Source organism: Bifidobacterium sp. MSK.17.10, assembly GCF_019129655.1.
Classification (GTDB): Bacteria; Actinomycetota; Actinomycetes; order Actinomycetales; family Bifidobacteriaceae; genus Bifidobacterium; species Bifidobacterium adolescentis.
Genome location: NZ_JAHOJD010000002.1, coordinates 115,344 through 230,686, shown reverse-complemented (window position 1 = coordinate 230,686; position 115,343 = coordinate 115,344). Strand labels below are relative to the sequence as shown.

At 59.2% G+C, this 115,343-nt stretch carries 98 protein-coding genes, 1 other RNA gene, 2 pseudogenes and 1 riboswitch (2 of these 102 cut by a window edge); of the genes and pseudogenes, 35 read left to right on the top strand and 66 right to left on the bottom strand.

Annotated features, from left to right (window positions below; translation table 11 throughout):
- The 4 genes from rplT to asnB all read right to left on the bottom strand — a co-directional run.
- Positions 1-79 carry the beginning of a 50S ribosomal protein L20 gene (gene rplT / locus KSX58_RS02450; RefSeq protein WP_003810697.1) on the bottom strand. Its footprint begins 305 nt before the window's first position, so the window shows 79 of its 384 coding nt (coding positions 1-79); it begins with the start codon at positions 77-79; its stop codon lies beyond the left edge, outside the window.
- A gap of 52 nt (positions 80-131) precedes the next feature.
- On the bottom strand, positions 132-326 hold the full coding sequence (gene rpmI / locus KSX58_RS02445) for a 50S ribosomal protein L35 (protein WP_003810699.1): 195 nt from the start codon (positions 324-326) through the stop codon (positions 132-134).
- Positions 327-344: 18 nt separating this feature from the next.
- The gene (infC, locus tag KSX58_RS02440; protein ID WP_038444659.1) at positions 345-1,043 is read right to left on the bottom strand and encodes a translation initiation factor IF-3; all 699 of its coding nucleotides are present in this window, start codon (positions 1,041-1,043) and stop codon (positions 345-347) included.
- 288 nt (positions 1,044-1,331) lie between these two features.
- The gene (gene asnB / locus KSX58_RS02435) at positions 1,332-3,218 is read right to left on the bottom strand and encodes an asparagine synthase (glutamine-hydrolyzing) (RefSeq protein ID WP_011743427.1); all 1,887 of its coding nucleotides are present in this window, start codon (positions 3,216-3,218) and stop codon (positions 1,332-1,334) included.
- Positions 3,219-3,406: 188 nt separating this feature from the next.
- On the opposite strand from asnB, the gene KSX58_RS02430 reads away from it, so the two are divergent.
- The 3 genes from KSX58_RS02430 (at position 3,407) to ybaK (ending at position 6,013) form a co-directional block, all read left to right on the top strand.
- A complete protein-coding gene (locus KSX58_RS02430) occupies positions 3,407-4,153 on the top strand; it encodes a thiamine diphosphokinase (protein ID WP_055308840.1) in 747 nt (248 codons plus the stop codon).
- Positions 4,154-4,324: 171 nt separating this feature from the next.
- A complete protein-coding gene (gene gap / locus KSX58_RS02425; protein WP_195229682.1) occupies positions 4,325-5,380 on the top strand; it encodes a type I glyceraldehyde-3-phosphate dehydrogenase in 1,056 nt (351 codons plus the stop codon).
- A gap of 126 nt (positions 5,381-5,506) precedes the next feature.
- Positions 5,507-6,013, top strand: coding sequence for a Cys-tRNA(Pro) deacylase (ybaK, locus tag KSX58_RS02420; protein WP_033499760.1), 507 nt, complete (start codon positions 5,507-5,509; stop codon positions 6,011-6,013).
- Positions 6,014-6,105: 92 nt separating this feature from the next.
- Here ybaK and KSX58_RS02415 read toward each other — a convergent pair whose 3' ends face one another.
- Positions 6,106-7,110 carry a 4-hydroxy-3-methylbut-2-enyl diphosphate reductase gene (locus KSX58_RS02415; RefSeq protein WP_033499716.1) on the bottom strand — a complete coding sequence of 335 codons (1,005 nt, stop codon included), beginning with the start codon at positions 7,108-7,110 and terminating at the stop codon, positions 6,106-6,108.
- A 186-nt stretch (positions 7,111-7,296) separates the two neighbouring features.
- Here KSX58_RS02415 and KSX58_RS02410 point away from each other — a divergent pair, with 186 nt between their 5' ends.
- A complete protein-coding gene (locus KSX58_RS02410) occupies positions 7,297-8,247 on the top strand; it encodes an aldose 1-epimerase family protein (protein WP_003810714.1) in 951 nt (316 codons plus the stop codon).
- Between the two features lie 346 nt (positions 8,248-8,593).
- Here the strand turns inward: KSX58_RS02410 and KSX58_RS02405 are convergent, their stop codons facing one another.
- Positions 8,594-8,845, bottom strand: coding sequence for a hypothetical protein (locus KSX58_RS02405; protein WP_003810716.1), 252 nt, complete (start codon positions 8,843-8,845; stop codon positions 8,594-8,596).
- The gene (locus tag KSX58_RS02400; protein WP_003810718.1) at positions 8,842-9,423 is read right to left on the bottom strand and encodes a sigma-70 family RNA polymerase sigma factor; all 582 of its coding nucleotides are present in this window, start codon (positions 9,421-9,423) and stop codon (positions 8,842-8,844) included. The genes KSX58_RS02405 and KSX58_RS02400 overlap by 4 nt, the downstream gene beginning before the upstream one ends.
- Positions 9,424-9,553: 130 nt before the next feature.
- On the opposite strand from KSX58_RS02400, the gene KSX58_RS02395 reads away from it, so the two are divergent.
- From KSX58_RS02395 to KSX58_RS02385, 3 genes are read left to right on the top strand one after another with little or no spacing between them, the layout of a single operon-like run.
- Positions 9,554-11,107 carry a UDP-N-acetylmuramoyl-L-alanyl-D-glutamate--2,6-diaminopimelate ligase gene (locus tag KSX58_RS02395; protein ID WP_215640848.1) on the top strand — a complete coding sequence of 518 codons (1,554 nt, stop codon included), beginning with the start codon at positions 9,554-9,556 and terminating at the stop codon, positions 11,105-11,107.
- A gap of 19 nt (positions 11,108-11,126) precedes the next feature.
- Positions 11,127-12,371, top strand: a complete 1,245-nt coding sequence (locus KSX58_RS02390; protein ID WP_055308839.1) for a carboxylate--amine ligase — start codon at positions 11,127-11,129, stop codon at positions 12,369-12,371.
- Complete coding sequence (locus KSX58_RS02385; protein WP_011743433.1) at positions 12,368-13,093, top strand: aspartate/glutamate racemase family protein; 726 nt, start codon at positions 12,368-12,370, stop codon at positions 13,091-13,093. The genes KSX58_RS02390 and KSX58_RS02385 overlap by 4 nt, the downstream gene beginning before the upstream one ends.
- A 159-nt stretch (positions 13,094-13,252) precedes the next feature.
- Here the strand turns inward: KSX58_RS02385 and KSX58_RS02380 are convergent, their stop codons facing one another.
- The gene (locus KSX58_RS02380) at positions 13,253-14,887 is read right to left on the bottom strand and encodes a folylpolyglutamate synthase/dihydrofolate synthase family protein (RefSeq protein ID WP_130081862.1); all 1,635 of its coding nucleotides are present in this window, start codon (positions 14,885-14,887) and stop codon (positions 13,253-13,255) included.
- Positions 14,888-15,033: 146 nt separating this feature from the next.
- Here KSX58_RS02380 and KSX58_RS02375 point away from each other — a divergent pair, with 146 nt between their 5' ends.
- Together KSX58_RS02375 and KSX58_RS02370 are read left to right on the top strand one after the other, a co-directional pair.
- Complete coding sequence (locus KSX58_RS02375) at positions 15,034-16,635, top strand: aminopeptidase P family protein (protein ID WP_217735878.1); 1,602 nt, start codon at positions 15,034-15,036, stop codon at positions 16,633-16,635.
- Positions 16,636-16,644: 9 nt separating this feature from the next.
- Complete coding sequence (locus KSX58_RS02370) at positions 16,645-17,166, top strand: NUDIX domain-containing protein (RefSeq protein WP_070122479.1); 522 nt, start codon at positions 16,645-16,647, stop codon at positions 17,164-17,166.
- Positions 17,167-17,253: 87 nt separating this feature from the next.
- On the opposite strand, the gene KSX58_RS02365 is transcribed toward KSX58_RS02370, so the two are convergent.
- From KSX58_RS02365 to KSX58_RS02350, 4 genes are all read right to left on the bottom strand, one after another.
- Positions 17,254-18,966, bottom strand: coding sequence for an ABC transporter ATP-binding protein (locus tag KSX58_RS02365; RefSeq protein ID WP_003810730.1), 1,713 nt, complete (start codon positions 18,964-18,966; stop codon positions 17,254-17,256).
- 4 nt (positions 18,967-18,970) lie between these two features.
- Positions 18,971-20,146 carry an ABC transporter permease gene (locus KSX58_RS02360; RefSeq protein ID WP_003810731.1) on the bottom strand — a complete coding sequence of 392 codons (1,176 nt, stop codon included), beginning with the start codon at positions 20,144-20,146 and terminating at the stop codon, positions 18,971-18,973.
- A 1-nt stretch (position 20,147) separates the two neighbouring features.
- Positions 20,148-21,221, bottom strand: coding sequence for an ABC transporter permease (locus tag KSX58_RS02355; RefSeq protein WP_003810734.1), 1,074 nt, complete (start codon positions 21,219-21,221; stop codon positions 20,148-20,150).
- Positions 21,222-21,312: 91 nt separating this feature from the next.
- On the bottom strand, positions 21,313-22,938 hold the full coding sequence (locus tag KSX58_RS02350; RefSeq protein WP_070122480.1) for an ABC transporter substrate-binding protein: 1,626 nt from the start codon (positions 22,936-22,938) through the stop codon (positions 21,313-21,315).
- 391 nt (positions 22,939-23,329) lie between these two features.
- On the opposite strand from KSX58_RS02350, the gene KSX58_RS02345 reads away from it, so the two are divergent.
- The 4 genes from KSX58_RS02345 (at position 23,330) to KSX58_RS02330 (ending at position 26,741) form a co-directional block, all read left to right on the top strand.
- Positions 23,330-24,532, top strand: a complete 1,203-nt coding sequence (locus tag KSX58_RS02345) for an ROK family transcriptional regulator (protein WP_042990886.1) — start codon at positions 23,330-23,332, stop codon at positions 24,530-24,532.
- A 30-nt stretch (positions 24,533-24,562) separates the two neighbouring features.
- Complete coding sequence (locus KSX58_RS02340) at positions 24,563-25,462, top strand: carbohydrate kinase (RefSeq protein ID WP_003810740.1); 900 nt, start codon at positions 24,563-24,565, stop codon at positions 25,460-25,462.
- 190 nt (positions 25,463-25,652) lie between these two features.
- Positions 25,653-26,049: a transfer-messenger RNA gene (gene ssrA / locus KSX58_RS02335) on the top strand.
- A gap of 287 nt (positions 26,050-26,336) precedes the next feature.
- A complete protein-coding gene (locus KSX58_RS02330) occupies positions 26,337-26,741 on the top strand; it encodes a pyridoxamine 5'-phosphate oxidase family protein (protein WP_003810744.1) in 405 nt (134 codons plus the stop codon).
- A 165-nt stretch (positions 26,742-26,906) separates the two neighbouring features.
- On the opposite strand, the gene KSX58_RS02325 is transcribed toward KSX58_RS02330, so the two are convergent.
- The 12 genes from KSX58_RS02325 to mraZ form a co-directional block, all read right to left on the bottom strand.
- Entirely contained in the window at positions 26,907-27,896 is a 990-nt protein-coding gene (locus tag KSX58_RS02325; RefSeq protein ID WP_003810745.1) for a cell division protein FtsQ/DivIB, read from the bottom strand.
- Positions 27,896-29,461 carry a UDP-N-acetylmuramate--L-alanine ligase gene (murC, locus tag KSX58_RS02320; protein ID WP_011743442.1) on the bottom strand — a complete coding sequence of 522 codons (1,566 nt, stop codon included), beginning with the start codon at positions 29,459-29,461 and terminating at the stop codon, positions 27,896-27,898. Before murC ends, KSX58_RS02325 begins: the two co-directional genes overlap by 1 nt.
- An 89-nt stretch (positions 29,462-29,550) precedes the next feature.
- Complete coding sequence (locus tag KSX58_RS02315) at positions 29,551-30,732, bottom strand: glycosyltransferase (protein ID WP_003810749.1); 1,182 nt, start codon at positions 30,730-30,732, stop codon at positions 29,551-29,553.
- A gap of 121 nt (positions 30,733-30,853) precedes the next feature.
- Positions 30,854-32,101, bottom strand: coding sequence for a putative peptidoglycan glycosyltransferase FtsW (locus KSX58_RS02310; protein WP_080505096.1), 1,248 nt, complete (start codon positions 32,099-32,101; stop codon positions 30,854-30,856).
- Complete coding sequence (murD, locus tag KSX58_RS02305; RefSeq protein WP_081026603.1) at positions 32,088-33,527, bottom strand: UDP-N-acetylmuramoyl-L-alanine--D-glutamate ligase; 1,440 nt, start codon at positions 33,525-33,527, stop codon at positions 32,088-32,090. The genes KSX58_RS02310 and murD overlap by 14 nt, the downstream gene beginning before the upstream one ends.
- Before the next feature lie 76 nt (positions 33,528-33,603).
- Positions 33,604-34,701 (bottom strand): phospho-N-acetylmuramoyl-pentapeptide-transferase, encoded by a 1,098-nt coding sequence (gene mraY / locus KSX58_RS02300; RefSeq protein WP_021913872.1) that lies wholly within the window; start codon positions 34,699-34,701, stop codon positions 33,604-33,606.
- 49 nt (positions 34,702-34,750) lie between these two features.
- Positions 34,751-36,220 (bottom strand): UDP-N-acetylmuramoyl-tripeptide--D-alanyl-D-alanine ligase, encoded by a 1,470-nt coding sequence (gene murF / locus KSX58_RS02295; protein WP_085379733.1) that lies wholly within the window; start codon positions 36,218-36,220, stop codon positions 34,751-34,753.
- Between the two features lie 75 nt (positions 36,221-36,295).
- Positions 36,296-37,174, bottom strand: a complete 879-nt coding sequence (locus KSX58_RS02290; RefSeq protein ID WP_085380426.1) for a UDP-N-acetylmuramyl peptide synthase — start codon at positions 37,172-37,174, stop codon at positions 36,296-36,298.
- A gap of 34 nt (positions 37,175-37,208) precedes the next feature.
- The gene (locus KSX58_RS02285; protein WP_172677563.1) at positions 37,209-38,954 is read right to left on the bottom strand and encodes a penicillin-binding protein 2; all 1,746 of its coding nucleotides are present in this window, start codon (positions 38,952-38,954) and stop codon (positions 37,209-37,211) included.
- Positions 38,955-39,007: 53 nt separating this feature from the next.
- Positions 39,008-39,469 carry a hypothetical protein gene (locus tag KSX58_RS02280; RefSeq protein WP_003810762.1) on the bottom strand — a complete coding sequence of 154 codons (462 nt, stop codon included), beginning with the start codon at positions 39,467-39,469 and terminating at the stop codon, positions 39,008-39,010.
- 1 nt (position 39,470) lies between these two features.
- Complete coding sequence (gene rsmH, locus KSX58_RS02275) at positions 39,471-40,502, bottom strand: 16S rRNA (cytosine(1402)-N(4))-methyltransferase RsmH (RefSeq protein ID WP_217735879.1); 1,032 nt, start codon at positions 40,500-40,502, stop codon at positions 39,471-39,473.
- Entirely contained in the window at positions 40,502-41,017 is a 516-nt protein-coding gene (mraZ, locus tag KSX58_RS02270) for a division/cell wall cluster transcriptional repressor MraZ (RefSeq protein ID WP_217735880.1), read from the bottom strand. Before mraZ ends, rsmH begins: the two co-directional genes overlap by 1 nt.
- Positions 41,018-41,277: 260 nt before the next feature.
- On the opposite strand from mraZ, the gene KSX58_RS02265 reads away from it, so the two are divergent.
- A complete protein-coding gene (locus tag KSX58_RS02265; protein WP_217735881.1) occupies positions 41,278-43,557 on the top strand; it encodes an AAA family ATPase in 2,280 nt (759 codons plus the stop codon).
- Between the two features lie 10 nt (positions 43,558-43,567).
- Positions 43,568-44,767: a phosphoglycerate dehydrogenase gene (gene serA / locus KSX58_RS02260; protein WP_085408505.1), complete on the top strand. Its 1,200-nt coding sequence runs from the start codon at positions 43,568-43,570 to the stop codon at positions 44,765-44,767.
- 116 nt (positions 44,768-44,883) lie between these two features.
- On the opposite strand, the gene nrdR is transcribed toward serA, so the two are convergent.
- Together nrdR and KSX58_RS02250 are read right to left on the bottom strand one after the other, a co-directional pair.
- A complete protein-coding gene (gene nrdR, locus KSX58_RS02255; protein ID WP_021913880.1) occupies positions 44,884-45,336 on the bottom strand; it encodes a transcriptional regulator NrdR in 453 nt (150 codons plus the stop codon).
- A 49-nt stretch (positions 45,337-45,385) separates the two neighbouring features.
- Entirely contained in the window at positions 45,386-45,691 is a 306-nt protein-coding gene (locus KSX58_RS02250) for a LysM peptidoglycan-binding domain-containing protein (RefSeq protein ID WP_034984653.1), read from the bottom strand.
- An 87-nt stretch (positions 45,692-45,778) separates the two neighbouring features.
- On the opposite strand from KSX58_RS02250, the gene lexA reads away from it, so the two are divergent.
- Positions 45,779-46,552, top strand: a complete 774-nt coding sequence (gene lexA, locus KSX58_RS02245) for a transcriptional repressor LexA (protein ID WP_003810781.1) — start codon at positions 45,779-45,781, stop codon at positions 46,550-46,552.
- Between the two features lie 179 nt (positions 46,553-46,731).
- Here lexA and KSX58_RS02240 read toward each other — a convergent pair whose 3' ends face one another.
- From KSX58_RS02240 to hflX, 3 genes are all read right to left on the bottom strand, one after another.
- Positions 46,732-47,673: a cation diffusion facilitator family transporter gene (locus tag KSX58_RS02240; RefSeq protein WP_003810783.1), complete on the bottom strand. Its 942-nt coding sequence runs from the start codon at positions 47,671-47,673 to the stop codon at positions 46,732-46,734.
- A 174-nt stretch (positions 47,674-47,847) separates the two neighbouring features.
- Positions 47,848-48,810: an L-lactate dehydrogenase gene (locus tag KSX58_RS02235; protein WP_217752033.1), complete on the bottom strand. Its 963-nt coding sequence runs from the start codon at positions 48,808-48,810 to the stop codon at positions 47,848-47,850.
- A gap of 261 nt (positions 48,811-49,071) precedes the next feature.
- On the bottom strand, positions 49,072-50,532 hold the full coding sequence (gene hflX, locus KSX58_RS02230; RefSeq protein WP_117320118.1) for a GTPase HflX: 1,461 nt from the start codon (positions 50,530-50,532) through the stop codon (positions 49,072-49,074).
- 129 nt (positions 50,533-50,661) lie between these two features.
- Between hflX and KSX58_RS02225 the strand changes: the two genes are divergently transcribed.
- Complete coding sequence (locus tag KSX58_RS02225; RefSeq protein ID WP_003810789.1) at positions 50,662-51,306, top strand: class I SAM-dependent methyltransferase; 645 nt, start codon at positions 50,662-50,664, stop codon at positions 51,304-51,306.
- Complete coding sequence (locus tag KSX58_RS02220; protein ID WP_217735882.1) at positions 51,303-55,412, top strand: DUF3418 domain-containing protein; 4,110 nt, start codon at positions 51,303-51,305, stop codon at positions 55,410-55,412. The genes KSX58_RS02225 and KSX58_RS02220 overlap by 4 nt, the downstream gene beginning before the upstream one ends.
- 45 nt (positions 55,413-55,457) lie before the next feature.
- Here KSX58_RS02220 and KSX58_RS02215 read toward each other — a convergent pair whose 3' ends face one another.
- The 7 genes from KSX58_RS02215 to KSX58_RS02185 all read right to left on the bottom strand — a co-directional run bounded on the left by KSX58_RS02215 (position 55,458) and on the right by KSX58_RS02185 (position 60,434).
- On the bottom strand, positions 55,458-56,534 hold the full coding sequence (locus KSX58_RS02215; protein ID WP_003810794.1) for a hypothetical protein: 1,077 nt from the start codon (positions 56,532-56,534) through the stop codon (positions 55,458-55,460).
- A gap of 81 nt (positions 56,535-56,615) precedes the next feature.
- Positions 56,616-57,707 carry a hypothetical protein gene (locus tag KSX58_RS02210; protein ID WP_003810796.1) on the bottom strand — a complete coding sequence of 364 codons (1,092 nt, stop codon included), beginning with the start codon at positions 57,705-57,707 and terminating at the stop codon, positions 56,616-56,618.
- Positions 57,708-57,729: 22 nt separating this feature from the next.
- Positions 57,730-58,371: an ATP-binding cassette domain-containing protein gene (locus KSX58_RS02205; RefSeq protein ID WP_034984655.1), complete on the bottom strand. Its 642-nt coding sequence runs from the start codon at positions 58,369-58,371 to the stop codon at positions 57,730-57,732.
- Between the two features lie 22 nt (positions 58,372-58,393).
- Positions 58,394-59,086: a hypothetical protein gene (locus tag KSX58_RS02200; protein WP_050750192.1), complete on the bottom strand. Its 693-nt coding sequence runs from the start codon at positions 59,084-59,086 to the stop codon at positions 58,394-58,396.
- Positions 59,087-59,289: 203 nt separating this feature from the next.
- The gene (locus tag KSX58_RS02195; protein WP_155115299.1) at positions 59,290-59,457 is read right to left on the bottom strand and encodes a hypothetical protein; all 168 of its coding nucleotides are present in this window, start codon (positions 59,455-59,457) and stop codon (positions 59,290-59,292) included.
- 94 nt (positions 59,458-59,551) lie between these two features.
- Positions 59,552-59,776 carry a hypothetical protein gene (locus tag KSX58_RS02190; protein ID WP_003810808.1) on the bottom strand — a complete coding sequence of 75 codons (225 nt, stop codon included), beginning with the start codon at positions 59,774-59,776 and terminating at the stop codon, positions 59,552-59,554.
- Between the two features lies 1 nt (position 59,777).
- A complete protein-coding gene (locus tag KSX58_RS02185; RefSeq protein WP_033499736.1) occupies positions 59,778-60,434 on the bottom strand; it encodes a response regulator transcription factor in 657 nt (218 codons plus the stop codon).
- A gap of 555 nt (positions 60,435-60,989) precedes the next feature.
- On the opposite strand from KSX58_RS02185, the gene KSX58_RS02180 reads away from it, so the two are divergent.
- Positions 60,990-61,709 (top strand): hypothetical protein, encoded by a 720-nt coding sequence (locus KSX58_RS02180; protein ID WP_124917283.1) that lies wholly within the window; start codon positions 60,990-60,992, stop codon positions 61,707-61,709.
- A 15-nt stretch (positions 61,710-61,724) separates the two neighbouring features.
- On the opposite strand, the gene KSX58_RS02175 is transcribed toward KSX58_RS02180, so the two are convergent.
- Positions 61,725-62,930, bottom strand: coding sequence for an MFS transporter (locus tag KSX58_RS02175; RefSeq protein ID WP_217735883.1), 1,206 nt, complete (start codon positions 62,928-62,930; stop codon positions 61,725-61,727).
- A gap of 91 nt (positions 62,931-63,021) precedes the next feature.
- Here KSX58_RS02175 and KSX58_RS02170 point away from each other — a divergent pair, with 91 nt between their 5' ends.
- Positions 63,022-63,948 (top strand): hypothetical protein, encoded by a 927-nt coding sequence (locus KSX58_RS02170; RefSeq protein WP_003810821.1) that lies wholly within the window; start codon positions 63,022-63,024, stop codon positions 63,946-63,948.
- A 171-nt stretch (positions 63,949-64,119) separates the two neighbouring features.
- Here KSX58_RS02170 and glnA read toward each other — a convergent pair whose 3' ends face one another.
- The 25 genes from glnA to KSX58_RS02045 all read right to left on the bottom strand — a co-directional run bounded on the left by glnA (position 64,120) and on the right by KSX58_RS02045 (position 93,322).
- Positions 64,120-65,457, bottom strand: coding sequence for a type I glutamate--ammonia ligase (gene glnA / locus KSX58_RS02165; RefSeq protein WP_080863127.1), 1,338 nt, complete (start codon positions 65,455-65,457; stop codon positions 64,120-64,122).
- A 62-nt stretch (positions 65,458-65,519) separates the two neighbouring features.
- Positions 65,520-66,245, bottom strand: a complete 726-nt coding sequence (gene priA / locus KSX58_RS02160; RefSeq protein ID WP_003810825.1) for a bifunctional 1-(5-phosphoribosyl)-5-((5-phosphoribosylamino)methylideneamino)imidazole-4-carboxamide isomerase/phosphoribosylanthranilate isomerase PriA — start codon at positions 66,243-66,245, stop codon at positions 65,520-65,522.
- Positions 66,246-66,356: 111 nt separating this feature from the next.
- Positions 66,357-67,004, bottom strand: a complete 648-nt coding sequence (gene hisH / locus KSX58_RS02155; RefSeq protein ID WP_035010613.1) for an imidazole glycerol phosphate synthase subunit HisH — start codon at positions 67,002-67,004, stop codon at positions 66,357-66,359.
- 51 nt (positions 67,005-67,055) lie between these two features.
- Complete coding sequence (locus KSX58_RS02150; protein ID WP_003810830.1) at positions 67,056-67,826, bottom strand: hypothetical protein; 771 nt, start codon at positions 67,824-67,826, stop codon at positions 67,056-67,058.
- Positions 67,826-68,425, bottom strand: a complete 600-nt coding sequence (hisB, locus tag KSX58_RS02145) for an imidazoleglycerol-phosphate dehydratase HisB (protein WP_003810831.1) — start codon at positions 68,423-68,425, stop codon at positions 67,826-67,828. The genes KSX58_RS02150 and hisB overlap by 1 nt, the downstream gene beginning before the upstream one ends.
- A 170-nt stretch (positions 68,426-68,595) precedes the next feature.
- Positions 68,596-69,771 (bottom strand): histidinol-phosphate transaminase, encoded by a 1,176-nt coding sequence (locus KSX58_RS02140; RefSeq protein WP_011743464.1) that lies wholly within the window; start codon positions 69,769-69,771, stop codon positions 68,596-68,598.
- Positions 69,768-71,150, bottom strand: a complete 1,383-nt coding sequence (gene hisD, locus KSX58_RS02135) for a histidinol dehydrogenase (RefSeq protein ID WP_217735889.1) — start codon at positions 71,148-71,150, stop codon at positions 69,768-69,770. Before hisD ends, KSX58_RS02140 begins: the two co-directional genes overlap by 4 nt.
- 210 nt (positions 71,151-71,360) lie before the next feature.
- Positions 71,361-74,951 (bottom strand): DNA polymerase III subunit alpha, encoded by a 3,591-nt coding sequence (gene dnaE, locus KSX58_RS02130; protein WP_003810836.1) that lies wholly within the window; start codon positions 74,949-74,951, stop codon positions 71,361-71,363.
- A 63-nt stretch (positions 74,952-75,014) separates the two neighbouring features.
- Positions 75,015-75,944: an RluA family pseudouridine synthase gene (locus KSX58_RS02125; protein WP_003810838.1), complete on the bottom strand. Its 930-nt coding sequence runs from the start codon at positions 75,942-75,944 to the stop codon at positions 75,015-75,017.
- Positions 75,941-76,504, bottom strand: coding sequence for a signal peptidase II (gene lspA / locus KSX58_RS02120; protein ID WP_003810842.1), 564 nt, complete (start codon positions 76,502-76,504; stop codon positions 75,941-75,943). The genes KSX58_RS02125 and lspA overlap by 4 nt, the downstream gene beginning before the upstream one ends.
- A gap of 21 nt (positions 76,505-76,525) precedes the next feature.
- Positions 76,526-78,124, bottom strand: coding sequence for a DivIVA domain-containing protein (locus KSX58_RS02115; protein WP_011743468.1), 1,599 nt, complete (start codon positions 78,122-78,124; stop codon positions 76,526-76,528).
- Between the two features lie 109 nt (positions 78,125-78,233).
- Positions 78,234-78,515, bottom strand: coding sequence for a YggT family protein (locus KSX58_RS02110; RefSeq protein ID WP_011743469.1), 282 nt, complete (start codon positions 78,513-78,515; stop codon positions 78,234-78,236).
- Between the two features lie 91 nt (positions 78,516-78,606).
- Positions 78,607-79,089 (bottom strand): cell division protein SepF, encoded by a 483-nt coding sequence (locus tag KSX58_RS02105; protein ID WP_011743470.1) that lies wholly within the window; start codon positions 79,087-79,089, stop codon positions 78,607-78,609.
- A 30-nt stretch (positions 79,090-79,119) separates the two neighbouring features.
- Positions 79,120-80,352, bottom strand: a complete 1,233-nt coding sequence (gene ftsZ, locus KSX58_RS02100; RefSeq protein ID WP_035010599.1) for a cell division protein FtsZ — start codon at positions 80,350-80,352, stop codon at positions 79,120-79,122.
- A gap of 176 nt (positions 80,353-80,528) precedes the next feature.
- Complete coding sequence (gene dusB, locus KSX58_RS02095; protein WP_003810853.1) at positions 80,529-81,758, bottom strand: tRNA dihydrouridine synthase DusB; 1,230 nt, start codon at positions 81,756-81,758, stop codon at positions 80,529-80,531.
- 41 nt (positions 81,759-81,799) lie between these two features.
- On the bottom strand, positions 81,800-83,275 hold the full coding sequence (locus KSX58_RS02090; protein ID WP_011743472.1) for a glycine--tRNA ligase: 1,476 nt from the start codon (positions 83,273-83,275) through the stop codon (positions 81,800-81,802).
- Positions 83,276-83,525: 250 nt separating this feature from the next.
- A complete protein-coding gene (pilO, locus tag KSX58_RS02085) occupies positions 83,526-84,137 on the bottom strand; it encodes a type 4a pilus biogenesis protein PilO (protein WP_003810858.1) in 612 nt (203 codons plus the stop codon).
- Positions 84,138-84,152: 15 nt separating this feature from the next.
- Positions 84,153-85,115, bottom strand: a complete 963-nt coding sequence (locus KSX58_RS02080; RefSeq protein ID WP_229026150.1) for a hypothetical protein — start codon at positions 85,113-85,115, stop codon at positions 84,153-84,155.
- A gap of 20 nt (positions 85,116-85,135) precedes the next feature.
- The gene (gene pilM / locus KSX58_RS02075; protein WP_039775485.1) at positions 85,136-86,185 is read right to left on the bottom strand and encodes a type IV pilus assembly protein PilM; all 1,050 of its coding nucleotides are present in this window, start codon (positions 86,183-86,185) and stop codon (positions 85,136-85,138) included.
- Between the two features lie 39 nt (positions 86,186-86,224).
- Positions 86,225-87,049, bottom strand: coding sequence for an A24 family peptidase (locus KSX58_RS02070; protein WP_070122524.1), 825 nt, complete (start codon positions 87,047-87,049; stop codon positions 86,225-86,227).
- 5 nt (positions 87,050-87,054) lie between these two features.
- Positions 87,055-89,472, bottom strand: coding sequence for a hypothetical protein (locus tag KSX58_RS02065; protein WP_081337132.1), 2,418 nt, complete (start codon positions 89,470-89,472; stop codon positions 87,055-87,057).
- A 51-nt stretch (positions 89,473-89,523) separates the two neighbouring features.
- The gene (locus tag KSX58_RS02060) at positions 89,524-90,798 is read right to left on the bottom strand and encodes a type II secretion system F family protein (protein ID WP_081337134.1); all 1,275 of its coding nucleotides are present in this window, start codon (positions 90,796-90,798) and stop codon (positions 89,524-89,526) included.
- Positions 90,799-90,910: 112 nt separating this feature from the next.
- Positions 90,911-91,342: a type IV pilin protein gene (locus KSX58_RS02055; protein WP_070122490.1), complete on the bottom strand. Its 432-nt coding sequence runs from the start codon at positions 91,340-91,342 to the stop codon at positions 90,911-90,913.
- Between the two features lie 497 nt (positions 91,343-91,839).
- Positions 91,840-92,511, bottom strand: coding sequence for a type II secretion system protein (locus tag KSX58_RS02050; RefSeq protein ID WP_070122491.1), 672 nt, complete (start codon positions 92,509-92,511; stop codon positions 91,840-91,842).
- 16 nt (positions 92,512-92,527) lie between these two features.
- A complete protein-coding gene (locus KSX58_RS02045) occupies positions 92,528-93,322 on the bottom strand; it encodes a prepilin-type N-terminal cleavage/methylation domain-containing protein (RefSeq protein WP_070122492.1) in 795 nt (264 codons plus the stop codon).
- A gap of 297 nt (positions 93,323-93,619) precedes the next feature.
- On the opposite strand from KSX58_RS02045, the gene KSX58_RS02040 reads away from it, so the two are divergent.
- The 4 genes from KSX58_RS02040 (at position 93,620) to KSX58_RS02025 (ending at position 100,457) form a co-directional block, all read left to right on the top strand.
- Positions 93,620-95,377, top strand: coding sequence for a GspE/PulE family protein (locus KSX58_RS02040; RefSeq protein ID WP_229027036.1), 1,758 nt, complete (start codon positions 93,620-93,622; stop codon positions 95,375-95,377).
- Positions 95,378-95,513: 136 nt separating this feature from the next.
- The gene (locus tag KSX58_RS10350; RefSeq protein WP_237976431.1) at positions 95,514-97,319 is read left to right on the top strand and encodes a type IV pilus twitching motility protein PilT; all 1,806 of its coding nucleotides are present in this window, start codon (positions 95,514-95,516) and stop codon (positions 97,317-97,319) included.
- Positions 97,320-97,480: 161 nt separating this feature from the next.
- Entirely contained in the window at positions 97,481-99,262 is a 1,782-nt protein-coding gene (locus KSX58_RS02030; protein ID WP_229026147.1) for a hypothetical protein, read from the top strand.
- Positions 99,263-99,305: 43 nt separating this feature from the next.
- Complete coding sequence (locus KSX58_RS02025; protein ID WP_003810885.1) at positions 99,306-100,457, top strand: hypothetical protein; 1,152 nt, start codon at positions 99,306-99,308, stop codon at positions 100,455-100,457.
- A 24-nt stretch (positions 100,458-100,481) separates the two neighbouring features.
- Here the strand turns inward: KSX58_RS02025 and KSX58_RS02020 are convergent, their stop codons facing one another.
- From KSX58_RS02020 to KSX58_RS02005, 4 genes are all read right to left on the bottom strand, one after another.
- Complete coding sequence (locus tag KSX58_RS02020) at positions 100,482-101,075, bottom strand: DUF4230 domain-containing protein (RefSeq protein WP_227561622.1); 594 nt, start codon at positions 101,073-101,075, stop codon at positions 100,482-100,484.
- Complete coding sequence (locus KSX58_RS02015) at positions 101,062-101,739, bottom strand: DUF4230 domain-containing protein (protein WP_229037303.1); 678 nt, start codon at positions 101,737-101,739, stop codon at positions 101,062-101,064. Before KSX58_RS02015 ends, KSX58_RS02020 begins: the two co-directional genes overlap by 14 nt.
- A 353-nt stretch (positions 101,740-102,092) precedes the next feature.
- Positions 102,093-102,365 (bottom strand): flavodoxin, encoded by a 273-nt coding sequence (locus KSX58_RS02010; RefSeq protein ID WP_227561618.1) that lies wholly within the window; start codon positions 102,363-102,365, stop codon positions 102,093-102,095.
- Positions 102,362-103,237, bottom strand: coding sequence for an aldo/keto reductase (locus KSX58_RS02005; RefSeq protein ID WP_138296754.1), 876 nt, complete (start codon positions 103,235-103,237; stop codon positions 102,362-102,364). Before KSX58_RS02005 ends, KSX58_RS02010 begins: the two co-directional genes overlap by 4 nt.
- A 261-nt stretch (positions 103,238-103,498) precedes the next feature.
- Here KSX58_RS02005 and KSX58_RS02000 point away from each other — a divergent pair.
- The 11 genes and pseudogenes from KSX58_RS02000 to KSX58_RS01950 all read left to right on the top strand — a co-directional run.
- Positions 103,499-103,908 (top strand): annotated as a pseudogene (locus KSX58_RS02000) (MerR family transcriptional regulator).
- Between the two features lie 177 nt (positions 103,909-104,085).
- A riboswitch (TPP riboswitch) is annotated at positions 104,086-104,199 on the top strand.
- Complete coding sequence (locus KSX58_RS01995; RefSeq protein WP_003810896.1) at positions 104,190-105,074, top strand: hydroxyethylthiazole kinase; 885 nt, start codon at positions 104,190-104,192, stop codon at positions 105,072-105,074. Its footprint overlaps the riboswitch before it by 10 nt.
- Before the next feature lie 132 nt (positions 105,075-105,206).
- A pseudogene (locus KSX58_RS01990) lies at positions 105,207-105,956 on the top strand (thiamine phosphate synthase); the annotation flags it as partial.
- A gap of 134 nt (positions 105,957-106,090) precedes the next feature.
- The gene (gene thiD, locus KSX58_RS01985) at positions 106,091-106,933 is read left to right on the top strand and encodes a bifunctional hydroxymethylpyrimidine kinase/phosphomethylpyrimidine kinase (RefSeq protein WP_003810900.1); all 843 of its coding nucleotides are present in this window, start codon (positions 106,091-106,093) and stop codon (positions 106,931-106,933) included.
- A 97-nt stretch (positions 106,934-107,030) separates the two neighbouring features.
- Positions 107,031-107,396, top strand: coding sequence for a thiamine-binding protein (locus KSX58_RS01980; protein ID WP_003810902.1), 366 nt, complete (start codon positions 107,031-107,033; stop codon positions 107,394-107,396).
- A 102-nt stretch (positions 107,397-107,498) separates the two neighbouring features.
- Positions 107,499-108,542, top strand: coding sequence for a LacI family DNA-binding transcriptional regulator (locus KSX58_RS01975; protein ID WP_003810903.1), 1,044 nt, complete (start codon positions 107,499-107,501; stop codon positions 108,540-108,542).
- Between the two features lie 346 nt (positions 108,543-108,888).
- Positions 108,889-110,220 (top strand): MFS transporter, encoded by a 1,332-nt coding sequence (locus KSX58_RS01970; protein WP_034984665.1) that lies wholly within the window; start codon positions 108,889-108,891, stop codon positions 110,218-110,220.
- A 202-nt stretch (positions 110,221-110,422) separates the two neighbouring features.
- A complete protein-coding gene (locus KSX58_RS01965) occupies positions 110,423-111,979 on the top strand; it encodes a glycoside hydrolase family 32 protein (protein WP_042991016.1) in 1,557 nt (518 codons plus the stop codon).
- Between the two features lie 326 nt (positions 111,980-112,305).
- Positions 112,306-113,109 carry an ABC transporter permease gene (locus KSX58_RS01960; protein WP_217735884.1) on the top strand — a complete coding sequence of 268 codons (804 nt, stop codon included), beginning with the start codon at positions 112,306-112,308 and terminating at the stop codon, positions 113,107-113,109.
- Between the two features lie 270 nt (positions 113,110-113,379).
- Complete coding sequence (locus tag KSX58_RS01955) at positions 113,380-114,447, top strand: ABC transporter substrate-binding protein (protein WP_217735885.1); 1,068 nt, start codon at positions 113,380-113,382, stop codon at positions 114,445-114,447.
- A gap of 183 nt (positions 114,448-114,630) precedes the next feature.
- Positions 114,631-115,343, top strand: partial view of a nucleoside hydrolase gene (locus KSX58_RS01950; protein WP_117565414.1) — the 5' portion only. Its footprint extends 604 nt past the window's final position; 713 of the gene's 1,317 nt are visible here — the first part of the coding sequence; it begins with the start codon at positions 114,631-114,633; its stop codon lies beyond the right edge, outside the window.

The following is a 115,343-nucleotide window of genomic DNA, read 5'->3' as shown; positions in this document are numbered from 1 at the left end:
GGCCGCGGTAGCCGGAAGCCCTCTCGAGAACGACGCGACGCTTCTTGTGGGCGTTTACTGCGCGCTTGACACGTGCCATATTTGATTCCTCAGCTTTCTATTAAGTCTTTGTTTCTAAGCTCTCGCTATGCTCAGCGACCGAGCAGCTTCTTCATGTTCTTGCTCTGGGAAGTGGCCAGAACACCGTCGGCCTTCAGCTCACGGCGCTTACGAGCGGACTTGTGCTCGAGGTTGTGGCGCATTGCGGAGCCGGCGTGCATCAGCTTGCCGGAACCGGTCACGCGGACGCGCTTGGAAGCGGCGGAATTAGTTTTCATCTTCGGCATTGCTGCCCTCCTTGTTTGTTACTTCGTTTCGGAAGTCTTCGGTTTGTCGGATGCCACGGCGGCTTTGGCTGCTGCCGCCGCCTGAGCCTGGGCCTCCTGCTTGGCCGCCAAACGGGCGGCCTGGCGGGCCTGACGCTCGGCACGGGACTGATCGCCACGACGACGCTGCTCGGACTGGGTGTGAACCTTCTTGCCCTTCGGCGCGAGCGTCATGATGATGTTGCGGCCTTCCTGCTTCGGAGCGAATTCGACGGTGCCGTATTCCTCCACTTCGCTGGCAAGTCGCTGCAGCAACTCGACGCCGCCAATCGGTCGCGACTGCTCGCGGCCACGCAGCATGATGGTGACCTTGACCTTGTCTCCGCCGTTCAGGAAGCGCACAACATGGCCCTTCTTGACCTCGAAGTCATGGTCGTCGATCTTCAGACGGAAGCGAATTTCCTTGATTTCCGCGGTGCTCTGGTTGCGGCGCGCCTCACGAGCTTTGATCTTCTCGTTGTACTTGTACTTGCCGTAATCGATGAGCTTGGCGACCGGAGGCTTCGCGTTGGGCGCCACCTCGACGAGATCGAGGTTCGCTTCCTTTGCCAGGTTCAGTGCGACGGAAGTCGCGATGACTCCCACCTGCTCGCCGTTCGGGCCGATCAGACGCACCTGGGAGACGCGAATCTCGTCGTTAATGCGTGGTTCGTCGCTGATGATGACTCCAATCCTCATATTCCATGCAACGGAACATCCTTTGATTGGCAGTTTTCCAAAGTCTCGATTGTTCAAGGCATGCCAAAACGCATCACAACGCGCCGTAAACCCGTAAGAGCGGCTTACATATCTCACCGAGACGACCGGTGGAAGGCATCTGCCTGAACCCGAGGCCCTGAAAGGCTTCCAGGTGGGGATATCCCGCTTTCTTGATTTCTCAAGCCTTGTAAATAATACCACACCCCGGGACCAGCGCGTGTCGCACCGGTCCCGGGGTGTTCGTCACCATTCGGACGGCATCCGCTGTCAGGCGATGGCGATGACGTCCGGCTTCTCGCCGTCGTGCACGAAGTAGACGTCGTACCACGTCAGGAATGAGTACACGGTCCAGATCTTGCGGCGATCGTCGGTTTTGCCGGCATAGTTGTCGTCGATCATCTTCAGCAGCGCGTCCTGGTCGAAGAACTGGCTGACGTAATCGCGTTCGAACACGGAACGGACGTACTTGTAGAACTTCTCCTCACGCAGCCACTTCTTGATCGGCACCGGGAAGCCAAGCTTCTCACGGTCGTACCATTCCTTGGGCAGATGACGTCCCGCCGCCTGGCGGAACGCGTATTTCGTGTTCTCGTCGGTGATGAGGTACTTGGTCGGCACCTGCTCGGCCACGCCCATGAGCTCCTTGTCGAGCAGCGGCACACGCAATTCCAGCGAATGCGCCATGGTCATCTTGTCGGCCTTGAGCAGAATGTCACCCGGCATCCACTGATGCATGTCAAGGTACTGCTTCTTCTTCAGTTCGCTCAGACCCTTGCCTTCCACACGCGCATACGTCTTGTCGACGATGCTTTGCACGCTCGGCGCCTTGCGGTATTCAGGCTTGAGCAGCTGTTCGGACTGCGATTCCTCAAACACACGTGCCTGTCCGATGAAGCTTTCCTCGGCCGGCGCAAGATTGGCGTACAGATGCCATGCGCCCGGGAAGGTCTTGCCCTTGCAGAACCGGGCGATCGCCTTGCGCGCGCCGGCTGGCAGATGCGTGAGCCAGCGAGTCACCACCTTGATGGGCTTGAATTTGGTGTGCACGCCGTAGTCGATGTATCCGGCGAACAACTCGTCGGCGCCTTCGCCGCTCAGCACCACCTTCACGTCTTTGGCGGCCAATGCGGACAGGAAGTACAGCGGCACGCAGCTCGGATTGGAGTCCGGCTCGTCGAGATGCCATTGGATGCGCGGGAACGCGGCGAACGCCTCCTCGTCGGTCAACGACTCGGCGGTGTTGTTCAGTTTGAGCAGTTCCGCCAGTTCGCCGGCCTGCTGCGATTCGTTGTACGTGCCTTTGCCGAAACCGATCGAATACGTGTGCTGCGGACGCGCCACGGCGGCGACGTAGCTGGAGTCGACACCGCTCGACAGGAAGGAGCCGACCTCCACATCGGCGATCTGGTGCGCCTTGACGGAATCGCACACCGTCTGGTCGATCGAGTTCACCAGCTCGCCCAGCTTCTGCTTGCCTTCGCGGAAATCCTCGTCGTAATACCGGTGGATGTCCATCTTGCCATCCCGGTACGTGAAATAGTGCCCTTCCGGCAGCTTGTAGACGCCTTTGAAGAAGGTCTCACCGATCGCCGGATACTGGAAGGTCATATACGGCTTCAACGCCTCGGCGTTGAGCTCCTTGACGAAATCGGGGTGGCGCAACAGGCTCTTGATCTCCGACGCGTACATGAACGTGCCGTTCATCTTCGCATAGTAGAAGGGCTTGATGCCGAAATGGTCGCGCGCGCCGAACAGCTCCTGCTTGTTCTTGTCCCAGATCACGAAAGTGAACATGCCACGTACGCGCTGCAGCAAATCCACACCCCACTGCTCATAGCCGTGCAGCAGCACCTCGGTATCGCTTTTGGTGGTGAAGGTGTGTCCGGCCGCGATCAATTCCTCACGCAGCGTCTGATAGTTGTAGATCTCGCCGTTGAAGGTGATGACCTTCGAACCATCCTCGTTGTAGATGGGCTGCTGGCCGCCGCCGAGGTCGATGATGCTGAGCCTTCGATGGCCGAGCGCCGCATGCTCGTCGATGTAATGGCCTTCGCTGTCCGGCCCGCGATGCGCGATCATGTCGGTCATACGTTGGAGGACCGGGCATTTCACGTCAATGGGCATATCGTTGACGAAACCAGCAATTCCGCACATTATCTGCAATCCCTTCAAAACAAACTCGGTGTCAGTGTACCAGCATCCGCATGTCGAAAAACCGCCGCCGCGCCTCCGAACCGATTCATGCGTGACAATCTCCACAGGTTTCAGACATTTTAGGTATGCCGCATAGCCATGAAAATGACGATTCTTTCCTTTCGTCCGTCACGGCTACACTACCGGGTATGGATTTCCACGATGCCCGCACCTGCGTGATCTTCGGCGCAGGCGATTATTACGATGAGACCCCTGCGATTCCGGATGACGCCTTCGTCGTCGCCGCGGACGGCGGCCTCGACCACGCCCGTGCCTTCGGCATCGACGCCGATTTCGTGGTCGGCGACTTCGATTCGATTACCGGCGACCGCCCCACGCAAAACGACCGCACCATCGCATTGCCTTCGGAAAAGGACGATCCCGACCTGCTGTCGGCTTTGAAGATCAGCTGGCTGCGCGGCGCGCGCACGTTCCACATATACGGCGCGCTCGGCGGACGAATCGACCATACGATTTCCAATATCCAGCTTATGGCGCTACTGGCCGACCGTGGCGCGACCGGCTACCTGCACGGCGACGGATCGATCGTCACCGCGATCTGCGACGGCGCGCTCGATTTCCCGGCGGACGACGCCGTTGCGGGACGCATGGTCTCCGTGTTCTCCCACAGCGATATCTCGACCGGCGTAAGCGAAACGGGATTGAAATACGAGCTGCACCACGCCGACATGAGCAGCACGCGCGTCAACGGACTGAGCAACGAGTTCCTTGCCGGCAGGCCGTCCCGCATCACGGTGGAGCATGGCACGCTCATCGTCACGTTCCCCATCGAGGCTCCCCTGCCGCACGTGGCGCGATGGCATGGCTTCTCCGGAGATCTCGGTGCATTGGACACGGACGTATCCTCCGCGCTGGTCGAGCCAAGCGGCCGTTGAACGCATGCGGGACATGCATGTGAGCGTTCACTGAAAATCGCACTGCATTTTGGAACACGCGCCTCGGAACGTTGCCCTAAGTACAGGTGACGCACTACAGTGGACGGTGTTGGTAAACAATGGCTTCAGTGTGCCTGGCACACGCGTGGCCTACCCTAAAGGGAGAATTACATGACAGTTAAGATTGGTATTAACGGCTTTGGTCGTATCGGTCGTCTGGCTTTCCGCCGTATCTTCGAGCTGCAGGCTCGTGGCGGCCAGGCCGGTGACATTGAGGTCGCTGCAATCAACGATCTGACCACCCCGTCCATGCTGGCCTACCTGCTGAAGTACGACAGCACCCACGGCACCTTCCGTCATGACGATGGCACCCCGGTCGAGGTCACCTCCACCGACGACTCCATCGTGGTCGACGGCAAGGAATACAAGGTCTACGCCGAGAAGGATGCCAACAACATCCCGTGGGTCAAGAACGACGGCGTTGAGTTCGTGCTCGAGTGCACCGGCTTCTACACCTCCGCTGAGAAGTCCCAGGCCCACATCAACGCTGGCGCCAAGAAGGTCCTGATCTCCGCTCCGGCCAAGGACGAGATCACCCCGACCATCGTGTTCGGCGTGAACCACGAGACCCTCAAGGCTTCCGACGTGATCGTGTCCGCCGGCTCCTGCACCACCAACTCCATGGCCGCCATGGTCAAGCTGCTGGACGAGAACTGGGGCATCAAGGCTGGCTTCATGACCACCATCCACGCCTACACCGGCACCCAGATGATCCTCGACGGCCCGCGCTTCCCGAAGGCTCGCAACAACCGCGCCGCCGCCATCAACACCATTCCTCATTCCACTGGCGCCGCCAAGGCCATCGGCAAGGTCGTTCCGTCCGTGAACGGCAAGCTGCAGGGCCACGCCCAGCGCATCCAGGTTCCGGATGGCTCCGTCACCGAGCTGACCACCGTCCTGAACAAGGAAGTCACCGCCGATGAGATCAACGCCGCCTTCAAGGCCGCCTTCTCCGACACCGACTTCTACGGCTACAACGAGGATGGCATCGTGTCCTCCGACATCATCGGCGACACCCACGGTGGCGTGTTCGATCCGACCCAGACCGATGTCAACACCGTTGACGGCCTGACCATGGCTCGCACCGTCTCCTGGTACGACAACGAGTACGGCTTCACCTGCAACATGGTGCGTACCCTGCTGTACTTCGCCGAGATCTCCGAGTGAATCGGCGCGGAGTAATCCGCACGGTTCGTCTCTGAGCCTCAGACAAAGGGGCTTTCGCTTCGGCGGAAGCCCCTTTTCGTATCCGAAACGCCGCAACGGACACGTGGAAGGCTTATTATGGGCGGCATGGCAAAGAAAAAGCATGAGAAGGGCGCCGGTTCCACACCGGCCACCGTGCAGTTGGAAAAAGCCGGAGTTCCGTTCAAAACCTACGAATACGCGCATTCGAACGATCACATGGATGACGGTTATGGGGTTGAGGCCGCCACCAAGCTCGGTTTCGACGAGCATCAGGTGTTCAAGACGCTGATGGCGGACACCGGCTCCGAACGCGTGGTCGGCGTGGTGCCGGTCAGCGGACATATGGATCTGAAGGCGCTGGCCGCGGCAGTCGGCGCGAAGAAGGCGGCGATGGCCGATCCGAAGGTCGCCATGCGCGAATCCGGCTACGTGGTCGGCGGCATCTCCCCGCTTGGCCAGCGCACACACCACAAGACGGTGCTTGACGAAAGCGCGCTGCAATACGACGAAATCCTGCTGTCGGGCGGCAAACGCGGTTTCTCAGTCGGCGTCAATCCCAACGATCTGCTCAAGGTGCTCGACGCGGTAGCGGCGCCGATCGGCACTTGGTAAAAAACACGCCGATACATCACACCAATACATAAGTGGGTGGTCGGAACAACACGATGTTCCGACCGCCCACTTGCGTAAGCGAAAGGTTCGCGCTATTTGCGCAGTTCCGCAGGAAGCACGAAATGCATGTTCTCCTTGATGGTTTCGATGGTGCTCACATCCTGGTAGCCAAGTTCTTGCAACGCTGCGACCACGCCGGAAACCAGCTCGTCCGGCACGGAGGCACCCGAGGAAATACCCACGGATTCGACACCTTCAAACCATGCGGGGTCAAGTTCCGAAGCATCATCAACACGATGGGCGCGACCAGCGGCGCCAACAGCCGTTTTTGAGGCGTACCGCGCGTTAAGTCCCTCCTGAGCGACTTCCATCAACCGCACGGAATTCGAGGAATTCGCGGAGCCGACAATCACCACGCAATCGGCTTGCTCGGCAACGAGCTTGACCGCCGCCTGACGATTCGACGTGGCATAGCAGATATCGGAGTTCGGCGGCATTTCAAGCCATGGGAAACGCGCTTTGAGCGCGGTGATCGTGCCAGCGGTCTCATCGACGCTCAACGTGGTCTGCGTAAGCAGCACCAGTTTCGTGTCAGGTTGGAAATCCAACGAGTCGACGTCGGACGCATGCTCGATCAAATGCACATGTTCCGGCGATTCCTCCACCACACCAACGGCCTCATCGTGGCCTTTGTGCCCGATGTAGATGATCTCGTAACCTTCCTTGACAAAACGCAGCACCTCGCGATGCACTTTGCTTACCAGCGGGCAGGTGGCATCGACCACATGCATACCGCGCGCCGCGGCCTCGGCTTTGACCGCCGGAGACACGCCGTGGGCGGAAAATACGATTGGGATGCCGGCTTCGGCGGCGGCATCGGGGATCTCAGCCAATTCCTGCACGAACACCGCGCCCTGCGCGGCCAAATCCTCGACGACATGCTTGTTGTGCACGATCTGGCGGCGCACATACACCGGCGGCAATCCGTCGGCACGTGGCGTATCGGCGGATTTGAGAATCGTCCGCACCGTCAGAATCGCCCTATCCACGCCGGCGCAGAATCCGCGCGGATCCGCCAGCACGATGCGTTTGCCCATGTCAAGCCGCCTTCCAATCGTATCCATCCATCACAACAGCAATCACCAATATTAAGGCACGGGCGCCGTCAATCGACATCGGCCGTCTTCATCCGCAGAATTTCCACACGACAAGCGCATCCACCACCACATCGTGAGCGGTAACATAGTAGCGGAAACACAGTCGACAACACTATGGAGTGATTTATGACCTGCACCAATCTGCCGCCACGCACCGGACAGCAATTTTCCATTTCGCATGGCGATTACCATGCCGTCGTCACCGAGTTGGGCGCGACGCTGCGCAAACTGACCTACCAAGGCGAGGACATCATCGTCTCCCCCGGTCCGGATGACATGGTGACCTGCTGCCACGGCCAGCTGCTCATCCCGTTCCCGAACCGCATCGAGAATGGCGAATACACCTTCGAAGGCAAGACCTACACGCTGCCGATCGACGAGCATGAGCGCCACAACGCCATCCACGGCTACGGCAAGCGCGCGTTCTGGAAGCTTGTCTCCCTTAAAGAGGATGCCGTGACCCTCAGCTGGCGTGCCCCCAACATGGAGGGATATCCGTTCGACATCGTGGTGACCGCGACGTACAGCCTCGCCGACGATGGCCTGCATCTGAACATCAGCGCCTACAACAACGGCGATGCGGACGCACCGTGGGCCTTGGCCATCCACCCGTGGCTCGCCAACGGCTTCAACGGATACGGCGATGAGATCGACGCCCACAACGCCAAGTGCAGCCTGACCGTGCCGGGGCGCACGCATGTCACCGTCAACGAGAACCTCATTCCGACCGGCACCGAGCCGGTGGACGGCACCAAGTATGACCTGCGTAAGGACACGCTGCTCACCGAGCAGCCGTTCGACGACGCTTGGACGGATCTGGAGCATGCCGAAGACGGCACCGTCACCGCGGTGTTCACCCGTCCGGACGGCAAGAAGGTGCGTGTGGGCGGCGACGAGACCGTCACCTCGTTCCAGGTGTGCACCGGCACCGGTTTCCCGGCCATCAAGCATCCGGCCGGAGTGGCGGTGGAACCGCAGACGGCATACGCGAACGCGTTCAACACCGGCAAGGACCTCATCGTCATCAAGCCGGGCGAGACGTCAAGCACGGCGCTGTTCATCGGGATGCTCGACTGATATAATCACCATCGGAATAAGTCCCGGCCACACAGCGGACGCCGAATTTGGCAAACGTCTCGCTCGTGTGCGATAATCCCGAAGGCTTATTAATCGCAAGTAAAGGAGTCCAATCATGGGCATGCGCGGACGTAAGCGCAAGGATCGTCGTAAGAAGGCCGCCAATCACGGCAAGCGCCCGAACGCCTGATCCCTGCCGGCGCGAATAGCGTCACAGAGCATGGAAAACCCCGCGGAATCATTACGGTTCGCGGGGTTTTCCCATATTCAGACGCTGATGCGGCGGGCGCGCCTCGCGTCACATCAGCATGGCACTTGGCGCATGAAACGCCGCACGTCCTTCCAATTACTCGTCACAACAGTGGTCGAGTGTCGCCTCAAGCCTGTCGATCAGGCTTTGCGGCGCGTGTTTCGGCCGCAGGTACGCGCGCATCGCTGCGATCAGCGCACGTTCGCGTTCATCGCAACAGGTCTCCGGGTCGAAGCAGTCCCCGGAGGCCACGACATGCACGCTGGCATGCGTCACCTGCGTCACCACACCGTTCGTGTTGGTGGTGGTCGAAGTAATGGAGATGTGCCGTTCCATTGGTTCGCTCATGGTCGATCCTTCCCGGCAGTGGCATAGCCACGTTCCTTGGCGTAATTGGCAAGCTCACGTTTCAGCTGTGTGCGGGCGCGGTTGAGCCGGCTCATCACGGTGCCGATTTTCACGCCTTGTTCCTCAGCTACCTGGCTGTATGATTTGCCGTCGATCGCGGCGTCGATGAAAACCTGCCTGCGTTCCGGGGAAAGCCGGTTCAAAGCGGCCATGATCTCCTCCGGCGCGTAGGCGTCCAAGTATTCCTGTTCGGCGGATTTGAGCTGTTCGGAGGAATGCTCGGACGCGGAATACAGGTCCCAGTCGTCGTATTCGCCAGTGGAATCGTTGGCGCGTTGCGGCCGTCGCTTGGCTTTGGCGTACTGGTTGAAATAGGCGTTGCGTTCGATGGTGGTCATCCAAGCCGCGAAATTCGTTCCTTCCTTGAAGGAGTCGAACGCCTTGAATCCACGTTCGAAGGTGTCCTGCACCAGATCCTGCGCGTCGTCGGGATTGTTGGTCAGTTTCATCGCCTGCCGGTACAGCGAGTCCACAACGGGCATGGCAAGCTTCTCAAACCGCGCGCGCCGGCCCGCCATGGATTCCGTTTCTTGTTCAGTCACACCCTCATTGTAACTTCCCCGACGTCACACGTCGTGCACATGGTTGCCGCTAAAATGGCTCTTCGGTATCCGCTCGGCGTCTCATACACAGGGAGAACACGAAAACATGGCTTTGACTCTGGAATCGGCGGCCCGACTGCTCGATAGGCACGGACTGCTGCGCGAAATCATCCGCGGCGATGTCTGGACGCTTGATCCGCACGACATCAAGGGATTTGACGAGCCGTTCTCCGCAATCACCTACGACACCCGCAAGGTGGAGCCGAGCACGTTCCTGTGCTGCAAGGGCCGTTTCAAGGCCGAATATCTGCAGGGCATCGACGAACGCGGCCTTGCCGCCTATGTGTCGGAGAACGACTTCTCCGACGCCACGCAAGCTCCGGGCCTTATTGTGGATGACGTGCGCAAGGCCATGGCTTTGCTATCGGCTGAATTCTATGGTCGTCCGCAGGACCAGTTGAAGGTGGTCGGCATCACCGGCACCAAAGGCAAGACCACCACCGCCTATCTCACGCAGGCGATGCTCAACGGCTGTTCCGGCGGCAAGTGCGCGCTGTTTTCCTCCGTGGACAATTGTCTTGACGGCCACACCTACGTGGAATCCGATCTGACCACGCCGGAATCCATGGATGCGTTCCGCATGATGCGCGAGGCCGTTGATAACGGCATGGAATATCTCGTCATGGAGGTCTCCTCGCAGGCCTACAAGGTGGACCGCGTGTTCGGTCTCACATTCGACGTGGCCGCGTTCCTCAACATCAGCCCGGACCATATCAGCCCGATCGAGCATCCGACATTCGAGGATTATCTCCACTGCAAGCGTCAGATCGTCAAGAACTGCCGTGCCCTCGTATTGGGTGCCGATTGCGCGCGCGCCGACCTCATCCGGCAGGACGCACGTCATGCCAGCGTTCCCGTCACCACGTTCGCGCTTGGCGGCGATTCCACGGCAGATGTCATGGCCGCGCCGGCGAATGACGATCACAGCCGCTTCTCCATCGTCATCGACGGCACCTCGATCGGCGAGTTGAGCCTGACATTGGACGGCGATTTCAACTATGCGAACGCGGCGGCGGCCGTCGCGATCGCCCATGCGGCCGGTTTCGATTTCGGTTCCGCACAGGCCAAGGACGCGTTGCGTGAGATGGAGCCGGTACGCATCGCCGGACGTATGGAGCATTTCAAGGACACGCGGTCGAACACCATCGCCATTGTTGATTACGCGCATAACTACGCGTCCGTCACCGCGTTGCTTGACTACGTCGATCAGCGTTACGGCAGCGAAAAGCCGGAAATCACGCTCATCACCGGCTCCGCTGGAAACAAGGCATACGATCGCCGCGCCGAAATCGTCCACGCCGCGCAGGACCGCATCGACCATCTCGTGCTCACTTTCGAAGACACCGACGACGAGCCTGTGGAACAGGTCTGCGCGGACATGAACGACAGCGTCACCAACCCGCAGCTTGACGTGAAGACCATTCTCGACCGTGCCGAAGCCGTGGAGACCACGGTAAGCCACGATCGCAAGGATCCCGAGCATCTGCACATCATCCTCATCATCGGCAAAGGCAACGAACGTTGGTTCAAAGACCACGGCAAGCACATCCCTTACGAGGGCGACGACCGCATCGTGGAACGCGTGTTCCGTCTCAAATAACAACTAAGGTGAAGGCATTATGACACGATTCCAACCGATTCTGCTGGGCAGCGACATCAACGTCTACGGCATGGCCAGGGCGTTCCATGAGGAGTACGGCATCGTTTCCGAGGCGTATGCGTATTTCCAGCTGAGCCCCACGAAATTCAGCCGTATCGTCAACGTGCACATCGTCGACGATTTCAACAACTTCGTCACGTTCCGTAATTTCATGCTCAAGCTCGGCAAGCGTATGAAGGCCGAGGATCCGGAACGCGTGCTGCTGCTCATCCCCTGCGGCGACGTGTACGCCAATCTGCTGAGCCAGTGCGGCGACGATCTTCGCGAATATTTCGTATACAACACGCTTGACGTGAACCTTTCGCGCCGGCTCGCCTACAAGTCCACGTTCTACCAGATCTGCGAGCAGTATGATCTGCCCCATCCGAAGACGCGCACCGTCACCGCCGATGAGGTGAAGGCAGGAGCCTACCGTGATTTGCCGTTCAGCTATCCGGTGGCCATGAAGCCCGCGAATTCGGTGGAATGGCTCAACATCGATTTCGAGGGCCGTCGCAAGGCCTACATCTTCAACGATCCGGCCGAATTGGAGACCATCATCAAGCGTGCGTACGATGCCGGATACACGTCCGAAATGGTGATTCAGGACTTCATCCCCGGCGACGATTCCCGCATGCGTGTGCTGAACGCCTATGTGGACCAGCATCATCGCGTGCGTATGATGTTCCTCGGCCACCCGCTGCTGGAGGATCCCTCCCCTGTCGCCGCGGGCAACTATGCGGCCATTCTGCCCGACTACAACGAGGGTGTGTTCCGTCGTATCAAGGCTTTCCTCGAGGACATCAAGTACGAGGGCGTGGCCAATTTCGACATGAAGTACGACGAACGCGACGGCGAGTACAAGCTGTTCGAAATCAACCTTCGCCAGGGACGTTCCAGCTATTTCGTCACGCTGAACGGCTTCAATCTGGCGAAGTATTTCGTCGACGACCTCGTCGAGGACACGCCGTTCGACGGCAACACCCTGTTCGGCCGCGGTTCGAAGCTGTGGCTTGAGATTCCGAAGTCGATTTTCCTTGATTACGTCGCAGAAGGCGCTGACAAGGAAACCGGCAAGCGCATGCTCAAGTCGGGCGATTGGGGTACCACCTTGGAGTATTCCAAGGATATGAATCCGCTGCGTTGGCTGATGATTCGGCACATGTTCTCGATTTACAAGAAGAGCTATGCCAAGTACTTCACCAAGAAGGGCGAGCTTAAGTGAAACGACCGTTTTTCGCCGTACTGGGCGGCATGGGCACGCTGGCCACCGAAAGCTACATCCGCTTGGTCAACCGCGCCACGCATGCCCATTGCGATCAGGATTATCTGGACTACATCGTCTTCAACGATTCCTCCGTGCCGGACCGCACCGCGTACATTCTCGGCGAATCCGACGAGAATCCCTTCCCCGTACTCGCCGACGATATCGAGAAGGCAACGGCGATGGGCGCGAGTTTCATTGTGCTCACCTGCAATACCGCGCACTATTTCTATGACGATTTCCAGGCGTTGACGACGGTGCCGATTCTGCATATGCCACGCGGCGCGGTGGCACGCATGGCTCAGCGTTATCCGAAGGATCGTTTTCCGCGGGTCGGTTTCCTCGGCACCGTGGGTTCGCGCAAATCCGGCGTGTACAAGCGTGCCGTCGAAGAGGCCGGGTACACGTTCGTCGAACCGACCGACGAGTTGCAGGCCCGTATCACTTCGTTGATTTATGACGATGTGAAAGGTAGTGGCGAGCTCAATCTGGAACGCTACGAATCGGTGTTGCGCGATATGCTCGATCCGGCAGGCCCCTGCGCGTGCGACACGCTGATATTGGGCTGCACCGAGCTGAGCGTGCTCAACGAGGCGTTTCCGCTGCCCCAGCTGCCGGTCATCGACGCGCAGGCCGTGCTGGTGGAAGATACCGTGGCGCGGGCCGAAGCGTTGCGCGCGTAGCTATTATTTGTCACGCCTATCTTCGACTGCTTAGGCGTCGGACGATAAAACAAGATTGTGGGTGGCTCCCCAGGCAATGGGAAGTCACCCACAATCTTGTTTTATATGGACGGTGTACGCCGCACGTATGGCGTCATCGTCCGATGTTGTTTCGCTTCGTCACTTCGTTTCGTTTTCCGAAGCCGTTTCCGCATCCGCCGGTTCGTTGGCATCCGCCGCCTCATCCATTTCATCCGCATCGGCGTCTGCTAAAACGGAATCGTCCGGACCGACGCTGCCGAAATCGTTGATGTTGAAATCAGGGTTGGCGTCGGATTCGAAATCCACGTCAGCCTCGTCCTGCTTTTTGCGCGGTTCCGGATCGACGGATTCCTGGAACACACGTTCGGCCTTTGGCTTCTTCAGGTCGGAGTTGATCTTCTCCTCCAGCATGAGTCGCGCATCACCGGCGGTTGTGAAGCTGCCACAGACGAGCACGCCATGACCGTAGCCGACGCCCAGTTCGTCATCGGCATCAACCATGTTGACGGCTTCCTGGATGGCGTCCGGCAATTCGGGAATGCAGGTGACGCGTTCCGGCCCGAAAACACGGTCCGCGATCTTCTTCAGATCCTCAGCCGGCATCACTCGGTCACGCCACGAGTTCTCGGTGACGATCACATGGCTCAGCAACGGTTCGAGCACGCCCAGATACTCCTCGACCTGCTTGTCCCCCATCATGGCGACCACGCCGACGAGCTGCTGGAAATCATAGTTCTCTTCAATGGCGGCACGCAGCGATTCGGCCGCGTTCACGTTGTGCCCGCCATCAAGGATGATGGTAGGCGAGGTACGAATTTGTTCGATACGTCCCGGAATGCGTACGCTGCTCAACGCTTCGGCCACCAAATCGCCGTCCAACGCGCCGTTGACGGGAATCACCACTTCCGCCGCGCACAGTGCGGCGAGCGCGTTGTGTGCCTGATGCTCGCCGAATTTGGCGATCGGTACTTCCGTGTAAGTGCCGTTCGGAGTGCGCAGGGTGGCCACCTGGCCGCCGACGGCCGGCACTCGGGTGACGACTTCCGATTCGACGCCGTCGCGCACCAAGCTGGCGTGGTTCTCCTTGGCCGCGGCCTCGATAATCGGCATGACCTCGTCCTCGTGTGGCTGGCGGCCGATGATGGCGGTGCAGTTCGGCTTGATGATGCCGACCTTTTCCGTGGCGATTTCCTCCACGGTGTCGCCGAGCCATGCCATGTGGTCCATGTCGACCGGGCCGATGATGGCCGCGTCCGCGTCGAGCACGTTGGTGGCGTCCCATCGGCCGCCCATGCCGACTTCCACGATGGCGACGTCGACCGGCGCGTCGGCGAATTTCCAGATGGCCATGGCGGTGAGCACTTCGAAGAAGCTCATCTTCGGCTTGCCCAGCTCGTCCATTTTCATGTCCACGATGGCGACAAGGTCCTTGACCTGGTCCCAGGTGTCGACGAAATCGTCGTCGGACAGCTGCTGGCCGTCGATGGCGATGCGCTCGTTGACGTGTTCCAGATGGGGCGAGGTGTATAGGCCCGTACGCATGCCGTAGGCGCGGCAGATGGCTTCGGCCATGCGTGCCGTGGAGCCTTTGCCGTTGGTGCCGGTGATGTGGATGACGCGGAACGACTGCTCCGGATGGCCCATGATGTCGAGGATCATCTTCATGCGTTGCAGGTCGAGATTGGTGGTGTTGCGTTCCGATGGACGGCTCATGATGTCGCGTTCGACGTCGATCATGCTTTCGTTGTTGCGATTGGGATGTTCGAATGACATATTTCCCGTTTTCCTCCCGTACCTTGCGGACAGCACACTAAACTTTTCCCATTCTAGATGTCCGCATGAACGTTGCGCGCCGGGAAAAGTTATAGGATGGGTTGCGGTAATTTCCGTACGTTACGAATGCATGTTCAGGAGATGTGATGGGCGAAGTCATTACTGACAAGGACAAGGAATACGAGAAGATGGAGCGGGAGTCCGCTCCGGGACCGGATCAGGCCATGAGCGATCGTGTGAACAATCGTTCGCTGCGTCCGCGTTCCGAGGCGTTCAAGGAGTTCATGACCACCGGTTGGGATGACAACGAGCCGCAGATCGAGCCGTTGGAGTCCTCCAAGTACACGCCGGCGCGTCTGGAGGCGTTGGGCAAGGCGTTCCTGGGCGAGCGTATCGTGATTCCGGCCGGACAGCCGAAGGTGCGCAACAACGATTGCGATTACGCGTTCCGTCCGGATACGACGTTCTCCTACTACACCGGTTTGGGTGAGGATTTCGAGGCCGGCGCGGTGCTGGTGCTGAATCCCGTCGATCCGGATTCTCCGGAGGCGAAGGCCGGCAAGACGCATGTTCCGGAACTGTTCGTGGCTCCGCGTGCCAACCATTACACGCAGGACTTTTTCATGAACGCCCATTATGGCGAGTATTGGGTGGGTCCGCGTGCCGGTGTGAAGGAAATGACCGCGATGACCGGCATCGAAACCAACGACATCACGCAGCTGCCCGACGCGTTGAGCAAGGATGTCGGCACTGAGGCCGGCGCGGTGCGCGTGCGCGTGATCCGCGAAGCCGATCCGGCGATTACCAGCATGGTCGAGGAGATCCGTGAAGCCAACGGTTTCGCCGATCCGGACAACAACACCGCTGCCGATGACAAGCTGCACGAATTCGCCGCCGAGGCACGCATGTGCAAGGATGAGTATGAGGTTCGTGAGATGCGCAAGGCCGTGGCCGCAACCAAGCATGGTTTCGACAACATTCTGCGCAAGATTCCGTCTTCCCTTGGCAAGCCGCGTTCGGAGCGCATGCTGGAGGGCGCGTTCAACGCCATCTCCCGCGAGGAGGGCAACGAGGTCGGCTACGACACCATCATCGCTTCCGGCGCCCACGCTCCGATTCTGCATTGGATGCGCAATACCGGTACCGTGGAGTCGGGCGAGCTGCTGCTCATCGACGCCGGTGTGGAGGTCAACAGCCTGTATACCGCCGACATCACCCGCACGTTCCCGACCAACGGCAAGTTCACCGATTTCCAGAAGAAGCTGTACCAGGCCGTGTTGGATTCCCAGCAGGCCGGTTTCGAGGTGGCCAAGCCGGGCGCCACGTATTCGGACATCCACCATGCGTGCATGCGCGTGATCGCCGAACGTCTGCATGACTGGGGTATTCTGCCGGTCGATGTCGAGGAGTCGCTCTCCCCTGAAGGCCAGCAGCATCGCCGTTGGCTCGCCTGCGGCGTGGCCCACCATCTGGGTCTCGACGTGCATGATTGCGCGCAGGCGCGTTATGAGTCGTATCAGAACGCCAAGATTCGTCCGGGCATGATCTTCACCATCGAACCGGGCCTGTACTTCCGTGAGGATGACCTGCTGATTCCGCCGGAATACCGTGGCATCGGCATTCGTATCGAGGATGACGTGCTCATGACCGAGGATGGTCCGGAATGGATTTCCGCGGGCATTCCGAAGCAGATCGACGATGTCGAGGCATGGATGGCCGATATGGCCGCCGAAGGCGCGAAGGCCTGAGGACGCATCATGCCCACGCCTGAATTCGTACTCTCGCTACGTGAAAAAATAGGCCACGATCTGTTATGGCTCATGGGCGTCTCCGGCTATGTCGAGGACGAGCAGGGCCGTGTGCTGTTGGGGCGTCGTTCCGACACCGGCGAATGGGCCATGGTGTATGGCATCAACGAGCCCGGAGAGGAACCGGCCGATACCGTTGCCCGCGAGGTCAAGGAGGAGACCGGCGTGGATGTGGTCGTCACCGATCTGGTGTCGGTCAAATCGTCCAGAAAGGTCCTCACCTATGCGAATGGGGACAACACCATGTACATGGATCACCTGTTCATCTGCAGGCCCGATCCGAATGGCAACACGGAGCCGTTCGTCGGCGATGAGGAAAGCCTCAGCGTAGGCTGGTTCTCCCCTGATGCTCTGCCCGAACCGTTGGCAGCCACCACGGTGGAACGCATGGCTTACGTACGCGAATATCTGAAGGCCAAGGCGAATGGCGATTCGCATGCCCAGTTTGCCTTCAACGGCACCATCCGCTGAAATCGCCTTCCATACATCATAAAATGGAATCCCCGCAACGTTTCAAGCGTTGCGGGGATTCCTTTTTATTAGATTCCGTGGATCAGCTCACTGCTGGGCGGCAAGCAGCTCATGCAGATGCTCGCGATGCTTGCGCTGTTCGCGCGGATCGGGCACCGGCAGGGAGGCCAGCAGCTTCTGCGTGTACGGGTTCTGCGGATTCTGCATGATCTGGTCCGCATCGCCATGTTCCACGATCTGGCCCTTGTGCATCACCATGATGCGGTCGGCGAGCATGTCGACCACGGCGAGGTCGTGCGTGATGAACAGGCATGCGAAGCCGATTTCGGCCTGCAGCTTCTTGAACAGTTCCAGCACCTTCGCCTGCACCGACACATCCAACGCGGAGGTCGGTTCGTCGGCGATGAGCAGGCTCGGCTTCAACGCCAACGCGCGTGCCAAGGAGGCGCGCTGGCGCTGGCCGCCGGACAGCTCGTGCGGGAAACGGTTCATGTAGGCGCGCGGAAGCTGCACCATCTCAAGCAGATCGCCCACATACTTGCGGGCGTCTGATACCGACGAGAACTTCTTGTGCACGATCAACGGTTCGGCCACGTTTTCCGCGATGGTCATCAGCGGATTGAACGAGCTGCCCGGATCCTGGAACACGAAGCCGATGTCGGCGCGTTTGGGTTTGAAGTCGCGTTCCTTCACACCGTTCATTTCTATGCCTAGAACGTTCAGGGAACCGCCGGAAACCTTCTGCAGGCCTGCGATGGCACGGCCAGTGGTGGATTTGCCGGAACCGGACTCGCCTACCAGACCGAGCACTTCGGAACGGTGGATGGTGAAGTCGATGCCGTCCACGGCCTTGAAATCAGGCTGCATGAGATGACCCGGATACGTGATGGTCAGTCCCTTGGCCTCGACCGCGATGGGCTGATCGCGCCAATCCTTCTCACGTTCGATGACCTTGCCATCGGCATCCTTGACGACCAGTTTCTGGCCAATACGCGGCACGGCGGCAAGCAGACGCTTGGTGTAGTCGTCCTTCGGCGAGTAGAAGATCTGCTCGACGCTGCCCTGTTCGACGACGTGGCCGCGGTACATGACCACGACCTCATCGGCGATGTCGGCGATCACGCCCATGTTGTGGGTGATGATGAGCACGGATGCGTCGAACTCGTCGCGCGCCAGACGCAGCAGGTCGAGGATTTCGGCCTGCACGGTCACGTCGAGGGCGGTGGTCGGCTCGTCGGCCAGAATCAGGCCGGGGTTGAGCACCAGGGCCATGGCGATGACGATGCGCTGCTTCTGGCCGCCGGAGAACTGGTGTGGGTAGTAGTCGATGCGGGTTTCCGCGTCCGGAATGCCGACCTTCTTGAGAATGTCGATGGACTTGGCACGGAGTTCCTTCTTGTCCTTCATGCCATGGGCGCGAAGGCCTTCCTCGATCTGCCATCCGATGGTGTACACCGGGTTGAGCACCGAATTGGGCTCCTGGAACACCATGGCCGCTTCGGCGCCGCGCATTTCGCGCAGCTGTTCGCCGGACAGCGACAGCACTTCCAGCTCTTCGGTGCCCGCGCGGTTCGACAGGTACACCGCGCCGGAGGTCGTAGCGGTCTCCGGCAGCAGCTTGATGAGGGAGCGTGCGGTCACGGACTTGCCGGAACCGGACTCGCCCACCACGCCGATGACCTTCTTACGGGGAATTTCGAAGCTGATCTTGTCGATGGCTTTGATGGAACCGGCGTCGGTCATGAACGAGACGCTGAGGTCCTTGATCTCGGCGAGATTGCCTTCCTTGATTTCACTCATCGGTTCACTCCCCTTCCTCGGAAGCCCATTCGGAAGCCACGAATGACGGATCACGGTCGGTGACGGTCACCGGTTTGTCGCTGGCTCCCATCGGATTCTTCGCCGCCTCAAGTTCGGCGACGACCTCGTTGCGCTTGCCTGGCTCCTGGCTGGGGTCCACGGACGTGTCTTCGATGGAGCCGACCACTTCGCCTGCGGACTTGCGGGCGCGCAGACGCGGATCGGCCAGATCGTTCAGCGATTCGCCCACCAGGGTGATGCCCAGCACGATGAGCACGATGGCCAGACCCGGGAACACGGCGGTCCACCAGATGCCGGCGGTCACATCGGAGACGGCGCGGTTGAGGTCGTATCCCCATTCGGCGGCCGCGGTCGGTTCGATGCCGAAGCCCAGGAAGCCCAGGCCCGCAAGGGTCAGGATGGCTTCGGAGGAGTTCAGCGTCAGGATGACCGGCAGGGTTCGTGTGGAGTTCTTGAACAGGTGCTTGGTCATGATGCGCCACGTGGAGGCGCCGACCACGCGGGCGGATTCCACGTACGCGGATTCCTTGATGCGGATCACTTCGGCGCGGATGGTACGGAAGTATTGCGGAATATAGACCACGGTGATGGAGATGCCGGAGGCGAAGATGCCGCTCCACAGGCCGGACTGGCCGTGGGAGATCATGATCGCCATCAGAATCGCCAGCAGCAGCGACGGGAAGGAGTACACGGCGTCGGCGATCATGACGAGCACACGATCGACCCATCCGCCGAAATAGCCGGAGACCAGGCCGAGCAGCACGCCTGCGAAAATCGACAGCAATACCGCGACGACGATGGCGATGACGGCGGTGCGGGCACCCCAGACCACACGGCTGAACACATCGTAGCCACCTGCAGTGGTGCCCCAGATGTGTTCGGAGGACGGTGCCGCCTGGGCCGGGAAGGAAACGCCGTCGGCGCCCTTGAGCTGCGCGTAGCTGTATGGCGCGATGAGCGGCGCGAAAATGGCGACCAGCAGGAAGAACGCCGTGAGCACGAGGCCCGTGATCAGCATGCCTTTCTGCCAGCCGACTGCGACGCGTAGTTCCTTGATGATCGGAATCTTATGCCAGAATGGCGTCTTGTTGCCGAGCTTGAGCTCGTCCAGACGATTGTCGCCTGGAACGGTGACCTTGTTGGCAGATGCTGCGGTCATGTCAGTACCTCACTCTCGGGTCGACCAACGCGGCGATGACGTCGACGATGAAGTTGACGACGGCCACGATGATGGCGATTAGGATAACGATGCCCTGCACGGCCACGAAGTCGCGTGCCTTCAGGTACTGCGACAGCATGAAGCCGAGTCCCTTCCATTCGAAGGTGGTTTCGGTGAGCACCGCGCCTGCGAGCATCAGGGCGATCTGCATGCCCATGACGGTGATGATTGGAATCAACGCCGGCTTCCATGCGTGCTTGTTGAGCAGGCGTTTCTCGGAGACGCCGCGGGAACGTGCCGCTTCGACGTAGCCGGAATTGTAGGTGGCGATCACGTTGGTGCGCACCAGACGAATGAATACGCCGGCGGTCAACAGGCCCAACGCAAGGGCCGGCAGCACGGCATGGCGCAGCACGTCCAGCAGTACGGACATGTCGCCCAGCTGAATCGCGTCGATGATGTAGAAGCCGGTCGGCGACACCAGTCGGGAGAACTGCATCTCGCTGCCAAGCGATGAGCGCCCGGATGCCGGCAGCACGTTCAGCCAGATGGCGAAGATGAGCTTCAGAATCAGGCCGAGGAAGAACACCGGGGTGGCATAGCACAGGATGGCGAAGGTGCGGATGCCCGCATCGGCCGCGTGGTCACGCTTGCGTGCGGCGATGCGTCCCAAGCCGATGCCGACGATGAGCGCGACGATGAGCGCGAGGAACGCCAGCTCGAATGTAGCGGCACCATAGTGAGTAAGGATGGTACTCACTTTTTGGTTATCGGTCAATGTGGTGCCGAGATCGCCATGCAGCAGGCCGCCAAGATAATCGATGTACTGCACGATGAGCGGACGGTCATAACCGGCCGCGTGGATACGCTTCTGCAGTTCCTCGGGAGTGAGACGGCCACCAAGAGCGGCGGAAATCGGATCGCCGGTAGCGCGCATCACGAAGAAGACGATGGTTACAAGAATAAATACTGTAGGAATGATCAGCAGAAAGCGTGTGAGCACGAAACGGAAGAATCCGCTTGAAAGCTTGTTTTTCTTGGCTTTCGGCTGAGCCTCGGTTGCGCTTTGCGTCACGTCGGGCTCCTTTTCCTTATTGGTGTTTTAGATACAAATTGAGCCCCTGCCTGACTTAGGCGGGTCAGGCAGGGGCGGTCAAAGCCTTCCGTCAGGCCTTGGTCACGGACGAGTAGCGGAAGCGGAAGGAAGCGTCAAGGACGACACCCTTCACATTAGAACCGGTGACCGCAACCTGGGCACCCTGCAGCAGCGGGATGGTGGACAGGTCATCGGTTTCGAGCTTCTGGATTTCCTTCAACAGGTCCTCACGGGCCTTGGCGTCAGTCTCTCCGGCCTGCTTGACGATCAGATCGTTGACTTCCTTGTTGGAGTATCCGTTGTTCACGAAGTTGCCGTCACGGAAGAATGGGGACAGGTAGTTGTCCGGATCGGAGTAGTCAGGGAACCAACCGAGCTGGTAGACCGGGTAGGAACCATCGGAATCCTCGGTGACCACACGGTCCTTGTTGAACTGGGTCCATTCGGTGGACTGCAGGTCGACCTTGAACAGGCCGCCTTCCTCGAGCTGGGCCTTGATGGCCGCATACTCGTCGGCGGAGGACTGGCCGTAGTGGTCCGGGTTGTACTGGAGCTTCAGGTCTACCGGGGTCTTCACACCGGCGGCTTCGAGGGTCTTCTTGGCCTTGGCCGCATCCGGCTTGCCGGAACCGTCGCCATAGGCTGCCTTCAGGGTGTCGTCGTGGCCGGACAGGCCATCCGGAATGAAGGAGTACAGCGGGGTGTAGGTGCTCTTGTAGACCTTGGTGGCCAGCTCGTTGCGGTCGATCAGGCTTGCGACGGCCTGACGCACGGCCTTGGCCTTGTCGGCGTTCGGCTCGCTGGACTTCTCGCCGTACGGCATGATCTTGAAGTTGAAGGCGAGGAAGCGCTCTTCGCCGCCCGGTCCCTTGACGACCTTGACCTTGTTGTCCTTGGACAGGTCCTCGACGTCGGTCGGGGTCATGGAGCGGTAGGCCACGTCGACCTGGCCCTGCTGCACGGCCATCTTCAGGTTGGAGGAGTCGGCGAAGTACTTGACCTGCACAACGTCGTTCTTAGCTGGGGTCAGACCCTTGTAGGAATCGTTCTTGGCATATGCCAGGGCCTCGTTCACCTTGTAGGAGGTGAGCTTGTACGGGCCTGCGAAGGCGTTGTCCTTGACGATGGTGTTGGCATCGGTCAGCTTGTCGGCGGAGAAGGACTCTTCGTCGACGATCGGGCCGGCCGGGCTGGAGAGCACCTGCTTCAGGGTCACGTCGTCCTTGACCGCGGAGTGGAACACGACGGTGGTGTCATCCTTGGTCTCGACGGACTCGATGTTGGCCAGCAGGGAGGACGGACCGTTCTCGTCGTTGATCTTCTTGATACGGTCGAAGGAGAACTTGACGTCGGAGGCGGTCAGATCGTGGCCGTTCGCGAACTTCAGGCCCTTCTTGAGCTTGACGGTGAACTCGGTGCCGTCGGCGCTCCAGGTGCCGTCATCGGCGGCGATGTCCGGAGACAGCTCGGAAGTGTTGTAGTTCTGCGCGTACAGGAACGGGAACACCTGAATCTGCACGGCGTAGGAACCGTTGTCGTAGGAGCCAGCCGGATCAAGGCTGGTGATCTTATCGGTCGTGCCGACGGTGATGGTGTTGCCGGTTGCGGCGCCACCGTCCTTCACGCCGCCGCAGGCGGCCAGGGAAGCCAGAGCCGCGACAGAAGCCAGAGCGGCGATAACTTTCTTGCGATTCACTATGGAATCCTCTCTTTTCTATCCGAATCGCCCCTGTGCAAGGCGATATAGTGACAAGAATCGGCGCGCAATGTTAACCGTACGTTTCATTGGAGGCCGTTTTACCCACCTACCTTATATTCGTCGTTTTCTGCTATGCATTAAAACGGCGAAATTCCAACGTTTTAACGACTACTGAAAGAAAATAAGAAAAACCAGCCATTTTATGAGACGGACCCAGCCAAAGTCGCATTCAAGGTCTACGTCCTTCTTTTTTACTCATTGCTTTCGCACAGAGAGACCCAGATAAGCGCGCGACACGCGGCACAACACGAATTGCATTAATCAATTAACGGCGTTAATATATTAAGAAGTTCAATGAGGGTCCATGCACTGTCGCAAGGAGGTGAGCATGAGTAGGTACAGCGCCCAACAGTTATCGATCTCGGAAAACAACCGTTCCCGTATCCTGCAATACCTGTACCACAATGGCATCTGCTCACGCGCGCAGATCGCCAAAGCCATCAAGCTCACTCCGGCGGCAATCACCAAAATCACCGCGAAACTGCTGGCGCAGGGCATCATCGAAGAAACCGGCGACATGGACGGAGACAAGAACCGCCGTTCCATCGGTCTGAATCTCAATTGCGCCAAATACCACATCATCGGCGTGAAGTTCGCCCGCAGTCTGGTGCAAATCGCGGTCTTCGACCTCAAGTGCAACCGTATCTTCCTGTCCGACTTGCCTACCGTCAGCGAAGAGCACATCCCCGAAACGGTGGAGCGCATTCGAGATACCGTACGCCAGCTCATCAAGGACGACCCCAGCATCGTGGCCGTCGGCATGGCGGTTCCGGGGCCCTATTTAAAGGACGAAGGACGCACCGCTTTGGTCTCCTCCATGCAGGGCTGGAGGCAAATCAACTTCATCGACGAATTCAGCAACGCATTCAGCGTCCCCGTGTTCGTCGAACAGGACGCCCGCGCCGGCGCGCTGGCGCAGTTCCTGCTCAATCCGGAACTGTCGGAAGGTTCCCTCGCCTACTATCTGCTTGGCGAAGGCATCGGCCTCGGAGTCATCGACAACGGCACCATCTACTACGGCGAGCACGGCACCGCCACGGAAATCGGACACGTCTCCATCGACGTGAACGGCAAGCCATGCGACTGCGGCAATGTCGGATGCCTGGAACGCTACTGCTCCGCCAACGCCATCCACGAACGGCTCAACGCCAATCCGAGCATCATTCCCGGATGCGAGACGATGACACATGCGCAGGCTTGCGCAGCACTGTTCGCCAAGGCGAACGCGGGAAACGAGACCGCGACGCTTCTGATGCTCGATGTTGCCCGATACGTTGGGTACGGCGCGGTCACCATCATCAACGCTTTCAATCCGACACACATCGTTCTTGGAGACATCATCGCGCAAGCCGGCCAGCCGTTGCTCGACGAAGTCACACAAGTCGTGCGCGAACGCACGATCCCCGAAATCGGGCGCAACACCCGAATCACCCTGTCCGCCCTGCCCACCGACGCCACCGTTACCGGTGCCGCCGCCGTGGCGATAACCAATTTTCTGGAACATCCTTCGATGTTCTTCGACGTCGCATAGCACGCCGCCCACCAAAGAAAGGAACCACCCATGTCCAAGCCAATCGTCATCGCCCTCGGTGAAATCCTGTGGGATATGCTCCCCACCGGCAAGCGCGCCGGCGGCGCTCCCGTCAACTTCGCCTACCACGCGTCCCAGAACGGCGCGGAAAGCTACGCCATCAGCGCCGTCGGTAACGACGAGCTGGGCGCCGAGCTGCTCAACGATGCGCACAAGGCCGGCATCAACACGCTGGTGCAGACCAACGAATACCCGACCGGCACCGTCGCCGTGGCACTGACCAACGGCATTCCGGAATACACCATCGTGCAGAACGTGGCTTGGGACCACATCGGCTACACCGACGAACTCGCCGAGGCCGTGTCCAAGGCCGACGCCATCTGCTTCGGCACGCTGGGTCTGCGTTCCCAGGAATCGCATGACACCATCATCAAACTGCTCCAGCATGCCAAGGAAGGCGCGCTGAAGTTCTTCGACATCAACCTGCGCGCCAACTTCTACTCCAAGGAGCTGATCGAGGAGCTGCTGGGATACGCCAACATCTTCAAGATCAACGACGACGAGCTCATCATGATGCGTGAGATGTTCTCCATTCCGGAGGGCAACGACGAAGAGGCCTGCAAGTGGTTCATGGATCGCTTCGATCTGGAGTACACCATCCTGACCGGCGGCGCGACCTTCAGCACCATCATCGCCAAGGACGGCGAGACCTCCACTCTGCTGACCCCGCATGTCGAGGTGGCCGACACCGTCGGAGCCGGCGATTCCTTCTCCGGCTCCTTCACCGGCAAGATCCTGTCCGGTGCCTCCCTCAAGGAAGCGCATCGCGCGGCCGTGAACACCGCCGCCTACGTGTGCACCAAGGAAGGCGGCTGGCCGGCCTACCCGACCGAAGGCGTTCCGGATTACCTCGCCGCAGCAGCCAAGTAAGCGTATCTTCTCCTTTCATCATCACCGATTCCGCATGCCGTCAAATAACGGCATGCGGAATTTTTTTACCGGTTTTGCGAAGTTTCGTCGGTATGATGAATCGCCGATAGCATAATTTGGTTTGTCGGATAAACCGTGGTATCTTGAAATGTCTGGCTATAAAGCCGGAAGGTTTGATAATTCAATATTTGGGGATGATCGGTTTCGACGGTGACCTGTTCGTCGCAGGGAAGCGTGCCGAGAACGTAGGGTCCGCTCGTGGATGCCCCCTACAAAAGAATAAGTGCTAAATCTAACCGCACTGAGTTCGCTCTCGCTGCCTGAGCTTCGCGCCAGGATTAACCAGTGGGCAGCCGCTCCGTTCACTCCCCCTCGTCTTTGGGGGGATGTTGAGCGTCGTTTAGAAGACTTGCCTTACCGGCTGAGCCACAGGGCCGGCAAGGGACTTTTACTGTAGATATGCTCGCCATCAGTTGTCTGCGACATCGATGGGGGCAGAAAAACCGCCGCACGGCCAGCAGACTACGCACGTAGAAGACTGAGGGTTCGGTCATCGGACCGGGGTTCGATTCCCCGCATCTCCACGGATTGAAAGCCGCCAGAAATGGCGGCTTTTCCTTTATTTCCAACGGTTTCCACCACTTTTGCAATTCGCTGCAATTCACCCTTTCTCGCGATATTTCTCAAAAACATGGGCAAAATGTGGGCACGAATCATGCGTCAGCAATGACGGCTTTTCGTATTGGTAATCACATTTCTCGTTCGGTGAAACAGCGCATGTCGGCAGCAACGCCTCCGTATCATCGAAATAACCGTCCGGCGCCTTCCAATATTACAAGCCGCCGGCCAGCCAACCATCGAAAGGGACGATATCATGGCGAAGCTTACAGAGGAAATGAAGGATTTCATCAGCAGCAATCTCGCTTGGGTGGCCACCATCGGCAAGGATGGACACGTCGATTTGGGGCCGAAAATGAGCACGTTCGTCATCGATGACACTCATATCGGCTATCACGAGCGCACCGCCGGTCAAATGTACCGTAATCTGCTCGACGGCAGCGAACTGGTCATCGCAGTGGCCAATCTTGAGCAGAAGCGAGGTTATCGTTTCCGTGGCAACGTCACTCTGCATTCCGATGATGCGATCTACGATGAGCAGGTCGCCGTGGCCGAACATAACGGCACGAAGAAGCCCATGACCATTCCCGTTCTGGAGATCACGGAGATTCAGGACTTGACGCCAGGGGCGACCGCAGGCAAGACCATCGTCAAGGACTGACGCCCGTTCAACGCATACGGCTAATACCATCCATCCAAACGCGGAAACGCGCTCTGGCCCTCCCTTGGAAAGAAGGTCCAGAGCACGTTTCGTTTTTCTGTCAAGACAAAAAGAGCTAGATCAAAGTATTTCCGCTCCGTCATGCAGTGACGTTGCGCAATAACGCTATTTGATGATCGGTCTCAACGGCGCGGACACGTCCACGTTATGCTTGTCTCCAATCACGTTCGGATCATTGACGATCTTGTCCACCACCGCTTTCTTGAGCTTCAGGTCCGAGGAATCACCCCATACGATCACGCGGTCTCCCCCATTGAGTTCCGTGGTGATGGAATCCTGGGTCGCCGCGGTGACCTTGGTGATGGAATTGCGCATCGATTCCGGCAGTGAGCTGAGAATCTTCAACGCTTCCTTGATAGGACGCCTAGACAGGCTCGCATCGACGTTCTGCACTTCGATGACGGGAATGCCTTCCACGGAAACGCCGCTGACGGAATTGAGCACGCGGCCCTTGCTGTCGACCGCCGTCATATGGTCCTCGCTGGTTTTGAGCATGGCCGCGGGTTTCTGCGCCTTGATCGTCACTTCAAGCGAGTTCGGCAGCTGTTTCTTCGACTTGGCTGACGTGACTCCCGGAATCGCCTTGATCTGCTTCTCCACGGCTCCATCCGAAACCAGGAACAACGATTTTCCGGACTGCTGCCTCGCGATGTCAAGCACCTGCGATTCACTCACCCATTCGTTGGCGCCGACCACGCTGATGTTGCCTGGCTCCAAACGGAACACCGACGAGAAGAGGAACAGCCAGACGACAGCTCCCAAAACCACGGCTACGACAAGACCGATGAGCACGCGCAGGACTATGGCTCGCGCGCCGGCCTGACGGCGTTCCTTGAGCCGTTCGCCGAAATCAACCACTTTCGGACGTGTCATGATGCCGATCGTGCCGGTGGTCTCCTGCAGGGTTTTGGAAACCAGGTCCTCGCTTTGCAAACGTCGCGCGTCTACGAAGCCTTCGGCTTTTGAACGGTCCGCGTACCCTTCAATCGACCGTCCTTCGGCATGCTCCGATGAGATGGACCGTCCGGAACGTCGTCCGCCCGACTGGTCCGTCTCCTGCACATCCTTGCCGGAACTGATGACCCGTCGAGCCATCAGCCCTCGCAATCCCAACGATGCGCTTCAAGAGCATGCAGGATGACCTCGTCCATCTGCGTGATGTCGCCGGCGCCTACGGTGAAGATGACGTCGCCATGATGCGCGCGCATCACCATCATCTGGGCCGCGGTGTGCATGTCTTCGACGCCACGGATCCAGTCCTTTGCCGGTTCATGCTCAAGCTTGAGCGCCTCGTCCACGATGGTGGCCGGAGTCACGTCGGGGAAATCCTCCTGCTTCTCGCGCGCGGGGAAGATGCCGGTAACGATGACGTCATCGGCCTTGGCAAGCGCCTGCGCGAATTCAGAGCTGAAGAAACGCGTGCGGGAGAACAGGTGCGGCTGGAAGATCACACGGATCTTGGACTGCGGGTAGCGGCGACGGGCCGCATCCAGCAGCGCAGCGATTTCGGTCGGATGATGCGCGTAATCATCGACGACCGTCACTTGGCTGACGGTGCCACGGACCTGGAAGCGGCGTGCGGCACCGAGGAACGAGGTGACCGCCGCGGAGGCACGTTCGACGTCCATGCCCAACAGCGCGGCCGCGATAATCGCCGCGGAGGCGTTGCGTGCGTTGTGGATGCCGGGAACGGTAAGCGTCACTGCGATGCGGCGTTCCTCTTCGCCGATCAGTCCGCCTGGAATATGCAGCGTGAAATGTTCGGCTCCGCTTTCGGCGGTTTCGCTTTCCGATTCGATGCGTACCAGCGTGGCACCGTTCAGGTCGCCCAATTCGGCGGCGTTCCGTGTTGAATAGACGATCGTGCGTCCGGCCACGGTGGCGTCAAGCGCACGTAGCACGGCAAGGTTGCCTTCGTCGTCGCCGCACATGATTACGGCTTTGGTGGCGTGTCCGGCATGGTCCACGAATGCGGCCCGATAGTTGTCCTGCGTGCCGTAGTGGTCAAGGTGGTCGGCTTCGGAATTGGTGATGATGGCGATTTGCGGATGGTATTTGGCGAAGCTGCCGTCCGATTCGTCGGCCTCGGCCACCAGCACGTTGCCCTTGCCGGCATGGCCGCCGTCCAAAATGGCACCGTCTTTGCCTTGGATGGAACCGCCGATGGCGTAGCTCGGATCGGCGAGCTCGCCTTCTCCGGCGTTCACGAGAATGTGCGCCAGCATGGAGCTGGTCGTGGTCTTGCCGTGGGCGCCGGCCACGGTCACCGCACGTTTCGCGTTCATCAGCAGGGCGAGGATGTCGCTGCGGTGCACGATGCGCTCCCCTGCCTCATGCGCGGCGACGATTTCCGGATTGTCCGGCTTGATGGCGCTGGAGAACACGACGGTGTTCTTGCCTTCGACGTTCTTCGCCTGCTGGCCGAATTCGACGGTGATGCCGAGGCTTTGCAGACGGTCGGTTTTGGCGCTTGGCTCACGGTCCGAACCATCGACCTCGACACCCTGCTCATGCAGCATTTCAGCGAGCACGCTCATGCCCGCGCCACCGATGCCGATGAAATGCGTGGCACCTAGGTCATGCACCGTCTCTTCAGGTGCGAACGACGCATGGGTTGGGTCAAGAATTATGGTACCGGCTTCACGCTGGTTGTCAGACACGATTGCTCCTCGTAAATTGTTTTCAAGCTCATTTCATTATGGCCGCACCCATGGTCTCCCACGGGGTGCGGCCATGATTGTTCGGCCGGTTAATCAGCTGGCTGATCGATTAGCGCGAGCACGCGCTTCGCCATGACTTCGGCGGCGTCGCGGATGCCGTATTTCCACGCGTTGGCACCGTATCGGGACAGCTTGTCCGGATCGGCGAGCAGTTCCGGCACATGGCCACGGACCCAATCCGGGGTGAAATCGCCATCCGCCACCATCAAGCCCCCTTCCGCGTCGACCACGGGCTGCGCGTTGAAGCGCTGCTCGCCATTGCCGATCGGCAGAGGCACGTAAATCGCCGGCAGTCCCAAAGCCGTCAGCTCGCTGACCGTGCCGGCTCCGGAACGGCAGATGATCAGATCGGCGCAGGCGAACGCCAGATCGATGCGTTCCAGATAGGGAGCCACACGGTAGTCGCCATCCGAAACGTGGTCGGGGCCAAGCTCGCCGAGCACATCCTCTCCGGCGCTTACCGACACCAAGGAACGCACTTCGTCGTCTTTGCCCTTACCGGTCAGATGAATCACCTGGGCGTGCGCAAGCAGGTCCTTGGCGGAAGCGGCCACAGCCCTGTTCACGTTCACCGCACCCAAGGATCCGCCGGTGACGACCACGAGCGGACGGTCCGGATCGACGCCAAGCTGCGCCGCGGCGGCTTTACGAGTGGCGGTACGGTCATGTTCCAGATCGGACGCCAATCGTGCGATTGCCGGACGAAGCGGCAGGCCCACGCGTTCGACTTCGACGCCCCTGCGTGGTTTCAGTCCTGGCTGGGCGTATGCGGCACCGATCATGGACGCCCAACGCGCGCCCAGCTTGTTGGCCATGCCCGCACGTGCGTTCTGTTCGTGAATCGCAATCGGAATGCCCATGCTGTGCGCGGCCGCGTATACGGGTGCGGACGTGTATCCGCCGAAACCGACGACCACTTGGGCCTGATGCCGGGTGAGGATGTCACGTACTTTGGCCTTCTCGGCCTTCCATTTGGCTGGAAACTGCAGCGCAGCCTTGTTGGGCCTGCGCGGGAACGGCACTTTTTCGATGGTTTCCAGTTCGAAACCGGCCTGCGGAACCAAATCACGCTCCAGACCGACGGCGGTGCCCACCACCGCGATATCCGCTTCCGGTTCAAGCTCGCGAATCACATGTGCCACGGCGAGCAGAGGATTGACGTGGCCTGCCGTGCCGCCACCGGCAAGAACGATATGCTTCTGATTGCTCATAATCCACGAGCTTAGCCCACCATGCGGCGGCAGGCCACGCGGCATACCGCCGCCGATGCAGATACTTACATTTCGTCTACTTTTCTTTTGCTTGCTTCGCAACTCGCATGACGGGAACCGATTACAGTATGCGGTTCTCGGCTTTGACCTGCGGCTGCTCCTTCATCAGGCTGATGGCCACGCCGGCGGCCCCCAGACACATGATAAGAGACGATCCGCCTGCTGATACGAACGGCATCGGCACGCCCATGACCGGCAGCAGGCTGACGACGACGCCGATGTTGACAAACGCCTGGCCGACGATCCATACCGCGATGCACACCAACGCCATGGTGATGTACCGGTCGCGGACCTGCACGGCCACCATCAGCATGCACCACGTCATGACGATGAACAGCAGAATCACCATGGCTGCTCCGACGAATCCGGTTTCCTCGCCGATGATGGCGAAGATGAAATCGTTGTGCGCTTCGGGAAGATAGCCCCATTTCTCGCCGGAATTGCCGATGCCGACGCCCAACAAGCCGCCGGATGCGATCGCGTATTTGCCGTGGACCGCCTGATAGCACACGCCCTGCAGGTCGGACGGAGAGCAGGTCCGGTAGGCCGCCATGATGCGGCCGAGTCGGTTGGGGCTGGTCAGAATGAATCCGACGATACCGCATATGCCAAGCAGCGCGGCTCCGGCAAGCCATTTGCCGGGGAATCCGCCAAGCAGCAATGCAATGCCGCCAATTGCGAGAATAATCAAGCCCGTACCAAGATCCTTGCCGGACATGACCAGGCAGAACGCGCATAGATAGCCGAGAATAAGCTTGGAGTACGCGCGGGGCGCGCCGACCTTCTTCACCTGCTTGCGCGCGTTGATCAGCTCGTTCGGCATCCAGATGCATAACGCCAGCTTGACGATTTCCGCGGGCTGCATGGTGAACACGCCCGGAATGCCGATCCATCCTTTGTTGCCGTTGACTTCGACGCCCAATGGCGTCAGTGTGGCGGCCTGCATGACCATGGCGCCAAGCAGGAACCAGAAGCTGATCTTTCGGTAGAAGCTGGCCGGCAGCATCATCGTGATGAATGCTATGACCAGGCCGAACACGCAGTACATGCCCTGTTTCAGCGCCTGCGCCCATGGCGACTGCCCGTTGGCGATCATGTTCACCGAAGAGCTGGAGAACACCATGATCACGCCGAAGATCGTGAGGATGATCACGCATAGGCGGAATCCGTGGAAGCACCATAACGGGTTGGCGAGATTACGCGTTCCGCCGTTCTTCAACGGTTCTCGTGTCTGCGCCGCGGCGCCGTCCGTCATGTTCGGACGGCTTGCGGAAGACGTGATGCTACGGCTGGCCTCAGGCTTCCCCATGCTCATTCACCCAACGCTGAGCCTGCTGCGCGAACTGGTTTCCGCGATCGGCGTACGACTTGAACTGGTCCATGGACGCGCAGGCCGGAGCCATGAGCACCACATCGCCGGATTGCGCGTAGGTGCCGGCAGCGTCGATGGCGCGGGCCATGACGGTGTCGTTGTCCGTGGGATCGATGATGGACATGGGAATGTCGGGAGCGCTTGCCTTGAACGCGTCCAGCATTGGCTGCTGGTCCTTGCCGATGATGATGGCCGCCTTGATGGTGTGCGCCTGGTCGGCGACGAGCTGTTCGAAACGGCCTCCTTTGGCAAGTCCGCCGGCGATCCACACCACGGACTTGTCCGCGAAGCTGTTAAGCGACGCCTTGGCCGCATGCGCGTTGGTGGCTTTGGAGTCATCCACGAAACGGATGGTGCCACCGTCGGACGTTTTGGCGACGGCGACGGTCTGGATGCGGTGGCCGCCCGGCGTGAACTGCTTGAGCGCGGCCAACGCCTTGTCTTTGTCTGCTCCGAGACCCAACACCAGCGCCAACGCGGTCAGGGCGTCGGCGAGCAGATGCGGGTAGACCGTGCCATCCGGCTCGGTCAGATGCGTGAAATCGGTGACCTTCGCCACTTGGAACGGCTTTCCCGCTTCTCCGCCGGCAATGCCGGACATGTCGACGATCCAGCCATCTTTCACACCGATCTGCCCGTCCTTCGGCTCGGCCAACGTGAAGCCGATCCTGCGGCATTCCGGCGCGGTCTGGGCCGCGAACGCCAATTTGGTGACGCGTTCGTCATCGGCGTTGTAGACCAGCGCCTTCTTGACGTTGTGGAACACCTTCGCCTTGTCGGCGGCATAGTTCTCGATGCCGCCATGCCAATCGAGATGGTCGTCGGCGATGTTGGTGATCGCCGCGCAGTCAAGTTCCAGAGAATAGGTGAAATGCAGCTGGAACGAGCTCAGTTCGACGCAGAGCACGTCGTTCGCGGGGTCGACGGCGGCGTGCGACACGGCTTTGCCGATGTTGCCGACGGCGGGAGCGGCCAGGCCGCATGCGGTCAGCATTTCGGAGGTCATTTCCGTGGTCGAGGTCTTGCCGTTGGTGCCGGTGATGCCGATCCACTGCGCCGGCTTGCCGGTGGTGTTGCTGTTCACGCGCAGCTGCCAGGCCAGTTCGACTTCGCTCATGACCGGTATGTTGCGTTTCTGCGCCTCAAGGATGAATGGCGTGCGCGGGTTGAAGACCGGCGAGGTCATCACCATGTCGGTATTGTCCCAATCGATTTGGTCGAAGGAATGCAGGTCGGCGTCCGGCTTCTTCTCATCCACGCCCAGCACTCTGCCGGCACGGGAGCCCAGCACTTCCATCATGCTTTGCCCGGAGACACCGAGACCAGCCACGATTACGGTCTTGCCATCCATATTCATATCCATCACCCTTCAATCGGAAACGTCATTTGCCGTGATAGCACACTCATATTGCGGGCGTAAAGCCGCGCCCGCAATCGTGTCACAGGCCGGAACGGGCCACCCAATCGCCGTAGAACAGCACCAAGGCGATCAGCACGAACAGCATCTCGATCATCCAGAACCGGACCACGACCTTCACTTCCGGCCAGCCCTTCAATTCGAAATGATGATGGATCGGGGCCATCTTGAAAACGCGCTTGTGGGTCATCTTGAAGTAGCCGACCTGGATGATGTCGCTCATGGTCTCGATGACGAACAGACCGCCAAGGATGATCGCCAGGAATTCGGTGTGCGTGGCGATGGACATGGCTGCGAACAGACCGCCAAGCGCCAAGGAGCCGGTGTCTCCCATGAAGATGGAGGCCGGATTGGAGTTGTACCACAGGAAGCCGAAGCAGGCTACGGCCGCGCACGCCGCGATGATGGTCAGGTCAAGAGGATCGGACACCGCATAGGTGAAGCCTGGATGGTCCGAACCCTTGAGGTGGTAGAACTCCCAGAACGCGATGATCGCATAGCCGATGAAGGCGATCATCGAGGAGCCGGCGGCCAAGCCGTCAAGACCGTCGGTCAGATTGATGGCGTTGGTCCATGCGGTCATCAGGAAATTCACCCAGATCACGAACAGCACGATGGCCACGACACGACCGGCGAATTCAAAGCTGAAGAACGGCTTTTCGATGAAGCTCATGCCGGCCTGGGCGCTGGGGAAGCCGGATTTGGTCGGCAGAATCAGCGCCAGCACCGCGTATATGGTGGCGAGGATGAACTGTCCGATGAACTTGCCCTTGACGGTCAGTCCCTCACTCTGCTTCTTGCGGACCTTCGCGAAATCGTCGATGAATCCCAAGAATCCCATCGACAGCATGGCGAACAGCACCAACACCGCGGACCACGACGGCACCTCTCCCCTGGTGAAGAACCGATACAGTGCCGAGGAGCACCAGCCGAGCACCACCGCGAGGTTGATGACCACGCCGCCAAGCGTCGGCGTGCCGCGCTTGACGAGATGCGACTTCGGGCCATCCTGACGGATGTACTGTCCGTAGTTGAGCTTGTGCACCAACTTAATCAGCAGCGGAGTGCCCACAATCGTCACGACGAGCGACACCATAATGCCGATGATGAGTGAAATCACCTGATCTTCTCCGTTTCAGTCAGCTATGATCGGCACGACGCCGATTCCGTCAGTTTTGCGTCCAACGCTCCGCCAGAGCGCTCAATCCGGACGCGTGGGATCCTTTCAGCAACACCACTGTACCCTCATGGTCGGTCGCAAGCCGGGTGACCATTCGGTCGGCCTGTTCGGCATCATGCGCCCATTGCACCATCGTCGGGTCGGCGGCAACCGCCTTGCCGCCCTGCGCCATGGCCTCGGCAAGCGCGTCCAACGCCTCGTCGGAAGTGCTGCCGACCGTCACAAGCGCGTCCGCACCGCCCTCGACGGCGTATCTGCCGACGTCCTCATGCAGGCGATGCTCATCCGGTCCGAGCTCCAACATGGCTCCGAGAACCGCTATTCTGAACGGCTGCTGCTCGGCGCCGGCATGCCAGCGCGACAGGCCATCGAGTCCGGCCTTCATGGAATCGGGGTTGGCGTTGAACGAATCGTCGATCAGTGTGAACGACGTTTCGGGCTTGGTGACGGTGGACACCGCCATGCGATGCGGGCTGATGCTCGTCACGTCGGATAGGCCGGAGGCCACGTCGTCAATCGGCATGCCCAACGTCATCGCCACCGTGGCTGCGGCAAGCGCGTTCATGACGTTGTGCTGTCCGCAGATGCCGAGCGTGACGTTGGCGTGCCGGCCTGTCTTGTCTTCCAGTACGAATGACGGATGGTCGAGATCGTCGCAGCGCACGTCGAGCGCGGTCGTGTCCAGTTGCGCGTCTTCTTTCTGCGGCAGGCCGAACCACAGCACATCGGCCGGAGCGATGGCGCTCATCGCGGCCACATGTTCGTCGTTGGCGTTGAGGATGGTCAGGCCGCCCGGCACCAGTCCGCGTACGATTTCCGATTTGGCTTGGGCGATGCGTTCCGCAGAGCCGAATTCTCCCAGATGCGCCACGCCCACCTTGAGCACCACGGCGATGTCCGGCGGAACCAGGGAGGTGAGGTTGGCGATTTCGCCCACGTGATTGGCGCCCATTTCCGCCACCAGGAAACGCGTGCCGGCGTTCACCTTGAGCGACGTCAGCGGCAGGCCGATCTCATTGTTGAACGATCCGACCGGAGCGACGGTGTCGCCCATTTTGGACAGCAGCGATTTGAGCAGATCCTTGGTGGTGGTTTTGCCGACGGAACCGGTGATGCCGATGACGGTGAACGGCGATTCCAGCGCGCGCCGACGCTCGATATTATGCTTGGCGAGCGCTCCCAACGCCTTGACGGTGTTTTCTACGACGATCTGCGGCACCTGCGCGCCCGCGATTTCGTGGTCGACCAGTGCGGCCACAGCCCCCTGCGCGCCGACCTTCGGCACGAAATCATGACTGTCGACGCGTTCGCCGGCAATCGCCACGAAAACGGATCCCGGCACGATCTGGCGCGAATCCGTGAAGGCGCTGATGGCCACCGGTTCGTCGGTCGGCACGGTCGTCGGCATCAACCGTCCATCAACCGCCTGCGCGATCTCCGTCAGGCTCATCGGCATCATGGTCGGGCTGCTCACTGTCGTTACTCCTCTAATGGTTGGGTTTGTGTTTGATGTGGAGAATGTTTCGTTCCACGTTTAGTTCAGGTCACGCGAGACGCGTAACGCGCTTTTGATGTTGGCTTTCCTCACGCCGGCGGCCAGCACCATGGCGATGGACAGGGACAGCGAACGGCTGTCCGTCTGGCCGTATGCCGTCGCGGCCTGCGCCGCAAGCAGGTCGGATTCCTGGGTTCGTCCCGCGATGCGGGTCTGTTTGCCGACCGCGCATCCGAATTTTGCGACGAGTTTCGCAACCTCGGCATCGCTCAAACCATTGTCATCGCAGGCAAGCACATCGACGCTGACCGATTGCAACGCGTCCTCACGCAGGGTCTCTTCATCCAACGCGAGGATCACAGCGGCTGCGCCGTCTTCGGCGCACACCGCCATGGTACGTTGCACATCGATGGCCGACAGAGGATATTCCAGATTGAGGAAGCGTTCCAATGACTGTGAATCGGACGAGCTGATCACGCCGACGGGGTTGCCCAACATGTGCAGGAAATCCGCGAGGTTCCTCACTTCGGATTCCACGATCTCCCTGTTCTTCCCCGTGATGGCGAACACGGCCAATGCGTCGGACGGATTGCCGGCCATGTCGCTCACCAGTTTGCCGAGCTGTCCCATGGTGGGTTCGGCGTAGATGAGCGGAATCTGGATGTCGTCGGTTTGACCGCGCAGCGCATGGGGCACGATCGCGCCATATGCTCCCTGTTCCTGAGCCTGCGACAACTGGTGCACGTCCACATCGGCGGACGGGACGAACAGTGCGCCGGGACGCACCGATTCGACATTATCCGCGATGGAAGTGATCGTCACTTCAGCCGCCGACGTCGGATCAAGATCGAAACCGTATCGGCTGGCAAGCAGCCCTAAAGTCATTCGTCTGTTCATGGATTCGCTGACCGCGCTCACCTTTCCGCCCCTCCGTGTCTGAATACGTATTCGCTCACCAATTCACCGGAATAGCATCCGTGCGAGGTGAAGACGCCGGCACTTCATACTTCTGCATAAGGAATTCACCAATCTCCGCGGTGACAGGACCCGCCGTCAAACCGCCGAAGCTGCCTTGGGGGTCTTTGAGCACCACGGTGATTACGAAGCGTGGATTATCCGCGGGAATGATCGTCGAGTAATCGCTGATGATCGAGGTCAGTTGGCCGTTCGCTCCGGCGACTTCTGCTGTGCCTGATTTCGCCGCCATACGATAGCCGTCGACCTTCACGAAAGTGTTGTAGTGTTCAGCGGACGATTCCATGGCGTTGAGCATCTGGCTCGCCACGGATTCGTCGATGACGCGTGTCGCCTCGCCCTTGGACTGCTGCTCTTCGACATGCCCCGCGGTGTCGGTGATGGACTTGATGATGCGTTGCGGCTTTTTGACGCCCTTGTTGGCTATCACCGAAACCGCGTTGGTCAGCTGCATGACGTTCACCGTGTACCCTTGACCGAACAGCACGGTGTTGCGGGTTCGCCTGTCCCAGCTATCCGAGGGGTGCAGCACGCCTTCGGATTCGCCTGGCAGGTTCAGTCCTGTGGCCTGTCCGATACCGAATTTGCTGATGAAGTTGTACCGCTGCTCGTTGGTCATCTTGTCTCCGGCAATGACCATGCCAACGTTCGACGACTGTTCGAGGATGCCGGCGAGCGTCCAATGTTCGTTGCCATGGTCCACCGCGTCCTTATAGGTCTGTCCTTCCACGGTCACCGTGTTCGGTACCGTGAATTTGTCATCGATCTTGTGCAATCCCAGTTGCAGCATGCCCGACATGGCCAGCACCTTGCCGATGGAGCCAGGTTCGAAGGTCTCGCTCACCGCCCGGGAGGCGCCCATCTTCGCCTGGTCGCTTCCGGCCTCGGTCGTATCGCTGTCCGCCAAAGCGAGGATGTCGCCCGACTGCACGTCCTGGACCATGGCGATGCCCCAAGCGGAATGGTATTTGTTTTCGCTGTCGCTCAGCACTTTCTCGGTGTACCACTGCACATCCCGGTCGATGGTGAGGGTGACGTCGGATCCGTTGACCGCGTCTTTGGATTCGGTCATGGTTCCGGGGATTTCGACGCCGCTGTTGCCCTGTTGGTACACCTGGTAGCCGTCACGGCCCGTCAATGTCTTGTTTTCCATCTGCTCGATGCCGGCCACGCCCTTGCCGTCGGCGTCGACACCACCCAATAGCGAGCCCATCAAAGTGCCGTTGGAGTACAGACGTTCGTTGCTTAGTTCCGCGTAGACGATGCCGCCGAGGTTCAGCTTGGAGATTTTACGCTTGACCGCAGGCGTCACGTCCTTCTTCAATACCACGTATTGCCCGCTGATCGACAGTTTGGCGCCCAGTTCCGTGGCGTCCATGCCCAATACGGGGGCCAGCAGACGAGCCACGGCCGCGGCTCCCGTCACGCCGACCGGCTTGCCGTTGATCTGGTGGCAGTTGCTGCCGGTCTGTTTGGTGCAGGTGGTCGGTATGAACGCCTGCGCCTGTTCGGGGTTGCCGATGATGGTGTAGCGTTCGACGCTTTGCGCGAGAATCGCGCCATTGGTATCCATGATCTTGCCGCGTCGAGCCTTCAACGTCACGGTGGTGGTACGGCTTTGCGCCGCGGCCTGCGCCATGCCTTTGCCGTTGACCAGTTGAATATTGGCAAGTTGGATAAGGCAGGTGGTGCCCATCAGCGCCAGAACGACGCCGATGGCCATGGTTTTCGTCAACAGGTTCTTGTGGAAGAACGTGTAGATCCTGCGGATAGGGTTCACCGGGTCTTGTCTCCACTTGCGTTTGCCTGATAGCCGTTCAGATCGATGGTCAATGCGCCTTTCTGCGGGACCATGCCCATCTCTTCGGCCTTGCTCGGCAATGAGGCGTCAAGTTCGTCGAGCTTGGCCTGATCGTCCTCGACGTCCTGGGTCAGCTGGGTGATATGCGTTTCGATTTGGCTCGCCTCGAAGGAATTCTGCACCATTTGGGTACGCAGCATCAGTGAGCCCAGCAGGCATACGCCAAGGAACACCGCGGCGATGACCAGGTGCAGCAGCGGCGTGCTGCGGGTCCGCGTCCATGTGATGAGTTGTTCGAAGCCGTGACGGATGCCGTTGCCTTCGACTCTGGTCCCTTTGATGACGTGCAGTTCGGGACGCGTGGTGCCGATGGTCTCGGTCTGGCTTTTGCGGCCGGCCGGAGCCGCATTCGAAGCGATCGTTCTTGGTGCCGCCACTTCAGTCCCTTCTTCCTTGTCTGGTCATGCTTGCGTAATCCGCGCCTTGGTCGAACCGTTTGCGCCATCGTGCGGGAATCGGTCTGGTCAATTCCACCGCGCGCAATCTGACGGACGCCGATCGTGGATTGTTGGCGATTTCCTCCGCGTCCGCCTTGATGGCGCCGCGGGTCAGTTCCTTGAAGAACGGCATCATGTCGGGCGGCACCACGGGCATATCCGCCGGAGCGTCGACCTTAAGCCCTTGGTTCATGAAGGCTTTGACGGTTTTGTCTTCCAACGAGTGGTACGACTCCACCACCAGACGTCCTCCCACTGCAAGGTGGTTGGCGATTTGCGGCAGCGTGCCGGCAAGCTTGTCCAGTTCGCCGTTGACTTCGATGCGCAGCGCCTGGAAGACGCGTTTCGCGGGGTTGCCGGCGGGACGGTGGGCCTGCGGCACGACCTCGTCCACCAAACGATTGAGCTGGCCCGACGTGGTCAGCGGCTCGGTTTCACGCCAGCGTACGATTTCCCGTGCGATCTGCTTGGAGAACCGCTCCTCGCCGTATGTGCGGAAGATACGCACCAAATCGGCGAACGAATATTCGGCGAGCACCTGCTCTGCGGTCAGGGGCTGCGTCACGTCCATACGCATGTCGAGCGGCGCGTCATGGGAATAGGAGAAGCCACGTTCCGTCTCATCGATCTGCAGGCTGGACAATCCGAGGTCCATGAACACCGCGTTGACCTTGTCGACGCCTTGGTCGGAAAGCACTTGGGAGAAGTCGTCGAATGCCGCGTGCACGGGCGTGAAACGGTCGGCAAGGCCATCCATTTCCATGCGTTTCGTGGCGAGCGCGAGCGCCTCGGTGTCCCGGTCGATGCCGATCAGGCGGGCGTTGGGGCTTGCTTTGAGGAACGCTGTGGAATGCCCGGCGAGGCCGAGGGTGCAATCCACCGCGATCGAGCCGGGCTTCGCCAATGCCGGTGCCACCAAGTCCACGCAATCGCGGAGCAGCACCGGCTGATGAATCGTCGTCACGTCTGTCATTAGAACTCCATCGCCGGCAATACGTCATCGGCAATGTCGGAATATCCTTGTTCCTTGTCGGCCAAGTAATCCTCCCATGCCTGTCTGTTCCAAATCTCGGCCCGGGTTCCCACGCCGATCACCACAATGTCGCTGTCCAGATTCGCGTAATCGCGGAGCATCTGCGGCACAAGCACGCGTCCTTGCTTGTCTGGCTCCTGGTCGACCGCGCCGGAAAGGAACACACGCAGGTAGTCGCGTGCCGCCTTGTTTCCCATGGACGTGTGTTGGATCTGCACCGCGATCCGTCTGAATTCCGATTGCGGCAGCAGGTAGACGCATCGTTCCTGGCCTCTTGCCATCACCATGCCGGAGCCCAGTTGGCTGCGGAACTTCGCAGGCAATGCCATACGTCCTTTGGCGTCGATTTTCGGAGTGTAGGTGCCCAGCAGCAATGGCGGCAAGTCCGCCATCATGCCGCCGGATTGAGCCGGGTCATCGTCGGAGACGGATTCTGTTCCAATGTCATGGACCATTACCGCACCTCCTTTTTGCCCACACTCGGCCCACCAATCCGAGACACTTTCCCCACTCTACCCCACTGCTCACCATTTTTCCCCACGAAAAAGCAAAAATGCCTCAAAATATTGTCGATTTCTCCCCATATTTGAGATTGCGCGTCCGCACCGTACAGTTCCGTCGCTGTCAGACCGTCGCGATTCGCCGCGGTCACTCGCCGCTCGTAGAAGCCTTGGGGTACATTAGAGTGCCTTAAGTTTTTGATGAAGGGACAGCAATGTCGAGTTATTCCGCCCAGTTGCGTGAGGAGCAACAGGCCGTCAGCCGCGCATATGATCGTCTGGACGCGTTGAGGGCGCAGGCTCGGTCGCGTCTCGACACGGTCCGGGCCGCAGGATCGCACGGTTCGCCCACGCAACGCACCGAACGCGATTCCTTCGCCACCATGTACGAGGACCGTCTCACCCAGCTTCGTGCGGTGGAGGATCGTCTGGTTTTCGGCAGGCTCGACGACGTGCATGGCGCGCATCGCTACATTGGGCGTATCGGCCTGTCCGATGAGGATCATGAGCCGATTCTCACCGACTGGCGTGCCGACGCGGCACGCCCGTTCTATGAGGCGACGCCTTCGAATCATGGCGACATCGTCATGCGCCGGCATATCACGTTGAGTTTCCGGGAAGTGGTCGGCGTCGAGGATGAGGTGCTCGACGTGCATTCCGATCAGGTCGGCGAGGCGTCCTCCAATGGCACATTGACCGGCGAGGGTGCTCTGCTTGCGTCGCTTAACGCCAAACGCACCGGCAAGATGACCGATATCGTGGCCACCATCCAGGGCGAGCAGGACCGTATCATCCGTGCGGACCTCAACCAGGCGGTGGTGGTGCAGGGCGGTCCGGGAACCGGCAAGACCGCGGTCGCGTTGCATCGCGCGGCCTACCTGTTGTATACGCATCGTCGCGCGTTGCAGCGTTCCGGAGTGCTGGTGGTCGGCCCCAGCTCGACGTTCCTGCATTACATCGACCAGGTGCTCCCCTCGCTGGGTGAGACGGGTGTGGTCAGCCGTACCATCGCGGATCTGATTCCCGGCATCATCGCCACCGCGCATGACGACCCGTATGCGGCCAAGCTCAAGGGTGAACGCCGTATGGCCAAGGCGATCGCCAATGCCGTGGCGGCTCGTGAACGCGTGCCTTCGCATCTGCCGGTCATCCGCATCAACGGTTTCAACGTGCCGATGGTACGTGCGGATATCGAGCAGGCCATCGCCGATGCCAAGCGCACGCGGCAGCCGCATAACAAGGCGCGCGAGACCTTCGTGCGCGACATGCTGTCGGCCATGCGCAACCGGTACGTCGAACGGCTTGACTACGAGCCGGAGCAGGCCGAGCTTAACGATGTGATGCAGCAGTTGCGTATGAACGACGATTTGCGCAAGACGCTGAACCTCGCATGGCTGCCGATGACCAGCGAATGGCTGGTCGACCAGCTGTTCGCGAAACCGCAGCAATTGCGCCGTTTCGCCCCCTGGCTCGAAGAGCGTGACATCGAGACGCTGACGCGTCCGAAGGGCTCGCCCTTCACCGTCAGCGACGTACCTCTGCTGGATGAGGCCATGGAATTGCTTGGACCGGATCCGAAGGCCGTAGCCAGGCAGAAGGCGTTGGATGCCAAGCGCGCCGAGGAAGAGCAGTTCGCCAAGGACACGCTGGCGCAGGCCGGTATCGGTTCCGGCATCGTCACTTCGCAGATGCTGGTGGACAATATCAATGGTATGGACGCCGAATTGACCGCGCAGCGCGCCGCGGCCGACCGCGAGTGGACGTATGGCCATATCGTGGTGGATGAGGCGCAGGAGCTGACCGCGATGGATTGGCGCATGCTGATCCGCCGTTGTCCGTCGCGCTCGTTCACGATTGTGGGCGACGTGGCGCAGACCTCCGCGTTGGGCGGCACCCGGTCCTGGCGTCGCATGATGGACCCGCTGTTCGGCGAACGCAACTGGCAGCTCAACGAGTTGACGATCAACTACCGCAATCCGAAGGAGGTGTCGCAGCTCGCCAGCGATTTCGCCTCGTCCGAAGGCCTGTACATCTCCACGGTGAACGCCGTGCGTGGCGTCCCGGATTCAGTCAAGCGTCTCACCTTGCGTGACGATAGCCCGATCGGCGACGCCGTCGCGCAGCAGACCGTCGAGTTGGTGCGCGCCTACGTTTCCTCCGACGGTACCGGTCGTGTGGCGATCATCGCGCCGGACGATATGCTCAAGCCGTTGCGCGCACGCGTATACGCACAACTTCAGGATGAGCTCGACCCGAAGGAATTCGACAGGCTCGATGCCCAGAGTTCCTGGGACGAGCAGGTCACCGTATGTTCCACACAGACCGTGAAGGGTCTGGAGTATGATGCCGTGATGGTGGTCCAGCCCGGACGAATCGAGGAGAACGCGCCGTCGCGCATCGTAGCGGCCTCCGATTTGTATGTCGCCATGACGAGGCCCACGCAGCGTCTGCTTATACTGCGGACAAAAGACGACGAAAAGCTGCTCAAGCTATAAGGTAGGAACCATGCCTAAAGCATTGTTACTTGAAAACATCCATCCCGACGCGGCGCAGTCGCTGCGCGACCATGGCTTCGAGGTCGAATGCCTCAAGGGAGCCTTGAGCGAGGACGAGTTGATTGATGCGTTGGAAGGCGTCGACCTGCTCGGCATCCGTTCCAAGACCAGTGTGACCCGCAAGGTCATCGACGCGCGTCCGACGCTCACCGCGGTCGGCTGCTTCTGCATTGGCACCAACCAGGTGGATCTCGAATACGCGGGCAAGAACGGCATCGCCGTCTTCAACGCGCCGTATTCGAATACCCGTTCCGTGGTGGAGCTGGTGATCGGCGACATCATCTGCCTGATGCGCCGCATTCCCGCGCACACCCATCATATGAAGCACGGCATGTGGGATAAGTCCGCCTCCGGCTCCCATGAGGTCCGAGGCAAGACGCTCGGCATCATCGGCTACGGCAACATCGGCTCCCAGCTTTCCGTCGTCGCCGAGGCGCTTGGCATGCGCGTGCTGTTCTACGACATTGAAGAGAAGCTCGCCATGGGCAACGCACACCGCTGCGACACACTCAACGAATTGCTGGAACAGTCCGATGTGGTCACGCTTCATGTGGATGGACGCAAGTCGAACACGGGATTCTTCGGCGAAGACCAGTTCGAGCATATGAAGCAGGATGCCATCTTCATCAACCTGTCCCGTGGTTTCGTGGCGGATTTGGATGCGTTGAAGAAGCATCTGGATTCCGGCCATCTGTCCGGCGCGGCGGTGGACGTGTTCCCAATCGAACCGAAGAAGACCGGCGACGAGTTCCTGACCGACCTTGCGGACGAGGACAACATGATCCTCACCCCGCATATCGGCGGCTCCACGCTTGAGGCGCAGAAGTCCATCGGACAGTTCGTCTCCCAGCGTCTTGAGGATTATTGGTTCAAGGGTTCCACCATGTTGTCGGTGAATCTGCCGCAGATCACCCTGTCCGGCATCAAGTCGAATTTCCGCATCGCCCACCTGCATGCGAATCTTCCGGGTGTGCTGGCACGCGTCAACCGTGTGCTGGGCGAGGACGGCATCAACATCGCCGCCCAGGCCTTGGGCACGGAAGGCGAGATCGGCTATGTGGTCACCGATGTGGCGCAGCGCCCGGACCAGAGGGCTCTCGACCAGCTCGCCTCCATCGAGGGTACGATCCGCATGCGCGTGATCAGCTGAGCACGCAATACGAAACGTTACGATAATGCGGGCGGGGTTCCAACCATCAGGATTGGAACCCCGCCCGCATTATATATGCTGTATTTGCTTACGGATGCGGCACCCGTCTCACGCCATCATTCGGAACTTGCGCCCTTCAGCTCGTCGATGGCCCTTTGGAAGTCCTCCAGATTCTCGAAATTCTGGTAGACGCTGGCGAAGCGCATGTACGCCACCATGTCCAAGTCACGCAGCGGCTTGAGAATCGCCTTGCCGACCTCATCAGATTTGACTTGGGCCAATCCTCGTGAACGAAGATCCTCCTCGACCTTCTGCCCCAGCATCTTCAGATCGTCCTCGTTGATGGGACGGCCCTGGCATGCCTTGCGCACGCCGGAAATCACCTTATTGCGGTCGAATTGCTCGACGTTTCCGGAACGCTTCACGACCAATAGCATGGTCGTCTCCAATGTGGTGAATCGCTTGGAGCATTTCGGGCATTCGCGCCTGCGACGGATGGAGTGACCATCGTCGCTAATACGGGTATCGACCACCTTGGTGTCTGGATTCTGGCAAAACGGGCAATGCATGTTGTCCAGAATAGACTGAGCCCTTGAAATAAGCCACGCTTGGCGGCCCCTACGCCTCATGGGGAACAATGAGGCGCTGCCCCGCATGCAAAGACACCGTATCAAGGTTGTTCAGCCGCATCAGTTCATCCACCGTATCTCCGACATTGCCACCCTCTGGAGTGATGCTCGCCGCATACCTCCACAAGGTGTCGCCGGGTTGCACCGTATACACGACGACAGCGGTGGAATCCGGCGCGGACTGCGCACTTCCGGGCGCGATGAATCCAAAAAGACACCAGGCAAGACCGGCCGCCATGATCGCCATGGCGATTCGATTTGCCACATTTCCGATATTCGCCGCACCGTTCACCACGCCACTCCTTTTCGAACAGCTGTTCTATCGAACGCTTGTTCCAAGTATGGCACATATGTTCGATAAACGCAAACACACCTCGAACAGATGTTTGATTTTATCGGCGTTTCGCGTTATGCTTCTAAGGAACTACGAAAGGAGCCCATCGTGAGCACCATCCCCTTCACGCCCAAGAAGAGCGACGAACGTCCGGATGAAAGCACGTTGACCGACCGCCAGCGCAAGGTGCTTGACGCCATCAAAACGCATTTGGCCAAGCAGGGATTCGCTCCTTCGTTCCGTGAGATTGGTGAGGCCGCAGGGCTTAAAAGCCCGTCATCCGTCAAACACCAGCTTCAGGTTCTTGACGAAAAAGGCTTCATCCGCATGAACGCGAACAAGGGGAGGGCCATCGAAGTGGTGAACCTCAATGACGAGGAGCCGAATGGAAAAGTCGCCCAGGTCATCCCGTTCCCCAGTCAGGACGATGCATGCGGCTCCATCATGGCCTCGCATGACGTTCCACTGGTCGGGCGCATCGCCGCCGGCGTGCCGATCACGGCCGAGCAGCATGTCGATGATGTGATGAGGCTTCCCGAACGGCTTACCGGCACCGGCAATCTGTTCATGCTTGAAGTGCACGGTGATTCCATGATCGACGCCGCCATTTGCGATGGTGATTTCGTGGTGGTCCGCGAGCAGAACAGCGCGGAGAATGGCGATATCGTCGCCGCATTGCTGGATGACGAGGCCACGGTCAAGACGTTCCGCAAGGATCACGGCCATGTCTGGCTGATTCCGCACAATCCGGCCTACTCCCCCATCGACGGCACGCATGCCGAGATCATGGGCAAGGTCGTCACCGTGCTGCGCAAGATCTGATTGCTTTCACACGTTAAACGGCAAAGGGCGTCGAACATACCATTTTGAGGCATGTCCGACGCCCTTTGCCATACCCTTTGCCATACCGCGCGGTTGTGCATTCACCTTGCGAATCCATCAAGAATGAACGCGAGGGCATTTCAAAATGTCGTCGCATTCTTGAAGTTCGGGAGCACGGTTCAGGAATGCAGTTCCTTGCGGCTGTCCGAATCGTATCCTTCAGGTTCAAGCTGGAAGGTGGTGTGCGGCACGGATACGGGGAAGTGCTCACGCAGGCAGTTCTGCAATTGGGAGAGGATGTCGGCGGCATCATCCATGGTCAGCCCGCGCTCCACTACCACATGGGCCATGACGACGGGCATGCCGGTAGAGACGGTGCTGGCGTGCAGGTCGTGCACGGCCACCACGTGCGGCACCTGCTCAAGATGTTCGCGCACCTCGTCCAGATCGAGTTCCTGTGGGGTTTCCTCCAGCAGCACGCGCACGGCGTTGCGCAGCAGCACGAACGCCCGGGGGATCATCATCAATGCGATGATGCCGCCCGCGACGGCATCGAAGCCGGCCCAGCCCGTTGAGATCAGCACGATGGCTGAAACGATCACGGCCACGGACCCCAATGCGTCGTTCATGACTTCGAGGAACGCGGCTTTCATGTTCATGTTGTCCTCGCTTTGCCCCGCGAGGATGAAGATCGAACCGACGTTGGCGGCAAGGCCGAGTATGCCCATGAACAGCAGCAACCGCACGTCGTGCACTTCGTCGGCGGCTCCGCCGAACAGCCTCATGCCGGCTTCGACGAGCGCGTAGATGCCGACGATCAGGAGCACGAGCGCGCCGACCGCGGCGGTGAGCACTTCGAGTCGCGCCCATCCCCAGGTGCGTTTGTTGCTAGGTTTGCGTTGCATGAGCACCGCGGTGACGGTGGAGGCGATCAGCACCGACATGTCGGTGAGCATGTGGCCGGCGTCGACCAGCAGCGCCAGCGATCCGGTGACGATGGCGCTGACCACTTCGGCGATGAACACCGTGGAAGTCAGCCCCAATGACATCATGAGTCTTTTCTGGTGTTCGGCCCCGCTTGCGGCGGTCGTGGCGTCCACACCCGCATGGCTGTGTGCCATGATGGGTTTCCTTTCGTCGTCTTTGGTTCGATCCGCGGCTATTGAAACCGCTTCTCAATACCATTTTCATTCGTCTCAAAACGCAGGAAACCCCAGTCCGAAGGCTGGGGTTTCCAAGTTCTGCTGACAGTCTAGCGGCTCACCGCTCCCCTGTCAATAAAGTCAAACCGTCAATTAAAAACCGAACTGGGCGGCGGTTTCCTTCAGCGTCTCCGCGGAGCGCTTCAGGGCCGCGAGCTCACGGTCGGACACCGGGGTGTTGATGGCGGTATTGACGCCGGAACGGTTGAGCAGGGTCGGCACGGACATGCACACGTCGGAGATGCCGTGGAAGTCGTGCAGCATGGAGCTGACTGGCAGGATGCGGTTGGAGTCGCGCATGACGGCTTCGATGATGTCCACGCCGGACATGCCGATGGCGTAGTTGGTAGCGCCCTTGCCGTTGATGATCTTGTAGGCGGCGTTCTTGACTTCCTGGTGGATCTGCTCACGCACTTCGGCGTCCAGCGGATCGTGGCCCGGCAGCGGGGTCCAGTCGCACATCGGGACGCCGCCGATGGTGGCGGAGGCCCACAGCGGGACTTCGGAATCACCGTGTTCGCCGGCGATGTAGGCGTGCACGTTCTTGACGTTGACGCCGGTCTGCTGCGCGATCAGGAAGCGCAGACGGGCGGAGTCGAGGTTGGTGCCGGAGCCGAAGACCTGGTTGGCCGGCAGGCCGGAGATCTTCTGGGCCACGTGGGTGGCGATGTCGACCGGGTTGGTGATGAGCATGTAGATGGCGTTCGGAGCGACCTTCACGAGGCCCGGAATGATGGCCTTGAGGATGTTGATGGTGGCACCGACCAGCTCGAGGCGGGACTGGCCCGGCTTCTGGCGCGGGCCTGCGGTGATGACGATCATGTCGGCGTCACGGCAGATCTCCGGATCGTCGGAGCCATCGATGGTCACGGTCGGATAGAAGCTGGAGCCGTGCTGCATGTCGAGCACTTCGGCCTCGACGCGTTCCTTGGCGATGTCTTCGAGCACGATCTCACGTGCGACGCCACGCTGAGCAGCAGCGAAAGCGAGAGTGGAGCCGACTGCGCCGGCACCGACGATAGCGAGCTTTGTGGGCTTGATTGGTGAATCCACCATGTGCTTTACCTCTCTTTGAGCAAGAAGAACGTCCCGCGTTGTGGCAGGGTATTTTCTTTCGATTTCAACCCTACTTTATCCATACAGCATGACGTTTCGCCGTGAATCCGCATGATTTGCAACCACTGAAAAGTGATTTTCGTCACAGCTTTTGTGAGCGCTCACATACACTGCGCCCGTTGAAATGCAGCTGTTGCAATCCGTTGCAGCGTTTGCACGGCCGCTCCGGTAAACGTCATCGGGAACGGCTTGCGCGGAAGCTCAGTCGATGGCCTGCTCCACGATCTGCGCGGCCAGCTGGTCGTCGACCTCCGCTTCGAGCATCATGCCGTCGTCGCGGTATTCGACGTTGATCACCTTGCCGTATTCGCGCACGCGGGACATGAGCGAGCCGGCTGTGTACGGCAGCAGCGCCTCGACGTGCACGTTCGGCGTGGGCAGCATCGATTCCACGTGCTCGCGCAGTGCGTCGACGCCCTCCCCTGAAAACGCGGAGACGATGTGCGCTTCCGGCATCAGCGCCTCGATACGTTCGCGTGCGGCCTCGTCCATACGGTCGGCTTTGTTGAACGCCACGATCGTGGGGATCGTCTCGACGCCGTCGATGTCGGACAGCACGTCGTTGACGGCGTCGATCTGGGAGAACGGGTCGGGATGCGAGCCGTCGACCACGTGCACGATCAGGTCGGCGTCGGCGACTTCCTCCAACGTGGATTTGAACGCTTCGATGAGCTGCGTTGGCAGGCGGCGCACGAAACCGACGGTGTCCACATACGCGTACAGTCGCCCGTCCTTGGCTTTCGCACGGCGTACGGCGGTATCCAAAGTGGCGAACAGCGCGTTCTCCACCAGTTCCGCGGAACCGGTCAGCCGGTTGGTCAACGACGATTTGCCGGCGTTCGTATAGCCGACCACGGCGACGGTCGGCAGGCCGAAGCGACGGCGCGCGCCACGTTTGACGTCACGCGCGGGCGCCATCTGTGCGATCTGCCGGCGTAGTTTGGCGATTCTGCTGCGGATCACGCGACGGTCCATTTCGATTTTCGTCTCACCCGGACCACGCGAGCCGATGCCCGCGTCGCCTGCCGCGCGGCCGCCCGCCTGACGCGACAGCGACCCGCCCCAGCCGCGCAGTCGCGGCAGCATGTATTCGAGCTGTGCCAGCTCCACCTGCGCCTTGCCTTCGCGCGAAGTCGCATGCTGTGCGAAGATGTCGAGGATGACGGCGGTGCGGTCGACCACCTTCACTTTGGTGGCGTCTTCCAATGCGCGTCGTTGGCTCGGCGGCAGATCATCGTCGACGACGATGGTGTCCGCCTCGTCCTGCGCCACGATGCCGGCCAGTTCGCGCGCCTTGCCGGAACCCACGTATGTGGCCGCATCCGGCTTGATGCGATGCTGCAGCAGACCGTCGCACACCACGGCGCCCGCGGTTTCGGCGAGCGCGGCGAGTTCTCGGAGCGATTCCTCGGCCGCGGCCTGCGTGGTCTCGCGGCTGGACCATACGCCTACGAGCACGACGCGTTCGAGCCTGACTTTACGGTATTCGACTTCGGTGACGTCCTGGATCTCGCCCAGACCCGCCACATGCTTCAATGCGTTGCGGGATTCGCGTTCCTGCCACTGTTCGTCGTGGGTTTCGCGAAAGTGTTCCCCGCCGTCGGTATCAAGCAGCACGTCGGATTGGTCGGCGAGCACTCCCCCGACGTCGCCTGCGGTCATGCTCTGCTCGATATCGTTCTCTTGGCTCAATGGCACCTCTCACGGTTAAACTATGGTGTCTTTATTATCATCATTGTCTAGAGACATGGGCATCACCGTTTTCGCCACGTGGACGCGATTACCGCGCGGATGCCGGAGGACGAACGTTTGCAAGGAGAGAGCATGGCACAGGCCGAGCAGTATTTCGCGGCGGAACCGCAGTCGAAGGACGTGCGCAGGAAGCTGCATGTCACGTTGCGTGGCAATGAGGCGGATGTGGAAGTGTCGAACGGCGTGTTTTCCGGCAATCGTGTGGATTTGGGCACGTCGGTGCTGCTTCGCCAGGCGCCGGAACCGCCGGAGGAGGGCACGTTCCTTGATCTGGGCTGCGGTTGGGGTCCGATCGCGCTGACGTTGGGTTTCGAATCGCCCAAGGCCGATATCTGGGCGTTGGATGTGAACGAACGCGCGCTTGAGCTCACGCGCCGCAACGCCGAGTTGAACGGCATGGGCAATATCCATGCCGTCACCGCCGAGCAGGTTCCGGCCGTTCTCACGTTCGATCTGATCTGGTCGAATCCGCCGATCCGCGTCGGCAAGGAGGCTCTGCACGAGCTGCTGATGACGTGGCTGCCGCGGCTTAACGCGGGCGGTGCCGCCTATCTGGTGGTGCAGAGGAATCTGGGTTCCGATTCGCTGATTCCGTGGCTCGCCACGCAGTTGGGCGACGGGTTTGAAGTGGGCAAGTACGCGAGTTCGAAAGGCTTCCGCGTCATCGAGGTTGTGAGGGCATGAGATTCGAATATCCTTCCGAACTGCCGGTTTCCGCGGCTCGCGACGAAATCGCCGAAGCCGTCAAGTCGAGCCAGGTGGTGATCGTCTCCGGACAGACGGGTTCCGGCAAGACCACGCAGCTGCCGAAGATCCTGCTTGAGCTGGGGCGCGGTTCGCACGGCAGGCAGATCGTGCACACGCAGCCGCGCAGGCTTGCCGCACGTACCGTCGCCGAACGAATCGCCAGCGAAATGGGCGTGACGTTGGGTGAGGAAGTCGGCTATCAGGTGCGTTTCACGGACGAAAGCTCGCCGAAGACGCGCCTGCGCGTCGTGACGGACGGTATTCTGCTGGCGCAGATCCAACGCGATCCCAAGCTCATGCAGTACGACACGATCGTCATCGACGAGGCGCATGAGCGCAGCCTGAACATCGACTTCCTGCTCGGCTATCTGACCGCGTTGCTGCCGAAACGACGCGATCTGAAGCTCGTCATCACGTCCGCCACCATCGATTCGGTGAAGTTCCAGGAGCATTTCGAACACGCGCTGCATACGAAAGTGCCGGTGATCGAAGTGTCGGGACGCACCTACCCCGTGCAGATCGTGTACGAGCCGTTGGGTACCGCGCCGGCGCTGATGCGCTCCGTGCCGGGCTTCGAAACCGGCGCGATGCCGGGAGACGCTGACTACGAGAGCCTGTCCGCAGCGCCGGATGGTAGGGATGGCCGCGATTCACGCGATACGAACGTGGACATGCCCACCGCCGTGGCACGCGCCTGCGCCGAACTGGTCATCCATTCAAGCCACGACCGCGGGCCACGCGACATCCTCGTGTTCGCCTCCGGCGAGCGCGACATCCACGAATTCGAAAACGCGCTGCGCCGCCATTACGGACCGCGCGCGGCGGACATGCGCCGCCCCGACGCAATCGAGATCGTGCCCCTGTTCGCCAGGCTCTCCTCGAAGGAGCAGCATAAGGTGTTCGAGCCGCACGAGCATCAGCGCATCGTGATCGCCACGAACGTGGCCGAAACGTCGTTGACGGTGCCGGGCATCCGCTATGTGGTCGATCCGGGCACGGCGCGCATCTCCCGTTATTCGAAGACGGCGAAGGTGCAGCGGCTGCCGATCGAACCAATCAGCCAGGCGAGCGCGAACCAACGTTCGGGCCGCTGCGGCCGTATCGCCGACGGCATCGCGATCCGCCTGTACTCACGTGAGGATTTCGAGACGCGTCCCGAATTCACGGAGCCGGAGATCCTACGCACGTCCTTGGGCGCGGTCGTCCTGCACATGCTGTCGGTGGGCGTGGCGCGCACCGCGCGGGATGTGACGGATTTCGGTTTCATCGACCCGCCGGATATGAAGGCCGTGTCCGATGGTTTCAACGAGCTGACCGAACTGAAGGCCATCGCCCGCAAGCATGGCGAAGTGGTGTTGACGCATACGGGCCGCATGCTGGCGCGCATCCCGATCGACGTGCGTTTGGGCCGCATGATCATCGAGGCCGCGAAGTCAACCACGCCGAACACACTGGCCGCCGTATTGGTGGTCGTGGCGTTCCTCAGCCTGCAGGATCCGCGCGAACGTCCCGATGAGAACCGTGAGGAGGCGGACCGCATCCACAACCGGTATGCGGACCCGACCAGTGACTTCCTGACCGCGTTGAACCTGTGGGACCGCGTGTTCCAAGCTGATGGCGAACCAAGCAATTCCGCACTGCGCCGCATCTGCAAGACCGAGTACTTGAGTTGGCTGCGCATGCGCCAATGGAAGGATCTGGTCGCCCAGCTGCGCGAAATGTGCCGGGAGTTCACATTCAAGCTCGGCGAGCCGATTCCCGTGTCCCGCCCACCGTTGGAAATCCGCCAGCTACCGCTCAACCAGCAGGCAGCGCATTCGCTGTGCTGCTCATGGGACGCGCAGGGCATCCACACGTCCATGCTTTCCGGCCTGCTGTCCATGATGGGCATGCAGATCGTGCGCGAGCCGAAGGCTTCCGATTTCGCCGGGCTCAAGGGAGCGGCACGGGCACGCGCGATGAAACGTGCGCAGAAGATGGCGAAGAACGACTATCAGGGCGCGCGCGGCACGCATTTCGCCCTGTTCCCCGCCTCCGCCGTAGCCAAGTCGACCCCGCAATGGGTGATGAGCACCGAACTGGTGGAGACAAGCCGGCTGTGGGCGCGGTACTCCGCCGAAATCGACCCAGCGTGGGCCGAACCGCTCGCCGGAGCGTTGACGCGCACCACCTACGCCGATCCGCACTGGTCCGGTTCGCGTGGCTCGGCCGTGGCGAGCGCGAAGGTGCTCCTGTACGGCCTGCCGATCGTGCAGGACCGCACCGTGCAATGGGGACGCATCAACCCGCTCGAGGCACGCGACTTCCTCATCCGCCAAGGCCTGGTGGAAGGCGACATCCAGCAACGGTTCTCCTACGACGATTTCGTCATACGGAACCGCGACATCCTCGAAGACGCGGCCGACGACGCGAGCCGCACCCGCCAGGTGGCGCAGACCGTCGGCGACGAGGACCTGTTCGACTTCTACAACGCCATCATCCCCAACACCGTCACCAGCGTGGCCGACCTGGCGAAATGGTGGAAGACAAGGCACGACGAGCAGCCCGACCTGCTGGATTTCGACCCGGACAAGGTGGAACGCCTCGCCGACTCCGATTCGGTGTCCTTGGACGACTATCCCGACCATTGGCATACGCTCGGCACCGACGGCTCCCCCATCGACCTAAGGTTGAGCTACATCTACGATCCGCACGACCCGAACGACGGCGTCACCGTGCACGTGCCGTTGAAGGCGCTGTCGCGGCTGACCCCGGAACAGTTCACATGGAACGTGCCGGGACTGCTGGACGAGCTCATCATCGGCATGATCAAATCATTGCCGAAAACCCTGCGCGTACAGTTCGTACCCGCCCCGGACACGGCACGCAGGATCCGCGCCTGGATCGATGAACGCTACCCCGACCTACCCGGCTCCGGAAGCCAGCAAAAACCAAACCTGGCCCCCGAAAACGAGGATGGCGTCGCCACATGGCCCGACCTGCCACACGCGTTCACCCAAGCGGCCATCAGCATCGTCGGCGCGCAAATCCACCCGGAAGTCCTCACCGGAGAACTATGGAACAAGCTCGCACCATACCTGCGCATGACCTTCGCCGTGGAACAGCAGCTGCCACCCAACCGCAAGAACCAGCACGGCAGACGGCACGCGCGAGGCCCCGCCAAAACACTCGGCACCGGCAAATCACTCGTCGACCTGCAACGCAAATTCGCAGAACAAGCCAAAGCCTCCGCACGCCACATGGTCGAGAAACAAGCCCGAAACGCCGGAGACCAAGGCAAAATCGTCGAAAAAGCCAACCTGCTCAACAAAGCGGGAGCAACCACCGAAGCACGCGCCACCATGCTCTGGCAAGGTGCACTCGACACACTGCGCCTGCCCGGTGAACGCATCTCCTCACGCTGGCTCGGCACGGAAGCGCTCATGCTCGCCTCCGCCCCCTACAAATCCACGAAGGAACTCACCGAAGACCTGCAATTGGCCGCCGTCAAACGACTCCTGCCCAACGTCGACCAGCTGCCCGACGACGAAGCGCTCGCCAACGCAGTGCTCGACGTGCGCGAAGTGTACGAGGACACCGTGTATGCGGTGGCGCATGACGTGATCGCCATACTGAAACGGTATGCGGAAGTCGACAAAGCCGTGTCCGGCAAAGCCGACCTGCCCCTGCTGAGCGTGCTGCAGTCGATCCGCGAGCACATCGCCACGCTCGTCTTCCCCGGTTTCATCGGCAAGACGCCACCGGACGCATTGCCGTCCATCGAACGATACCTGCACGCCGACCTGCTGCGCCTCACCAAGGCGAAAAACGACAAGAACCGCGACGTGCGATGGGCTTGGGAAGCCGACGAAGCCAAACAACTCGCCGACAACACCATGGCGAAAGCACAACGTGAACCAGCCGGCCCACGCCACGAAACGCTGATGAAGCAGGCGGAAACCGTACGTTGGATGCTGGAGGAATTCTACGTGTCCCTGTGGGCGCAGGAACTCGGCACGCCGAAACCGATCAGCCTGCAACGCATCAAAAAGGCGATCGCCTAGCCACCAGCCAAAACCCCAACGGATTGTTCCGTTTCTTCAAACCCGTCAACGCTTCTTGAAGAAACGGAACAACTGCGATTCCCGAATCAACAACCCCGCAAACAGGCTCGCCACCATCACACCGGCGAACACAGCCAACGGCGTACGCACCGCAGCCGCCAACACCGCCGCCCAATCGGACCGGCTCATCCGCACCGCATACGCCAACAACAACGCACACGAAGCAAACGTAGCCAGCCCGGCCCAAACACCGGTCTCCACACCAATACCCAGCAACTGCGCACCCTTCGACTGCCCCGAATGCAACGCACCCGCATACTCCAACCTACGCCGGCGCACACCAAACACACCAACCAACACGCCAATCGCCAACCCCACCCACGGCATCCACCGCGTCGAACGATTCACATACGACGCACGCGCGTCATAATGCGCATCAAACCCCTTATTCACCTGCGTCACACCCGCATTCGACGAGCCGGAACCCGCCACCAACGTGGCATACAGCAGATTCTCCGTCTGCCCATCAACCGGCCACTGCTTGACCCAGCATTCGTCAAACGTCGAAGCGCTCGCCGACACCGGCACGATGAACGCGTAGGCGAAACGCGTGTCACGCCCATCGTTCGGCCAGTCGAACACACCAGCCACACGCGTAGTGCCTTCGCGTGTCTGCAATGCGCTGCCCACGGCGAGCCCGAAGTCCTTGGCCACGTCGCGCGGCACCCATACGCCGGACACGTCGGCCTTGGCATTGCCGGCGATCAGCCGGATCATACCGGGTGTCACGTCATACGATGAGATGTCCTTGCCGGGTGTCGCGAGTGGCACGACCTGTTTGCCGGCACGCATCGCGCCAGCCAAGGTGCCCGTCATTCCATCGCCAGCGTCGGACAACCGGTCGCATGCGGTGCCATCCACCGTTCCACCGACGATGGCGTTGACGTCAGCGTACGCGTTGATGCGCTGCACGGCCTGCGATTCCAAGTCGATCACGGTCATCGCCTCATATCCGCCCAGCAGCGTTCCGGAGAGCAGCACGGCGAGGAACATGGCGAACGCGCGGCTCACGCCCGAGCCGATGTTGCGCAGCGCTTCGGAAAGCACCGATCCAAGTCTCATATACGCTTCCTTATTGGCGGTTTCATGCGGTTTTCACACTGTTTGGCGAAGTTCAACGGTTTCTTGCGATTCGTCCGCCGACTATTTGCAAACCAGCCCGTTGAGCCCGCTGCCGATTTCGACGTTGGCGATCGCGGACGCGTCGGCATCCTGTACCTGCACCAGACTCACGCCCAGCTCGCTGCCCACAATCGTCACCTTCGCCGGCGTATTGGATGTGTTACGGGATTTTGGTACGATGCAGCCGCTGCTGCCGTCGATGCCGAACACCGCTCCCGCCGGCACACGCAGCACCTGTAATGGTTCCTTCAATGCCACGGTGGCATCGAGACCGGCCTTTTTGGTCTGCATGTCCATGGACTGGAACGTTTCGCTTGCCGACACATTACGCAGGAATTCGGCGTCGGTGATTTCCGTGTTATCGGCCGGCAATATTCCATTGACGCCATACATGCCTATAGTGCGATCCTGTCCTACCGCCGCGCCGTTTTTCACGGTGAGTTTCGTCAACGCTCCCGGTATTTTTCCGATTGCCGTACCGCCCGTCACCATGGAACCTGTGGTGGCCGTCCACTCGTCGACCGCGACTGCGTTTTCAGGAATCCACATGGTGTCGGCAAGCGCAAGCGTGCCGTCGGAGGGGTTGCCGTTGTCGTTCATGAGTTGCCGCCAGCCGTCGGATGTTGCCCACCAGTAGGTGTCGGAACCGGCCACGCTGTTGTATCCGAGTCGGCTCAGCTCGTTGTTCAGTGCGAGCACGTCGTCGCCCTTGTCTCCGGTTTTGAGGTCACGGTATAGGGGTGTGGCGGTGTTCAAGGCCACGACCACGCGGTCGTTGACTTTGTATGCGCCTTTGCCGGAGGCGAGTCCGTCTGCGGACCAGTCGGCGGTGACGGTGCCGTTGGCGTTGCCGAGAAGATTACGTTCGGTGGAGATGGTGGGCACAACCGTCACTTGCTGGCTACCGGAGTATTCCTGCACGCTGGCTGGCGCGGTGGTCGTCTCCCCTGCCGAGCCGAGCAATGCCGGCGCGCGGTCTGGCAAGAGCAGCGCGCATGCTCCCACGGACACGCATATGGCGGTTGCCACGGCGAGCAGGCTCCAAGCCCATGCGAGTCGTCCGCGTCTGGCACCGTTGTTCATGACTTTAGTGCCCCGTTGCTTCTTTCCCATGAATCGATGCCTTTCTATTCGTCTATTCTTCCAATTCCGGTTCCTGCGATTTGCTGCCGCCTGGCGCGTAGTCGGCGAGGTCGAGCACACGGTCGCAGGCGTCGCGGGTGTCGGGATCGTGTGTGGCCACGAGCACGATCATGCCTTGGCCGGAAAGGTTGTTCAGCACATGGCTGACGGAATGCGCGGTGCGCGTATCCAATTGAGCGGTCGGCTCGTCCACGAGCAGCATGTCGGGTTTGGAGCAGACGGCACGTGCCAGCATGAGACGTTGCGCCTCGCCGCCGGAGAGGTCGGAGAACCGGCGGTCGGCCGCGTATTCGAGGTCGAACAGCCCCATGGCTTCCAAGGCTTTGAGCTCCGCTTCCTTGCGCCGCATGCCTTTGGCGAGCAGCGGGAACACCACGTGGTCGAGCGCGGTGCGTTCCGCCACACCGTACGGGTTTTGAAACACCCATCCCACACGGTTCACGCCTTCACGGGTTACGGTTCCGGCATATGGTTTCTCCCAACCGGCGAGAATCGACAGCAATGTCGATTTACCACAACCGGATGGTCCGCATACCGCGATGGTGGAGCCAGGTTCCGCCACGAAATCAAGATGCTCGAACAGCAGGTCTGTCCCCGGGAACCGGTGGGCCAGCCCTTCCACAACCACTCGCATATGAGCCCCTTCGCGCATCAGACTACTTCAGCGGATACCAGACCGTCTCATCCGAGGCGGTCACGTTCACTCCGGCCGTCACCAAGCAGGTCAGCGCCTTCCTGTTATCGCGCAGTCCTGCGCTTTCTCCGGATTCCAAATCCTTCTCCAGCTTATCGGCGATGTAGTCTTTGGGCTTTATGCCTTCCTTGCGCAGACAGTCGGCCGCCACCTCCTTGTCATTGAGCAGCAGCTTCGGATTGCCCAACTGGAGCCTGTACACGGTGTTGATATCCGTGACATGCAGCATACTGCAGGATGTCAGATCGTCATTGAGTTTGCGGATCGCCTCTTTGCTGGCACCATCGGTGTTGTACGAGGGCAGAGCGTAAATGCCGTTGTCGTACTTGTCGAACGTCGGCTCGGCATAGCCTTTGTCTATGATGCACTGCTTGTAATCCGCCCATGCGCGTTCGTAGTCGGCCTGACTCACCTTTCCGCCCGAAGCGGCCTTCTCCAGTGCAGACTTCTGCTGATCGGATATTTTGCCGCCGTCGGAATCCAACAACGATCGCGCATAATCCTTCAGCGACGACGCGATTCGTTCACCCTGTTGCGATGATTGACCCTGCTGGGATTGACGCTCCCGTCGCAAGCCTTCTTTCAGTGCCCCGCAGCCCGTGCAGCCGACAAGCAAAGCGAGACAGCATATGACGGCAATAGCTTTGCCACGCATGCCCGTTTTCCTCGACATCGTCATCAGCCCCCTCACAAACGACGCAGCCGTCAGGCCGCCATGACCCGCTTTATCCCCTAGTCTAGACCCCCAAGACCTGCCGTCACGCGCGGCATACCCAATATGGGTATGTGGAACCAGGTGTTCCCCAGCATCATCCACCGGCTCGTTGCATTTACCCCGTTCTCCGCGCCGGAAAGCCATCAGTCAAACGGAATGCGCGCGTGGAACATCCATATGCCGTTCTCGCAATCGGTGGAAAGACTTCCTCCGATATGCTCGATTTCAGCCGCGAACTGTCTGAGACCATGGCCGCCGGGCAGGCTGCCGGAATGCCAGGCACCCATATCATTCACTTCAGTGATTTCCAAGGAATCGTCTTCACCAGAACCGACACCTCGTACTTGCCTCCGGAAGGCGCATGACGCGAAACGTTCGCGTACACCTCGCCAATCAACCGGCCGATCACATCCTTATGATAGGCATACGGACGCGCGCACGGGACCAGAAATAGGCGAGACCGGTCAGCATAATCTGCATGACGGTAAACATCAATGCCATTGGCGAACCGGGGTGGCACACCGCCTCATAGACCATCAGAAGTTCGCACGTCATGATGGCCGCAAGACGGAACGGATGTTTGATTCGCGGCATATCCGACAACCGGAACGCTCCGTTCTTTTCGGTCATGTCAGCGCCCGTTCCCACGTTTCAGCCATGTGATGATGGCTTGCCGTTGCGTACGGCAGTTCAGTCGTTTGACGATGTTCTGCATGTGCTTGCGCACGGTGGCGATGGATATGCCGAGCCGTTCGGCTATCTCTCCATCCGTCAGATACTCGTTCGCGCACAGATTCATGATGGTTTCCTGCATGTTGGTGAGCGTGGACTCCGCTTGAGTATCGCATTTCAGCTTCGCATAAGCCGCCATCGGAGTTTCAAAACCGGGCAGGAAACATCCTGAAAGGACACGGGAGACGGCTTGTTCGAGCTGCGTCTCGTCACCTTTACCGACAAGCCCCTGCGCGCCAGCCGCCGCCAGCGGCACGCGATACCGGTTCAGACTGAAGCTGGTCATGCCGAGAATCGGCGTGGAACAGTCCATCAACCGCATGCGACGGCAGACTTCCGGGCCTTGCATACCTTCCAACGACATATCAAGCAGCACAAGAGCATATTGGTCGGCATTTGATGCAAACAATTCCAAAGCCTCAACGCCGCTGGTAGCCGAATCGACGATACCCACCGCCGGAAGAATCCGCTTGAATAGGTCAGTCAGCGCCTCGATGACGATTTTGTCATCGTCAACAAGCAATATCTTCGGACCACCAACCGTTTTCCCCGTCATGGTACAACGCTCCTTCCCCCCGGGAAACATCCCCCTGCCGCAATACAATACATCATTTCATCACCACCCCTTACTCATATTGAGTAGATCGTTCGCAATAACCCCGTAAAACAACTCATATCATATGAATCACCGGGCCAAGGCAGTTCGATATGATGATGAAAGGTGGACGATGATGTCCTGGATGAAACACAATAAATTAGCGAAAACAATTGCCGCATCAATAGCAGCTGTCGGAATATGCTTCGGCGCCACTGCCGTGGCGAGTGCTGTATGTCGGTACCCTGTCACCAGTGGCTCATATAGCGAGGGCCCTTATCATGTTGAATGGAGTGTGCAACCGACAAGTTCATATGTAAGGACTCAAACCGATTACCATAACCAATATTGCTACGCACAGCAAGATAGGACGCAACATTCGCAGACAAGCAGAGCGCTCGCTAAGCAACATTGCTCCGCCTCAGTCAGCGGAGGCTCTTCATTGACTCAAAATGATTATGTTGAATATTATCAGTATTAGGAAGCTCGATCACCATGCGGAATGGAATAGTCCATGTGTTGAGAAACATCACCACATGCTTGGTAGGCATAACTCTTATCGGCTGCGCGGGCTGTGGGGTGGCTGTCGACCAGCAGGATACGAAACAGCCGACCGGAAGTGCCGGCAGCGACACATCCAAATCCAAAATCGCGAATTCGATACCGGATTACATCGATTTTCTTCTTGATTTGGACGCCAAACCCGATACCAAGTATCCCATGAGCGACGCTCAGAAGACGATTCTGAAACGTTCCAGGAAGTCGGGAAGCGTATCGAAACCGGATTACGAGCTTGCCTGGTCGAATTACAAGCAGTGCGTGACCGGCTATGGGTATACGACACCGGTGCTCAGGCAGTTCTCCAATGGCCTGTACATGATCGCCATGCGGGATACCACCGGCATGAGCGACCAACAGCGCAAGAAGTTCAACGAGGATGAGAACAAATGCTATAACACTGAAGTCATTGCGGTGACCGGTGTATACCAGATGCAGATCGGCAATCCCGGCATGCTTTCCGATGGCGACCAGGCCATGGTCGATTGCCTGCATAAGGCCGGTATCGTGCCGAAAAACTACGACAAGGAAGCGTACAAGAAGGATTTGGACGCGCACGCCAAAAACCAGCCCACCACAGTGGATTTCTCAAACGCGGAAATGCAAAGCTGTTGGGTGGCGAACGGCGCGTCGTTCGGGGACGTCAATGACACCGATCAGTGGAAGCCGCTCGGCTGACCACCGTGTTCCCCGTCATATATCAGCATAGAAGTCTCGTTCCTGCGCGACGAACGGGCGCAGGAACGTGGTGATGGCGATGGCGCATACCAGGAACAGCGCGCCGACGGGGCCGAGCCACATCAGTCCGAAATGGCCGTTGATTAGACCTCCGACCGCGGAACCGATCGCGATGCCGATGTTGAACGACATGGAGTTGAGCGACGCGGCCAGGTTCAACGATCCGGGATGCGACTGCGAGGCGACGTCCATATACAGCACTTGGGACGCGGAATTTTGCAGGTACATGAACATGCCGAGCACCACCAGCAGCAGCGCGCCGTATACCGGTACCCAATGCGCCACGACAAGCGACGCCATGAGCACCGCATGGGCGCAGTAGATGGGACGGATGTGCGTCAGCGGCTCCACTCCCCTGCCCCGGTCCGCGAGCTTGCCGCCATACAGGTTGCTCCACAGGCAGGCCGCGCCGAAGATCACCAGTCCGACACTCAAGTACTGTTCAGGCACATGCACTTCATCGCGCATGATCGGAGTCAGGTATGTGTAGAACACGTAGCTGGCGGCCGCGCCGCACACCACGTCGAGCACGCCCAACTGGATGCGGCGGTCGAAGAACAGGCGGAACTGCGGCAGGAATCCGATCTTCACGATGTGGCTGTTGCGCGGCAGCACCATGACCATGCCGATGATGAGAACGATGGTGAGCACATTGATCATATGGAACGCCCAACGCCAACCGAACGTGTTGGCCACCCATGTGCCGACCGGCACGCCCACCACGGATGCGATGGAGAAGCCGGAGAACACCCATGCGATGAATTTCGTACGGAATCTGTCCGTTGTCACATCGGGCGCGTACGTCATAGCCACAGCCACCAACGTTCCGGATACCAAGGCGATCATGATGCGCGCCACCACCAGAACCACGTAGTTGGGCGCGAACGCGCATAGGATGTTGCCTGCGAGGAATATGCCGATCAGCGTCAGATGCGTAGCGAATCGCGGGAACCGTGCCGACAGCGCGGATCCGAGCGGGGTGACGGGCGCATACACGAAGGCGAACAGGGACACCAGATTGCCGACCGTCACCTCCGATATCTTCAGATCGGCTGCGATGTCGGGCAGGATGCCCACCACGATGAATTCACTCATGCCAAGCATGAAACTCGAGGCGATCAGGATAAGCACCGGAAGATTGAAGAACCGTTCCTTTGCCATGCCGCATCTCCCTTCCACACCGGGACATCAATCGATTGACGTAACCAATCCGAGGCAACATTATGCCATGCGCGATACAATATGACGCACGATGACACGCAAGACGAACAGCACGCGCAAAGCACGGAAAACCCGCAATCGCAAGCCCCTCAATCTCAAGAATCTCCGCACCATGTGGCGGAAGGCGAATCCCATCGCACGCATCGGCATGGTCGCCACCGCGACCGTGGCAGCGATCGCGGCGATCGCCATCATCGTGGGGGCGGTGCGCTTCATCGGCTGGCGCGTGCAGGTGAACGAGGCGCTCACCGCGCAAAGCCAGTCGCAGTCGCAATACGACTTCAATCCCGGCAACATCATTTCCGACGGCACGTTCTTCAACGGCAATGCGTTGAGCGAGCAGCAGGTCAGCACCATCATCGAACAGCAGGGCGTGGCCTGCAGTGGCGAACGATGCCTGAAGTCCATGACGTTCAGCACCGAATCGCAGTCCGCGGACGAATATTGCCAGGCTTATGATGGTGGCCCGAACGAAAGCGCGGCGGCGATTGTCTACAAGGCGGGCAAGGCATGCGGCATCAGCCAGAAGGTGCTGCTCACCGTGTTGCAAAAGGAGCAGCATCTGCTCACGGCCACCAATCCAAACGATTTCCAATTCAAAGCGGCGATGGGCCTGAGCTGCCCGGATGATGCGAACTGCGACCCCACCTATGCCGGCTTCTTCAAACAGGTGTACGGCGCGGCCAAACGGTACCAGTACTATCTTCGGCACGAGGGACGCTACGGCTACCATGCCGGACGGCTCAATTACATCCAGTACAATCCAAATGCCAGCTGCGGCGGCAGCAACGTGTACATCGAGAACCGAGCGACCGCGCTGCTGTACATATACACCCCGTATCAGCCGAATGCCGCGGCGCTCGAAGCGGGGGCCGGTGAAGGCGATTCCTGCTCGTCATACGGCAACCGCAATTTCGCGATTATCTACCATTCGATGTTCGGCAGCCCGCGAGGCTGATGCATCCCAATGAGGATATGCCGTTCGAGCATATCCTCGACCAGTCCGACACCGATTCCCCGTGGCCTTTCCGCCATAGACGTGTGCGAAACGCACGAGCAAGGCCGCCGCCCGGTTTATGTTCCGGACGGCGGCCTCGTGTATGACGTTTTTTCTATCGATGGTCCGCGATCACAGCTTCGGCAGATACTTCTTCAGCTCGAACGGGGTGACCTGCTTGCGGTACTCATCCCATTCCTGATGCTTGTTGCGCAGGAAGTATTCGAACGCATGCTCGCCGAGCACATCCGCCACGAAGTCGGATTTCTCCATGATCTTCAGAGCCTCGTCAAGCGATTCCGGCAGCGGCTGGATGCCCATGGCCTGGCGTTCGGCGTCGGTGAGCTCCCACACGTCGTCGCTGGTGGGCTCGCCCAGCTGCATCTGCTTGTCGATGCCATCGAGTCCGGCGGCCAGCAGCACGGAGTATGCGAGGTACGGATTGGCGACCGGGTCCAACGCGCGGAATTCCATACGGGCGGAGTTGCCCTTACCTGGCTTGTACTGCGGGATGCGCAGCAACGCGGAACGGTTGTTATGGCCCCAGCAGATATAGCTCGGCGCCTCGGCACCGCCCCACAGACGCTTGTAGGAGTTGACGTACTGGTCGGTGACAGCGCAAATCTCAGCCGCATGGTGCAGGATGCCGGCCGCGAACTGTCGTGCGGTGACGGACATGTTGAATTCCTGCCCGGCCTCGTAGAACGCGTTGGCGTCACCTTCGAACAGGCTCAAGTGCGTGTGCATGCCGGAGCCCGGAGCGTCGGCGAGAGGCTTCGGCATGAAGCTGGCATGGATGCCTCGCTCCAGCGAAATCTCCTTGACGACGGTGCGGAAGGTCATGATGTTGTCGGCCGTGGTGAGCGCGTCCGCATATCGCAGATCGATCTCGTTCTGGCCTGGCCCCGCCTCGTGGTGCGAGTACTCCACCGAGATGCCCATCTGCTCGAGCATGTTGACGGTGGCGCGGCGGAAGTCCATGCCGGGGCTGCGCGGCACATGGTCGAAGTAGCCGCCCTCATCGATCGGCTTCGGAGTCTGCGCCCAGTCATCCTGCTTTTCAAACAGATAGAATTCAATCTCCGGATGCACGTAGAAGGTGAAACCCTTCTCCTTGGCCTTGGCCAGCGCTTGCTTGAGCACGTGGCGCGGGTCACCCAAGGACGGCTCACCATCAGGCGTGAGCACGTCGCAGAACATGCGCGCGGTGCCCTGCGGGCCTCCGCGCCACGGAAGAATCTGGAACGTCGACGGATCGGGCTTGACGATCATATCGTCTTCGGACACGCGGGTGAGGCCTTCCACGGCGGAACCGTCGAATCCGAGCCCTTCCTCGAATGCGGCTTCCAGTTCCGCCGGCGCGATGGCCACGGACTTCAGTGTTCCCAACACATCCGTGAACCATAGACGAATGAAGCGCACGTCGCGTTCCTCGACCGTGCGCAAAGCAAACTCTTGCTGTTTATCCATAGTGTCCAATCGTTCCATGCGCATGTTACGAACGTCGTTAACACATGCCGTGTCGCGACATGTCAGCGTGCGACTTCGAGGGCTTCCTCCAGCGTGAAGGCGCGCGCGTACAGCGATTTGCCGAGAATCGCGGCGTCCACGCCCAGTTCGGCGAGCTCCTTGATGTTGCGCAGGTCGTCGAGCTTGGAGATGCCACCGGATGCGGTGACCTTCGCGTCGGTGCGGGACGCCACTTCGCGCAGCAGCTCGATGTTCGGGCCGCTCATCATGCCGTCGCGTGCCACGTCGGTGACCACGTAACGGGAGCAGCCGACGGAGTCGAGGAACTTCATGGTCTCGAACAGGTCGCCACCTTCCTTCACCCAGCCGCGGGCCGCGAGGGTGTGGCCGCGCACGTCAAGGCCGACGGCCACACGGTCGCCGTACTTCTTGATGACGGAAGCGGTCCAGTCGGGGTTCTCCAGAGCCGCGGTGCCGATGTTCACGCGGGCCGCGCCGGCTTCGAGCGCCGCGTCGAGCGAGGCGTCGTCGCGCACGCCGCCGGACATTTCGATGTTGACCTTGTCGCCCAGTTCCTTGACGATGGCGCGCAGCTGGTCACGGTTGTTGCCGGTGCCGAATGCGGCGTCGAGATCGACGAGGTGGATCCATTCCGCACCCGATTCCACCCACGTGCGGGCGGCTTCCAGCGGGGAGCCGTAGTCGGTTTCGGAGCCGGATTCGCCTTGGCGCAGGCGCACGGCCTTGCCATCACGGACGTCGACGGCGGGAAGCAGCGTCAAAGACATGTCATACCTTTCGTTGCGTTGAACGGTTTTCGGCCGTTCAACGGATCTTGCGATTACCGATTTGAATTTACGATTTTGCGATTGTTGCGATTGCCTTGCGCGAATCCGCGTTCAGAACGTCGCAACCCAGTTACGCAGCAGCTGCGCGCCGGCTTCGGCGGATTTCTCCGGATGGAACTGCGTGGCGAACAACGGTCCACGTTCGTAGGCGGCCACGAATCGGCTGCGCCCGTAGGTGCACCACGTCACATGCTCTTCCGCGTCGCCGAAGTCCAGCTGGTCGGCGGAGGTGTCGGCAGGCGAAGCGCTCATCGCGGCAAAGGAGTGCACGAAATAGAATCGTTCGTTCTCCACGCCCTTGAGCAGCACGGAACCTTCCGGCGCTTCGACGGTGTTCCAACCCATGTGCGGCACCACGTCGGCGTCGAGCAGCTCGACATCGCCCTTGATCAGACCGAGACCGGGCGTGCCGTCGCCATGTTCCATGCCACGTTCGAACATGATCTGCTCGCCCACGCAGACGCCGAGCACCGGGCGGCCGGCGCGCAGACGGTCTTTGATGACCCTGTCTCCGCCGACGCTTTTCAGTCCTTCCATGCATGCGCCGAACGCGCCCACACCCGGCACCACCAGTCCGTCGGCTTCCAGAGCCTGACGATGGTCGGACGTGAGGGTCACGTCGAGGTCGAGATTGGCCAGCGCGCGCACCATGGAACGCACGTTGCCGAAACCGTAATCGAACACCACCACGGAAGTCATGGGCGCTCTCCTTCTTTTGCTTGCCGAAGAATCCATCCTTCGGGGAAAAACTTATTCGATGCTTGACGAACCACGACCGAATCGCGTGTGCTCGGCGAGGATCTTCATGGCGTCATCACGGGTCAGGCTTGCGGAATCGACGGTTTCCACGCCGGAATCACGCACCCCCTGAACGTCGGTGATGCCCAGCAGCAGGTCTTCGACGAACGGCGCGGTGGAGGTGAGCAGCACCGGTGGCGCGAACGTCTGGCCGACCTTGCCTTGCAGGTACATCGTCGCCTCGAGCTTGTCCGCACGGTTGATCGCGAGGACGGCAGGCATGCCGGAGACCACGGTGGTCAGATCTTTGATGGCCGCTTCCGGGCCATCGCCGTCGAGATTGCGTAATACAGCGACCGCGCCTTGCGGTGAGGCGAGGCATTGCGCGGAGATGTCGGACAGTTGGCAGAATGCGGCGAACAGGCGTGCGGAGGCAAGTCGGGTGATGATCACCGCGACTTTCGCACGGTTGCCCAGCAGTCCCTGCAACTCGTCGTCGAATGACAGCGAGTTCTCGGCTTCGGACAGTACCGCGTCGGCTTCCTTCGATTGCAGGCCGTCCTGCGATTCGTCGGAAGACGCATCGGAATTAACCGTCTCATCCGGCTGATCGAATGGCACCTGCGCGGGAGCATCGTTCTGTTGGGCAGCTTCCTCGTCCTGGAATTCCTTTTCGAAGCCGGCCATGGCCGCTTCCAGCTCCTCTTCGCTGAAATGCATGCCGTCGTCGTTGGTCTTCCCCAAGCCGTCGAAACCGTTCAAATCGTCCTTGTCGTCGGACATCACAGCGCGCCCTTCGTGCTGGGAATGCCGTCGACGCGCGGATCGGGTTCGATGGCGAAACGCAATGCGCGGGCCAAAGCCTTGAATTCGGCTTCGGCGATGTGGTGCGGGTCGCGGCCGGAAATCACGTGCAGGTGCAGGCAGATGCCGGCATGCATGGCGATGGATTCCATGACGTGGCGAACGAGCGAACCGGTAAAATGCCCGCCAATCATGCAGTATTCGAAGCCTTCCGGCTCTCCGGTGCACACGCAGTACGGGCGGCCGGAAATGTCGACGACGGCTTTGGCGAGTGCCTCGTCGAGCGGCACGGTGGCGTCGGCGAAACGGCGGATGCCACGCTTGTCTCCGAGGGCCTGCTTCAGAGCCTCGCCGAATACGATGGCGATGTCTTCGACGGTGTGGTGCGCGTCGATGTCGGTGTCCCCGGCGGCTTTGATTTTCAGGTCGATCAGCGAATGCTTGCCGAGCGCCGTCATCATGTGATTGTAGAACGGCACGGATGTGTCGATGTCGGTTTTGCCGGTTCCGTCGAGGTTGAGACTCAGCTCCACCTTGGATTCGCTGGTTTCACGAACGATGGTTGCAGTACGTGCCATGTTGCGACTCCTTTTGCGATGTTGCAGTTGCGATATTACAGCTACGATATTGCGATTGCGGTGGTTGCGTCTTCCGCAGCCACCGCGATTCTGTTCTGTTTCAAGCTTATTGCCGAATACTGTCACGAACTTCCGTTCCGGACAGTATCCCAGCTTGCGTTCCGGCTTGTTCAGCCCTGTTCCACGATGCGCAGCACTTCGACCAACGCCTCACGGAACCGTGCCATTTCCTCGTCGGTGCCCATGCACACTCGCATCCAGCCTTCCGGACCGACGACGCGGATGAGCACGCCGCGCTTCAACAGTTCGTCGAAGATGCGGTCGCGGTCGTCGAAATGGCCGCCGAAGAGAATGAAGTTCGACTGGGTTTCGGCCACTTCGAGCGGCTGGCCCTTGTAGGTCTGCTCCTTGAGCCATGCGGAGGTGGCGTTGCGGGTTTCGCGCAGGTGCGCCACGCGGCTCAGCTGTTCGTCGGTGTGTTCGAACGCGGCGAGGGCGGCGGCCTGGGTGACGGCGGACAGGTGGTACGGCATGCGCACGATGCGCACGCAGTCGATGATGCCCTTGTTGGCGGCCAGGTAGCCGACGCGTGCGCCGGCGAAGGCGAACGCCTTGCTCATGGTGCGGCTGACGGCGAGGTTTTCGTATTCGCCGATGAGTTCCAGCGCGGTGGGCGTGCCCGGATCTCGGAATTCGATGTACGCCTCGTCCACCACGACCACCGGATGCACGCCTTCGGCGGCGCCTGCCACTTCGGCGGTACGGGCGGCTTCGAGCACGCGCTTCAGATCTTCCGGCTTGAGCGGGGTGCCGGTCGGATTGTTCGGGCTGGTGAGCACGATCATGGCCGGCTTGACGTCTTCGATCGCCTTGATGGTGGCGTCCACGTCAAGCGTGAAGTCGGCGTTACGATGCGCAAGCTTCCACGTGGTGAACGTGTCGCGCGCGTATTCCGGATACATGGAGTACGTCGGATCGCAGCCGAGCGCGATGCGGCCGGGGCCGCCGAACGCCTGGAACAGCTGCAGCATGATCTCGTTGGAGCCGTTGGCGCCCCACAACTGGTCGACGCTGAGCTTCACGCCCGATTCGCGTTCCAGATATGTGGAGAACGCCTTGCGCAGTTCGATGTGCTCGCGGTCCGGATAACGGTTGAGCGTCGGGGCGATCTCCTTGACACGCTGGGCGATGGTTTCCACCACGGCCGGTTCGGGCGCGTACGGATTCTCGTTGACGTTGAGGCACACCGGCACGTCGAGCTGCGGCGCGCCGTACGGTTCTTCGCCGATCAGGTCGTTGCGCAGCGGCAGATATGCCGGAATCGCGTTGCTGGAAGTCTCGCTCATCGGAGGCCGGCCTGCTCTTCCTGTTCCTTGATGGTCGCCTTGTTGTACGGGTCGTCGATGAAGCGGCTCAGCACGCATTCGCCGTGTGCCGGCAGATCTTCGGAGACGGCGAAGGCGTTCACACGGGCGGCGAGGGTCTTCAGTCCCTGCTCGTCGTATTCGATGACTTCGACCGGCTTCATGAAGGTGTGCACGCCGAGGCCGGCGGCGAAGCGCGCGGTGCCGGAGGTCGGCAGCACGTGGTTGGAACCGGACATGTAGTCGCCCAGCGGAACCGGGGAGTACGGGCCACGGAAGATGGCGCCGGCGTTGCGGATCTTGGCGATCACGGCATCCGGATCAGCGGTCTGCACTTCAAGGTGTTCGGCCGCGTACGCGTTGGCCGCGTCGATGGACTGTTCGATGCCGTCTGTGAGGATGATGCCGGACTGGCGGCCGCGCAGCGACGTGTTGACGCGCTCGGCGTGCTCGGTGCGAGGCACGCGGTACTTGAGGTTCTCCTGCACCTTGTCGGCGATGTCTTCGCTGTCGGTGATAAGCACGGAACCGGCGAGCTCGTCATGTTCAGCCTGGCCGATCAGATCGGCGGCGAGCCAGCTTGGGTTGGCACCCTTGTCGGCGATGATGGCGATTTCGGTCGGACCGGCGACGGCGTCGATGCCGACGATGCCGGAGACCATGCGCTTGGCGGTGGCGACGAAGATGTTACCCGGGCCGGTGATCTTGTCCACCGGATCGCACAGAATCTCGCCGTCCTGCGGTTCGGAGCCCTTGGCGCCGTAAGCGAACATGGCGATGGCCTGAGCGCCGCCGACCGCGTACACCTCGTCCACGCCGAGGATGGCGCAGGTGGCGAGGATGGTCTTGTCCGGCAGGCCGTCGGAGTTGCTGCGGCTCGGCGGGGTGGCGATGGCCAGCGATTCGACGCCTGCGGCCTGCGCCGGCACCACGTTCATGATGACGGAGCTCGGGTAGACGGCCTTGCCTCCCGGCACGTACAGGCCGACGCGCTGCACCGGAATCCAACGTTCGGCGACGCGCGCGCCTTCGGCCAGGTCGGTGTGGAACGGGGCCGGCACCTGGGATGCGGATACGGCGCGGCAGCGGCGCACGGATTCCTCGATGGCGGCGCGCACTTCCGGATCGAGCTCGTCGACGGCGGCCTTCATGGCCTCGACCGGCACACGCAGATGCTCGGGACGGATATGGTCGAACTTCTCCGCGAAGTCGCGCAGGGCCGCAGCGCCGCGGGCCTTCACATCATCGAGAATCGGCTGTACGAGCTCAGTGGCCTCGTTGGTGCCCATCTCGGCGCGGGGCATGGCTTCCAGCATTTCAGCTCGAGTCAGCTTCTTGCCGCGCAGGTCAATGATTCGCATATAGTTTTCTTCGCTCATAACGCCCCATGGTAACAACGCCAAGTCACGAGAACGTCCCGTCGTCTCACATTCAGCCGCATTGTGAGACACGCAGATCCGCCGTTTTCCATGCCATGCCGATTTCCGCGAAAAATATATGCCGGTCGACGCCATTCAGCATCGGCCGGCAATCAAAAACCTGTTCAGGTCAAACCGTTCAAGTCAAACCGCTCAGGCCAACGGAAGCGAGCTCGGTCCGAAGAGAATCTTGATTTCGGCGAACAGCGACGTGTCGCGTTTGACGCGGAACCGGTCTCCGAACGTCAGCACCTTGGCGTTGCCTTTGTCGTCCATCAACGCCAGTTTCACCTCGCACGGGCCGGGATGGCTGGTCAGAATCTGCCCGAGCCGCCGCACATGCGACTGGTCGAGCGCGATCGGCGGCAGCACAATCGTCAGCGGACGTTCATCCTGCGCCTCCAACGTCGGCACGGTGAATTCGGTGGCGCGCATGCTCACTGTCTCATCGCGCTTCTCCACCTGGCCGCGGATCTGTACCACGGTGTCGACGGCGAGCTCGGGCGCGGCGGCCTCGTACACCTTGCCGAAGAACATGCATTGGATGGAACTTTCCAGATCCTCGACGGTTACGATGGCCCACGGATTGCCCTTTTTCGACACGCGGCGGTCCACGTTCGTGATCAGGCCCGCGATCGTCACCTGCTGGCCGTCCGGCATGCTTCCCGCGCGGTCGATCAGGTGCGCTATCGACATTTCGCGCAACGACACCAGAATCGACTGCATGCCGCTCAACGGATGGTCGGACACGTACAGGCCAAGCATCTCACGTTCGAAGTTGAGCTTGGTTTTCTTGTCCCACTCCTCCACGTCGGGCACCTGCACCATGGCGTCTCCCATGGCGGAATCGTTCTCTTTGGAATCGTCCAGGTCGGCGAACAGGTCGAACTGGCCTTCCGCCTGCTTGCGTTTCAGGCCGACGACCGAATTGATGGCCGTTTCGTGGATGGTGAACAGCGCACGACGGTTCGGGTCGATCGAGTCGAACGCGCCGGCCTTGATCAGCGATTCCACCAATCGCCTGTTCAGCGCCTCCAACGGCACGCGTTTGATGAAATCGGTGAAGTTCACGTACTTGCCGTGGCCGTTCTCACGTTCCGCGATGATCGCATCGACCGCGTTCTTGCCGACGTTGCGGATGGCGCCGAGGCCGAATCGCACGACGTCGCCGACTGCCGAATACTCGTACACCGACTCGTTCACGTCCGGAGAAAGCACCTGGATGCCCATGCGTCGCGCCTCGCCCAGGTACAGCGCGGTCTTGTCTTTGTTCGTGCTGGCGCCTTGCAGCAGGGCGGCCATGAACTCCACCGGATAATGCGTTTTCAGATACGCGGTCCAGTAGGAGATCAAACCGTATGCGGCCGAATGCGCCTTGTTGAACGCGTAGCCGGAGAACGGTACGAGGATGTCCCACACGGCCTGCGCGGCCTCTTCGGAATATCCATGCTCCTTCATGCCGGCGAAGAACGGAATCTTCTCCTTGGCCAGCACTTCCGGCTTCTTCTTGCCCATCGCTCGACGCAGCACGTCTGCCTTGCCCAGCGAATAGCCGGCGAGGATTCGCGCCGCGGACTGCACCTGCTCCTGGTAGACGATCAGACCGTAGGTCTCGTCGAGCACTTCCTTAAGCGGTTCGGCCACTTCGGGGTGGATTGGCGTGATCTTCTGCAGACCGTTCTTGCGCTTCGCATAGTTGGTGTGCGAATCCATATCCATCGGACCTGGACGGTACAGCGCGATCAGTGCGGAAATATCGTTGAAGTTGTTCGGCTTCAACGTTTTCAGCAGCGAGCGCATGCCGTCGGAATCGAGCTGGAACACGCCGAGCGTGTCGCCACGGGACAGCAGGTCGTAGGTGGGGCGGTCGTCCAGCGGAATCTTCGTATGGTCGATGCGTTCCTTGCCGTTCGCCTCGATGTTGTTCAGGGTGTCTCGGATCACCGTCAAGTTGGAAAGTCCGAGGAAGTCCATCTTGACCAGACCAAGCGTTTCGCACGTATGGTATTCGAGCGTGGTGGTGACGGTGCCGTCGGTACGTTCCAGCAGCGGCGACGTGTTGGTGATCGGCTCGCTGCCCATGATGGTGGCGCAGGCGTGCACACCGGTCTGACGAATCAGACCTTCGATGCCCATCGCCTCGTCCGTGATGCGTTTCGCGTCCGGGTCGGAATCGTACAGTTCGCGGAATTCGCGTGCTTCCGCGTATCGTTTCGCGCTTGGGTCGAAGATGTCGTGCAGCGGAATGTCCTTGCCGCCGGTCTGTGCGGGAGGCAGGGCTTTGGTGATCTTGTCTCCGACGGAGAAGTCGTATCCCATGATGCGGGCGGAGTCCTTCAGCGCCTGCTTGGTTTTGATGGTGCCGTAGATCACGCACTGCGCCACTTTGTCACGTCCGTATTTCTCACCCACGTAGTCGAGCACGCGTCCACGACCGTCCGGGTCGAAGTCGACGTCGATATCAGGCAGTGAGACACGTTCCGGATTGAGGAATCGTTCGAAGATCAGACCGTGTTCAAGCGGATCAAGTTCGGTGATGCCCATCGCATACGCGACCATGGCGCCTGCGGCGGAGCCACGGCCCGGCCCCACCATCACGCCGTGGGCCTTCGCCCAGTTGATGTAGTCGGCCACGACGAGGAAGTAGCCGCAGAACTGCATCTGGCAGATCACGCCGCATTCGTAGTCGGCCTGCCGCAGCACTTCGAGCGACGGCTTGCCGTTGTACCGGCGTTCCAGGCCTTCCTCGACCTTCTTCAGGAACAGCGACGTCTCGTCCCAGCCTTCCGGACAGTCGAATTGCGGCATGAACGCGCCGTCTTCATGATCGTCGAACATGACGTTGCAGCGTTCGGCGATCTCCAACGTGTTGTCGCACGCTTCGGGAAGGTCTTTGAACAGTTCGCGCATTTCCTCGGCGGATTTGATGTAGTAGCCGGTGCCGTCGAATTTGAATCGGCCCGGCTCGTCCAGCGTGGAGCCGGAGTTGATGCACAGCATGGCGTCCTGCGCGCCGGCGTCTTCGGCACGCGTGTAATGGGAATCGTTGGTGGCCAGCAGCGGCGCGTTGAGCTTTTTTGCGATGTCGAGCAGCCCGTCGGTCACTTGCTTTTCGATTTTCAGGCCGTGGTCCATGAATTCGATGTAGAAATTATCGCGGCCGAAAATGTCTTGGAATTCGCCGGCGGCACGCAACGCGTCATCGAACTGGCCCAGGCGCAGACGAGTCTGGATGATGCCCGACGGGCAGCCGGACGAGGCGATGATGCCTTTCGAATATTTGGCGAGGATTTCCTTATCCATACGCGGATAGCGCATGACTCGGCCTTCAAGGTTCGCGTCGGTGGAGGCTTTCATGAGGTTGACGAGGCCTTCGTCGTTTTCTGCCCACATGGTCAGGTGGGTGATGACACCGCCGCCGGACACATCATCCGGGTTACGGCGGCGATGCAGCGGATCCAGATCCGGATTCCAGTTGGTGTCCCAGCTCACACGGGTGGGGTCCTGACGTGCGGTTTCCGGCGTCACATAGGCTTCGATGCCGATGATCGGCTTGATGCCGGCGTTGACCGCGGCGCTCCACATCTCATACGCGCCATGCATGTTGCCGTGGTCGGTGATGCCGACGGCCGGCATGCCCAGTTCCTTGGCGCGCTTGACCAGATCCGGTATTTTCGATGCGCCGTCGAGCAGCGAATAATGCGTGTGATTATGCAGTTGCACGAAATTTGCGGAAGTAGCCATGCGTTCCAATTTAGCTGGGCTTCATGACGGCGTGGAGTCGTTTCTGGCCGTCCGGCCACACTTTTATAGGGACTGGTCGGCGTGCCGTGCGCGCATCACGTCAAGCGCATGCTGCAGGTCGGCGGGATAGTGCGATTTCACCGTGGTCCACACGTGCGTACGCGGATGGCGGAATTCCAATTGCATGGCGTGCAGCCATTGCCGTTCAAGGCCAAGCGCCTCGCTCAGCTGCGGATTCGCGCCGTACATGGCGTCCCCCGCCAACGGATGCCCGATGGATGAGAAATGCACGCGGATCTGATGGGTGCGGCCGGTTTCCAGGTTCACGGATACGAGCGTGGCTTCGCCGAAACGTTCCATCACGTCCCAATGCGTGATGGCCTCTTTGCCGGCCGGTGTCACGCAGAAGCGGAAGTCGGAGACTTTGGCGCGTCCGATCGGCGCTTCGATGGTGGCTTTGTCTTCTTTGAGATTGCCCTGCACGAGTGCGTGATATGTTTTGACGACCTCATGTTCGGCGAACTGCCGGCGCATCTCCACGTACGCAAGATCGGACTTGCATACGAGCATCAGTCCCGATGTGCCCACGTCGAGTCGTGACACGATGCCTTGACGACCTGCCGCGCCATATGACGTGATGTGCACTCCCCTGTCGATCAGGCTGCCAAGCACCGTCGGACCGGTCCATCCGACGGATGCGTGCGCGGCGACGCCGACCGGCTTGTCCACCACGACCACATCGTCGTCCTCATAGACGACGGCCATGTCATGGGCGATCGGTTCCGGTTCGGACCGTTCCTCGACGATGTCGAATTCTACGGTTTCGCCTGCCTGCAGGGTCGACGATTTGGAAATGTCCCTGCCGAGCACGCGCGCCTGTCCGCTTTCGATGAGGTCGGCCGCCTTGGCCCGGGAAATGCCAAGCATTTTGGCGACCGCGACGTCGAATCGTTTGCCGACGAGCGCGTCGGGAGCGGGTACGAGACGGCTCATGCTGCTTTCGCCCCGTCGTCGGTTGCGTTCGCATCATCACCAAGCGTCTTGCCGTTGGCCTCGTCAAGGTCCTTTTGGCTGAACGGTTCCCCGAGGAACAGCAGCAGCACCGCCGCAACGCCCGCGAGCATGAGGAAGATGTCCGCCACGTTGCCGATGGACCATCCGTAGTTCAGGAAATCCACGACCTTGCCGTTGAGGAACCCTTCCGCGTAGATGACGCGGTCGATGAGGTTGCCGAACGCTCCTGCGAAGGCGAAGGCGAACAGCACCGTCCATTTCATGGAAATGGTGCGGACGGCAAGTACGACCAACGCCACGCAGGCCGCCATCGCCAGCAGGGAAATCAGCCACGTCATGCCGGAGCCCATGCCGAGCGAGGCGCCTGGATTACGCACCAATGTCAACGAAAGCAGGCCGGGAATCACGCGTATGGTACGGCCATCGGCCAATGCGGACAAAGCCCACATCTTGGTGAGCTGGTCAATCGCGATCGTCGCGATCGCAATACACGCAAAGACGGCCACGCGGTCGCGCAGCCGTCTTTGATCATTCTTCATGATGTCAGACACAGGCTAATCTCAGTCGTTGTTGTCCTGAGGGTCCTGGTCGTAGTTGTTCGTATCGGACACCTGGTTGACGAGCTGGCCGAGGAAGTCGGTGAGTCGTGCACGGTATTCGGTTTCGAACTGCTTGAGGCCCTTGATGTTGCCTTCGATGACCTTGGTCTGGGTCTCGAGGTTGTCGCGGACCTGCTGGGCGTAGTCGTCGGCAGCGGTACGGGTCTTCGAATCGTAGTCGAAGGCGCGCTTCTGCACTTCGGCTTCGTAGTTGTCGGCCTCGGTGTGCTTGTCGGAGAAGTACGTGTCGGCGTCCTGGGTCTTCTGAGCCAGGTAGCCGTCGCCCTCTTCCTGCTTCTGCGCGAAGTAGGCGTCGCCTTCCTGCTGCTTCTGCTCCAGATAAGCGTCGCCATCCTGCTGCTTGCCGGCCAGATAGGCATTGCCTTCCTCGGTCTTCTGCGCAAGGTAGGCGTCGCCCTCCTCGGTCTTCTGGTTCAGGTACGCATCGCCATCCTGCTGCTTCTGTGCCAGATAGGCATCGCCATCCTGGGTCTTGCCGGACAGGTAGTTGTCGGCGTTGGCGCGGGTGTCGGTGGAGTACTGGTCAGCCTCGGAACGAGTGCGGTTGGAGTAGTCGTTGGCGCTGCCGATGATCTCTTCGTACTTGCGCTGGCTTTCCTCGGTGATCTCCTTGGCCTTGGCCTTGCCCTTGTCGACGTACTGGTCGTGCAGCTGCATGGCCAGCGTCAGCATGGCGGTGGCGCGCTCCGGCTCGGTATTGGCGCTTGCCGCGGCACCTGCGATCTTCTGCAGGCTGCCGGTTTCGGTGCTCGGCTCGGACTTGGCGACCTGTTCGCGCAGCTGTGCCTCGCGAATCTGGGAATCCTTCAGTTGCTGGGCAAGCTGCTGGATCTGCATGGCCTGCTGCTTCACCTGGGCATCCTGCTGCTGGGACTGGGCAGCATGCTCCTGAGTGAGCTGCTGGGCCTGAGCGACCTGGTCCTGCGCTTCCTGAAGCTTTGCGGTGAGCTGATCGATCTGCTCCTTCTGACGCTGAGCCACGACCACCTGCTCCTGGGCCGATGCCAGCTGACGGGACAGGTCCTCGGTCTGTGCGCGGAACGTGTCACGCTCGTGCTGCACGGCGGTAAGCTGCTCGCCAAGGTCGGCCTGACCGGCCGCTTCGGCTGCCTGGGCGGTGAGCTGATCGACCTGCGCGGACAGACGATCGATCTGCCCCTTGAGCTGCTCGTTCTGGGAAGACAGCGCACGATTGCTTTCCTCTGCCTCGGAAAGCTTGGCGGCCGCGGCCTGAGCGGCCTGAGCGGCCTGGTCTCCCGCACCAGCTGCCTGCTCGGAGGCGGACTTCAGCGTCGCGTTCTCCTGCTGCAGGGACTGGATCTGAGCATTCAACTCGGAAATCTTGGAATTGAGTCCTGCGACATCCGGGCCAAGAGACTGCGTGGCCTGTCCGCCGGCAACTGCCTGCTTGCCAAGGGCTTCCACCGTCTCGGTTACCTGATCGAGGAAGTCATCGACTTCATCGACGTCATAGCCTTCCTTGAACCTTACGGTCTGGAAAGTATGCTCCCTAATATCTTTCGGCGTCAACAGAGCCATAAATCCTTACACCTCGCTTTGGGCTTGATGCCTTACTGTTGTTGCTTTCAGTGTTCGACTCTAGCACGAAACCATAGATATTTTGCGGAAAAACGGTTTTTTAGAGGTGCTAAATAAGGAAATCAATGACCACAAGAACGAAATAAAGCACAAGATACGCGACGTCAAAATAGATCGGTCCGAGCGGAACGGGACGAATATACTGCCGCAACCACCTTAACGGCGGCTCCGTCAGCTGGTAGATGGCGTCGAACAACGAGGCCACGATTCCGCTTGGCCGCCACGTCGGCGACAATGCCAACACCCAGTCGAGAATCATGCGGACGAACAGCACCAGGATATAGGCGTTGACCAGAAAATGGACGACGCTACCAATTATCGAGAGAATCACGTTGCCACTGTATCAAGCGCGCATAACAAAATGCCCCCGCTTTCAGTGGGGGCATAATCGTCTGATTTGTGCTTGCTCTGTGCTACACGGCTCAGTCGGCGAACAGGTCGTGGGCCGGACCCTTGTCTTCAGGCTCCTCGACCTTGATGTTCACTTGGGCCGGGCTCAGCAGGAACACGCGCGGAGTGACGCGTTCGATGGAGCCGCGCACGCCGAACACCACACCGGCGGAGAAGTCGACGATGCGGTATGCCACGGCTTCGGCCACACCTGTCAGGTTCAGCACCACCGGAATGCCGTCACGAATGGCGCGACCGACCATCTGCGCATCGTCATAGGTCTTCGGATGGATGGTGGTGATGCGGCTAACTCTACCCCCCTGGAACGGGTTGGACTGCTCACGCGGAGCGGACGGCGTGGAAGCGGAAGCCGAAGAGGAAGGCATCGGGGTGACGGAATGATCCGAATCGAACGAGGTCTCGCCGGTGTCGACGTCATCCTCGAAATCATCCTCACCCTCGGCGACGTCGGACATTCCCAAGTACGACATCGCGTTCTTCATGAAACCTGCCATGTATGTTCCTTTCGCGTCTACGCGTTGACTTTAGCGCAGGAAATCCGGAATATCGAGGTCGCCCGGATCGTTAGCCGAAACCACTTCATGCTCGGTGGTCTGGTCGAACGAGGCGACGTTCTGGTCCGGAGTGGACGGAATGTAGCTGGACAGCGGCTGCACCTGCGGCACCGCCGGAGTCTGCACCGGCTGCGGCTGCTGGGCGGGAGCCTGCACGCCGGCGGACAACGCGGACAGCGGTACCGTGTTTTCCTTGGCCGCGGCCGGCTTTTCTTCGGCCGGCTGGTCGGGCTTCTTAGAATTGGCATCGAAACCTGCCGCGATGACGGTGACACGCACCTCGTCGCCGTAGGCGTCGTCCAGGGACAGGCCCCAGATGATCTGCGCTTCCGGATGGATGGCCTTCTGCACCAGCGCGACCGCGGCTGCGGCTTCCTGCAGCTTCAGGTCGGTCGGACCGGCGATGTTGATCAGTGCGCCATGCGCACCCTCGATGCTTTCCTCCAGCAGCGGCGAGCTGATGGCGATTTCCGCGGCCTGCGTGGCGCGGTCCTCTCCCCGAGCGGAACCGATGCCGAACAGCGCGGTGCCGGCACCACGCAGAATCGCGTTGACATCGTTGAAATCAACGTGGATGTACGAATTCGAGGTAATCAGGTCGGTGATGCCCTGCACGCCGGCCAGCAGTGCGGTGTCGGCGGTCTTGAACGCGTCGACGATGCCAATGGTGCGGTCGGACAGTTCCAGCAGTCGGTCGTTCGGAATGACGATCAGCGCGTCGACTTCCTTGCGCAGGTTCTCGATGCCGAGCGCGGCGGAAGCGGAACGCTGCGGACCTTCGAAGCTGAACGGACGGGTCACCACGGCGATGGTCAGCGCGCCCTGCTGGTGGGCCGCACGTGCCACGATCGGGCTGGCACCGGTTCCGGTGCCACCGCCCTCACCGCAGGTGACGAACACCATGTCGGAGCCCTTAAGCGCCTCTTCGATGTCGGACTGGTGATCCTGCGCCGCCTTGGCACCCTTTTCCGGGTCGGCGCCAGCGCCCAGACCACGGCTGGAGGCATCGTTCAGCGAGATCTTGACATCGGCGTCGGATCGCAGCAGATCCTTTGCATCAGTGTTGATCGCAATAAATTCGACGCTTTGAAGACCCTCCGCAATCATGCGATTGACAGCGTTGCCTCCGGCTCCACCGACACCGACGACCTTGATGTTGGTCTTGTCGTTGAAATTGTCAGTCTGGGCAATCTCGCTCACCATTGTCTCCTGTTCACTCACGTATATGAACAACTCTATCGCAATCGCGCCGATGATACGCGCACTTTTCCAGGCGTGTACCACCGTTTTTTCACTTTTTTGCTGTCAGCATGTTCATTCTGCCTGCGTTGACCCCTTCAGTCATTTGTACACGGCTCTTCGAACATGCGTGACGAGCTTTAGTAGCTGGCATCCATCGGGTCATCCCCGAACAGCGCCTCACGCTCCTCGTGCGTGGTTTCCCGGGATTCCAACCATCCGTAAGGCAGATGCACCTTTTTGGCGAAGCGCACGCGCCCCCTTGGCTTGTCGGCGATGCGCTCTGGGAACCGAATGTTCGGGTCGAGTCTGCCTATCTCGCGCCGGACATCCTCAAGATTTTCACATTCCATGAACGCACGGCGTGTGGAACCGCCCACGGGGAAGCCCTTCAGATACCACGCGACGTGCTTGCGCAGGTCATGCACGGCCATCCGCTCGTCGCCATCATAGAATTCGGTCAGCAGTTCGGCATGCCGTTCGATCACGCGGCACACGTCGCCCAGCGTGGGGTCGACGCGCTCGTCACTGCCGGCGAACGCGTTCTTGATGTCGGCGAACAACCATGGACGGCCTTGGCAGCCGCGGCCGATCGCAACACCCGCGCAACCGGTTTCGGCGACCATCGCCAACGCGTCGTTGGCACCCCAAATATCCCCGTTGCCGAAGACGGGAATATCAAGCTCGGAAACCAACTCGCCGATGCGGGACCAATCGGAATGCCCACCGTAATATTCGGCGGTGGTGCGCGCGTGCAGGGTGACGGCCTTGCAGCCTTCCTCCTGCGCGATGTGCCCGGCTTCGAGGAACGTCTCGTGTTCATGGTCGATGCCGACGCGGATTTTGGCCGTGACTGGTACGTTGGCCGCGTCGCACACCTTGACCACACGTTGGATGATCTCACGGAACAGGTCCGTCTTCCATGGCAGCGCGGAACCGCCACCACGACGCGTCACCTTGGGCACCGGGCAGCCGAAGTTGAGGTCGACATGGTCGGCCATGTTCTCGTCGATGACGATTTTCGCGGCCTGCTCCACAATCGAGGGATTGACGCCGTACAGCTGCAGCGAGCGAATCTTCTCGCTGGGTGCGAAACGGCATAGGCGCAGGGCTTTCGGATTGCGGGCCACCAATGCGCGCGCGGTAATCATTTCCGCCACGTACAGACCGTCGGGACCGTAGCTTTCGCAGATCACGCGGAACGGCCAGTTGGTGACGCCCGCCATAGGCGAAAGCACCACCGGCGTTTCGACGTGCACCGGACCCAGATCAACGGGCTTTATAACGGGAGGAACCGACGGCCGTTCCGCGTCGGTACGCGGGTCGAGCACGTCGGATTCCTCGTAGGCATTCACAATGCTATCTGGCATAGGTCAGACTTGTTCCGTTCAATATGACCGATTCGGGGCGATCAGTACAGGCCACCGGCTTCGGCGATCTTGACGGACTCAGGCCAAGCCTCGCCGCCCATTTCGACCGGCATCTGCGGCACGCTGACGCGCTTCTCGCCGATACGCTCGGCGATGTAGTCGGCCACCTTGTCGAGGCTGACGCGCTCCTGCTGCATGGTGTCGCGTTCACGGATGGTGACGGCCTGGTCGTCGAGGGTGTCGAAGTCGACGGTGACGCACAGCGGGGTGCCGATCTCGTCTTCACGACGGTAACGACGGCCGATCGCGCCGGCCTCGTCGTAGTCGATCATCCACTCGTTCTGGCGCAGGTCGGCGGCGAGCTTCTGGGCCACGGATTGCAGGTCCGGCTTCTTGCTCAGCGGCAGCACGGCGGCCTTGACCGGAGCCAGACGCGGGTCGAGGTGCAGGACGGTGCGCTTGTCCACGCCGCCCTTGGTGTTCGGAGCCTCGTCCACGTCGTAGGCGTCGACGAGGAAGCACATGAGGGAACGGGTCAGGCCGGCGGCCGGCTCAATGACGTACGGCACGTACTTTTCGCCGGTGGCCTGGTTGAAGTAGCTCAGGTCCTCGCCGGAGTGCTCCGCGTGCGCGGACAGGTCGAAGTCGGTACGGTTGGCGATGCCTTCGAGCTCGCCCCAATCGGAGCCCTGGAAGCCGAACTTGTATTCGATGTCGACGGTGCGCTTCGAATAGTGGGCCAGCTTCTCCTTCGGATGCTCGTAGTGGCGCAGGTTCTCCGGCTTGACGCCGAGGTCGAGGTACCACTGGGTGCGGGCGTCGATCCAGTACTGGTGCCAGGCTTCGTCCTCGCCGGGCTTGACGAAGAATTCCATTTCCATCTGCTCGAACTCACGGGTACGGAAGATGAAGTTGCCCGGGGTGATCTCGTTACGGAAGGACTTGCCCATGTTGGCGATGCCGAACGGCGGCTTCTTGCGGGAAGAGGTCATCACGTTCTTGAAGTCCACGAAGATGCCCTGCGCGGTTTCCGGACGCAGGTAGTGCAGGGAGTTCTCGTCCTCGACCGGGCCGAGGTGGGTGCGCAGCATCATGTTGAAGTCGCGCGGTTCGGTCCACTTGCCGCGGGTGCCGCAGTCGGGGCACACGATGTCGGCCATGCCGTTCTCCGGCAGCTTGTCTCCATGCTTCTCGGCGTAGGATTCCTCAAGCTTGTCGGAACGCTGGCGCTTATGGCAGTTGAGGCACTCGACCAGCGGATCGTTGAAGACGGCCACGTGGCCGGAAGCCACCCACACGGGGGTCGGCAGGATGATGGAGGTGTCCACGCCCACCACGTCGCCACGGGTGACGACCATGGAGCGCCACCATTCGCGCTTGATATTGTCCTTCAGCGCCACGCCGAGCGGACCGTAATCCCATGCGGAACGGGTTCCGCCGTAGATTTCACCGGCGGGAAAAACAAAGCCACGACGCTTGGCAAGGGATACGACTTCATCGAGTTTGGATACAGCCACAATGCACCTTCTGGATTGAATGGTTTGGGGTCTTTACAAGCGCAAAGCCTACCGTCACATGCTGACAGTTTTGCCTGACAGTTTCACGGCATGGCAAGTTACGTGATTTCCGATGGGGATGAACGGCAAATTGATGCAAGAACCGAATGAAAACACATAAGAATATGTGAAGATACATAAGGGGCTTCCCGCGAATGCGGAAGGCCCCATGTAATGGATAAGGAGAGAATCGTTCTTTATGTATTGTTTGTCACTGCTTGGTAACGTTCTCGTCTTCGACGGTGTCATTGTTAAGCAGCAGCGACCAGATTTTACAATTGATGGTCACGTTGTTCTTGGTGGCGTCGCCGCCCTTATCAAGGGTGTACGTCACATCTTCAGGAACGGCAATACGGTTGATGCCCTGCACGGCCTGAACGAAGCCACGCATTGCATCATAGCTGCCATTCGCAGTAATGCTCACCGGAACCTGCACAAGCCGGCCGGCTTTGATGGTTCCCTGCATTTCGGACGGCACTTCAGCGGTGGTGGCCTCATCGAAGGTCACAGACTGGATGGAGACGCCCGCACCATCAGCAGCGGCATTCAACGAATCGATGAATTCGTTTTGGTTATAGCCGTCAGGAATCTGGCGCTGCAGCTGACGCAAACGATCCTTCTGCAGGCCGATCGTCTCGCTCGCCATACGCAGCGTTTCAATCTGGTCACGCGTTTTCTTGTTGCTTTCTTCGATCTGCGCAGTCTGCGCGTCGGCTTCCTTAATGTGTGTAAGACGCGGAGATACGCCTACAAGCCATGTCAACATCAGCACCACTACGATGCCGACGGCCAGTGCGATCCATGCGATTTTATGCTTGTTCATATTTCCTCCTGCTTATCAGTTGGACGATCCGCTGGCATCGGATGAGGTGTCAGTCGACTGGTTGGCAGAAGCATCAGACTGTCCGGACGCAGCCTTGTCGAGGCTTGCGCGCAGCTTGGCGAGCAAATCACGGTTGGCCTGGGTCGCGCCTGCTGAGTTGTCGCTTCGCGAAGTGGTGTTGCCGTCCATCACCAGTGAAATCGTTCCGGTATACGTGTAGGTGGTGCCGCCTTCACTGTCATTCTTGGTAATAGAGCTCACATAACCCGTCTTGTACGTGGGGATCGAGGCGAAATTGTTGATAAAGTCCTTGGCCGAGTAGAAATTCGGCGATTCGATGGTGAAGTCCGCGGAAATCACGCCGTTACCAGACCACACAGTGGACGTATTGTCGGAGGATGAGGACGAATTGTTCGATGAAGCGATCTGGAAACTTTTGAGTTCCAGATTCGTATACTGGCCGCCTTCCGGAAGCGAGCTGTTCAGCGAATCGGCGACCTTCATCCAGTCCATTTCGTCATACAGCATGGCAATCTTCGCCTTCTGCGCATCGTCCAGCGAATTCAACGTGTCTTCGACATCCTTGAACTGCGCTTTCTCCTTTTGCAGGGAAATGGTCTTCTGTTGAGCCACTTCCACACGATGGTCCGCCCATGTGGATTGGGCGAACATGAACACGCTGACCACCAAAGATACAATGAGCACGCCGATCAGCACATACGTTAACAGGTATTTGATGGCTCGATCGCGATTCAATCCGACGATGGAACGCGGAATCAGGTTAGCGCGCATGGTCCAGTCGGCTGGGTTTTCCGGCGCGGTGCTACGCTTGCCGATACCGCCCGCTTTCAACGCATTGCTGATATCGGAGACGTTCATGGATAGCAGGGTGCCCTTCTGACCGTCCGAAGTGTCCGGATAGGCGACTTCCTTGCCACGTCCACGGTGGGAGTTGGCCTTGTTTTTCTTGGATTTCATATCAAGTTTCATAATCACACTCACCTCGGCTTCTTTCCGATGACCAGTCCCAGCACCCCGCCTAAATCGACCGCGTGCGCCACAATGTTCTGACGTTCGACTTCCTTGGACAGCTTGAAGCGGATGAACGGATCGCCAATGCGCACCATCTTGTTGATGGAGCTTGCCAACACTGGAGGCAGACCGATAAGTCGCGCACCCGTACCGGTGAGGATGATGCCGCTGATGGTGCTGTCCGCATGGTCGACGTCGTACATGTTCAACGTATTGCGAATACCGACGATGAGCTGCGCTGTGGTTTCACGAATGACTTCCTCAGCTTTTTCGAGACGTTCGTCACCGGTCACATTTTGCAGACCAATCTGGTTTTTGATGCGTTCCGCGTCTTCGAAGGAGATGCTCAGCGCATTGGCGATGGCGTCGGACACGTCGTCGGCACCGGACGGCACGACGCGCATGTAGGCGGGTTTTCCGTTATTGAGCACGATCACGTCGGTGCAGTTGCCGTTGATGTTGACCACCGCTTCGGTCTGCGCCTGGTTGGTGTCGCTGAACAGGCGGGCCAACGCGAACGGACCGGCGTCGATGGAGGTGATCACGAAACCCGCTTCTTCTGCGGTATACGCAGTTTTTTCCAGACCACCGCGCAGAGTGGCTACGAGAATGCCATGAAGCTGCTTGCCGTTCTGCTCGTCATCCACTACAGACAACGGCACGAAGTCAAGTTCGGATTCCTCAATGGGCAATGGAATCATGCCTTTGGCCTGGAATGGCAGGGTTGAGCGTAAATCAGCTAGGGACATGTAGGGGAAGTCCGCCTCACGGAACACCATACGACGGCTCGAATAAACGAGTATGGTGTTCTCACGCGGGAACTTGAAGCGTTGCACCAACGTTTTCAGTAGACCGGTGACCACTTCGGCGTCCACCACTTCGCCATCCACCACAGCTCCAACGGGCAGCGGAAGCGCCTGGAAGTGTTTGATGGTCGGCGAATCCGTATAGGGGTCGGCTATGACCGCCGCTCGTATGGCGTCGCTCGCAATCGACAGCGCCGTTATTGCTCTCATGGTCTCTCCTTATATATATGGGTCTTGTATGCGGATGCGTTACGCAAGTCCGGTGAGTTGCAGGTATAGTGTGGCGATTGGTACGCCGGCGAAAATGCCAAGCCATGCGCCGAGCAGCATGGATGGCCCAAAGGGGATGCCTCCATGAAGGTCGACCTTTTTGCTGGCCAGCAATACCAAGCTGATGGCACCGCCGATGAAGAACGCGGCGAACGATCCAATGATGAATTGCGGCCAGCCAAGCCAGCCAAGCAGCAATCCGAGAATGAACGCGAGTTTGATGTCGCCGTCTCCCATGCCACCTTTCCAGATGAGTGAGAGTACGAAATAGAACACGAAGAGAATCAGCGCGCAGAGCGCTCCGCGACCAAGACGATTCCACTCCCCTATGCCAAACGATGCCACAACCAGCAGCAACACCGTTGCGATAAGCGTCGGCAGTAGCACTACGTTGAGGATGAGATGGTGGTCCAAGTCGATGAACGCTATGACGATGGACACGCATGCGAACACGTACAGCACGGGTAGTGCCCACAACGGGTATGCGCCGAACATTCCACCTGCGGTTACGGCAAGGAAGGACAGTCCGCCAAGCGATTCGACCAGCGGATATCGTGCGGCAATCGGTTCCTTGCAGTGTCGGCATTTCGCGCCGAGTGCCAACCAGGAAAAGATGGGAATATTGTCATACCAAGCGATTGGCGCTTCGCATTTCGGACAAAAGCTACGTTTCGGATTGGTGATGCTTATGTGGTTCGGCACACGCCATATCACTACATTCAGGAAAGATCCGAAGATACAGCCGATGATCAGCGAGGCCACCAGCAGTATCACCACGGTAGGAACATCATTCACTATATCCATGCCGTTCACCACTTTCTGGATGTGACGGTGGAGTCCACAACCGCTGAGAAATAGGTACTGGTAGGGATAGATACGGTGGTCGTTGTCGTTGTCCAAGTAATGCTACCGGCCGATCCGGCATCACCATAATTCACTGAAGCGTTCCATGCCTGCGATTTCACCAGTCGCCCACGCACGTCACGATCGGTTCCGCATGAAACCATTTTCAGCATGGAATGACCGTCTGAGCGATTGTATTGACGGTCTTTCTTCCCATTGCTTTCCACATAGTCTCCCGGATAGATTTCCGTCAGGCACATGCCTTCGCTGGTTTGGAAAGTGCCAGCCCATGGATACTGCGTCTTGCCGCCGTAACTCACCGCTTTCGAGGTGTTGTGCTCGTTATATCGGCGGAACTTTGTGGCGTCACTTGGATTATCGGTCAACGACACCTTACTGCCGGAAACATGCAGGTACTTCGTGTTGCCGTTGGTGTCGTGCAGGGCTATGGTGGTGTCGATGCCAGTGCCATCGGCGCTGGCATCTTCGGTATAGGAGACGCGGTCGGATGTGAAGTTGAAGTTCTCCTTGTCGGCGGTCGAACAGTGAGAGGTCGAGATGAAATCGCTGCCTTGCCCCATGATCGTCTTCTGGTAGCATTTCGCGTCGAAGTCCGCACTATGCACGTCGCAGGTGTCGGCGTATACGTCGTTGCCGTCCATCACCATGCAGAATCCGGATGCGGAGTTCACCATCTGATTGGTGCCGTATCCCGCTTCGCCTGCTTGGCTGAAGGATGCGGTGGCATCCTGCATGTCGGCACCGTTCGAAAAGTAGGAATCGCTGAAGTTATAGGTCCATTGCGACACCATATACGCCTGACTGTAGGGGGTGGCTTTGATATTGCCGCCCGCAAAATGCGGATCGCCACTGTCTTGTGGGCTACCGCCGTAATGGGTGACTTCCAGACGTTGGAACTTGGTCTTTTTGCCGCTCTGCACGCCGGCTACGGCATATCCCTTGCTTTCAGGCAGAGCGGAATCATATGACGCTGCTTGCGCACTGACATCGCCCGTCAGCTCGTTCCAGTATCCGGCGTTGATGAACCCGTTGTAGAAGTTCCATTTCTGGTATTTGTTGAGCAGACTGTTCGGGTCGTTCTTCTCCGTCTGCTGCGCAACCTTATTCGGATCCGTATAATAATCGCCCTGGAAGTGGACTCCGTATGATGTGCCGCATGGCTGCAGGGTGGCCGGAGTCTTGCCGTCGGTGTCATCGATGCTCACGCCGGTGACGCACAATCCCATATTCGAGGCCAGACGGATGGAATTGTCCTTGTAGTACACCCACGTGTTCAATGAGGAGTACGCACCGTCAGCACGGCATTCCTCAGTATATTGGTAGGTGTCACCTCCCGCGTTGTATGCGGCGGGCAATACCACCAGCCCAGAACCAGCTTGAGGCGATTTGCTTAAATCGAGGTTCTCGGCAATGCTTTTCTTCTCGTTGGTAACCGGAATGGTGGTGGCCAGCATGCAGGTGCGGTTCACTGGATTCAACGTCGCAGTGCCATCGGACAGCTGGCTGGTATTGGTGTGTCCGGAATCCACCGTGCCGGAGAATTTAACTTCGCCGGTTGGATCGGATCCGATGGACACGCCATCATAATCCACGGGTACCCATACGAACTGCGAATCGAGCCTGTTGTAGGGCGCCGCGGCATAAAAACCCATGCCCATGCGGCCACCGACGCCCAGGGTGCTGGAATGGTTCGTGGTGGTGGAGTCCGTTTTGGCTTCGATCTTGCATATAGCGCGTTTCATGGCCTGCGGTTTTTGGGCGTTGCCCGCCGTACGGCCATCCTTATAGCGGTTGATGAAGCCCGTGGCCACGACTTCGGCGTACTGGAGGCTTTTCAGATCGGAGGGGGAGTTGATCATCTCCGCCGATGCGTCATCCGGATTGGTGTCATAGAAATTGATGCGCACACGATAGGACAGGTCATCCGGCGTATATGAAGCCGTATCCGATGTTTTTACCGTCTTATTCAAAGCAACATGATTCAACAATACGGATGCGCCATCATATTTGGCAAATTCACCATCCTTGGAACTGTCGTCCATATCAGCATCAACGGCAGGCAACACCTTCTGCAAATCATCAAGACTCGTAGAACCTTGCAACTTCGCCAGAGTCTCATTGATATAGCTCAAGCCGACTTCAAGGCCGGATTCGGCCGCATAGTTGGCTTGGGAATTTTCCTTATTGTTCTTGTAAGGAATCGCCTGGGCAAGCAGGGTAGTCATGACCAGAGCGGATGTGGTGAGCACCACCATCACGAACAGAACGGCCAGCATCATGGCGGCGCCGCGCTCCCCCATGCGTTCGCGTAATGCCGCACGGTACCTGCGGTTGAGTCTGGACCACAATCCGGTCTGTTTCATGCTTGCTCCTATATATAAAGGTATGTTTCGCTCGGGTACTCGGATATCAGATCAGGCCTGACCATTGATGGCGTCGAACATGGAGAACATCGGCATATACAATGCCACCACCATGAAGCCGACCACCACGCCGAGGAACAGAATCATCAGCGGTTCCAGCAACGAGGTGAGCTGTTTGGCCATGGATTGGGCCTCTTCGTCATACGCTCGGCCCGCACTGGACAGCATTTTGTCGATGGCGCCGGAGTCCTCGCCAATGGCCACCATCTGCACCAGCATGTTCGGGAAGATCTTTTCGGTGCTCATGCTGTCGGCCAGACGGTAGCCACGTTCCACCAAACGGCCCACACGCTTCGAAGACGAATCAATCACATAGTTGCCCGAAGTCGATCCGACGATATCAAGTGCCTGGAGAATCGGCACACCGGAAGCGAGCATGGAAGAGAAATTATTGCAGAAACGGGCCAAGGCCACGTTGGTGTCCAGCTTGCCGAACACCGGTGCCTTGAGTGTGAACGGATCCCACCAAGTGCGGATGATGTCTTTGTTACGGTTGCGCTTCCAGAACATGGCCAGCGCCACGACGGCCACGATCAGCATCGGAAGCACGTAGGGCATCACTTTGCCGAGGTCCACCAGGATCTGGGTCACGAACGGCAACTGGGCATTCATGGAATCGTACATGCTGGCGAACATCGGCACGATGGTGAGCAGCATCACCATCACCAAGATCAGGGCGATGCCCAGTACCACGACCGGATAGGCCATGGCGCTTTTGATCTGCCCTTGGAGCCTCACATCCGCTTCGAAGCTGTCCGCCACGGTGAGCAGCGATTTGTCTAGGAAGCCGCCGGTCTCGCCAGCACGAACCATGTTGACCATGATCGGCGGGAACAGGGAATCGGGATCCGCCGACATGGCTTCGGAGAAGGACGAGCCGCCTTCCACTTGCGCCACGCAGGCCTGCACCGCCTTACGGAGCTTCACGTTCTCGATTTGTTCGGTGACGATGTTCAAGGCTCGGATCAGCGAGACGCCAGCCGCCACCATGGTGGCGAGCTGCCGTGCCGTTACGGCGAAGTCTTTTTTGCTTGGATATTTCTCGAACGCTTTGATGTTGATTTCAGTGTTGAGACCGGTGCCGGCAGCTGTGTCGGTCAGATCGGTCGGATACAGTCCGATTTTTTTAATGCGTTCAATGGCTTGGTCGCGCGTCTGCGCTTCGACCACACCCTTCTCTTTACGCTGGCCGTCGAATGAGACGCCCTTGTAACGCCACTGCCTGGTGCCGTTATCCATTGAAACCTGCGCGTCGTTGCCGGCCATACTTTCCCCCCCAAAGAATCAAATGATGTTCGATTGTGTTTGATTACGGTTGATACAAGAATGTCGGGGACATACAGGGTCCCCGACATCCGCGGTACAGCATTGCTACAAATCACTTAGCAGAGATCTGACCAGTAGCAGAATCATATATAAAGGTCTTGCAATTCCCGTCGGAAGAATTTGTACCTGTAATCTTGTAAGTGTTCGCACCCGCTGTTGCGTTGAATGTCAGAGTCACGTTCTTGCTGACATTAACGGTATTGCCATCGTAGATATCGCAGCCAGCGGTATCAGAGCACGTGGTCGCCTTGAGTGTTGGAACCTTCCCTTGATTCTCGGTCATGATGGTTTCCATAACGAGGCTGGCGTTCTTAACGTCGGTCTGGGTCGCGGAATTCCATGCGGCCTTGCGCTGGTTCAGGTAGATCGGCACGGCCACTGCGGCGAGGATGCCGATGATGATGACGACCACGAGCAGTTCGACGAGGGTGAAGCCCTTTTCACCCTTGGCGCGGCGATTGAGTGCGTTGCGTACGCTCTTCATAATGAACCCTTCTTTCCAATTGGAAGGACATACCGTGGGACCGTCCAACTTCGGATGATCCACAGCGATTCTTCTTTGCGTTATTACCCCTTGTAGGGGTGGCTGGCTCACATAACCAACAACTCTCAGCGTAGTCGTATTGACATCGTTTGCAGTACCAGATGCAGTGCATCAATCACACCAATGATGTTTCATCCACCGTTTTCATCACAACCCCGAATCAAACTTTTTCAATACGATTGCATAACCCCTCTTCACACAATCACCACCGTCCGATTCCGTAACATGCGTCGAATCCGTCGGTCTATCGGTGTATCTCTTCGTCTGAAACGTTTGCCCCGGAATAGTTATATTTTCAATAGTGTTTCAGAAAATATTTTCAGCATGTTTTGACGAAAATTCATCAAAAAACCATTTTCCCCCGGGCATGTCGGGGGTATTTGAAAGTATAGAAAAAGGGCTCCCCCACAAGGGAGAGCCCTTACAGACACCGTCATTCAACGACATTGACTGAAGTCGACCGAAGCACTCGAACCCACATTGCGAGCTGTAAACGATGTCAATGTGTTCGAGGTGACCGGCTTGCCACCCACATACGAACCCGTCACCGGCGAATACCGCACCACGCGCGTACCGCCATCCATGCTGAACAGTTTGTTTTTGAACAGCGAATCATCGGACGTTGAAGCGGTACTGTTGTTCATCACCGCCGTCAACACCGCATGCTCGCTCCACGCTCCCCCCGCACCGGTTGCGTATGGTCTGGTTTTCACCACGACGGAACCATAATCATCAACTCGCCCGCCGGACCACGTGGCCTCTGTGTACTCAATCACAGCGCATTGCCGAATCCCATCGGCATCAGTGGTCACCAAAGTCAACCTGTCACCGCTGGCAGCCTCTTCCACACCTTCGGCATTGCGAACATATCGGTCCAGAGCCTGCACCGATGTAGCTATTTCCGTAGCCGATCTGGTGCGGATAGCATCGGCTGTGGCGGAATGCAAATATTGCACGATCGACACCGTGAACATGGTGGAAACAATGGCAAAAATAAACAATGAAACCATCATCTCCACCAAGGTAACGCCGCCTTCCCCACGAGCACGCCTACGGAGCGCACGTAATAATCGGCGATTCAGACTGAATCCAGAGTTCTTCTCTTCCATAAGCCGTCCCGCTCCTTCAGGCCCCGATCACATTCAACAGTTCATTGGTGGTATACACGGCCGTTTTGTCTGCGTCAATATTGTCCGACCAGGTGACGCCTACCACCACGCGTACCATCGGCATATACGTTTTCGCCATAAAGGTGAATCCCTTAGTAGGAATGTTGTCCTGACTCAGGATGCTGAATCGCAGCGAGGCGTCAGGAGTACCGTCAAGACCGCTAATGGATGCATGCCCGTCAATACCCAGTTCCGAAGCGGTTCTACAATCCATGGTGCCGCTTTCCCGATAGCACTTCTCAATCACGGTGTTCACCGTATATGTAGTATGTTTGGCGTCTTTGCCCGTGGTAGTGCGCACCGGCTGAATGTACTTGCTCGTATCGGCATCCGGAGTGGCCGTAGCCTCCAAATCCGAGAATTGCGAGGTGATGGCCCCCACTGCCGTGAGATTCGCATGTGCTTTCTTCACATCATCCACACCCATGCCAGGCAGCAAATCCGTGTAATAGGAGGATGGCGCAGAAGTATGATCCGCTATCTGTGCGCGCATGCGTTCGATACCATCACTACCCAAAGCAATGGCTGCTGAACGCTGCTGCTGGGCATAAGAAGTACGAATCGCAGTAATCGCGAACTGTGCGGCGGCAAGACCTGTGATGCTCAGCACCACAATCGCCACCAATACCTCAACCAATGTGAAACCCGACTCGCCACGTTTCGGCAATCGTTTGACGTTATGTATTGCAAGCCCTGTCGCGGCATCATTTACCGCCCTACGCCAGCTGTGCTCCATGAGCAGCTCCTTCATGCAGTATCACCCCATCATCGGAGGCAACAGGAAAAATCACCGCAGAAAAGGCGGTGCATGAATATCTGTACTGTATCACGATTCCCTGCCAACGTTTTCACACCCTTCCAAACACCACATGACAATTGGCGTTTCAGTCACAAAGCCGCTAAACTATGCGAGTAGTAGTGCACAACACTGCAATCGTTAGCTCACATGACCATGAACAACTGAACATTCTCAGGCCCGCAAACACCTGTGTTCGCAAAGGGTCATAAGTCATACCGTGCGTTCCGGCGCATGGTCCAGGAGGTCATTATGAGCGACGCCGGTTCGGGAAGCCGTTTCCCTTTCCTCAAGCGCAATCGAAACGACGACACGCCGAGCGATTTCTCGCAGCGCATGGATTTGAACTCCCCGGTCACAGGAGAAATCAACCAGATTTTCACGCCGAGCCAGCCACGCCATGCCGCTGCACCCAGCGACGCCACTAGCGACTTTCCCGCCATGCCCACATCCACCGAAGGCATGGACGAAAACACCGAACGCGAATATGCTATGGCGCTAGCTCAAGGCATGAGTCTGCCGTTCGTAGACCTCAACGAATACCAAGTAGACAAAGAAGTCATCAGCATGGTGCCGGACGACCTGTGCCGTCGCAACCAGCTGCTGCCATTGTCCATTGTCAACGGACGCATCACCGTGGCCATGGCCAACCCGAAAAACTTCGCCGCCATCGACGACGTGTCCGCCAGCACCGGCATGCCGGTCATTCCCATGGTGGCCATGCCATCCCAAGTGAAGGATGCCATCAATCGCTATCTGCGCGCCAACGCGGAATTGACTGAGCTTTCCCACGAAATCGCCGCAACCGCGAAAAAGGAAGTCGACCTCGAATCCGACAGCGGCGAGGACGCTTCCCCCGTGGCACGCTTCGTCAGTCTACTTATCAACCAGGCCATCGACGACCACTGCTCCGATATCCACATCGAACCGCAGGAAGACGGTCTGCTCGTGCGCTACCGTATCGACGGTGTGCTGCACGTATTCCAAAAGGCGCCGAAAGCCATGACCCAAGGTGTGATCAGCCGCATCAAGGTCATGTCCGATATGGATATCGGCGAGCGCCGTAAGCCGCAGGATGGCCGTATCACCGTCAAGCACAATGGTCAGAAGGTGGATCTTCGTGTGGCCGCACTGCCGACGGTATGGGGCGAGAAGATTGTTATGCGAATCCTGAGCACGCCTTCGGGCAATCTCAAGGTGGAGGATTTGAATTTCAGCCAACGTAATTTCGACGTGTTCTCCAAGGCGTACAACCGTCCGTATGGTCTGGTGTTGGTCACCGGTCCTACCGGTTCGGGTAAGTCGACCACGTTGTATGCCACGTTGGGCGATGTGGCGAAGCCGGAAATCAACATCATCACGGTTGAGGACCCGGTGGAATTCCGTATGAGAGGCATCAATCAGGTTCAGGTGAACAACAAGGCCGGTATGACGTTCGCCGCGGCTCTGCGTTCGATCCTTCGTGCAGACCCTGATGTGGTGCTCATCGGCGAGATTCGAGATCAGGAGACCGCCAACATTGCTATTGAGGCTTCGTTGACCGGCCATTTGGTGCTTTCCACCCTGCACACCAATGATGCGCCAAGCGCGGTGACACGTTTGACGGAAATGGGTGTGGAGCCGTTCCTATTGAGCTCGTCGCTTGCTGCGGTGATGGCTCAGCGACTGGCTCGCCGCCTGTGCAAGAAGTGCAAGCGTCAGGATACTGCCACCGAGGCGGAGCTTCGGACGTTGGGTGTTCCACACATGCCAGATACCCCTCTTCCGACGATATGGCGTCCGGTAGGATGCCGAGAATGCGCCAACACCGGCTATAGCGGCCGTGTGGCCATCCAGCAGGTCATGGGCGTGGATTCAACAATGGAGGATCTTATAGCCCGTGGCGCCACGTCGATTGATATTGACAAGGCGGCGAAGGAGCAAGGCATGACCACACTTCGTAAGGACGGTTGGCAGAAGGCGCTTCAAGGCATTACCTCCGTGGAGGAAGTGCTTCGCGTGACGGTGTAGGTTCCACCTGACGTTACATGCACCTATGCACCTCTCCGCACTTATAAAACACCTATAAAACGTTCGGTTGCGTCGGCGCGTCGAAGCGCCGGCACGACCGACATTTTCAAACAGCAACCCACCTATTAAAAGGACAATGATGACCATCGAGCAAACGTGGAACAATGGCGGATATCTTTCCGGTCTCAAAGGCGTGACCATTCCCAACAACACTCCATCGTTCAATGAGGATCCCCGCAAGGGACGTCATTGGTCTTCCGACAATGCGATTCAGGCAGATGATGAAAGCCTTAAGGGCATTTTCGCTTCGCTTAATTCAATGCCGACTGTAAGCCAGCAGGATGTGCAAATTCCCGACCCGCAGCCAGTTTCACAGTCTCAACCATCCGAACAGTCTGTTGCTCAACAACAGACTACGCAAGCCATACAACAATCGCAGGAAGCGCATGTTTTTCCAACAACAATCGACCGTCAACCAGTCGGTACCGGCAGCCTGCAGTTTGATGAGGACACTGACGCGACCCAGCAAAATCCCGCATATGAGGAGCATGGGCCGATCCAGCAGATCGACAGCAATCCACCGTCCTTCGTACCGGGTGCCACACCATTCGCTAAGCGACAGGCCGACATCGCCGAAACCGCAGCGCAGCAGATGCCTCCGACCATCACTCACATTCCGCAGGACGCAGCTTTCCAAAGGCCGCAGCCACAGCAACAGCAGATGAGTCAGCCCCAGCCGCAGACCAGGCCATTCGCGGATTTCGTAGTGCCTGAAACCAACGACGCCGACGAGGATGCCGTTCCGGAAGAACGTAAGATCAAGGCCGAGCAGGTCGAACAGACGCTGCGCACCGAACATCCGGACGCGGACGACGAATTCGTGTCGGCCATCCGCCAGCTGGTTAAGCTCAATGCGTCCGATTTGCACTTGGTAATCAACGACCCGCCAATGCTGCGCGTGGATGGCAAGCTGCGCCCCGCCAAGGGATTGAGCGTGTGGACGAAGGATCACACGTACGAAGCAGTGAAAGTCATGACCAACGAATTAGAGATGGAACGTTTCAAAGATGATCTGGAACTTGATATCTCCTTCGCCATTGGCGATCTGCTGCGCTTCCGCGTGAACGTATACCGCGACCGTATGGGCGTATGCGCCGCGTTGCGTACCATTCCTACGGAAATCAAAACCGCGCAGGAACTGGGAATTGACCCGCGTATCGCCAACCTTGCGCTGTTGCCACGTGGTCTGGTGCTTGTATGCGGCCCGACCGGTTCCGGTAAGTCGACCACACTGGCCGCAATCGTGGACAAGGCGAATGCGGAACGTGCCGACCATATCATCACCATCGAAGACCCGATCGAATTCGTGCATCAGCATAAGCGTTGCGTGATGAGCCAGCGTGAGGTGGGCACCGACACGAAGAGCTTCGCGGAAGCACTGAAACGCGCGCTGCGTGAGGATCCGGACATCATCGAAGTCGGCGAGCTTCGAGACCTGGAGACCATCTCCACCGCATTGACCGCAGTGGAGACCGGCCACTTGGTGTTCGCTACCTTGCACACGCAGGACGCAGGTTCCACCGTGGACCGTCTGATCGACGTGTATCCGGAAAACCAGCAGCAGCAGATTCGCGTGCAGGTGGCTTCCACCCTGCGCGCCGTAATCGTGCAGACGCTGATTCCGCGTGCCAGTGGCCATGGTCGTGCGCCGGCAACCGAGGTGATGATCAACAATCCTGCCGTCGCCGCGCTGATTCGCAGTGGCAAGGCGCATCAGATCCGGACCGTGCTGCAGTCTGGCGAGAAGGAAGGCATGCACACGCTCGATCAGGATCTGGCGCGACTGGTGAACAAGGGCGTGATCACATTCGAGGACGCGCTGGTGAAGGTGCAGGTACGCGAGGAGTTCGAGAAGCTCTGCGGCGCGCGCAAGTCGTTCTAAGGATGGCCGGCACAGCTGGCGCGATGGTGTGCCCATGCATCCAATGGCGGTTCCGCAACATGGAATATGACGGAACCGCCATGGTCCATGCGCGGCCACGCAATAATCGCAAAGTCACGCAGCAATCGCTCGTATTTCGAACGCAACGGGAAACAGGAAACATGAGTTCTGCAACAGTAGCAGCCACAGACAACAGAACACGATGCGACGCAATCCGGCATTGGCTCTCGCCGCATCGTCTGCACTGCATCGTGCTCGCGGCGTACGTCATCGTGGTGGCCACAGTGATGTGCTTCCACGAACCATGGTTCGACGAGGCACAAGCCTGGCTCATCGCGCGCGACTGCTCCTGGCGGGAGATGATTCTGGAGCGCCCGCACTATGAGGGGCATCCTCCACTGTGGTGGATGATGCTTGCCATACCCGCCAAGCTTGGCGTGCCGTACGAGATGGGATTGAAGACCATCAACCTCACATGCGCCGCGCTTATGATCTGGCTGTTGGAGTTCAAGACCAAGCTCCCTGAGGTTCTTAAGGGCATCCTCCCTTTCTCCTATTTTCTGTGCTACCAGTACGGCGTCACGTCGCGTCCCTATGCGCTGATGGTCGCGGCCATGCTGCTGGTGGCCATCAACTGGAAAAACCGTGACGAGAAACCGTGGCGCGAAGTGCTCAGCATGATGCTGTTGTGTCTGACCAGCTCATATGGACTGGTCATCGCAGGCATGTTCGCGGCGAATTGGGTGGTGCGGTTCGTCCGGCAGGAACACTCGCTGATACGTAACCGGCAACGGTTCGCCGCGCTGCTGGCGCTGCTCGCGGCGGCGGTGGTCATACTGATCGACGTGATGCCCGCAAAAGACGTGTATTCCGGCAATTTCGACATCTCCGGCATGACGCAGCCGGCACCACTATGGATGCAAATTTGCAATTCCTGGCTGCTGCTGCCGGCCGAAGCATTATTCACCTCGACGGTGTCGGATACGAATCTGGTATTCATCGGCCTGTCGTCGACACTGCTGTACACGGGAACCGTGTCATGCCTCATGTGGGCCCCGCTCATCCACATCAGCCGACGCCGGCACAACGCAATGCTGCTGCTGAGTTCATACACAGTGATGTGCTTGGTGTTCGCGCAGCATTTCTCCATGCACCATCTGGGCATCCTGCTGGGATTTTTCATCGCGGTGCTCGCGATTGACTGCGACGAGCGACGTATCAGCACGGACGACTGGCCGGCCTGGTGCATCACCATGGCCGACCGATTCATCGGCAAGCTTGGAGCGAGGAAAGCGCGCAACTATCTCATCACGCTGAAGGCCCTCGCTTTAGGTGCCATGCTCATCAGCGTGTATTGGACGATCAACGCCAGCATATGCGACATACGATACGAGTATTCCTCATCCCGGACGGTGGCCTCGTTCATCAAGACCAATCATCTGGAGCAATACCGTTGGATGGCTGGCTGGACTCGCATCAATTCCACGAATGCGTCCCCGGATGTCAAGGAACGAATCAATCAAGGCGGCTACTGCGCCGATGGCAAGGACTGCATCGACTACACATCGTGGGTGAGCGGAACACTGGTCACCGCCGACCCGTACTTCAAGCGTACGCTCATGTCCAATGCCTACAAAGGGCGCAGCTACATCTCTTGGGAATGGTGCATAGACCCCTATGCCGGCAAACAAGACATCGAAACCTGGAGATCATGGGGCGAACCCGAATTCTACGACACCATCTATCAGCCGTTCTTCTTCAGCGCCCTCGGCTATGACCGGAACGACTACACGAAAATACGCATCGCCGAAACCGTCACGCCATGGAAAGACCAGCGATCGCGCGGTTCCGTGGAAATCTACGTACGCAACGACATCTACAAGAACGTCCTGCACTCCCCTGACACCGGCATCGCATGGCCGGATGGAGCCAAACGGCGGTAGATGGGAGCATCGGTGCATCACACGAGCAAGGTAGTCTGAGAATATGCCGTACCACAACCCGAATTCACGCAGCCGGCGGAATGTCCTACGCATCGTGGGCGTGCTCGTCGTGCTTGCCGTCATCGCCGGCGTCGCCAATTTCCTGCACGCCACCACCAGTGAAGCGGCCGGCAATGTCAAGCCGCAGATCGAAACCATGCAAGGCATCCGGCAGACCGCGCAGGACAGCATCACGTTCGCGCAGGGCCTGGATGATCCGGACCGATTCGCCGCGCACATCGAAACCGTGCAGCAGTGCATGGACGATTACGACCGGCTTGCCGACGCCAAGCAGATCAAGTATCTGCTGTCGGACAATCTGCAGGAACGCATCATCGGACTGTTGTACCGCAACCAGCAGCGCACCATCATCGACAGCATGCGCGTGGCGGCACATAATCTCGACGGACAGACCAAGGAGCTGCTCAGCGCGGTCGACGCGGCCATGGCGGACGATTTCAGCCAGCATGCGGCGCAATGGCTGCTGCAGGTGGACGATCCGACGCAGGCGAACGAGCTCATCGACCGATACGGCAAACAGCGCGCGTATGCATCGATGAGGGAGATGCTCGCCGACCTACGGTCGCTGCACAAACTACGCTCGGACGTGAAACAGCAGGTCTCGACTGCGGTCAGCAATCTGCATAACGCGGAAGCCGCAGCGGCTGCGATCGCCGTGCCCGAACGCAACGGTGATCTCGATCCGGCCGGATGGTACACGCTCGCCACGAACGTGGCATCGACGATGGGCGTGCAGATCGAACAGACCATGGAATTCAACTGCGGCGGCCAGTCAGGTGAGAATCCGAGTGGATTCGTGGCTGCGTATTACTGCCAGATGCCCGACCGCTCGCAGAGGAATGTCGTGCATATGCTCACCACGCATCCGGATTGGACGCAGACCGCGCGAAGCCCTTGGCTGGTGGACATGGTCAAGCACGAGCTCTCGCACCGCTCGATCATGATCTCCTGCGGCACCACGCAACCGACAATCGCAGCCGACCGTACGGAGGCGGTGACGAATTCCTATTCGGTGCTGTTTTTCGGGGCCGACCGCGACCGCATCACGAATCAGCAGCAGGGTGTCGCCGAATACGCGATGGATGCATCCAGCGATCAGCTGGCCACCGCCATCCACGATGGCAATTGCGGGTGAGGTAAGCCAGTTCTCGCTTGGCGACTATTGCACATCCTTGAATTCGATAGTCCAGTTCTTCGCGTCGTCGCCAAGCACATTGCGCACATACTGCTCTAGAATAGTCCGCGCGCGAGCTTCGGCTTGGGCAAGCAACGCCGAATCGGTTTTCGCCTGCTTCAGCATGCTTTGCTGGGCCTTATCAAACATTTCCGTTTTCTCTTCGGCGGTAATCGAAGTGGCGAAACCAGTGCTCACCAGCGGTTTGCTGAACGACTTCTCATTTACATCCGGATCATCCAACACGTGAGCTGGAGGCACGGTAATGATTACTCTATGACCGTTGGCATCTGGACTAATTGTTACTTTATCGGCATCAATACCGTACTTCACGATGCCACTGTATTCCATCCACATACGTTTGTAGCCATTATTGAAGAACCACGATCCCTCATGACTGAGCTTGGCCGTGTTGTGGTAATAACATTTTAATGTGGCCATCTGTGCGATATACGTGGCATTCGAGAAAGTTGGGATAGCTTCTTTCTTTTCCTCGCCGCACCCTACAGCAGAACATGCAAGCGTAGCAACACATAATGCGGCAATCGCACGTTTCATGGAACGATTATTCGTCAGCATGCGCGGTCTCCTTAGTGAGCTTTACGGTCTCGGCCTTCTGCAATTTGTATCCTTTTGCTTCCACGAGATCCTTGGTCAACGCATCCACAGTTTGTTCAAGATTGCTGGCAGCAATAGAAATAATGTCTCCGTTTGTCTTGGTTTCCTGTTGCGCATCCTGCTTGCAAAGCTTGATCACCTCATCAATTTCAACGGACGGATTGTTCTCGAAAAAGTCGAGCCTGCCGCTATCAACCACGACGTCCCCAATAGTCGGCTTCGGCAGAATCGGAGTGACGGTCTTCGCGGTATCGTCCACTTCGAACGTGATATCGCTCATCTTGACGCCAGCAGTCACCGTCGCCTCATATGCAACATGCCACTTGTCCTTACCAGCATTGTCTTTCTTTACAGCAACACCGCCATAATGGAATTTCGCGGTCGATAGATCGTCGATATTCACAGCCGCCTGCAACTGGCTTTCCACACTGATGGTAGATTCGGTCCTTGCATTGTCAAAAACAGGTTTAACGACACCGTTCCACACAAACAGGACAACTGCAACAGTGACAATTGCCGCAACAGCGCCAAACAACACCTTACGCAACTTTTTTGCACTGAGATCGCCGAACAACCTATCGCAAAGACCGCCCCGCCTCCTTCGACTCCCGTCATTTCTCGCCAACGCACATTCCTTTCACGGTTCTCTTCCGTCAACAATTCTATCCCCGCATGCAAATACATAGGGGCGTCACAAACGTCTCAGGAAATAATACGGGGAAGCCCATCTCGTGGAATGATTATCGGAAATAATCCGATATTTGATGACGTTTCATCATAATGAAAATGCCCGCCATGTCTTCCTGCAAGGCAGGACAGCACACATACCACTTACTACTTCCACGCCGGCTTAAACATTCGGATGGGATACTCAAAAGAGCGTGGAAGAGGCGACCTGCTATTCAGCACACGAAATGCTGCAGCCGAACGTACAATGGTCGCCCCATGTCTTCGCTATTCGACGATGCCGTTTTTGGACTAAATCAGCCAATCGGTCACGTCCTCCTCGGAAACAGATTCCGAGAAACGGTGCCCGGTAAGCCATGTACCGCTGCCTGCCATTTTCTGGAGCGTGGATGCACTGTTGCCGATATCGGAGCTGGCGGAAGTGCAGAACGGAATGATCGTCTTACCTGCGAAATCGTTGGATTTGACGGAATCGTTCACCAGCCAAACAGGTGCCATCCACCAAATCGGGAAGCCCAGATACACAGTGCTGCCGGCACAGACCATGTCATGGGCCGGAATCATTCGCGGCCGGCACGTTCCTTGACATAACCGACGAAGCGGTCGACCGCCTCAGGGGTGTCGTGGCGAAAGAACATGCTGGTCTTGGTGTCAAGGCCCGCGATGGTTGTCATCTCGCTGTCGGAGAGCCGGAAATCGAAGATGTTCAGGTTTTCTTCCATGCGCTCCTTGTGCGTGGACTTGGGCAGAGCGACGATGTCGCGCTGGGTGAGCCAACGCAGGATCACCTGCGCGACGGACTTGCCATGTACCTCGCCAATCTTGGCCAGGGTGGGATTGGAGAACATGTTCTGCATGCCCTCCCCGAACGGAGCCCATGCTTCCTGAGCCACGCCCCGCTTGACCATGTTCTTGCGAGCTTCGATCTGCTGGTTGAGCGGATTAGTCTCGACCTGATCGGCCATCGGGGCGATCTCATTGAAGGCGACCATGTCGGCCAGACGGTCCGGATAGAAGTTGCTCACGCCGATGGCGCGGATCACGCCGTCCTTGTAGAGCTTTTCGAGTGCACGCCACGCGCCGTAGGTATCGGAAAACGGCTGGTGCAGTAACACCAGATCGAGATAGTCGGTGCCAAGCTTCTTCAAGGACACATCGACGGACCTCAGCGTGTTCTCATAGCCGTAATTGCTGATCCAGATCTTGGTAGTGAGGAACAGATCCTTACGATCGATACCGGAATCCTTGATTCCTTGGCCGACTTCGGCCTCGTTGAAGTACGACTGTGCGGTGTCGATATGGCGGTACCCGGTCTCGATGGCCTCGCGCACGCAGCGAGGAGCATCGTCCTTGCTGATCTGGAAGACGCCGTATCCGATCTTCGGAATCTCAACACCGTTGGCAAGTTTCACGTATTCCACTGTTTTTCCTTCCATAAATTCGTCGGTATTCAGTGCCGGCATGTATGCCGTTCTGACCCCCAAGATAAAATCCGGTAGCTGCTACCGGTCAAATTACGGCACGCCGGTACTATCTACCGGTATTAATAACCGGAAATGTGACATGATAGGTACAAACAAAAAAGAACAATGCGCCTCAAGCCCGACCCCATCCGGCGGCACCCGCCGAACGTCCTGCCGCGCAGCGTCCGAAAGGAGCCACGTATAGCAATCACGGCAGTGCCACTCCATAAGAACATGAAAACCTATACGATGAAGCAGGCCTGCAAACTAACCGGCATGAATTACGAAGCATTGAAGTTCTATTGCAATTCAGGACTCGTGCCCGGTCTCAAACGAGACCAGAACAACCGACGCGTCTTCGACGCGCGATGCATCGCATGGATCAACGACCTGACATGCCTCAAACGCTGCGGTCTGGGCATCAAGGAGATGCGGCACTACACGCAGCTCTGTCTTGAAGGTGAGTCATCGATACCGGAACGTCAGGAAATCCTTGCCGAAAAACGCGAGCATCTGGAGACGCAATGGAGGAACTGCGTAAAGCCATCGCCTACATCGATGAAAAACAGCGCTTCTACGCCGACGTGACTGCCGGCAGGACGGCATACTGCAGCAACGTCATCGACACGACGCAAAGCGACTGACTGCGTTCCGTAGGTGATTTTTGCGTTCCGTAGGCGATCAGCTTCGAATCCGGACACGAGCAAACGCCTAATTCCAGGCATCTCGCCGATGCTTATCCGGCAGCAACCACCTACGGAAGCCCAAAATCACCTACGAAATCGCGCCTGTCAAGGGACGTAGATAGATTAAGCACTGTTGTAAACATGCGGGGGTGCTTGATGGCCAAGTCCATCAAGCTGAGATAGGCATGAACGCCTGACCCTTTGAACCTGTTGGTTAGGACCAACGTAGGGAGCAGATCATGAGCGATGACTCATCCGCCAATGACGCACTCGGCGCATTGCGTGCCGCCATCAAACAAGCCGTCATGGACGTACGCGAGCAGACGCCGCTGGCGCAGTCGTTCACCAATTTCGTGACCATCAATCTCGTTGCCAACGCACAGCTTGCGGCGGGCGGCACCGCGGCCATGAGCTATCTGCCGGATGATGTGATCGCCACCGCCGAAATCGCCGGATCGAACTACATCAACGTGGGCACGTTGCTGCCGTTCTTCAAGGACGCGCTGCCGGAAATCGCGCGCAAACTGCACGAAAACGGCAAGACGTGGGTGCTAGACCCGGTTGCTGCGGGCATTGGCGAAACACGCACGTTCATTCTTGAATCGTTCCGTGACGCGCCTCCGACCATTGTGCGCGGCAATGCGAGCGAGGTCATCGCGCTTGATGCGATGTGGGGGCTGGCCGACGCCGACAGCACTGATCCGACCACGCGTCCGGCTGGAGTGGAGGCCGTTGACGAGGTCGACGCGGCCATCGACGCGGCCAAACGTGTGGCCCGCCATTTGGCGAAGCACTCCCCCGTCGGCAAGGGCGCGGTTGCGGTGTCCGGCGCGGTTGATCTGGTGACCGACGGCGAGCGCACGTTCCGCCTGCCCGGAGGCAGCGCGATGATGACGAAGATCACCGGCGCCGGCTGTTCGCTCGGCGGCGTGACCGCAACGTATCTTGCCGTGGCCGAGCCGCTGGTCGCCGCCCTTGCCGCGTCGCTGCTGTATGATCGTGCGTCCGAAATCGCCGAAGTCAAATCCGATGGCCCCGGTTCGTTCCAGGTGGCGCTGCTCGACGCGCTGTGGAACGTCACCGCCGATCAGGTGGCCGCGTCCGACATCATCGAAACCAACTGACCGCAACGTTCCGTGGATGGTTTCGCACCATCGCAATCGTATATACGGAATATATACGTTCAGTGCGGTGCGACGGAAAATAACAAGACTTCTTCTGGAGCACTTACCCAAAGAACAACAAAGGGGAAACCAATGAATAATTATCCATTCGCCTCGATGCGCGACTGCTTTGATATGAGCGCGTATTTCGTGGTCGGTCCGCAGGATTGCAAGGGCCGGCCGGTGACGGATGTGGTGGATGACGCGTTGCGTGGGGGCGCGACGTTCATCCAATTGCGCGCCAAGAACGCGGATGCGAAGGATATCACCGAAATGGCCCGCGATATCGCGCAGGTCATCAAGAACAGCGGCAAGTCCGATTCCGTGGCGTTTGTGATCGACGACCGCGTGGATGTGGTGTGGCAGGCGCGCGACAAGGGCATCAAGGTGGATGGCGTGCATATCGGCCAGACCGATATGGAACCGCAGGAGGCTCGCGCGCTGCTCGGCGAGGATGCCATCGTGGGCCTGTCCGCCGAGACCGAAAGTCTGGTGAAGCTTATCAACGAGCTGCCGAGCGGCTGCATCGACTACATCGGCGCCGGCCCGCTACATGTGTCCACCACCAAGCCGGAGGCTTCCGTGGGCGGCAACGACGGTTCCGGGCACACGCTTGACGAGGAACAGATCAACGCGATTTGCGCGGCGAGCGAGTTCCCGGTAGTGGTCGGCGGCGGCGTACATGCCGACGATATGGAGATGCTGGCCCGTTCGAAGGCGGCCGGCTGGTTCGTGGTGTCCGCGATCGCCGGTGCCGACGATCCGGAAGCGGCCACCCGCGAAATGGTGACGCGCTGGAAGGCGGTGCGCGGCGACGCGAAGCACGGCTATGCGCCGCGTGTGAAGTAGTCCGTCGTACAGGAAATCGACAAGCCCGCTGAGATGAGCGAGAAGTTCCGCAAGGGTGGTTCTACACTGTATCAGTGAGCTCAGTGAAGATAATCAATGAATCAGTGAGCCTAATAAGGAGAGTTACCATGACTAGCACATTGCCACCGGTATTGAGCATCGCAGGATCGGATTCGTCCGGCGGTGCCGGCATTCAGGCGGATTTGAAGACCATGCTCGCCAACGGCGTGTTCGGCATGACCGCGATCGCGGCGCTGACCGCGCAGAACACCACCGGCGTGACGATGGTCACCAACACTCCCCCGGAAATGCTTGCGGCGCAGATCGACGCGGTGTTCGAAGACATTCCGCCGGTGGCGGTGAAGATCGGCATGGTGTCCAGCGCCGAGCTCATCACCGTGATCGCCGACCGTCTGACCGCGCACAACGCGAAGAACGTGGTGCTCGACCCGGTGATGGTGGCCACGTCCGGCGCGAAGCTCATCGAGGATGATGCCATCGCGGCGCTGACGTCCAAACTGTTCCCGCTGGCCACCGTGATCACGCCGAACATGCCGGAGACCCAGGTACTGTGCGACTTGGCCGTAGAGCAAGGTGCGGGCGCAATCGACTATGAGAACGGCGAATCCATCTCCACCGAGAACGACATGGTGACCGCAGGTCATCTGCTCGCCGGCCATTTCGGCTGCGCGGTGCTCGTCAAGGGCGGCCACGGCACGCATGACGCGAGTGACGTGCTTGTCGAGCCGGATGGCAAGATCACCTGGTTCCGTTCCCGTCGCATCAACAACCCGAACACGCACGGCACCGGCTGCACGCTGTCTTCCGCCATCGCCAGCCATTTGGCTCTTGGCGAGGCGCTGCCGACGGCCGTCGACCATGCCAAGCTGTACCTGACCGGCGCTTTGGAAGCGCAGCTCGATCTTGGACATGGTTCCGGTCCGATGGACCACGCGTGGAAGTGGCGTTGAACCAAGCCACGCAAACCACGCGAACCACGGCAGCCGTTGGAACAGTACAACAAGTAATCGCACGAAAACACACGAGACAACGCTGAGAAAGGTAATCATGACGCTCGATCGCAACGCAGAAAAGCAGGAAGTGCCCGTCAATCCGGAAACCGGCAAACCGTATATCAACACGCTTGCCGCAGTAGCCATCTCCCCCGCCGGAGCCAGCCCGGAGAAGTCCACGTACGTGGCGCAGGCCGTGGACGTAATCCGTGAATCCGGCCTGCCGAACGAGACGAACGCCATGTTCACCAACATCGAAGGCGACATCGACGATGTGCTCAAGGTGATCCGCGACGCCACCATGAAGCTCGCCGGACAGGGCTACCGCACCGACGTGGTGATCCGTCTCGACATCCGCCCCGGTTTCGAAGGACAGATCCACGCCAAGCAGGAACTGGTAAACGAGATTCTGTCGAAATAACCCCCTTTACAGTGGTGAAACGAAACCATTCCATGTAAAAAAGCACGCTTTTTCTCGAAAAAGGCGCGCTTTTCGTGTTCATTTGGGTATAGTGTTGCGATTATGACGACAATGAAGGAAATCGCCGAACAAACGGGGGTATCCATCTCCACTGTATCCCTGGTGCTCAACGGACGCGACGAAGGCAGGGTAAATCCCGCGCTCGCCAAACTCGTACGCAACAAAGCGACCGAGCTCGGGTACAAAATCAATCCGTTGGCGCGAAGCCTGCGTACCAACAAAACCCGAATCCTCGGCTTCATCAGCGAGGAAGTCGCCACCACACCGTACGCGGGCGGCATCATTCTGGGCGCGCAGGACGCGGCCAGCGCCTACGGCTACATGCTGTTCACCGTCAGCACCGACGGCAAGGCGAGCGAGGAAAACGAGATCGCCACACTGAAAAGGTACGGCGTGGACGGATTCTTCTATTCGAAGATGTCGAACCGCATCGCACATGTTCCCGAATCGTTGAACGAATACCCCGTGGTGATGGTGGACGCCACCGACCACGAGAACAAAGTGCCCAGCATCGAGCCGGACGAGTTCATGATCGGCTACGACGCCACGAATCGGCTGATCCAGGCCGGATGCAAACGCATCGCATACGTGGGTTGCGCGGAAAACATGATCGCGCAGGACGGTCGTCTTGCCGGCTACCGCACCGCGTTGCAGGAGGCCGGACGTGCGTTCAACCCATCGCTGGTATGCAACGTAATGAACAACGGTCCAGCTTTACGCGCCGTGAACAAGTTGTTCGACGACGAGCATCCGGACGGCTTCTTCTGCTTCAATGATGCGCGCGCCTGGTATGTGTACGAATGCGCGGCAAGAAGAGGGCTTACGGTAGGCAAAGATATTTCCGTGGTCGGCGTGGACAACCACCGCGTGTTCGCAGAGACACTTGAACCGCAGCTGACCACCGTCGAACTGCCACATTACGAAATGGGCTATTGGTCAGCCTGCAAGCTGATTTCCATGATTGAAGGCAAGGATGTGGATACCAGTTCATGTCCATCCGCCAGAGCTTCCCTGCCGCCGCTTGATGCGCCGATTCCGGCGAAGATCCACTGCGCATTGTTGGAAAAAGATTCCGTCATATCCTGATTTTTCTGTTTTTACAACGATTCAAATGCTTACGATTGTTCGCACAGCCATTTTCTATACATGAAAATTGTGCGTTTGTTCACGACACGCCGAATAAAGCAATCGTGCCAACAGTCCGCCAGCAGTTGATTCAGGCTTAATTTCAACTATCCGCAAATCCTTACAAACGTTTGACGTCAAACGATTGACGTCAAACGTTTGACGAAGCAGTTGCCATATGCTATCTTGAAGCCATGTTCGCTTTTCGGCACGGCAGCTGAAATCCGAGCAGGCGCAAGCCAAAACAACATCGGAAGCGATCGATGCCGCGCGGCAGCGGCACCGCGAAGAGAAAAAGAGAATCAAAATGGCAAGTAAAACACGTTCTGTATGGAAGAATCCTTCCTATCTGCAGAGCTCCTTCGGCATTTTCATGTTCTTCTGTTCCTGGGGCATCTGGTGGTCCTTCTTCTCCCGCTGGCTCACTGACCCGACCCACGGTCTGGGCATGAGCTCCGCGGAACAGGGCCAGATCTACTCCATCAACTCCTTGGCCACCCTGGTCATCATGTTCGTTTACGGCACCATTCAGGACCAGCTGGGCATCAAGCGCAAGCTCGTGATCTTCATCTCTGCGGTCGCTGCATGCGTTGGCCCGTTCGTGCAGTTCGTGTACCAGCCGATGCTGACCGCCGGCGGCACCACCCGATTCATCGGCGTGCTTCTCGGCTCCATCGTGCTGTCCGCGGGTTTCATGGCCGGCTGCTCCCTGTTCGAAGCCATCACCGAACGTTACTCCCGTAAGTTCGGCTTCGAATATGGTCAGTCCCGCGCTTGGGGCTCCTTCGGCTACGCTGTCGTGGCGCTGTGCGCAGGCTTCCTGTTCAACATCAACCCGATGCTGAACTTCTGGGTTGGTTCCATCTGCGGCCTCGGCATGCTGTGCGTCTACGCCTTCTGGGTTCCGGCCGAGCAAAAGGAAGAACTCAAGAAGGAGGCCGATCCGAACGCGGCTCCGACCAACCCGTCCTTCAAGGAAATGGTCTCCGTCCTGAAGATGCCGACTCTGTGGGTGCTCATCGTCTTCATGCTGTTCACCAACACCTTCTACACCGTGTTCGATCAGCAGATGTTCCCGAACTACTACGCCTCCCTGTTCCCGACCACTGAAATCGGCAACGCCACCTACGGTACCCTGAACTCCTTCCAGGTGTTCCTTGAGTCCGCCATGATGGGCGTCGTCCCGATCATCATGAAGAAGATCGGCGTGCGCAACTCCCTGCTGCTCGGCGCCACCGTGATGTTCGCCCGTATCGGTCTGTGCGGCGTGTTCCATGACCCGGTCTCCGTCTCCATCGTCAAGCTGTTCCACTCCATCGAGGTACCGCTGTTCTGCCTGCCGGCGTTCCGTTACTTCACCCTGCACTTCGACACGAAGCTGTCTGCCACCCTGTACATGGTTGGTTTCCAGATCGCTTCCCAGGTCGGCCAGGTGATTTTCTCCACCCCGATGGGTGCTCTGCATGATGCCATGGGCGACCGTCCGACCTTCTTCACCATCTCTGCCATCGTGTTTGCGGCTCTGGTCTACGGCTTCTTCGTCATCAAGAAGGATGATCAGGAAGTCGGCGGCGATCCGTTCTACACTGACAAGCAGCTCAAGGCCATGAAGGCCGCTGGTGCGGAAGTGAAGGCCTGAGTCTCAGCCCGTACTAAGTCGGCGTACGGCGTCGATGGTGGTCGCAACCTACATCCCTTCTCCCGCGATCATCATCGGTACCGTACGCGTCATAACAACAATCGTGGTGTCCGAAGCGTTTCCCTTTTTCCGCTTTGGGCACCATCTTCAAAAAGCTTTTTACCCAACAATTCATAACCCAGATTCAGAAAGGCATTCAACGATGACTGGCTTTACTCCGGACGCACCTGTCCTTCACGAAATCAAGAACCACGGCGAGGAACTCACCAAGGCAGAGGCCGGCGTCGCGGCCTTCGCAGCCAAGCGTAACAACCGCTGGTATCCGAAGTTCCACATCGCATCCAATGGCGGTTGGATCAACGATCCGAACGGCCTGTGCTTCTACAAGGGCCGTTGGCACGTCTTCTACCAGCTGCACCCGTATGGCACCCAGTGGGGTCCGATGCATTGGGGTCACGTCTCCTCCACCGACATGGTCAATTGGAAGCGTGAGCCGATTATGTTCGCCCCGTCTCTGGAAGAGGAAAAGGACGGCGTCTTCTCTGGCTCCGCAGTGATCGGCGACGATGGCAAGCTCAAGTTCTACTACACCGGCCACCGTTGGGCCAACGGCAAGGACAACACCGGCGGCGACTGGCAGGTACAGATGCTCGCCGAACCAGACAACGATGAGCTGACCAGCGCCACTAAGCGCGGTATGGTCATTGATTGCCCGACCGACAAGGTGAACCACCACTACCGCGATCCGAAGGTCTGGAAGACCGGCGACAAGTGGTACATGACCTTCGGTGTCTCCTCTGCCGAGAAGCGCGGCCAGATGTGGCTGTTCTCCTCCGACGACATGGTCAAGTGGACCTATGAGCAGGTGCTGTTCGAGCATCCGGATCCGGACGTGTTTATGCTTGAGTGCCCGGACTTCTTCCCGATCAAGGACGTCGAAGGCAACGAGAAGTGGGTTATCGGCTTCTCCGCCATGGGTGCCAAGCCGTCCGGCTTCATGAACCGCAACGTCAACAACGCCGGCTACATGATCGGCACTTGGACTCCGGGTGAGCAGTTCAAGCCGGAAACCGAGTTCCGTCTGTGGGATTGCGGCCACAATTACTACGCGCCGCAGTCGTTCAACGACGGCAAGCGTCAGATCGTCTACGGTTGGATGAGCCCGTTCGTCGAGCCGATTCCGATGCAGGACGACGGCTGGTGCGGCAACCTCACCCTGCCGCGTGAGATCACGCTGGGCGCCGACGGCGACCTGCACACCGCGCCGGTGGCCGAAATGGAAGGCCTGCGCGAGGATACCGTCGATTTCGGGGCGATCGATCTGGACGTCAGCGGCGAGAAGACCATTGTGGACGATGCCGAAGCCGTGGAAATCGAAATGACCATCGACCTGGCCAACTCCACCGCCGAGCGTGCCGGCCTGCGTGTCCACGCCACCGAGGATGGCGCCTACACGTCCGTTGCGTATGACGATCAGATCGGCCGCGTGGTGGTCGACCGTCAGGCCAACGCTCAGGGCGATCGCGGCTACCGTACGGCACCGCTGTCCGAAGCCGAACTTGCCGCCGGCGAACTCAAGCTGCGCGTGTACGTGGACCGTGGCTGCGTGGAGGTGTACGTCAACGACGGCCGTCAGGTGCTCAGCTCGTACAGCTACGCGTCCGAAGGTCCGCGCGCCATCAAGCTCGTGGCCGAATCCGGCACGCTCAAGGTCAAGTCCCTGGTGCTTCACCACATGAAGTCCATCGGACTGGAATGATAGACGTCTGTCATGGTTGACAGGCAAACGACCATAAGGCAGTAGCAAGGGGTATATGGGAAGGCCTTCGCATCGGAAGGGTGCGGAGGCCTTTCTATATCTGTCTCTCTATATCTAAAGTGATATCTGGGATGGTATCCAACGCACGTTATCTCTCGTTACTGCCGTACTTGCTGTGCGGGTTTGCCTACGTTCCGCCCCACCGTCTATACTGGCGAGCCGGTAACAATCTTTTCTGGCCGATTGGCGGGCAGGCTCCTCACCTTACTGATTTCCCGCAGTCGGTCACGTGCGCGTCCACTTTGACGCAGAAAGCAAGGTGAACGATGGCGGAATCGCACGTTCAACACAAACTACTCGGTATGGCGAAGCGTCGTATTCCAACGCTGATCGCCGTCATCACACTGCTTGTCGTATGGGAGGCATGGGTGCGATTGGGGCACGTGCCATCCACGATGATCGCCACCCCCAGCGAAATCGCGCAGGCGACCGTCGAAACATGGCCGACCCTGTGGCCCGCGACCGAAGTCACGCTGTTGGAAGGCACCGTCGGCTTCCTGTTCGCCGTGACATGCGGCATTCTGATCGGCATTCTGCTGTACTGCTCCCGTATTGCCGATGCCGCGTTGTTCCCGCTGCTGTCGGCCGCGCAGACGATGCCGTTGATTTCAATCGCGCCACTGTTTCTGATCTGGTTCGGTTTCGAGATTTCCGGCAAAATCGTGATCGTGGCCGTGTTCGGCTTGTTTCCGATCGCCGTGCAGACGGTTCGCGGGCTTGAGGCGGTGCCGCAGTTCTATTCCGATGTGGCGTTGACATGCGGCGCGACCCGCGCATGGACGCTGTGGCATGTGAAGCTTCGCGTCGCCGCACGGCAGATTTACGGCGGCATCCGCGTATCCGCCGCATACATCTTCGCCACCGCCACCACTGCCGAGTATCTGGGTGCGCGCAAGGGTCTCGGCATCTGGCTGCAGGCAGCCTACAATTCGTTCCGCACGCCGCTGATCTTCTCGGCCACGCTGGTCATCATCGTCATCACCGGCATACTCATGTGCCTCGTGAATCTCAGCGAACGCCTGCTGCTCGGCCCAGCCGACGCGGACGCCGATCCGGACGCGGACCAGTGAAAACGCAACAATCACCATTGCGGCCCTCATCATCGTCATGCACACCCGTATAATGGGACTCGCTGTTTAGCCAATGTGTGGCAAACCGGCAATGTTCCACAGCTTCGGCGTCAAACGGTCAACCGTGTGGCGGCAGGCACCATAAGGAACGTCGGGGGCATTGGACGAGCGGGGGCCTTAGCCCTTCGTATCGTTTTCTGCCCGAACCCCGCCCGCAGCGTCATCCCTAGAAAACGGTAGAGAAGCAAGATTCAAGGGAAATCGCAAGGTATGAAGAAGACCATCTTCAGCAAAGCAATCGCAATCCTCGGCTCGATCGCCATGCTCGTCGGCGTGGCCGCATGCGGGCAAAGCAACGACTTCACGAAAACCGCGACGGACGGCAACGACCTCACCAAGGTGACGTTCATGCTTTCGTGGGCGCCCGACACCAACCATATCGGCGTGTATGTGGCGAAGAACAAAGGCTATTTCAAGCAGGCCGGTCTTGACGTGGACATCGTGGCGGTGGCGCAGGCCGGCGCGGAGCAGGCCGTGAACAACGGCATGGCGGATTTCGCGCTGTCCAACCTCACCAACGTGGGCATTTACACGCTTAAGGGCGCGAAAATCAAACAGGTCATGCAGGTGCAGCAGAAGCCGAGCGCCATCTGGTGTTCGCTCGCGTCGAACAAGGACATCAAGTCCCCGAAGGATTTCGACGGCAAGACCTTCGCCACGTTCGGCTCCAACGAATCCGACGCAGTGATCCGCCGCATGATCCAGACCGACGGCGGCAAGGGCACGTTCGACAAGGTGACCGTCGGCACGTCCACGTTCCAGACGCTGTCCAGCAAGAAGGCCGATTTCGGCGGATTTTACGCCACATGGGAAGGCGTACAGGCCGACATGTACGGTCCAAAGCTCAACTGCTTCACCGAGCCGGATTACGGCGTGCCTGGCAATGCGGACACCATCGGCGTGATCACCAGCGACAAGACCATCTCCTCCAACCCAGGACTTGTGAAGAAGTTCGTACAGGCCACCAAGAAGGGCTACGAATACGCCTACTCGCACCCTGATGACGCCGCTGCGATTCTCGTCAAGGAGGCTCCGGACGCGAATCTGAAGCTCGACTTCGTCAAGAAGAGTATGAAGACTATCGTGGACGACCAGTATTGGGGCGATCCGGCCAAGATCAAGGACGGCTCGTTCACGTTCGGCACCAACGACACAGCCGGCGCGCAGAAGTACTTTGACTTCCTCGCCGAAGAGAACGCCTACACCGACTCGCACGATAAGGTGATTCACACCGCGCCTGTGGCCAAGGACATCTCGACCGACGAGTTCTTGAAGTAAGCAGTCGCCTGCTCCATCTTCAGCTTTCATAGTGCCAAACATGTGAAACGCGCCCGAAATCACGGGTCGAAGCGCATGTTTGGCACTATTGGTTATTGAGGTGCTGACGCTGTTGGCACATATGGTACCGTACATTTTTGTGCTGGAAAATCGCAGTTGGAGGTTGTGACTATGGCTGTGCCTATGAAAACCACGAACGGCAATCGCAAGCTAATTCTCGATGTCGATACCGGCATTGACGACGCGCTTGCACTGGCATATCTCGCCTCGTTCAACAACATCGAGATACTGGGCGTCATCGGCACCTACGGCAACGTTGCAGCCGACACTGCCGTATACAACACGGCTTACGTACTGGAACGGTTGGGGTTCCGGAACGTTCCGGTATTACGTGGTTCGACACGTCCCTCCTGGGCGGCCTCGTTCATTCCCGACGCAGGTTGCGCGCAGTTCCATGGTACGGATGGGCTGGGCGGATTCGGTCCGGCTGTTGGCTCTCCTGCCGTTGCTTGCGTGTCCGATTCTGGTGAAACGGACATCTGGAAGTCCGATTCGGCACCCTATGTGTCCGATTCTGCAGAATCGGACATTCAGAGCACCACGAACACCGTCTATGCGTCCGATTCGGGTGAATCGGACATTCCCGGTACCCTCAGCACTACTTATGTGTCCGATTCAGGAGAATCGGACACTCGAGTGAGGCGCGGGCTGATTTCCGTCGGCGGATACGACGTACACGACCCGCACGCGAATCCTGCCGCCGATTCGTTCTCACTTTCGTTCACGACCTGCGATGGCGCTGCCCACTCCCCTGCGTTACCGGAAGGTGTGCGATTCATCGTCGATATGGTCCGTAAATACGGCAGCGACGTCACGGTAGTGGCGACCGGCCCACT

What these genes read in the sequence shown, in the direction of transcription:
- gap (WP_195229682.1), top strand. Translation starts at nt 4,325, where the DNA reads ATGACAGTTAAGATTGGTATTAACGGCTTTGGTCGTATCGGTCGTCTG.
- mraZ (WP_217735880.1), bottom strand. Translation starts at nt 41,017, where the DNA reads ATGGTCCATGACATTGGAACAGAATCCGTCTCCGACGATGACCCGGCT.
- KSX58_RS02365 (WP_003810730.1), bottom strand. Translation starts at nt 18,966, where the DNA reads ATGAGTGAAATCAAGGAAGGCAATCTCGCCGAGATCAAGGACCTCAGC.
- dusB (WP_003810853.1), bottom strand. Translation starts at nt 81,758, where the DNA reads ATGCCAGATAGCATTGTGAATGCCTACGAGGAATCCGACGTGCTCGAC.
- KSX58_RS02375 (WP_217735878.1), top strand. Translation starts at nt 15,034, where the DNA reads ATGGGCGAAGTCATTACTGACAAGGACAAGGAATACGAGAAGATGGAG.
- hisH (WP_035010613.1), bottom strand. Translation starts at nt 67,004, where the DNA reads ATGACTTCCGTGGTGGTGTTCGATTACGGTTTCGGCAACGTGCGTTCC.
- KSX58_RS02225 (WP_003810789.1), top strand. Translation starts at nt 50,662, where the DNA reads ATGCCGGAGGACGAACGTTTGCAAGGAGAGAGCATGGCACAGGCCGAG.
- dnaE (WP_003810836.1), bottom strand. Translation starts at nt 74,951, where the DNA reads ATGGCTACTTCCGCAAATTTCGTGCAACTGCATAATCACACGCATTAT.
- KSX58_RS02065 (WP_081337132.1), bottom strand. Translation starts at nt 89,472, where the DNA reads ATGAAACAGACCGGATTGTGGTCCAGACTCAACCGCAGGTACCGTGCG.
- KSX58_RS02370 (WP_070122479.1), top strand. Translation starts at nt 16,645, where the DNA reads ATGCCCACGCCTGAATTCGTACTCTCGCTACGTGAAAAAATAGGCCAC.
- ybaK (WP_033499760.1), top strand. Translation starts at nt 5,507, where the DNA reads ATGGCAAAGAAAAAGCATGAGAAGGGCGCCGGTTCCACACCGGCCACC.
- thiD (WP_003810900.1), top strand. Translation starts at nt 106,091, where the DNA reads ATGACTAGCACATTGCCACCGGTATTGAGCATCGCAGGATCGGATTCG.
- KSX58_RS02380 (WP_130081862.1), bottom strand. Translation starts at nt 14,887, where the DNA reads ATGTCATTCGAACATCCCAATCGCAACAACGAAAGCATGATCGACGTC.
- KSX58_RS02265 (WP_217735881.1), top strand. Translation starts at nt 41,278, where the DNA reads ATGTCGAGTTATTCCGCCCAGTTGCGTGAGGAGCAACAGGCCGTCAGC.
- KSX58_RS02060 (WP_081337134.1), bottom strand. Translation starts at nt 90,798, where the DNA reads ATGGCCGGCAACGACGCGCAGGTTTCAATGGATAACGGCACCAGGCAG.
- KSX58_RS02185 (WP_033499736.1), bottom strand. Translation starts at nt 60,434, where the DNA reads ATGACGGGGAAAACGGTTGGTGGTCCGAAGATATTGCTTGTTGACGAT.
- KSX58_RS02175 (WP_217735883.1), bottom strand. Translation starts at nt 62,930, where the DNA reads ATGGCAAAGGAACGGTTCTTCAATCTTCCGGTGCTTATCCTGATCGCC.
- KSX58_RS02025 (WP_003810885.1), top strand. Translation starts at nt 99,306, where the DNA reads ATGCCGTACCACAACCCGAATTCACGCAGCCGGCGGAATGTCCTACGC.
- ftsZ (WP_035010599.1), bottom strand. Translation starts at nt 80,352, where the DNA reads ATGGTGAGCGAGATTGCCCAGACTGACAATTTCAACGACAAGACCAAC.
- KSX58_RS02395 (WP_215640848.1), top strand. Translation starts at nt 9,554, where the DNA reads ATGGCTTTGACTCTGGAATCGGCGGCCCGACTGCTCGATAGGCACGGA.
- lspA (WP_003810842.1), bottom strand. Translation starts at nt 76,504, where the DNA reads ATGAAGAATGATCAAAGACGGCTGCGCGACCGCGTGGCCGTCTTTGCG.
- rsmH (WP_217735879.1), bottom strand. Translation starts at nt 40,502, where the DNA reads ATGACAGACGTGACGACGATTCATCAGCCGGTGCTGCTCCGCGATTGC.
- KSX58_RS02285 (WP_172677563.1), bottom strand. Translation starts at nt 38,954, where the DNA reads ATGGCCATCGGCGTCGTTCTGGCGCTGATGGGCACCACCTGCCTTATC.
- KSX58_RS02170 (WP_003810821.1), top strand. Translation starts at nt 63,022, where the DNA reads ATGACACGCAAGACGAACAGCACGCGCAAAGCACGGAAAACCCGCAAT.
- KSX58_RS02150 (WP_003810830.1), bottom strand. Translation starts at nt 67,826, where the DNA reads ATGTCCGACGACAAGGACGATTTGAACGGTTTCGACGGCTTGGGGAAG.
- KSX58_RS02010 (WP_227561618.1), bottom strand. Translation starts at nt 102,365, where the DNA reads ATGATTCCGGCCCATGACATGGTCTGTGCCGGCAGCACTGTGTATCTG.
- KSX58_RS02405 (WP_003810716.1), bottom strand. Translation starts at nt 8,845, where the DNA reads ATGAGCGAACCAATGGAACGGCACATCTCCATTACTTCGACCACCACC.
- KSX58_RS02140 (WP_011743464.1), bottom strand. Translation starts at nt 69,771, where the DNA reads ATGAGCGAGACTTCCAGCAACGCGATTCCGGCATATCTGCCGCTGCGC.
- KSX58_RS02030 (WP_229026147.1), top strand. Translation starts at nt 97,481, where the DNA reads ATGAGTTCTGCAACAGTAGCAGCCACAGACAACAGAACACGATGCGAC.
- KSX58_RS02220 (WP_217735882.1), top strand. Translation starts at nt 51,303, where the DNA reads ATGAGATTCGAATATCCTTCCGAACTGCCGGTTTCCGCGGCTCGCGAC.
- hflX (WP_117320118.1), bottom strand. Translation starts at nt 50,532, where the DNA reads ATGACCGCAGGCGACGTCGGGGGAGTGCTCGCCGACCAATCCGACGTG.
- KSX58_RS02040 (WP_229027036.1), top strand. Translation starts at nt 93,620, where the DNA reads ATGAGCGACGCCGGTTCGGGAAGCCGTTTCCCTTTCCTCAAGCGCAAT.
- KSX58_RS02125 (WP_003810838.1), bottom strand. Translation starts at nt 75,944, where the DNA reads ATGAGCCGTCTCGTACCCGCTCCCGACGCGCTCGTCGGCAAACGATTC.
- KSX58_RS02400 (WP_003810718.1), bottom strand. Translation starts at nt 9,423, where the DNA reads ATGGCGGGCCGGCGCGCGCGGTTTGAGAAGCTTGCCATGCCCGTTGTG.
- KSX58_RS01975 (WP_003810903.1), top strand. Translation starts at nt 107,499, where the DNA reads ATGACGACAATGAAGGAAATCGCCGAACAAACGGGGGTATCCATCTCC.
- KSX58_RS02205 (WP_034984655.1), bottom strand. Translation starts at nt 58,371, where the DNA reads ATGCGAGTGGTTGTGGAAGGGCTGGCCCACCGGTTCCCGGGGACAGAC.
- KSX58_RS01995 (WP_003810896.1), top strand. Translation starts at nt 104,190, where the DNA reads ATGAGCGATGACTCATCCGCCAATGACGCACTCGGCGCATTGCGTGCC.
- KSX58_RS02050 (WP_070122491.1), bottom strand. Translation starts at nt 92,511, where the DNA reads ATGGAAGAGAAGAACTCTGGATTCAGTCTGAATCGCCGATTATTACGT.
- KSX58_RS02105 (WP_011743470.1), bottom strand. Translation starts at nt 79,089, where the DNA reads ATGGCAGGTTTCATGAAGAACGCGATGTCGTACTTGGGAATGTCCGAC.
- KSX58_RS02020 (WP_227561622.1), bottom strand. Translation starts at nt 101,075, where the DNA reads ATGCTGACGAATAATCGTTCCATGAAACGTGCGATTGCCGCATTATGT.
- KSX58_RS01960 (WP_217735884.1), top strand. Translation starts at nt 112,306, where the DNA reads ATGGCGGAATCGCACGTTCAACACAAACTACTCGGTATGGCGAAGCGT.
- KSX58_RS01970 (WP_034984665.1), top strand. Translation starts at nt 108,889, where the DNA reads ATGGCAAGTAAAACACGTTCTGTATGGAAGAATCCTTCCTATCTGCAG.
- KSX58_RS02215 (WP_003810794.1), bottom strand. Translation starts at nt 56,534, where the DNA reads ATGAGACTTGGATCGGTGCTTTCCGAAGCGCTGCGCAACATCGGCTCG.
- murF (WP_085379733.1), bottom strand. Translation starts at nt 36,220, where the DNA reads ATGATGCCGATGAGCCTGACGGAGATCGCGCAGGCGGTTGATGGACGG.
- KSX58_RS02415 (WP_033499716.1), bottom strand. Translation starts at nt 7,110, where the DNA reads ATGGGCAAACGCATCGTGCTGGCGGATCCGCGCGGATTCTGCGCCGGC.
- KSX58_RS02200 (WP_050750192.1), bottom strand. Translation starts at nt 59,086, where the DNA reads ATGCGTGGCAAAGCTATTGCCGTCATATGCTGTCTCGCTTTGCTTGTC.
- KSX58_RS02410 (WP_003810714.1), top strand. Translation starts at nt 7,297, where the DNA reads ATGACCTGCACCAATCTGCCGCCACGCACCGGACAGCAATTTTCCATT.
- rpmI (WP_003810699.1), bottom strand. Translation starts at nt 326, where the DNA reads ATGCCGAAGATGAAAACTAATTCCGCCGCTTCCAAGCGCGTCCGCGTG.
- hisD (WP_217735889.1), bottom strand. Translation starts at nt 71,150, where the DNA reads ATGCGAATCATTGACCTGCGCGGCAAGAAGCTGACTCGAGCTGAAATG.
- KSX58_RS02115 (WP_011743468.1), bottom strand. Translation starts at nt 78,124, where the DNA reads ATGGCTCTGTTGACGCCGAAAGATATTAGGGAGCATACTTTCCAGACC.
- lexA (WP_003810781.1), top strand. Translation starts at nt 45,779, where the DNA reads ATGTTTGATTTTATCGGCGTTTCGCGTTATGCTTCTAAGGAACTACGA.
- KSX58_RS02340 (WP_003810740.1), top strand. Translation starts at nt 24,563, where the DNA reads ATGTCCAAGCCAATCGTCATCGCCCTCGGTGAAATCCTGTGGGATATG.
- KSX58_RS02310 (WP_080505096.1), bottom strand. Translation starts at nt 32,101, where the DNA reads ATGGGGAAGCCTGAGGCCAGCCGTAGCATCACGTCTTCCGCAAGCCGT.
- pilO (WP_003810858.1), bottom strand. Translation starts at nt 84,137, where the DNA reads ATGAACAAGCATAAAATCGCATGGATCGCACTGGCCGTCGGCATCGTA.
- KSX58_RS02345 (WP_042990886.1), top strand. Translation starts at nt 23,330, where the DNA reads ATGAGTAGGTACAGCGCCCAACAGTTATCGATCTCGGAAAACAACCGT.
- KSX58_RS02055 (WP_070122490.1), bottom strand. Translation starts at nt 91,342, where the DNA reads ATGAAGAGCGTACGCAACGCACTCAATCGCCGCGCCAAGGGTGAAAAG.
- KSX58_RS02210 (WP_003810796.1), bottom strand. Translation starts at nt 57,707, where the DNA reads ATGGGAAAGAAGCAACGGGGCACTAAAGTCATGAACAACGGTGCCAGA.
- KSX58_RS10350 (WP_237976431.1), top strand. Translation starts at nt 95,514, where the DNA reads ATGATGACCATCGAGCAAACGTGGAACAATGGCGGATATCTTTCCGGT.
- KSX58_RS02045 (WP_070122492.1), bottom strand. Translation starts at nt 93,322, where the DNA reads ATGAAGGAGCTGCTCATGGAGCACAGCTGGCGTAGGGCGGTAAATGAT.
- KSX58_RS02240 (WP_003810783.1), bottom strand. Translation starts at nt 47,673, where the DNA reads ATGGCACACAGCCATGCGGGTGTGGACGCCACGACCGCCGCAAGCGGG.
- KSX58_RS02005 (WP_138296754.1), bottom strand. Translation starts at nt 103,237, where the DNA reads ATGGAAGGAAAAACAGTGGAATACGTGAAACTTGCCAACGGTGTTGAG.
- priA (WP_003810825.1), bottom strand. Translation starts at nt 66,245, where the DNA reads ATGTCTTTGACGCTGCTTCCCGCCGTCGACGTCCGTGATGGCAAGGCC.
- murD (WP_081026603.1), bottom strand. Translation starts at nt 33,527, where the DNA reads ATGGATATGAATATGGATGGCAAGACCGTAATCGTGGCTGGTCTCGGT.
- KSX58_RS02330 (WP_003810744.1), top strand. Translation starts at nt 26,337, where the DNA reads ATGGCGAAGCTTACAGAGGAAATGAAGGATTTCATCAGCAGCAATCTC.
- KSX58_RS01965 (WP_042991016.1), top strand. Translation starts at nt 110,423, where the DNA reads ATGACTGGCTTTACTCCGGACGCACCTGTCCTTCACGAAATCAAGAAC.
- KSX58_RS02360 (WP_003810731.1), bottom strand. Translation starts at nt 20,146, where the DNA reads ATGACCGCAGCATCTGCCAACAAGGTCACCGTTCCAGGCGACAATCGT.
- KSX58_RS02390 (WP_055308839.1), top strand. Translation starts at nt 11,127, where the DNA reads ATGACACGATTCCAACCGATTCTGCTGGGCAGCGACATCAACGTCTAC.
- glnA (WP_080863127.1), bottom strand. Translation starts at nt 65,457, where the DNA reads ATGGATAAACAGCAAGAGTTTGCTTTGCGCACGGTCGAGGAACGCGAC.
- KSX58_RS02080 (WP_229026150.1), bottom strand. Translation starts at nt 85,115, where the DNA reads ATGAAATCCAAGAAAAACAAGGCCAACTCCCACCGTGGACGTGGCAAG.
- KSX58_RS02070 (WP_070122524.1), bottom strand. Translation starts at nt 87,049, where the DNA reads ATGGATATAGTGAATGATGTTCCTACCGTGGTGATACTGCTGGTGGCC.
- KSX58_RS02190 (WP_003810808.1), bottom strand. Translation starts at nt 59,776, where the DNA reads ATGACCGAAAAGAACGGAGCGTTCCGGTTGTCGGATATGCCGCGAATC.
- nrdR (WP_021913880.1), bottom strand. Translation starts at nt 45,336, where the DNA reads ATGCATTGCCCGTTTTGCCAGAATCCAGACACCAAGGTGGTCGATACC.
- hisB (WP_003810831.1), bottom strand. Translation starts at nt 68,425, where the DNA reads ATGGCACGTACTGCAACCATCGTTCGTGAAACCAGCGAATCCAAGGTG.
- serA (WP_085408505.1), top strand. Translation starts at nt 43,568, where the DNA reads ATGCCTAAAGCATTGTTACTTGAAAACATCCATCCCGACGCGGCGCAG.
- KSX58_RS02315 (WP_003810749.1), bottom strand. Translation starts at nt 30,732, where the DNA reads ATGAGCAATCAGAAGCATATCGTTCTTGCCGGTGGCGGCACGGCAGGC.
- pilM (WP_039775485.1), bottom strand. Translation starts at nt 86,185, where the DNA reads ATGAGAGCAATAACGGCGCTGTCGATTGCGAGCGACGCCATACGAGCG.
- asnB (WP_011743427.1), bottom strand. Translation starts at nt 3,218, where the DNA reads ATGTGCGGAATTGCTGGTTTCGTCAACGATATGCCCATTGACGTGAAA.
- KSX58_RS01955 (WP_217735885.1), top strand. Translation starts at nt 113,380, where the DNA reads ATGAAGAAGACCATCTTCAGCAAAGCAATCGCAATCCTCGGCTCGATC.
- KSX58_RS02235 (WP_217752033.1), bottom strand. Translation starts at nt 48,810, where the DNA reads ATGGTGGATTCACCAATCAAGCCCACAAAGCTCGCTATCGTCGGTGCC.
- KSX58_RS02325 (WP_003810745.1), bottom strand. Translation starts at nt 27,896, where the DNA reads ATGGCTCGACGGGTCATCAGTTCCGGCAAGGATGTGCAGGAGACGGAC.
- KSX58_RS02430 (WP_055308840.1), top strand. Translation starts at nt 3,407, where the DNA reads ATGGATTTCCACGATGCCCGCACCTGCGTGATCTTCGGCGCAGGCGAT.
- KSX58_RS01980 (WP_003810902.1), top strand. Translation starts at nt 107,031, where the DNA reads ATGACGCTCGATCGCAACGCAGAAAAGCAGGAAGTGCCCGTCAATCCG.
- infC (WP_038444659.1), bottom strand. Translation starts at nt 1,043, where the DNA reads ATGAGGATTGGAGTCATCATCAGCGACGAACCACGCATTAACGACGAG.